The sequence below is a fragment of the Deltaproteobacteria bacterium HGW-Deltaproteobacteria-2 genome (assembly GCA_002840505.1).
GTDB lineage: Bacteria > Desulfobacterota > Syntrophia > Syntrophales > Smithellaceae > Smithella.
Genome location: PHBC01000009.1, coordinates 1 through 115343, shown reverse-complemented (window position 1 = coordinate 115343; position 115343 = coordinate 1). Strand labels below are relative to the sequence as shown.

100 protein-coding genes, 2 tRNA genes and 1 other RNA gene (1 of these 103 running past the window's edge) are annotated in these 115343 nt (G+C 43.2%); 31 read left to right on the top strand and 72 right to left on the bottom strand.

Annotated features, from left to right (window positions below):
• The 5 genes from CVU62_14755 to CVU62_14735 form a co-directional block, all read right to left on the bottom strand.
• Window positions 1–701: the 5' portion of a xanthine permease gene (locus CVU62_14755; protein ID PKN36580.1), read on the bottom strand. 640 nt of this gene lie to the left of the window's left edge; only the first 701 of its 1341 coding nucleotides appear in the window; the start codon lies at window positions 699–701; its stop codon lies off the left edge, out of view.
• A 13-nt stretch (window positions 702–714) separates the two neighbouring features.
• Complete coding sequence (locus tag CVU62_14750) at window positions 715–1647, bottom strand: calcium:proton antiporter (GenBank protein ID PKN36579.1); 933 nt, start codon at window positions 1645–1647, stop codon at window positions 715–717.
• A 309-nt stretch (window positions 1648–1956) separates the two neighbouring features.
• A complete protein-coding gene (locus CVU62_14745; GenBank protein ID PKN36578.1) occupies window positions 1957–3951 on the bottom strand; it encodes an excinuclease ABC subunit B in 1995 nt (664 codons plus the stop codon).
• A 38-nt stretch (window positions 3952–3989) separates the two neighbouring features.
• The gene (locus tag CVU62_14740) at window positions 3990–6107 is read right to left on the bottom strand and encodes a hypothetical protein (protein ID PKN36577.1); all 2118 of its coding nucleotides are present in this window, start codon (window positions 6105–6107) and stop codon (window positions 3990–3992) included.
• Between the two features lie 309 nt (window positions 6108–6416).
• Complete coding sequence (locus CVU62_14735) at window positions 6417–7469, bottom strand: hypothetical protein (GenBank protein ID PKN36576.1); 1053 nt, start codon at window positions 7467–7469, stop codon at window positions 6417–6419.
• Between the two features lie 402 nt (window positions 7470–7871).
• Here CVU62_14735 and CVU62_14730 point away from each other — a divergent pair, with 402 nt between their 5' ends.
• Window positions 7872–8492 (top strand): hypothetical protein, encoded by a 621-nt coding sequence (locus tag CVU62_14730; protein PKN36575.1) that lies wholly within the window; start codon window positions 7872–7874, stop codon window positions 8490–8492.
• 177 nt (window positions 8493–8669) lie between these two features.
• On the opposite strand, the gene CVU62_14725 is transcribed toward CVU62_14730, so the two are convergent.
• The 9 genes from CVU62_14725 to CVU62_14685 form a co-directional block, all read right to left on the bottom strand.
• The gene (locus CVU62_14725; protein ID PKN36574.1) at window positions 8670–10760 is read right to left on the bottom strand and encodes an ATP-dependent DNA helicase; all 2091 of its coding nucleotides are present in this window, start codon (window positions 10758–10760) and stop codon (window positions 8670–8672) included.
• 285 nt (window positions 10761–11045) lie between these two features.
• Window positions 11046–12329 carry a tyrosine--tRNA ligase gene (locus tag CVU62_14720; protein ID PKN36573.1) on the bottom strand — a complete coding sequence of 428 codons (1284 nt, stop codon included), beginning with the start codon at window positions 12327–12329 and terminating at the stop codon, window positions 11046–11048.
• Between the two features lie 13 nt (window positions 12330–12342).
• Window positions 12343–13131, bottom strand: coding sequence for a TIGR00282 family metallophosphoesterase (locus tag CVU62_14715; GenBank protein ID PKN36572.1), 789 nt, complete (start codon window positions 13129–13131; stop codon window positions 12343–12345).
• A 157-nt stretch (window positions 13132–13288) separates the two neighbouring features.
• Window positions 13289–14854, bottom strand: a complete 1566-nt coding sequence (gene rny / locus CVU62_14710; protein ID PKN36571.1) for a ribonuclease Y — start codon at window positions 14852–14854, stop codon at window positions 13289–13291.
• Window positions 14855–15173: 319 nt separating this feature from the next.
• A non-coding RNA gene (gene ssrS / locus CVU62_14705) (6S RNA) lies at window positions 15174–15369 on the bottom strand.
• 11 nt (window positions 15370–15380) lie between these two features.
• Entirely contained in the window at window positions 15381–15659 is a 279-nt protein-coding gene (locus CVU62_14700) for a hypothetical protein (protein PKN36570.1), read from the bottom strand.
• An 18-nt stretch (window positions 15660–15677) separates the two neighbouring features.
• Window positions 15678–15908 (bottom strand): hypothetical protein, encoded by a 231-nt coding sequence (locus CVU62_14695; protein PKN36569.1) that lies wholly within the window; start codon window positions 15906–15908, stop codon window positions 15678–15680.
• Window positions 15909–16006: 98 nt separating this feature from the next.
• Window positions 16007–16987, bottom strand: coding sequence for a tRNA dihydrouridine synthase DusB (locus tag CVU62_14690; protein ID PKN36568.1), 981 nt, complete (start codon window positions 16985–16987; stop codon window positions 16007–16009).
• Entirely contained in the window at window positions 16984–17739 is a 756-nt protein-coding gene (locus CVU62_14685) for a UDP-N-acetylglucosamine pyrophosphorylase (GenBank protein PKN36567.1), read from the bottom strand. The genes CVU62_14690 and CVU62_14685 overlap by 4 nt, the downstream gene beginning before the upstream one ends.
• A gap of 297 nt (window positions 17740–18036) precedes the next feature.
• On the opposite strand from CVU62_14685, the gene CVU62_14680 reads away from it, so the two are divergent.
• On the top strand, window positions 18037–19098 hold the full coding sequence (locus tag CVU62_14680; GenBank protein PKN36566.1) for a hypothetical protein: 1062 nt from the start codon (window positions 18037–18039) through the stop codon (window positions 19096–19098).
• Between the two features lie 33 nt (window positions 19099–19131).
• Here CVU62_14680 and CVU62_14675 read toward each other — a convergent pair whose 3' ends face one another.
• The 3 genes from CVU62_14675 to CVU62_14665 are packed head-to-tail and all read right to left on the bottom strand — an operon-like array spanning window position 19132 to window position 21924.
• On the bottom strand, window positions 19132–20397 hold the full coding sequence (locus CVU62_14675) for a hypothetical protein (protein ID PKN36565.1): 1266 nt from the start codon (window positions 20395–20397) through the stop codon (window positions 19132–19134).
• Window positions 20394–21662 (bottom strand): hypothetical protein, encoded by a 1269-nt coding sequence (locus CVU62_14670; protein PKN36564.1) that lies wholly within the window; start codon window positions 21660–21662, stop codon window positions 20394–20396. Before CVU62_14670 ends, CVU62_14675 begins: the two co-directional genes overlap by 4 nt.
• A 34-nt stretch (window positions 21663–21696) precedes the next feature.
• Window positions 21697–21924, bottom strand: a complete 228-nt coding sequence (locus CVU62_14665; protein ID PKN36563.1) for a hypothetical protein — start codon at window positions 21922–21924, stop codon at window positions 21697–21699.
• Between the two features lie 44 nt (window positions 21925–21968).
• Here CVU62_14665 and CVU62_14660 point away from each other — a divergent pair, with 44 nt between their 5' ends.
• From CVU62_14660 to CVU62_14650, 3 genes are read left to right on the top strand one after another with little or no spacing between them, the layout of a single operon-like run.
• On the top strand, window positions 21969–22694 hold the full coding sequence (locus CVU62_14660; protein ID PKN36562.1) for a DUF4197 domain-containing protein: 726 nt from the start codon (window positions 21969–21971) through the stop codon (window positions 22692–22694).
• A gap of 32 nt (window positions 22695–22726) precedes the next feature.
• On the top strand, window positions 22727–24055 hold the full coding sequence (purD, locus tag CVU62_14655) for a phosphoribosylamine--glycine ligase (GenBank protein ID PKN36561.1): 1329 nt from the start codon (window positions 22727–22729) through the stop codon (window positions 24053–24055).
• Window positions 24056–24079: 24 nt separating this feature from the next.
• On the top strand, window positions 24080–24943 hold the full coding sequence (locus CVU62_14650) for a nitroreductase (protein ID PKN36560.1): 864 nt from the start codon (window positions 24080–24082) through the stop codon (window positions 24941–24943).
• Here the strand turns inward: CVU62_14650 and CVU62_14645 are convergent.
• The 3 genes from CVU62_14645 to kdsB all read right to left on the bottom strand — a co-directional run bounded on the left by CVU62_14645 (window position 24940) and on the right by kdsB (window position 27428).
• A complete protein-coding gene (locus tag CVU62_14645) occupies window positions 24940–26010 on the bottom strand; it encodes a hypothetical protein (protein ID PKN36559.1) in 1071 nt (356 codons plus the stop codon). The genes CVU62_14650 and CVU62_14645 overlap by 4 nt on opposite strands.
• Before the next feature lie 21 nt (window positions 26011–26031).
• Window positions 26032–26574 carry a peptidylprolyl isomerase gene (locus CVU62_14640; protein PKN36558.1) on the bottom strand — a complete coding sequence of 181 codons (543 nt, stop codon included), beginning with the start codon at window positions 26572–26574 and terminating at the stop codon, window positions 26032–26034.
• A gap of 89 nt (window positions 26575–26663) precedes the next feature.
• Window positions 26664–27428 carry a 3-deoxy-manno-octulosonate cytidylyltransferase gene (kdsB, locus tag CVU62_14635; GenBank protein ID PKN36557.1) on the bottom strand — a complete coding sequence of 255 codons (765 nt, stop codon included), beginning with the start codon at window positions 27426–27428 and terminating at the stop codon, window positions 26664–26666.
• A gap of 127 nt (window positions 27429–27555) precedes the next feature.
• Here kdsB and CVU62_14630 point away from each other — a divergent pair, with 127 nt between their 5' ends.
• The 4 genes from CVU62_14630 (at window position 27556) to CVU62_14615 (ending at window position 31901) form a co-directional block, all read left to right on the top strand.
• A complete protein-coding gene (locus CVU62_14630; protein ID PKN36556.1) occupies window positions 27556–28974 on the top strand; it encodes a hypothetical protein in 1419 nt (472 codons plus the stop codon).
• 9 nt (window positions 28975–28983) lie between these two features.
• Window positions 28984–30069, top strand: a complete 1086-nt coding sequence (mutY, locus tag CVU62_14625) for an A/G-specific adenine glycosylase (protein ID PKN36555.1) — start codon at window positions 28984–28986, stop codon at window positions 30067–30069.
• Window positions 30070–30196: 127 nt separating this feature from the next.
• The gene (locus tag CVU62_14620) at window positions 30197–30388 is read left to right on the top strand and encodes a hypothetical protein (protein PKN36554.1); all 192 of its coding nucleotides are present in this window, start codon (window positions 30197–30199) and stop codon (window positions 30386–30388) included.
• A 265-nt stretch (window positions 30389–30653) separates the two neighbouring features.
• A complete protein-coding gene (locus CVU62_14615; GenBank protein PKN36553.1) occupies window positions 30654–31901 on the top strand; it encodes a hypothetical protein in 1248 nt (415 codons plus the stop codon).
• A 90-nt stretch (window positions 31902–31991) separates the two neighbouring features.
• On the opposite strand, the gene cysK is transcribed toward CVU62_14615, so the two are convergent.
• The 3 genes from cysK to CVU62_14600 all read right to left on the bottom strand — a co-directional run bounded on the left by cysK (window position 31992) and on the right by CVU62_14600 (window position 35069).
• Window positions 31992–32879, bottom strand: coding sequence for a cysteine synthase A (gene cysK / locus CVU62_14610; GenBank protein PKN36552.1), 888 nt, complete (start codon window positions 32877–32879; stop codon window positions 31992–31994).
• Window positions 32880–33155: 276 nt separating this feature from the next.
• Window positions 33156–34334 (bottom strand): 5-aminoimidazole-4-carboxamide ribonucleotide transformylase, encoded by a 1179-nt coding sequence (locus CVU62_14605; GenBank protein PKN36551.1) that lies wholly within the window; start codon window positions 34332–34334, stop codon window positions 33156–33158.
• Between the two features lie 3 nt (window positions 34335–34337).
• On the bottom strand, window positions 34338–35069 hold the full coding sequence (locus CVU62_14600) for an inosine monophosphate cyclohydrolase (protein ID PKN36550.1): 732 nt from the start codon (window positions 35067–35069) through the stop codon (window positions 34338–34340).
• Window positions 35070–35253: 184 nt separating this feature from the next.
• Between CVU62_14600 and purE the strand changes: the two genes are divergently transcribed.
• Complete coding sequence (purE, locus tag CVU62_14595; GenBank protein PKN36549.1) at window positions 35254–35775, top strand: 5-(carboxyamino)imidazole ribonucleotide mutase; 522 nt, start codon at window positions 35254–35256, stop codon at window positions 35773–35775.
• Window positions 35760–36395 (top strand): threonylcarbamoyl-AMP synthase, encoded by a 636-nt coding sequence (locus tag CVU62_14590; protein ID PKN36548.1) that lies wholly within the window; start codon window positions 35760–35762, stop codon window positions 36393–36395. Before purE ends, CVU62_14590 begins: the two co-directional genes overlap by 16 nt.
• A gap of 157 nt (window positions 36396–36552) precedes the next feature.
• On the opposite strand, the gene CVU62_14585 is transcribed toward CVU62_14590, so the two are convergent.
• Both CVU62_14585 and CVU62_14580 read right to left on the bottom strand, forming a co-directional pair.
• Window positions 36553–38280 carry a hypothetical protein gene (locus tag CVU62_14585; GenBank protein PKN36547.1) on the bottom strand — a complete coding sequence of 576 codons (1728 nt, stop codon included), beginning with the start codon at window positions 38278–38280 and terminating at the stop codon, window positions 36553–36555.
• Between the two features lie 119 nt (window positions 38281–38399).
• Entirely contained in the window at window positions 38400–38939 is a 540-nt protein-coding gene (locus CVU62_14580) for a hypothetical protein (GenBank protein ID PKN36546.1), read from the bottom strand.
• 195 nt (window positions 38940–39134) lie between these two features.
• On the opposite strand from CVU62_14580, the gene CVU62_14575 reads away from it, so the two are divergent.
• Window positions 39135–41609: a hypothetical protein gene (locus tag CVU62_14575; protein ID PKN36545.1), complete on the top strand. Its 2475-nt coding sequence runs from the start codon at window positions 39135–39137 to the stop codon at window positions 41607–41609.
• Window positions 41548–42540, top strand: coding sequence for a glycyl-radical enzyme activating protein (locus CVU62_14570; protein PKN36544.1), 993 nt, complete (start codon window positions 41548–41550; stop codon window positions 42538–42540). Before CVU62_14575 ends, CVU62_14570 begins: the two co-directional genes overlap by 62 nt.
• A gap of 34 nt (window positions 42541–42574) precedes the next feature.
• Here the strand turns inward: CVU62_14570 and CVU62_14565 are convergent, their stop codons facing one another.
• The 10 genes from CVU62_14565 to purU all read right to left on the bottom strand — a co-directional run bounded on the left by CVU62_14565 (window position 42575) and on the right by purU (window position 54864).
• Complete coding sequence (locus tag CVU62_14565; GenBank protein ID PKN36543.1) at window positions 42575–44746, bottom strand: hypothetical protein; 2172 nt, start codon at window positions 44744–44746, stop codon at window positions 42575–42577.
• A gap of 269 nt (window positions 44747–45015) precedes the next feature.
• Window positions 45016–46461: a pyruvate kinase gene (gene pyk / locus CVU62_14560; GenBank protein ID PKN36542.1), complete on the bottom strand. Its 1446-nt coding sequence runs from the start codon at window positions 46459–46461 to the stop codon at window positions 45016–45018.
• 136 nt (window positions 46462–46597) lie between these two features.
• Window positions 46598–48166, bottom strand: a complete 1569-nt coding sequence (locus CVU62_14555) for a hypothetical protein (GenBank protein PKN36541.1) — start codon at window positions 48164–48166, stop codon at window positions 46598–46600.
• A complete protein-coding gene (locus CVU62_14550; GenBank protein ID PKN36540.1) occupies window positions 48084–49013 on the bottom strand; it encodes a hypothetical protein in 930 nt (309 codons plus the stop codon). The genes CVU62_14555 and CVU62_14550 overlap by 83 nt, the downstream gene beginning before the upstream one ends.
• A 303-nt stretch (window positions 49014–49316) precedes the next feature.
• Window positions 49317–50180 (bottom strand): hypothetical protein, encoded by an 864-nt coding sequence (locus CVU62_14545; GenBank protein ID PKN36539.1) that lies wholly within the window; start codon window positions 50178–50180, stop codon window positions 49317–49319.
• Window positions 50181–50378: 198 nt separating this feature from the next.
• The gene (locus CVU62_14540) at window positions 50379–51257 is read right to left on the bottom strand and encodes a radical SAM protein (protein PKN36538.1); all 879 of its coding nucleotides are present in this window, start codon (window positions 51255–51257) and stop codon (window positions 50379–50381) included.
• Window positions 51258–51594: 337 nt separating this feature from the next.
• Window positions 51595–52533 carry a hypothetical protein gene (locus CVU62_14535; GenBank protein ID PKN36590.1) on the bottom strand — a complete coding sequence of 313 codons (939 nt, stop codon included), beginning with the start codon at window positions 52531–52533 and terminating at the stop codon, window positions 51595–51597.
• Window positions 52534–52548: 15 nt separating this feature from the next.
• On the bottom strand, window positions 52549–53073 hold the full coding sequence (gene hpt / locus CVU62_14530) for a hypoxanthine phosphoribosyltransferase (protein PKN36537.1): 525 nt from the start codon (window positions 53071–53073) through the stop codon (window positions 52549–52551).
• Between the two features lie 80 nt (window positions 53074–53153).
• On the bottom strand, window positions 53154–53969 hold the full coding sequence (locus tag CVU62_14525) for a hypothetical protein (protein PKN36536.1): 816 nt from the start codon (window positions 53967–53969) through the stop codon (window positions 53154–53156).
• Window positions 53970–54006: 37 nt separating this feature from the next.
• Complete coding sequence (gene purU, locus CVU62_14520; GenBank protein ID PKN36535.1) at window positions 54007–54864, bottom strand: formyltetrahydrofolate deformylase; 858 nt, start codon at window positions 54862–54864, stop codon at window positions 54007–54009.
• A gap of 187 nt (window positions 54865–55051) precedes the next feature.
• Between purU and CVU62_14515 the strand changes: the two genes are divergently transcribed.
• The 5 genes from CVU62_14515 (at window position 55052) to CVU62_14495 (ending at window position 62154) form a co-directional block, all read left to right on the top strand.
• Window positions 55052–55507: a hypothetical protein gene (locus CVU62_14515; GenBank protein PKN36534.1), complete on the top strand. Its 456-nt coding sequence runs from the start codon at window positions 55052–55054 to the stop codon at window positions 55505–55507.
• Window positions 55508–55649: 142 nt separating this feature from the next.
• Complete coding sequence (locus CVU62_14510) at window positions 55650–58130, top strand: B12-binding domain-containing radical SAM protein (GenBank protein PKN36533.1); 2481 nt, start codon at window positions 55650–55652, stop codon at window positions 58128–58130.
• 706 nt (window positions 58131–58836) lie between these two features.
• Window positions 58837–59535, top strand: coding sequence for a hypothetical protein (locus CVU62_14505; protein ID PKN36532.1), 699 nt, complete (start codon window positions 58837–58839; stop codon window positions 59533–59535).
• 165 nt (window positions 59536–59700) lie between these two features.
• Window positions 59701–60534: an SAM-dependent methyltransferase gene (locus CVU62_14500; protein ID PKN36531.1), complete on the top strand. Its 834-nt coding sequence runs from the start codon at window positions 59701–59703 to the stop codon at window positions 60532–60534.
• A 96-nt stretch (window positions 60535–60630) separates the two neighbouring features.
• Window positions 60631–62154, top strand: a complete 1524-nt coding sequence (locus CVU62_14495) for a hypothetical protein (protein ID PKN36530.1) — start codon at window positions 60631–60633, stop codon at window positions 62152–62154.
• A 4-nt stretch (window positions 62155–62158) separates the two neighbouring features.
• Here CVU62_14495 and CVU62_14490 read toward each other — a convergent pair whose 3' ends face one another.
• Window positions 62159–63109, bottom strand: a complete 951-nt coding sequence (locus CVU62_14490) for a glycyl-radical enzyme activating protein (GenBank protein PKN36529.1) — start codon at window positions 63107–63109, stop codon at window positions 62159–62161.
• Window positions 63110–63278: 169 nt separating this feature from the next.
• On the opposite strand from CVU62_14490, the gene CVU62_14485 reads away from it, so the two are divergent.
• Window positions 63279–64601 carry a hypothetical protein gene (locus CVU62_14485; protein ID PKN36528.1) on the top strand — a complete coding sequence of 441 codons (1323 nt, stop codon included), beginning with the start codon at window positions 63279–63281 and terminating at the stop codon, window positions 64599–64601.
• A gap of 1 nt (window position 64602) precedes the next feature.
• Here CVU62_14485 and CVU62_14480 read toward each other — a convergent pair whose 3' ends face one another.
• From CVU62_14480 to CVU62_14420, 13 genes are all read right to left on the bottom strand, one after another.
• A complete protein-coding gene (locus CVU62_14480) occupies window positions 64603–65820 on the bottom strand; it encodes an aminotransferase (GenBank protein ID PKN36527.1) in 1218 nt (405 codons plus the stop codon).
• Window positions 65821–65953: 133 nt separating this feature from the next.
• On the bottom strand, window positions 65954–67807 hold the full coding sequence (gene asnB, locus CVU62_14475) for an asparagine synthase (glutamine-hydrolyzing) (protein PKN36526.1): 1854 nt from the start codon (window positions 67805–67807) through the stop codon (window positions 65954–65956).
• A gap of 73 nt (window positions 67808–67880) precedes the next feature.
• The gene (locus tag CVU62_14470; protein ID PKN36525.1) at window positions 67881–68945 is read right to left on the bottom strand and encodes a hypothetical protein; all 1065 of its coding nucleotides are present in this window, start codon (window positions 68943–68945) and stop codon (window positions 67881–67883) included.
• A 42-nt stretch (window positions 68946–68987) separates the two neighbouring features.
• On the bottom strand, window positions 68988–69647 hold the full coding sequence (locus CVU62_14465) for a sugar transferase (GenBank protein ID PKN36524.1): 660 nt from the start codon (window positions 69645–69647) through the stop codon (window positions 68988–68990).
• 52 nt (window positions 69648–69699) lie between these two features.
• Window positions 69700–71058, bottom strand: coding sequence for a hypothetical protein (locus CVU62_14460; protein PKN36523.1), 1359 nt, complete (start codon window positions 71056–71058; stop codon window positions 69700–69702).
• 7 nt (window positions 71059–71065) lie between these two features.
• Window positions 71066–72436: a hypothetical protein gene (locus CVU62_14455; protein ID PKN36522.1), complete on the bottom strand. Its 1371-nt coding sequence runs from the start codon at window positions 72434–72436 to the stop codon at window positions 71066–71068.
• Complete coding sequence (locus tag CVU62_14450; GenBank protein ID PKN36521.1) at window positions 72399–73595, bottom strand: hypothetical protein; 1197 nt, start codon at window positions 73593–73595, stop codon at window positions 72399–72401. Before CVU62_14450 ends, CVU62_14455 begins: the two co-directional genes overlap by 38 nt.
• Before the next feature lie 179 nt (window positions 73596–73774).
• Window positions 73775–74875: a hypothetical protein gene (locus tag CVU62_14445; protein PKN36520.1), complete on the bottom strand. Its 1101-nt coding sequence runs from the start codon at window positions 74873–74875 to the stop codon at window positions 73775–73777.
• A gap of 99 nt (window positions 74876–74974) precedes the next feature.
• Window positions 74975–76030, bottom strand: coding sequence for a hypothetical protein (locus CVU62_14440; protein PKN36519.1), 1056 nt, complete (start codon window positions 76028–76030; stop codon window positions 74975–74977).
• 1 nt (window position 76031) lies between these two features.
• Entirely contained in the window at window positions 76032–77360 is a 1329-nt protein-coding gene (locus CVU62_14435; protein ID PKN36518.1) for a hypothetical protein, read from the bottom strand.
• Window positions 77361–77409: 49 nt separating this feature from the next.
• Window positions 77410–78279 (bottom strand): hypothetical protein, encoded by an 870-nt coding sequence (locus CVU62_14430; protein PKN36517.1) that lies wholly within the window; start codon window positions 78277–78279, stop codon window positions 77410–77412.
• A 125-nt stretch (window positions 78280–78404) separates the two neighbouring features.
• Window positions 78405–79241 (bottom strand): short-chain dehydrogenase, encoded by an 837-nt coding sequence (locus CVU62_14425; GenBank protein ID PKN36516.1) that lies wholly within the window; start codon window positions 79239–79241, stop codon window positions 78405–78407.
• Window positions 79242–79308: 67 nt separating this feature from the next.
• Window positions 79309–80460, bottom strand: a complete 1152-nt coding sequence (locus tag CVU62_14420; protein PKN36515.1) for a hypothetical protein — start codon at window positions 80458–80460, stop codon at window positions 79309–79311.
• A gap of 273 nt (window positions 80461–80733) precedes the next feature.
• On the opposite strand from CVU62_14420, the gene rplU reads away from it, so the two are divergent.
• The 5 genes from rplU to CVU62_14395 all read left to right on the top strand — a co-directional run bounded on the left by rplU (window position 80734) and on the right by CVU62_14395 (window position 85473).
• Window positions 80734–81045, top strand: coding sequence for a 50S ribosomal protein L21 (gene rplU / locus CVU62_14415; protein PKN36514.1), 312 nt, complete (start codon window positions 80734–80736; stop codon window positions 81043–81045).
• A gap of 12 nt (window positions 81046–81057) precedes the next feature.
• The gene (locus CVU62_14410; GenBank protein PKN36513.1) at window positions 81058–81312 is read left to right on the top strand and encodes a 50S ribosomal protein L27; all 255 of its coding nucleotides are present in this window, start codon (window positions 81058–81060) and stop codon (window positions 81310–81312) included.
• Window positions 81313–81508: 196 nt separating this feature from the next.
• Window positions 81509–82504, top strand: coding sequence for a GTPase ObgE (locus tag CVU62_14405; GenBank protein PKN36512.1), 996 nt, complete (start codon window positions 81509–81511; stop codon window positions 82502–82504).
• 19 nt (window positions 82505–82523) lie between these two features.
• Window positions 82524–83669, top strand: coding sequence for a glutamate 5-kinase (gene proB / locus CVU62_14400; protein PKN36511.1), 1146 nt, complete (start codon window positions 82524–82526; stop codon window positions 83667–83669).
• A gap of 64 nt (window positions 83670–83733) precedes the next feature.
• The gene (locus CVU62_14395) at window positions 83734–85473 is read left to right on the top strand and encodes a hypothetical protein (protein PKN36510.1); all 1740 of its coding nucleotides are present in this window, start codon (window positions 83734–83736) and stop codon (window positions 85471–85473) included.
• Window positions 85474–85497: 24 nt separating this feature from the next.
• On the opposite strand, the gene CVU62_14390 is transcribed toward CVU62_14395, so the two are convergent.
• The 12 genes from CVU62_14390 to CVU62_14335 all read right to left on the bottom strand — a co-directional run bounded on the left by CVU62_14390 (window position 85498) and on the right by CVU62_14335 (window position 94921).
• Window positions 85498–85905 (bottom strand): ribonuclease H, encoded by a 408-nt coding sequence (locus CVU62_14390; GenBank protein PKN36509.1) that lies wholly within the window; start codon window positions 85903–85905, stop codon window positions 85498–85500.
• Between the two features lie 5 nt (window positions 85906–85910).
• Window positions 85911–86630, bottom strand: coding sequence for a hypothetical protein (locus tag CVU62_14385; GenBank protein ID PKN36508.1), 720 nt, complete (start codon window positions 86628–86630; stop codon window positions 85911–85913).
• A gap of 217 nt (window positions 86631–86847) precedes the next feature.
• A tRNA-Met gene (locus CVU62_14380) sits at window positions 86848–86923 on the bottom strand.
• 70 nt (window positions 86924–86993) lie between these two features.
• The gene (locus CVU62_14375) at window positions 86994–88718 is read right to left on the bottom strand and encodes an RNA polymerase sigma factor RpoD (GenBank protein ID PKN36507.1); all 1725 of its coding nucleotides are present in this window, start codon (window positions 88716–88718) and stop codon (window positions 86994–86996) included.
• A 20-nt stretch (window positions 88719–88738) separates the two neighbouring features.
• Window positions 88739–90508: a DNA primase gene (locus tag CVU62_14370; GenBank protein ID PKN36506.1), complete on the bottom strand. Its 1770-nt coding sequence runs from the start codon at window positions 90506–90508 to the stop codon at window positions 88739–88741.
• A gap of 48 nt (window positions 90509–90556) precedes the next feature.
• Window positions 90557–91003 (bottom strand): glutamyl-tRNA amidotransferase, encoded by a 447-nt coding sequence (locus CVU62_14365; protein ID PKN36505.1) that lies wholly within the window; start codon window positions 91001–91003, stop codon window positions 90557–90559.
• Window positions 91004–91021: 18 nt separating this feature from the next.
• Window positions 91022–91366, bottom strand: a complete 345-nt coding sequence (locus CVU62_14360) for a histidine triad nucleotide-binding protein (protein ID PKN36504.1) — start codon at window positions 91364–91366, stop codon at window positions 91022–91024.
• 25 nt (window positions 91367–91391) lie between these two features.
• Window positions 91392–92123, bottom strand: coding sequence for a 1-(5-phosphoribosyl)-5-[(5-phosphoribosylamino)methylideneamino]imidazole-4-carboxamide isomerase (gene hisA, locus CVU62_14355; GenBank protein PKN36503.1), 732 nt, complete (start codon window positions 92121–92123; stop codon window positions 91392–91394).
• Between the two features lie 161 nt (window positions 92124–92284).
• Complete coding sequence (locus tag CVU62_14350; GenBank protein PKN36502.1) at window positions 92285–92971, bottom strand: hypothetical protein; 687 nt, start codon at window positions 92969–92971, stop codon at window positions 92285–92287.
• Window positions 92972–93075: 104 nt separating this feature from the next.
• Window positions 93076–93663 carry an imidazoleglycerol-phosphate dehydratase HisB gene (locus CVU62_14345; GenBank protein PKN36501.1) on the bottom strand — a complete coding sequence of 196 codons (588 nt, stop codon included), beginning with the start codon at window positions 93661–93663 and terminating at the stop codon, window positions 93076–93078.
• A 14-nt stretch (window positions 93664–93677) separates the two neighbouring features.
• Entirely contained in the window at window positions 93678–94550 is an 873-nt protein-coding gene (locus CVU62_14340; GenBank protein PKN36500.1) for an ATP phosphoribosyltransferase, read from the bottom strand.
• Entirely contained in the window at window positions 94547–94921 is a 375-nt protein-coding gene (locus CVU62_14335) for a phosphoribosyl-AMP cyclohydrolase (GenBank protein PKN36499.1), read from the bottom strand. The genes CVU62_14340 and CVU62_14335 overlap by 4 nt, the downstream gene beginning before the upstream one ends.
• A gap of 188 nt (window positions 94922–95109) precedes the next feature.
• On the opposite strand from CVU62_14335, the gene CVU62_14330 reads away from it, so the two are divergent.
• The gene (locus CVU62_14330) at window positions 95110–95400 is read left to right on the top strand and encodes a hypothetical protein (protein ID PKN36498.1); all 291 of its coding nucleotides are present in this window, start codon (window positions 95110–95112) and stop codon (window positions 95398–95400) included.
• Window positions 95401–95436: 36 nt separating this feature from the next.
• Here the strand turns inward: CVU62_14330 and lspA are convergent, their stop codons facing one another.
• Window positions 95437–95922 (bottom strand): signal peptidase II, encoded by a 486-nt coding sequence (gene lspA / locus CVU62_14325; protein PKN36497.1) that lies wholly within the window; start codon window positions 95920–95922, stop codon window positions 95437–95439.
• A 24-nt stretch (window positions 95923–95946) separates the two neighbouring features.
• Window positions 95947–98736: an isoleucine--tRNA ligase gene (locus CVU62_14320; GenBank protein ID PKN36496.1), complete on the bottom strand. Its 2790-nt coding sequence runs from the start codon at window positions 98734–98736 to the stop codon at window positions 95947–95949.
• A gap of 474 nt (window positions 98737–99210) precedes the next feature.
• Between CVU62_14320 and CVU62_14315 the strand changes: the two genes are divergently transcribed.
• Entirely contained in the window at window positions 99211–99474 is a 264-nt protein-coding gene (locus CVU62_14315; GenBank protein PKN36495.1) for a DUF493 domain-containing protein, read from the top strand.
• A gap of 202 nt (window positions 99475–99676) precedes the next feature.
• Here CVU62_14315 and groL read toward each other — a convergent pair whose 3' ends face one another.
• The 8 genes from groL to ald form a co-directional block, all read right to left on the bottom strand.
• On the bottom strand, window positions 99677–101320 hold the full coding sequence (gene groL / locus CVU62_14310) for a chaperonin GroEL (protein ID PKN36494.1): 1644 nt from the start codon (window positions 101318–101320) through the stop codon (window positions 99677–99679).
• Between the two features lie 27 nt (window positions 101321–101347).
• Window positions 101348–101647: a co-chaperone GroES gene (locus CVU62_14305; GenBank protein ID PKN36493.1), complete on the bottom strand. Its 300-nt coding sequence runs from the start codon at window positions 101645–101647 to the stop codon at window positions 101348–101350.
• A 107-nt stretch (window positions 101648–101754) separates the two neighbouring features.
• Window positions 101755–103113 (bottom strand): DNA repair protein RadA, encoded by a 1359-nt coding sequence (locus CVU62_14300; GenBank protein ID PKN36492.1) that lies wholly within the window; start codon window positions 103111–103113, stop codon window positions 101755–101757.
• Window positions 103114–103186: 73 nt separating this feature from the next.
• Window positions 103187–103777 carry a hypothetical protein gene (locus tag CVU62_14295; protein PKN36491.1) on the bottom strand — a complete coding sequence of 197 codons (591 nt, stop codon included), beginning with the start codon at window positions 103775–103777 and terminating at the stop codon, window positions 103187–103189.
• 117 nt (window positions 103778–103894) lie between these two features.
• Window positions 103895–105139: a hypothetical protein gene (locus tag CVU62_14290; protein PKN36490.1), complete on the bottom strand. Its 1245-nt coding sequence runs from the start codon at window positions 105137–105139 to the stop codon at window positions 103895–103897.
• Complete coding sequence (locus CVU62_14285) at window positions 105136–106554, bottom strand: hypothetical protein (GenBank protein ID PKN36489.1); 1419 nt, start codon at window positions 106552–106554, stop codon at window positions 105136–105138. The genes CVU62_14290 and CVU62_14285 overlap by 4 nt, the downstream gene beginning before the upstream one ends.
• Window positions 106555–106617: 63 nt before the next feature.
• Window positions 106618–108291: a hypothetical protein gene (locus tag CVU62_14280; GenBank protein ID PKN36488.1), complete on the bottom strand. Its 1674-nt coding sequence runs from the start codon at window positions 108289–108291 to the stop codon at window positions 106618–106620.
• A 20-nt stretch (window positions 108292–108311) separates the two neighbouring features.
• Window positions 108312–109430, bottom strand: a complete 1119-nt coding sequence (gene ald, locus CVU62_14275; GenBank protein PKN36487.1) for an alanine dehydrogenase — start codon at window positions 109428–109430, stop codon at window positions 108312–108314.
• 565 nt (window positions 109431–109995) lie between these two features.
• Between ald and CVU62_14270 the strand changes: the two genes are divergently transcribed.
• From CVU62_14270 to CVU62_14255, 4 genes are all read left to right on the top strand, one after another.
• Window positions 109996–111471 (top strand): ATP-dependent helicase, encoded by a 1476-nt coding sequence (locus CVU62_14270; GenBank protein ID PKN36486.1) that lies wholly within the window; start codon window positions 109996–109998, stop codon window positions 111469–111471.
• A 261-nt stretch (window positions 111472–111732) separates the two neighbouring features.
• Window positions 111733–112869, top strand: a complete 1137-nt coding sequence (locus CVU62_14265; GenBank protein PKN36485.1) for a phosphoserine transaminase — start codon at window positions 111733–111735, stop codon at window positions 112867–112869.
• A 23-nt stretch (window positions 112870–112892) separates the two neighbouring features.
• Window positions 112893–114197: an adenylosuccinate synthase gene (locus tag CVU62_14260; GenBank protein ID PKN36484.1), complete on the top strand. Its 1305-nt coding sequence runs from the start codon at window positions 112893–112895 to the stop codon at window positions 114195–114197.
• Between the two features lie 203 nt (window positions 114198–114400).
• Window positions 114401–114475 (top strand) — tRNA-Lys (locus CVU62_14255).
• Between the two features lie 172 nt (window positions 114476–114647).
• Here CVU62_14255 and CVU62_14250 read toward each other — a convergent pair.
• Window positions 114648–114869: a hypothetical protein gene (locus CVU62_14250; protein PKN36483.1), complete on the bottom strand. Its 222-nt coding sequence runs from the start codon at window positions 114867–114869 to the stop codon at window positions 114648–114650.
• 140 nt (window positions 114870–115009) lie between these two features.
• Here CVU62_14250 and CVU62_14245 point away from each other — a divergent pair.
• The coding region (locus tag CVU62_14245; protein PKN36482.1) for a hypothetical protein at window positions 115010–115343 on the top strand (334 nt) is incomplete at its 3' end.

Here is a 115343-nt window from a genome sequence, read left to right as displayed (position 1 = left end):
TGAAATTGCGGCATCGCGAAAAGCGGACCGTTTGTTACCGAAATCAGATTTTGCCAATTCTCGGGAACGAGTATCAGAGCCAGAATCCAGCCCGAGAAAATTCCGATAATCAAACAATAAACCTTTACAAATCCCCTGCCCCAGATATTGCAGAAAACCATTATTAATAATGAAACGCCTCCGATTAAAATATCTATGTTGCGTATGGCGTCACCTTGAAAAGTAAGACCGAAAAACGATGTAATTGAAATCTGAACAATGCTGATTCCGACCAGTGCGACAACAAGACCGACAACGTATATCGGAAATACGCTTTTCAATTTTTGAATTACCGGCGCGAGAAATATTTCGATCACACCGGCAACGATAGTTATACCGCGCATCAAAGGCAGACCGCCAATCCATGCCGCAGAAAGCGAAAGACTTAAATAAGAAGGACCGCAAAGATTCGGACATAAATAACCGGAGCCCAGATAAGGCAGCCTTAGCGCCTGTATAATAGACCCGATACCCGAGGCAAGCATGGAAAATGTAACCAGTGAAGCAGTAAATGCCGGTGTTTCATTGAGCTGACCGGCGAAAATTATCGGTATGCCGATTGCGACAACCATTATCAGAACATGCTGAAACGCCGACAATAACAAATGCCCTACCGGCGGCACTTCATTTACAGAATACTCATATTTATTATTTTCTGGCATTAAGGTTCCTCAATCATATCGGTGGTTGGGGAAGTTCCGTTATCGCACCCACATAGATCTCCTGACCGGCTATATATGTTTTACGCAGATATAAACTTTTCTTGACAAGTGTCCGCTGATAGCGGTTCTTGGCAAGAAAGATCTCCCAAACTGAATCTTTATTTTTTAGTTCTCTCAATGCTTTCTCGAAAGGTTTATGTCCCATTTCATCGGTACAATCCATTAGTTTGAACTCAGTAAGACTATCGTTCATCACCGGTGAAATAAATAGTTTACCCTCCGGGGTAAAAGCAAATACTTTCACATCCCGGAAATTGTAATGAGAGGCAGGGTCAGCTATCTCGGAAAGAGCTGATTCTCCTTTTTCTTTAATCAACTGAGCGGCATCATCGACGATAATCCTGATGAATTCTTTTTCTTCGTGAGGATAATTCAAACCGCCGCCGACGAATACCTCCCGACCTTCAGGAGTTGTAACTTTGAAATGACAGGACGACTTGGGGACGGGATAGAATTTACCAGGCTCCCACCAGGAATAATGAACCCAGGCATGAGGATTGTTTTTATCAGCTAAGGCGGCAACCACCATTTGAATCGGTTTTTTGCCGTTTTTATCTGTGAGATTCCAAAGGTTCTTACCTTCAAGATTCGGCATACCGGCGTGATAGATATTCACGCCCTTCATATCATAAATGTAAAGGTAGCGATCGGGCGTAAAATTAAGCTGGCGGTTATTGCGAAAATATTCCAGACTTTTTAAACCATCCTTTTTAACTATCAGAGAGGCGTCATAAACAAATTTAACAAGGTCTTTTGTGTCGCGGTATTGATAGACACTAGTATCCAACCCTTCATATCTGCTTTGGCAACCCCAAATAAATATGGATAAAAGAACAAAGAATGCTGAGAAAGCGATAATCCGGCACAATCGAATCAGGTTACTCATATCCCTCAAAGAAAATTTATTTATTAATAATGAATTCTTTGTAATTATTATCACATTTTTAATTATTATTCTGCTTTTTTCAAATATTGCTAGTGTAGTGTCTCAATGAAACATTGTCATATCGACTAGCGGGAGATATCTTGTATATTCTTACGATAATTAAGATTTCTCGCGGAGTATGATCGCGCACATGCGGGACTTCGAAATGACATATTGTATAGACATTTACGAGACGCTATACTAGCCGATGAATGTGTTATCCCTTCACAGATCGCTACGACGCCTGAATAATACCTCACGATGAAAATTTCACCCCATCTCCAGCATAATTTTGTTCAGTTCTTTCAACTCATCGCGTAGTTCGGCGGCGTGCTCAAATTCCATATTTTTTGCAGCCTGTTTCATTTCTTTTGTAAGTTTCGCGATTAAAGCCCGCAAATCTTCGTCTTTTAATGTGGCGATTTCCTCTTTAACCCCTGTAGGCACCGTCACATAATCGGCTTCATAGATAGAACCCAGAACATTGCTGATTGATTTTTTAATTGTTTCCGGCGTGATATTATTTTCTTCATTATATTTTTGCTGAATAATGCGGCGGCGTTTTGTTTCATCAAGACAGGCCTGAATCGATTTTGTGATTTTATCGGCGTACATGATAACCTTTCCGGCAATATTTCGCGCGGCGCGCCCGCTGGTCTGGATAAGAGAACGTTCCGAACGCAGAAATCCTTCCTTGTCCGCGTCCAGAATCGCTACCAGAGAAACCTCGGGAATGTCCAACCCTTCGCGCAAAAGATTCACGCCGACAAGAACATCGAATTCTCCAAGACGCAAATCGCGGATAATTTCCACGCGCTCCAGAGTCTTAATATCGGAATGAAGATAACGCACTCTAATATCCAGACCGGCATAGTAATCGGTCAGATTTTCCGCCATTCGCTTGGTTAGCGTAGTTACCAGCACCCGTTCGTTCTTTTCAATTCTTTCTTTGATTTCCGCGAGCAAATCGTCAACCTGATGTTTGGCCGGTTTTACTTCAATCTCGGGATCCATTAATCCTGTCGGACGGATGATTTGTTCCACGCGGACACCTTCTGCTTTTTGCGTTTCATACAGCGCCGGTGTCGCGGAAATATATATTCTCTGATTAGCCAATGCTTCGTATTCGTCAAAGCGCAACGGCCGGTTATCCAACGCGGAAGGCAGACGAAATCCGTATTTAATTAGTGTTTCTTTACGCGAGCGATCACCCTTGTACATACCGGAAATTTGCGGCAAAGTAGCGTGGCTTTCATCAATAATTATCAGAGCATCATGTGGCAGATATTCCATAAGCGTGGGCGGCGGCTGGCCGGGACGGCGGCCGGTTAGATGTCGGGAATAGTTTTCTATGCCCTGACAATACCCCATCTCCTCCATCATCTCCAGATCAAAGTTGGTGCGCTGCTCCAGTCGCTGTGCTTCCAGCAGTTTGTTTTGTTCTCTATACTCGACAAGTGTAAGCGCCAGCTCCGCACGAATATCGGCGATCGCCCTATGAAGATTTTCGCGTGAAGAAACATAGTGACTGCCGGGATAGACGGCTGTTTTAGTGACCGCGCTGATTTTTTTGCCTCGCAAGGGATCAATGAGTGACATTGATTCAATCGTGTCGCCGAAATATTCTATCCGCAAAGCCTGTTCATCTTCATAAGGAGGAAATATTTCCACAATATCGCCACGGACACGGAATGTGCCTCGATGAAAATCAATATCGTTTCTTTCATACTGAATTTCGACAAGTCTTCTCAAAAGCTCATCCCGCGAAAATTCCTTGCCCGCTTCCAGTTGTACTATCATACCCAGATAGGCGTCAGGCGAGCCCAAACCGTAAATGCAGGAAACACTGGCAACGATGATAACATCACGCCGAGTCAAAAGAGAATGCGTTGCAGCATGGCGTAGTTTATCAATCTCTTCATTAATGGCTGAATCTTTCTCGATGTAAGTATCCGTAACCGGCAAATAAGCTTCCGGCTGATAATAATCGTAATAGCTGACAAAATATTCCACGGCATTTTCGGGAAAGAGGCCTTTGAATTCTTCATATAACTGCGCCGCCAAAGTTTTATTGTGAGCGATGATGAGCGCTGGACGCTGTACGCGTTCTATAACATTGGCAATGGTGAAAGTTTTACCGGAACCGGTCACACCCAGAAGCACCTGATGCTCTTTTCCCTTTTCCAAACCTTTTACTAAATCTGAAATCGCCTGCGGCTGGTCTCCCGCCGGAACAAAATCAGTTATCATCGAAAGTTTTTCCATGTGGCCTACCAATTTGTCATAGCGAGTTCACGCGTATTTCATTTACCGAATAGTTCCCTGAGGCGATCTGCGGGACTTGAACTTTTTTTCTGCTCCGTGGGAGATGTTTTACTTTTGTCTTTAAAAATAATATTTTGGAGTTCATCCCCGACCTTTTTCTGTATGCTTTCCTTAACTTTCCTGCCAACAACTCTAGTATCTATACCATAAGACGGCTTGGAGATAGTGCCTCCAACTCTCAGCGGTATGGCTGTCCATCCTTTTTCGCTGGAGAGGAAGGTGGCGATAGACGACTGACTGACAAGTTTGGGTGCAAGCCTGTCTGAAACCTTTACGAGAATGCCAAGATCCAGTTTTTCATCCATCCCAACGCTTCCAGTCTCATCAATCAACATATCTTTACTATTGATAAGGGTTGTGAGGTTTACGATTCCATTGGATATTGTGAATTTGCTGTTTGCCTTATCAATCGGAATTTCCTTCATATCTGTCAAGCCCAGAATAGCCAGAAGACCGGCGCTCAGCTCAGTATTTTTCAGGGAGCCGTCTTTTATTGCAAATTCGCCATTCCCTTTCAGGTTGCGCTTGAGGTTCGCAGGAACTGTACCCGAACCACTGACAGCGGCCTTGCCGGACAATATTCCGAAGATCTTACCCTTGGCTTTTGGTGCAAAAGCATTGACAATCTCCTCGATTTTTACTTCGTTTAAATCAGCATTCATGTTATACGTTGTTCCCTTCTGAGCAAGATTCATAGATGCCTTCAGTGCAAAAGCGCCACTTAGTGTATTGCCTTTCAGATAGACTATATTAAACACATTATTTTTCAGCTCATATCGAGACCTGAAATCGGTTATGGAAACGCCCTTGTATACTGTTTTGCCGATATCCAGTGATGCATTTACTTTAAGTTTCAAATTCATCGGTTCCGGTTCTTTTCTAACGTCAGCGGGTTTGGCCGTTTCCTGCGCTTTAGCGGAAGTAGTAGTGACAAAAAGTTCGTCAAGCGCAATAAGGGGACTTTTAATATTCACGTTCACATCGGGATATTCCTTATAATTTCTCACTGATCCCGAAATATCAGCCCTATTCTGGCCCGCAACAAGTTTTAATCCTTCGAGTGACATCATTTCCGGAGTCAGTTTTACAGTTCCGTCCAAAACAAGATTCACGTTTTTATAAGCACAAGTGGCTCTGTTCATCTTCACATTGCCGTTGAAATTTGCAGGACTTTCTTTCTCGGGCTTCTTGTCGACATTAAGAAGCATGGAAATATTGCCCCCAAGAACCATTCCTTTTGGAATAAATGCCGAAGTGACATCCTGTTTGATCTCGGAGAGATTGCAGTTAGGCACATTCATGACCAGAGAATACGCTGTCGAGGAATTATAGTTGACGGTGCCCGTGATATTGACGGGAATTTTCGCTATATCCAGACTCATGGAATGGAGGGTGATTTGCTTTGAGGTCATGTCCAAGTCAATTTTGTAGCGGACAGTTGTTTTAATATCCTTAAAGTTTTTATCTCCATCCTTCAGCAACGCTTCTGCTACGGTAGTATCGAAAGATCCCTCCGAGGACAGGATATTTTTTGAAAGTCCGGTAATTTTCAAGTCCGCATTCATGATTACATTGGCTTTTTTTAATTTCCCTATTGTATCAACGTAGCCAAGTTTAGCATTCTTGATCTCTATATCCTTTACATTCAGGTCTATAGGAAGACCCCCAGTCTTCTCCTTTTCGTCTTTCTGATCCTGAGATTTATCCTTCTTTACCATGTCAGAGAAATTATAAGTACCATCAGGATTGGCCGTCACGTAAATTTCAACATCCTTGATGCTCAGTTTATCAATGACCAGTTTTTTGGTTAACAGAGGGAGAATTTGATAGGTAAGAACAAATTCCTTAGTCTTGAGGAAGGCAGACTTAGAGTTCTTTTCCATGATCTCAAAGTCTTTGACAACGATTCCCCGGAAAAGGCTGACATTAATGCCGCCGAGCGCAGCCTTCCTGTTAAGAGATTTCTCCGTTGTCTCTAAAACAAGTGCACGCATTCGATCTTCCGTCAGATACGACTTCACAAATAAAGAAACAACGACGATTAAAACGAGCAGAACGACAAAGACAATAGCTGTAATTTTAAGGATTTTTTTCATGATTTATCCCTCCAGTGATATTCCACTAAATTTAAATATGATCAGAGATGTTTATCTGATTTATATTTATACCACATGTCAGGTTATAGTTCCGCCATTTTTTGACTATTGCAAATTGAAAGGTTGAATGAATTTATAAAATAAGGGAATATTACAGGGAGAAACAAATGACCAGATGCGAAGGATAAAGATCGATTTTGATTCCTTACTAATAAAGTTTCAAGTTTACTAATGAACAATAATGAAAATTTTCGTTGGAAATGTTTAATTTTATTCGAATTGAAAAATCAATTAATATCTAGTGGTAATTCATCTTTTTCGGATAATCATTTTATTTAAATCAGCCTTTAAATAATTCGCTATATAATTACCAAACACTTCAGATCCTGCTATATTGAAGTGCATTGTATCGGTGAATATTTCACGTTGCTCCGGGCTTTTAATTATCTCCCTCAAATCAATGGTTGGGGTATTTGTACTTGTTGCTACTTCCTCCAGCACTTTGTGATATTTATTATAAACAGCCTTATATAAGGCTAATTTATTATTCATCCCCACGCCGTAATACATTCTTTTCAATTCATCATTTGTTGGATTGTATGTAATTAATCCTGGTAAAGTGATTAAATAAACAACAGAGCCTTGATTCTTCAGTTTTTCAATCATGATTTTTAAATTATTTGAATAATGATAAGGATAAAAATGATTTATTGTATTCCTTTCTTCCGCAGATAACGGTGATAAATCAGCAACTTTTTTTCTTTCATATTCCCTCATAAAATAATAAGGTAAACGCACCACATAAAGTTTCTGTAGAAATGATCTTGTCTTAATATTTTGACGAAATAATTCAGTCTTATTGAATGGATGTATACTTAAAATATCATTCCAACCGATATAAATTATCGTGATATCCGGATTTAATTTATAAAGAAACTCTTTATACCAATCCAGCGCTTTATATGAATTATAGCCTGGAACGGCACCAACAATCACCTCGATGTTATGACCTGGGAAAAATTCTTTCAGTTTATCTTCTAAAACCCTCGAATAATTTCTGCTTTGTGGATGAAAAGAAGTCGAGTCACCAATCGTTAATATTCTAATTCCCGATGGGTTTGGCTTCAATTCTATTTCAGGACCTAAAATTCCATAAGAATTGATAGATATACCCTCCGCTTTGTAATTAGCCTTTAATTGAGTCCCCCGAGTTGGATGGAAGTCCATTGCCGCGCCAATGTTAATGTTAAAAACATTAGATCTTGCGGCAACAACTCTTATTATTATCTCAGTAATAGTAACCAAGGATAACGCAATTACCAAATTGATAACAATAATTTTTAGCCATGACTTCTTTTCCATATTATCCTCACTTCATTAATCCAATTTAAATTTCACCAGCAATTTATCCCCGTTTTACAGTCTAATTTTGATATTTTTTAAAAAGAAGCTGTTAAATATTATTTATGCTCGCATGAAGATTTTGAATAGATGTACCACATATTAAATTAGATTTCAGCCATTTACTGATTATCACTAATTGAAATGTTTTGTAAAATGAGAAAATCAGAAAACAACATTATGGCGAGAAACAAATGTCCGGATGCAACGCGTGAAGATCAAGCTGTATATTTTTATTAAAAGTAATTTTTATCAAAAAACATATAAATACTGAACTTTAACTTTATATATAGTATAAAAAGCTTTATTAAGGTCGTTAAAGAATAAATTTTAATATTTCATTTATATAAGGAGGATTTTTAATTGGCAGAAGTAATTACAAAAAACGATTTTTATGCCGGTTACCTATACGCAAAATTCTGGGACCCTATAATGAAGGAAACAAGTTTATCACTTTCAAAACATGTGCCCGACAACTCGAAAATCATTGATGTCGCATCGGGAACAGGACGACAACTATTCGCTTTAGCTTCACGCATTGAACTAGGAACAGGTCTTGACTTATCAGATCGCATGAAGCTATACGCTGAGAATATGAAGTTTCGTTATGGTTTCACCAATCTTTCATTTGAAGTTGGTGACGCTAGTGATCTTTCCCGTTTCGCGAGCGGCAGTTTCGATATTTCGATGGCAACTCTCCTTTTTCATGAAATTCCAACAGAAAAACGACTTCCAATCTTGCTAGAGATGAAGCGTGTTTCAAATATGGTCATTATTGCCGATTACACTGTCCAGAAAAATTTCCCCAACCTTCTAATAAGCTTGCTGGAAAATACTATCGGTATAATGCACTCGCACCATTATAATTCATACCGATCAAACGGTGGCATGCCAACCTTGCTGAAAGAATCAGGGCTAGCATTCAACACATATGAAACTACAATGAGAGGTACGTTGGGTATTTGGTCTTGCAAATCATTTTAATAAATTATTTTCCTCCGGCTAAATTTCTACAAAGATTGAAATGCAACGCAGCAGACCATGTGCTCTTTAAGGTATAGACGTATTGTAAAACCCTTCGGCTTTTACCGGCAAGGAATATTATTATTCATTATTGCACTTCTTTTCCGAAATACACACCAGGTCAATAACCTTTTTGTATCACAGAAAAAGTACCGGTTCCCTTAATATTGCATCTCTTGCTTTATAAGCGCTTTCGGCAATTTCCGGATATGTATCCTTAAGCGAAGCTATTTGGCGTAGATTATCCGCGGTGCGTAAAATCAGTGTTGCCATGTCACCTTCCGCGATACCCGTGGCTTTGATTACAGAATCCCAACTGTGTCCCTGTGCCCAGTAATAAACAGCGGCTCCGGCAGATGCATGAAGTTTTACCACCGGAAAGCCGGCGTCTTCCAGGCGATGGATAAGCGGTCGCACGGCAAGCGCAACCTTTTTAAATGATAGCGTCAGTTTCGGCGGTAGATCCTTGATGGTCAATTTCATATCGTCATCACGATCGTAAGCAAAAAAAGCGACAACGGCAGCCAGAAGTTTTTCGTTTTCTTCAGGAAAAGCGTTTTTGCGTAAACACTGCGCCACAAGGAGCGGATAATCCAGTCGCAGCTTGGAAGCCCAATGTCCGTCTGCGGTCAGCGCTCCGGCTTCATCCACAAAGCCTTCTTTCTGCAAAAATTTAAAGTGGCGCGAAAAATCTTTCCAAAGTGTTTTTGCAGCGGAATAATCAGAGCCATGGTGCCGGATATTTTGTTGATAAGCCGCGAATGATCTTTCGAATATTTTACGAATGTCTTCCGGTGTCTGTGATAAAAGTAGATTCAAAACCATCGCGAAATCATTTTTTAATTGGCTTAAAATATCTTCCGGTTTTTGAAACAGCAAATACCGGATATGATTTATATTCATAAATTTCCCGGTAATTGTCAGCATAAAGCCGATATTATCTTGCCCGCGTCTTCCCGCGCGGCCGGTCATCTGGCTAAATTCCGTAGCCGAAAGCGGATTAAAATCATTCCCGTTGAATAAATCAGAGTTAAAAAGCACGATGGTCCTTGCCGGAAAATTAACCCCCGCGGCAATGGTGGATGTGGCAAATATCACTCGCAGATGCCCACGATTCATCATTTCCTCCACCAGCATCTTCCAAGCGGGGAGCTGCCCGCCATGATGAGCAGCAAGCCCCCAGGAGCGTAACGCTTTTAGTTGCCGATGATTGGCAAGCGACGGGAAACGATCGAGTAGTTCATAGAGAGAATCATTGAATCCCACGGAATTTTCCGGAGACGAAAGCGTTCCCCGCGCTGTGAGGGCAGCATCGCATTCCGCGCGTGATTTTAAAAAAAATATAGCCGGCAGAAGATTAAACCGTTCAAGAATTCGGATAATGCCGATGTAATCCGGCATTGGACCGCCGCGCAATCTTTTATCGTTAGTTCTTCTTAAAAAATCCGCAACCGTCGGTGAAACTTTTTTCCCTTCCAGAAAAGGATGCAAACATCCTGAAGGATGAAGAAAAAGAGGATAGAGTGGCACAGGACGTTTTTCTTCCCTGATGACCACGCATGGTTTTTTACGGATTGTTTCCAGCCATCGCGCTATTTCCTCACCGTTGCCGATTGTCGCCGATAAAAGCAACAGATTAATCCGCGCCGGAAGGTAAATCATTATTTCTTCCCAGACAACACCGCGATCAGCATCGCCTAAGAAATGTGCTTCATCCAGAATTACCAGATCGCATTTCAAGTCCAGCCCCTGATGCATGGCGTCGTAGAGCTGATTGCGCAGTATTTCCGTGGTGCCGACAATAATCGGCGCTTCGGTATTTTCCTTGGTGTCCCCTGTGATGATACCTACGTTTTCGGGATCGAAATGCAGGCCGAACTCCACCCACTTGGAATTGGAAAGCGCTTTGAGCGGCGAGGCATACCAGGCGCGACCACCCTTCTCCAGTACGGATAATATGGCTTCCCGCGCGATCCATGTTTTTCCCGAACCTGTCGGCGCGATCACCAGACAATCGGTTTTTTTGATCGCATCCAATGCTTTAATTTGGAAATCATCGGGGACAAAAGGGGTGGGGTGCGGCTTTCCTATTTTAGCTAGAATATTTTTAAGAGAAGATGCTATTTCCGGTTTGTAATAAGATTCTTTCTGTTTTGATTTTGATTTTTTTTGGGCGAAAGAACGCTTGAACTGGAAGGGCTTCTTTCTTTTTTCAATTTTTTCTTGCATTATTTTTATTATGCTTCAAAGCGGAAAGGGTTGATTACGCTAAAAAAAACAAAACCCGATATTTATTAAGTAATCCTTTTGGGGGGCTGTTTAAAAATGTTCAGATGCAAGGCCCCTGAGTTCTGAGGAGTGAGGCGTATCTTTTATACGCCGCAACGACGAAGGGCGAAGGAAACGCTGCAGCTGGACGTTATGTAAAAGCCTTCGGCTTTTACCGGCAAGGAATGTTGCCATTTATCATTGCACTCCCGTACCGGGACGCGCGCCCGGTCAACGACCCCTTGATCAATCCATTTCGATGATTAAATACTTCTTCTTCCCTTTCCTCACGCGCAATTCGCTACTACCGCCAAAATCGGCAGTAGTTAATTTCTCATCGATGGATTTTACCTGCCGGTCATTGATGTAAATTCCGCCCTGCTCGATCAAGCGTTTGGTTTCAGAAATGGATTGGGTCAATCCCGCTTTGGCACAGGTCGCGCAAATCTGGATGCCCGTCTCCAAATCCTTGCGGGAAATTTTATAGCGGGGAATCGCCGAAGTGTCGCTTGCCGCCGACTCACGGGGAATAGAACTGGAAGGAAACATACCGGCATCCACCGGACGGGAATGAAATGCTTCCATTGAAGCGCGCCAGGCGTCCTCGGCGGCTTTTGCCCCATGTGTAATTTTCGTCGCTTCAAAGGCCAGCACAGCTTTCGCCATGTTCAGTTGAGCGTCGGTCAGTTTCTTAACAATACTGATTTCTTCCAGCGGCAGGAAGGTAAATAGCTTTAAAAATCTTTCCAGATCGGCGTCATCGCAATTGACCCAGTACTGATAATATTCGTACGGACTGGTTAAGTTGCCATCCAGCCAGATTGTTCCTTTCTCGGTTTTCCCCATCTTCTGTCCGAGGGACGTTGTAATCAGCGGAAACGTTACGGCGTGAGCGTCTTTAGCGGCAATTTTACGAATCAGTTCAGTACCGGCCAGCATATTGCCCCACTGGTCGTTGCCGCCCATCTGCAAAGCGCAGCCATAATTCTGAAAGAGATAAAGAAAGTCATACCCCTGAAGAACCATATAATTAAATTCGATAAAATTCAGGCCTTTTTCCATTCTGATTTTATAACTTTCCGCCGCCAGCATTTTGTTCACGCTGAAATGCCTGCCAACGTCTCTTAAAAACTCAATGTAGTTGATTTTTGTCAGCCAGTCGGCATTGTTTAAAAGAAGCGCTTTGCCATCGGAGAAATCAAGGTATTGAGAAAGCTGTTTGCCCAGACACTGTGCGTTGTAATCAATCTGATCAAGGGTTAGAACCTGGCGCATTTCCGTTTTACCGCTGGGGTCGCCGATCAAACCCGTGCCGCCACCGACCAGCGCAATTGGTTTATGTCCGCTCTGCTGCATATGTGCCAAAGACATAATCGGCACAAGAGAACCGATATGCAGACTGGTGGCCGTAGGATCAAAGCCAATATAGCAGGTCACAGGCCCTTGGGCGAAAAGTTTTTTAATCAAAGCTTCATCGGTTACTTGCTCGATGAAGCCTCTTTCTTTTAATATTTCGTAGGCGCTCTTCATAAAATCATGCCTTCTATGAATCTTTCAGCTTAACGCTGATTCTATTAATAGATATCGCTTTGCCGCTCACTGAATCTATATCCACGATTACTCCCTGCATTCTGATGTCATCTTTAGCCACTTCAAATTTATTGGGCATTTGGGTTAAAAACCTTTCGATAATGGCTTCTTTATTAATTCCGATAACGGAATCAAAAGGCCCCGTCATACCCGCATCACTTATATACGCAGTCCCCTGAGAAAGAATTTCCTCGTCAGCAGTCTGCACATGGGTATGAGTGCCGATAACAGCAGACACTTCACCATCAAGATACCAGCCCAGAGCTTTCTTTTCAGAAGTCGCTTCCGCGTGTATGTCTACGATAATGATTTTTGTCTTTTCTCTTAGTTCGGCGACTTTGTTTTTCGCCGTCACAAAAGGACAATCACTCGGGTTCATAAAAACCCGTCCGGCTAAGTTAAGAACAGCTATATACTCCCCTGTTTTAAGAGGTATCAGGACAGATCCGGCACCTGGAGCAGTGGACGGATAATTAGCCGGCCGCAGAAGCCTTTCAAAATCTCCGATAAACTCCAGAACTTCCCTTTTATTCCAGATATGATTGCCGGAAGTAAGCACATCAATATTACATTTAAAAAGTTCTTCAACAACTTTTTTGGTCACGCCGAATCCGGCAGCGACATTTTCACAATTGGCAATGACAAAGTCAATTTTTTTCTTGGAAATCAAGGCAGGCAAAAGTTCCCTTACAGCCATCCGCCCCGGACTTCCGATTATATCGCCAATAAAAAATATTTTCATTTATGTTTTTCCTTTTACCGTCGCGCACAAAATTTATACCCTTTCTTATAATTAAAGTCCAGCCGCTTGTGACGTGGATAGAATTAAAGGGCGTTCAGAATAAAACTACCCCGCGGCTTATCCCATAGGAACTTTCTAAGATTGCCGCGGGGTAGTTTTATTTCGCGAAATCGGAAACCCGTGTTTCCCTGATTACGGTAACTTTTATCTGCCCGGGATAAGTAAGCTCAGTTTCAATTTTCTTGATTATATCCTTGCACAGCATCGTGGCGTCATTCTCGGATATTTTTTCATTTTCTACAAGAATGCGTATTTCACGGCCGGCCTGAATAGCAAAACACTTCTCAACTCCATTAAAGGAGTTGGCGATCTTTTCGAGACCTTCCAGACGTTTGACGTATGTTTCCAGCATCTCGCGGCGCGCACCGGGTCTCGCGGCAGAGAGCGTATCAGCCGCCTGCACCAGAACACCGAGCAGTGTATTGTTGCGTCCGTCATCATGGTGAGTAGCAATCGCCTGAACAATGCGGGGATTCTCCCCGAAACGCTTGGCATAATCCGCACCGATAGCCGCGTGTGTTCCTTCTATTTTGTGGTCGACTGCCTTGCCGATATCATGCAATAATCCGGCACGCTTGGCTTCTTTAACATTCACCTTTAATTCCGACGCCATAATACCGGTAAGATAAGCAACATCCATAGAGTGCTGCAAAACATTTTGCGAATAACTGGTGCGGTATTTAAGAGAGCCCAGCAAAGTGATTATCTCGGGATGGATATCATGAACACCAACATCAAACGACGCTTTTTCTCCGGTTTCCCTGATAATTTGGTCAACCTCTACTCTTACCTTTTTAACAATTTCTTCGATACGGCCGGGATGAATCCTGCCATCCTGAATCAATCTCTCCAGTGAAATCCTGGCAACTTCCCTTCTGATCGGGTCAAAACTGGATAGAACAACAGCTTCCGGAGTATCATCAATAATTAAGTCTATTCCTGTTGCCGCTTCAATGGCCCGGATATTCCTGCCTTCACGACCAATAATGCGTCCTTTCATTTCTTCGCTGGGCAGGTTAACTGCCGAAACAGTTTTTTCCGCCACGACATCTCCGGCGTACCTCTGAATCGCATAAGCAACAATTTCCTGCGACTTTCTATCGGCGGTTAATTTTGCTTCGTCTTCAATTTTACGGACAATGGCCGCGGCCTCTTGTTTGGCATCCGCTTCCATAGACTGAATTAATATTTTTTTTGCTTCTTCCGAAGACATTCCCGCTATTTTTTCGAGTTTCTCGTTCTGCTCATCAAGAGCGGCATCTAACTTGCGGCGTTTTTCTTCGATAACCGATTCTTTGTTGGTTATTGATTTTTCACGTCCTTCAACGGATGATTCTTTTTGAGCCAAAACATCTGCTTTTTTATCCAGATTTTCTTCCTTGGCACGGATGCGTTTCTCTCTTCCGTCAAAATCACTTCTTCTCTCTTTCGCTTCACTATCAAATTCAGCTTTCATCTTCAGAAGGTTTTCCTTTGCTTGAAGGATTGCTTCTTTCTTAATGGTTTCCGCCTCTTTCTTGGCTTCTTCGGCTATACGCACCATTAATTTCTTCGATGACTTGATTTCTCTGGCTGCAAGAACCTGTTTCAAAATAAAGCCGATAATAATACCTGAAACAACTGCAACAACCAAAACGACTACTGATACACCGGCCCAAAACATATAATTTTACCTCCTTCTTGCTCCTTAGGAAAATCCATTTCCCAACCTGAAAACTTATGCCATAATACAGCAGGACATCTCTCCGTTGGAGCTATATTTAAACCTCACGACGGCATCCTTATGTCACGACGCTTAGCCGCAAGAATTTGTACTAACGAGACTCAAACTTTAAAAGCTTAGCGCATTAAAGTTTGTTAGTTGAATCATCCAGTCCCGATACATCGGGATTAGAAATTATCCCGCTCAGCTGGATACGTTCCTCTGATTATTTTTTTATTTTTAAAGGCGGAAAAGATTTATGACTAAGACGGGAGACATAAAAACCCCCGCATATGCCGTGTTAATCGCCATTTTGAACCTTCTTACAAAGTGGGCACCTGTATTGATTGTTTCAGGATTTCTGCTTGCCGACAAACGACAAAAAAGCAGCTATGCACACCGCAATCAAGGAAAGGTCCCAAGGTCAAAAATGTTGGCTCAAAGACAAATATTAATCACGTACATCGCAGGGGCGAACAAAAACTTGCTAATTTGCTTCATCAATCAGTTGAATTAATTTTTCGACTCTGCTTTCTATCTGATCGCAGAGATTCTTGTTAACTCCTTTTAATATTAACAACTCTTCTGAAATGTTTAAGGCCGCCAGGATGGCAACGTTTAAGGTTTTGATACCATTACCGGATCGCAAAACCTCCTCCATTTTTTCATTTACAAATTGGACAACGTTGGCCACTTCTTCATCTTCTGAATCGCTTAAAACAGAAAGTTCCTGCCCCAATACCGTTATTTTGTGACTATTTTTCAAAACACACGCCCTGGAAGCTTATTTTACTGAATCTATATCTGCAATTAATTCAAGCAGTGAATCTACCTTTGCGCGTACGCTGTTCCTTTCTTCGTCTAATGCCTTTAATTTATTTTTTACCCCTTCTAATTCCGCCTCTTTATTTTTTAATGTTTCCTCCAATATATGAATTTGTTTTTTTAAAGAAACCTTCTCATTAACAATAACTTTAATCTTATCCTCTAATTTCTTAAATTTTTCCAATTCCACTGTAATTATTCACCCTTTCTTTAAAAGAAAATAAGTTTTTGAAAATATTTTTTTGTTTTAATTTATGCTAATTTATGACCCAATGTCAAGGTATTATTTTAACTTTTACTAATCTTCAGTAACCGGAAATAATCATTGAGTTCATGAAGAATACTTTCTTTGTCTTTTAATTTTCCCGCAAGCTCCCGGAAGCGGCTGGAGTTATCTAAGCCCTTGGTATACCAAAGAATATGCTTATGAAAGCTCTTTATGGCCACTTTTTCTCCAAAAAATTGGGATTCCATTTTCCAATGATTTTGAATCATTTCCAGCCTTTGCTCCAAATCAGGCAAATAATTTACCGGCTTACCGGAACATTCCTGAGCAATACCTTTAAATATCCAGGGATTACCTAATGATCCCCTTCCAACCATTACGGCATCGCAGGAAGTCTCTTTCAGCATTCTTACAGAGTCCTGCGGCTGACGGATATCGCCGTTGCCAATTACAGGAATTTTAATGGTTTTTTTTACTTCCGCGATTATTTTCCAATCTGCCTGACCACTGTAACCCTGATCGGCTGTACGGGCGTGAACGGTAATTGCATCGGCTCCACAATCCTCCGCAATTTTCGCAATTTGCACAGCATTAATTGATGAATGCGTCCAGCCGGAGCGAATTTTTACCGTAACGGGAATTTTTACAGCTTTTTTTACAGCTTCAACTATGCGGGCAATGAGATCGGGATTTTTCATTAAAATGGCACCGGCACCAGCCTTAATTACCTTTTTTACCGGACAACCCATATTGATATCAATCAAATCAACGTCACTATCTGCAACAATGCGGGCGGCCTCGGCCATAATTTGAGGATCAGCTCCAAATATCTGCGCACCCAGCGGACGGTCATCAGCACAGGATTTAAGATATTCGTAAGTTTTGGCAGTTTTGCGGACAAGGCCGTTGGTGCTGATCATCTCCGTGTAAGCCAATGCGCACCCCTGAGAACGGACAATCAATCTAAACGGCAAATTGGAAATTCCCGCCAGCGGGGCAAGAAAGGCTCCTTTTTGTGCGGCTGTTTTAATTATATTCATCATGCAAGGAGATACTTTTCCGCGCGGGCTAGTTCTTCCAATGTGTTGATTCCCATAACCTCAACGTAATCGGAAGCGATAAATGATTTTACTTTTTGGCCTTCGCGACAGGCTATCTCGACAATGTCGGTAAGATAATATTCGTGCTGCTGATTATTGTCGGTAACTTTTTGTAGCGCGGAAAATAAATATTTTGTATCGACGCAGTAAATTCCTGTATTTATTTCCCCGATTTTTTTCTCAACTTCTGTGGCATCCTTATGCTCAACTATTTTTAAAACATTACCCTTGTCATCCTTAACGATGCGTCCGTAGGCATGAGGCGGAGGCGGAATGCTTGTCAATACTGAAACCACGGCTTTTGAAGCAACATGATTTTCCAGCAGTGATTTTATTGTCGCGGATTTTAAAAGCGGTACATCACCGCAAAGAATTACGGTAAGCCCTTTGTAATTAGCTAATATATCTTTCGCCTGCAAAACAGCGTGCCCCGTTCCCTTTTGCGGCTTTTGTTCGACAAAAATACAACCGCTATTGGCAAACTCTTCTCTAACTCTATTCGCCTGATGGCCGATAACCGCCACTATCTTTTCGGCTCCGGCTTCTTTTGCCGCCACCAGAGAATAATGCAGAAGCGGCTTGCCATTTAGGACATGCAGAACTTTAGCCTTATCCGATTTCATGCGGGTGCCTTTTCCCGCCGCCAGAATCACCGCACAGAATTTATTTTCGTTCACTTTATTAACCTTTCTCAAATCATGATATGCTGTTTTCGCTAATCCAGATAATCTGGACGCAGCAATCTTTATATCATGTTTGATCGCAAAGTAAAACCAGCTTGAAGCAAGACTCTTCCTGAAATTTCGCTCTTGAAAATTGAACCGGTCGAAAGATATATAAGATCCTCAGTATCAATACATCCACAAAACAGTTATTGCCGGTGCGCTCTACATTTTGTGGTTAAGATTTCTTGACATAAAAAATGGCGTCTCTTATACTTCACCCCACGAGAAATAAGTTCTTTATCAATTCTTTCAATCAATGGAGAAACAATGGCGAAAGAAGTGCAAATTGCAGGAGCAGGACTGGCGGGACTTGTGGCGGGTATCACTCTGGCACGTCAAGGGTTCAGAGTAAAGATCAGTGAGGCCCGACCAAACATCGGCGGCAATTTGCGCTACGCGGATTCCACCTTGATGAACCCGGCGCAGATTGAGAAACATTTAGGAGTAAGGGTTGACGAGGCATTGGAACCATGGACGTACACCCGTATCTGGGCGTACGGGAAAAAATACGAACTCCCGAATCCCAAAGGGGTACAGAGCTTCACCGTAGAGCGAGGGGGCAGAGAAACCTCCCTGGAAAACGTGCTTTACCGTCAAGCACTCAAAGAAGGTGTAGAAATCGCCTTGGGACAGAAGCTCTCCAAACAGGATTTGAAAGAACTTCCTCCCGGGAGCATCATCGCTACTGGACTCGATCGTGAAGCTTTTGAAGCTATAGATATCCCTTGCCGTCCCTTCTTTTGCCACATGACTACCGGCACAGGGAATCCTTCCCGTCCCGGAGTCATCGTCTATTTTGATCGCTTTACACGGGAATTCGGCTACTATTTCCAGGCAAACGGCTCAGCGGGTTCGCTCGTCTTCAGCGTACAGCGCCCTCTTGTGGATGGAGAGAAGCAGGAATTTCGTCGCCGGCTTTATGAAAATGATGGGATCGATTTCTCGGGATGGAACGACAATATTGCCGTATGGGCAGCATGGCCACTTGCAGCATGGCGAAACCTTAGACTCATGCAAGATGATAAAATCCTGGCCGGCACATTGGCGGGTGTTGTGAGTCCAATCCTTCTGTTTGGAGTCAACGGTGCGCTTCTATCGGGAAAGATTGCGGCCATGGCAGTGACCGACCGTGATCAGGCGCTCAAGGAATTCAAACGGATAGCGCCTCTCTATTACCCCCAATTCGCCTTTCGGAAGTTGCGGGAATATGCTCCTCACGGCCTTTTGAAACCTCTGATACAGAGCATCCTTTCCAGCTACCACCCGAGCCTGTTTCCCTGGCTCATGATGTTTGCGCTGTGGCCGCCCGGATATCACAGACAAATCTAAGCACAGCAAATAAATCGTTTATTATTAATTCCTTTACTGTGCTGGAGAAATCACCATTACTTCCTTGATGGATTTCTGGTCGGCGTTTTCAATGATGAACGTAATTCCGCCATACTGGTATATTTCTTTCGGCTTCGGAATTCTTCCCATCTGCTGCATCAGAAATCCGCCAACGGTTTCATAGTTTCCTTCAGGAAATACGATTTTAAGTAATTGTCGCAAACTGTCCATTTCCAATCGCCCTGAAACAAGATATCGTCCCTCAGCTATTTTTCTATATAGTTTTTCTCCAGCCACATATTCGTCAATTGTCCCAACGATTTCTTCTCCGATATCCTCTATGGTGACAACACCGGTCGCGCCGCCGTATTCATCAACGGCTACAGCCATCTGCTCGTCTTTTTTCTGCATTGCCACGAGTAGCTCACTGACTTTTTTTGTTTCCGGCACGTAAAATACATCCTTACGCATACAGGAAGCAACTGTCGCCCCGCCCACTCCCTCTGCAGCCTGCTTGTCTTTGAGCATCATTTCTAATAAATCGAAGTAATGAAGGATTCCCACGATATTATAAACCGTATCTTCATACACGGGAATCCGCATATATTTCTTGTCCGCTACAACCGCTACCGCTTCGGAAATTTTCATCGAGGCAGGCAGTGATGTTAAAGCAGAAATGGGCACCATGATTTTAACGGCTGTCAGTTCCGAAAAATCGAACACGCGGCTGACCATTTCTTTCTCTCTGGTCAGGATATCGCCGCCTTTTGTCTTTTCGCCCAGAATATATTTGAGCCCTTCCTTGGTAATGTGAGAAGTTTCTCCCGCTTTGCGATCTGAGGAAATATGTACCGTCCCCCTGGACACGGCCGCTATAACAAAAGCAACCGGATAAAAAATCATTGAGGAAAAACGGATAAACCAGGCAACTCTCATCGCCATTGTTTCCGCATAATAAAGGAAAACACTGCGGGCAATAATCATTAAAAAAAGAGTTGGTATCATAATTAAAAAGGCAAATTGTTCACCCCGCGCCGGTCCGTAAAATGATATCAAAAGACCTGTCGCCAGCGTTGAAGCGATGATAATTGCCAGATTGGTCCCGACAAGCGCAGTTGAAATAAACCATTCCGGCCTTTCTTTTAGTTTAACGGCCTGCTCGGCAGCAGAAGAACCCTGATGCGCGCGGTTTTTCAATTTATTTATATCTGAGGCAAACAGAGCAACTTCGCCGCCGGAATACAACATTTCCAGTACAAGACAAAACAATATGGCCGCTATGATTAAATAAAAGCTCATTGTTCTTCCGGCTCCCGGGGTTGTTCCCTGGTTATTTTAACTTTCAGTATTCTTGTCTTGCTGACATCATTGACACAAAAGACATACCCATCCGAACGTACTTCTTCACTCTTTGCCGGCATTTTACCGAACAGGTGCAGGACAAATCCGCCTACGGTATCGAACTCTTCCTCCGGTAATTCGGCGTCAAGCAGCTTATTGCATTGTTCGACGGTCATGTTACCGGAAACGATAATTGTCTGTTCATCAATTTTTTCATAACCGTCGCCACCCGATTCATCAGCGCCTTCAGTTTCTTCAAAAAGATGTTCCAGAATATGCTCTAGCGTTATCATTCCTGAAACTCCGCCATATTCGTCAACCACAATGGCGATCTGCAAAAAGTTTTTTTGAAAATCATGCAGAAGCCCGTGAACTGTTTTTTGTTCAGGAACAAAATACGGTTTGATCAGAAGATTGTGAATGCCCGCCTGTGTTCTGCCTCGCCAGACATTGTTGAGCAAATCACGCGCAAATAAAATACCAACGATATCGTCTCTATCTTCCCTGTAGATGGGCACGCGTTCCTGCCTTGCCTGGGCTATGGACTGAAGCATCTCCTCAACCGGAATATCCAGCGGAAGACAAAACATATCCACACGGGGTATCATGATGTCCGTTACCGGCCTGTCGCCCAGCTCAAATATTTTATTAATCAATTCCTTTTGCGACTCATCCACCACACCTTCAAGACTCCCGGCATCAATGAGTGTTTTAAATTCATCCTCCATCAGAGCTTCCGATTCCTCGGATTCATCCGCACCGTAACGTCTTAGAAAAAGCCCGGAAATTTTTTCCAGACCGGCCACTATCGGATACTCCAGCCGGGAAATAACGGTAAGTGGAAATGAAACTAAAGAAGAAAGCTGCATCGGATAAGTAACGCCGAAGGTCTTGGGAATGGCTTCACCGACAAAAAGTAAAACAACGGTTGTAAAAATAATGGAAATCCACTGCCCATTGATTCCCAAAAGCCCGATGAAATAGGAAGCCGCCAGAATGGAAATGCTGACGTTAACAACCTCATTGCTGGTCACTATCGTAATCAGCAGCCGCCGCTGGTTGGAAAGCAATTTAACAACATAGTCAAAAAACGGATAGTTATCCTGTTTCATCCTGTGCAGATGCAAATCTCTCAGTGAAAGCAGAGCCGCTTCCGCCGACGAGAAAAATCCGGAAAGCATAAAAAGAATGACCAGAACAACGATATCAGCATTCCAACCCAATTATTTGCTACCTCACCTTTCTTGTTGATATGCTTTAATTTAACAGATTATAGAAAAAAAATAAACTAATTGTACCTTTATTATTAAATTGACAGTGGAAAGCATTCTTTCTATACTTCCATATCAAGTCGCCTTCTTCGGCTAACTTTGTTGGCATCGTCGTCGGCTTCCTCAACGTATCATCATATACGCCTGCGGAGCCTCCTCCTTGCCTCATCGTTATCCTTTGAAGCCAACTTGGCATGAGAACAAAGAAAACCATCTTAATTTTCTCCACTAGAAACCGCATCAAGGGAGGATTGCATTATGAAAAGAAAATATATCTTCTTAAGTATTTTATTCGTATTATTCATTTGTCCATACAGCCAGGCGTCTTTTCTTGATACACTTAAAGACACACTTAATACCGTGACATCTACCACCCCTTCCGGCAGCAGCGGGAAAGTCGATCTGGGACTCAAAGAAGCATTGAATGTAGGCATAAAAAATACTATAAATTATCTGGGGAAAAATGACGGTTACTTCGCCAATGCCGCAGTCAAGATATTAATACCTGAAAAAGTTAGAAAATTAGAACCAGCTCTGCGAGGTATCGGCTATGGACCGCAACTGGATGAATTTACGCTCAGCATGAACAGAGCCGCGGAAAAAGCTGCTCCGCTGGCCGCGGATATTTTCTCAACTGCGATTACAGAAATGAGCTTTGACGACGCCAACAAAATCCTGCGTGGCGGAAATACGGCCGCGACGGATTATCTCAAAACAAAAACATACGACAAGCTGCTGGAGAAATTTCAGCCGGCAGTACGCAAAACGATGAGCGAATATAAAGTAACTCAGAAGTATGACGCGCTTAACGAAAAAGTAAAGAAACTGCCTCTGATCGGTCAAACGACTAATCTGGATGTGAATAGATATGTTTCATCCAAAGCGCTCGATGGTTTATTCTCCGTTCTGGCCAAAGAAGAAACCAACATCCGCACCAATCCTAAAGCGAGAGTAACAGAACTTCTTAAGGAAGTTTTTAAATAATTAATAAAATAACGTAAAAGGAAATTTTTAAAATGCCCAATATACTGCTCATAGGAAACGGCGCCCGTGAACACGCACTTGCCGAAGCGATTACCCGCTCCCAACAAAAGCCACTGCTCTTCTCTTTTATGAAATCAAACAATCCAGGCATAGCCTCTCTTTCGGCAAAAACGGTGCCGGGTAGTTATTCCGATCTCAAAGCTATTACAGGTTTTGCTGTGGAAAATAAAATTGAGTTCGCAGTTATCGGTCCTGAAGATCCTCTCAACAACGGTGTTGCAGATGCACTGGCTAAAATAAACATTCCGGCTGTAGGGCCGACAAAAAGTCTGGCACGGCTGGAAACTTCCAAATCATTTACCAGAAATCTTGTCAGCAAATATAAAATCCCCGGCAATCCGCAGTTCAGAGTATTTACAACAATCAACGGAGTAGAAGCTTTTTTAAATGAACTGGAAGGAATCGTTCTTAAACCGGATGGTTTAACAGGCGGAAAAGGTGTACAGGTTCAAGGGGACCATTTTGAAACAAAAGAAGATGCCTTAACGTTGTGTAAACAAATACTAGCCGGCGGTTCTTCACTGATTGTCGAAGAAAAATTCGATGGTGAAGAATTTTCTCTGCAATGTCTGTGCGACGGAAATACAGTGGTTGCCACACCGCTGGTACAGGATCACAAAAGGAGATTTGATGGAGACAAAGGACCCAACACCGGCGGAATGGGCTCCTATTCCCTGCCCGATCATTCCATGCCTTTCTTAAAACCAAAGGATTTGGAGGATGGATTGGAAATCACCCGTCAGGTCGCTGCGGCTCTCTTAAAGGAAACAGGCAGCCCCTACAAAGGTGTTATGTACGGCGGTTTTATTGCTACAAAAAACGGTACAAAACTTCTGGAATACAACGCACGATTTGGCGATCCCGAAGCTATGAACATTCTGCCACTTTTAAAAACTGATTTTGTGGAGATCTGCCGCCATATCATTGCCGGAACACTGGATAAATTAAAAATTGAATTCGAACACAAAGCGACTGTTTGCAAATATGTTGTACCGAAAGGTTATGGTCTGCCCGCCGATCATCCCGATGCCGCTTCATCCAAAGCCAGGATTGAACTAGGAAACGTCGGTAAAGCGCGTCTTTACTATTCATCTGTGGATCAAAAAGAGGATGGTTTATATCTGAGTTCTTCGCGCGCCATTGGTATTGTCGGAATCGCCGACAATTTAATCGAAGCGCGAAAAATAGCGGAAGAAGGCGTCAAAGCAGTTAAAGGTCCTGTTGCCTATCGCGAGGACATTGGCACAGACGCGCTTATCCAAAAACGTATTGATCATATGAAGAAAATACGCAAAAATTGATCATTGGAACAAAGGAGGATAACAATGTTATTCAGTGAGCCTGTTGTAAACATTATCCGCCGGCGCAAATCGATCAGAACCTATTTAGATACTCCTCTAGAGGAAAACAAAAAAGAAACGTTAAATAAGTTTATTTCCGAAAATGTTGTGGGACCTTTCGGAACAAAATCACGTTTCATCTTTATAACGTCCACCGAACAAGATAAAGAATCTTTAAAAGGTCTAATTACTTATGGAATGATAAAAAACCCTACGGGATTTATCATAGGCGCAGCAGAAAACTCCCCACACAATCTTGAAGACTACGGCTATCTGATGGAGAAAAATATTCTGAAGGTAACGGATCTGAACTTAGGCACGTGCTGGCTGGGAGGCACATTTAATTCCAGCGGCTTCGCACAGAAGATAGCTTTACAAAACAATGAAGTCATACCGGCTGTAACACCTGTAGGTTACGCTGTGCCTAAGATTACTTTAGTAGATTCCGTAATTCGTAACTCCACTGGAGCGGACAAACGCAAGTCGTGGAGTTCTTTATTTTTCAACAAAGATGATAAACCGCTTTCCGTCGAGCAAGCCGGCCGTTACGAAACATCGCTGGAAATGGTGCGCCTTGCGCCTTCGGCCAGTAACCTCCAGCCTTGGCGTATAATAAAAGAAAACGATCTGAATACCTATCATTTTTACATAAAACGTAATCCGGGATTAAAACAAATCTTTTTCATGAAATCAGACTTGCAACGTGTGGATATAGGTATTGGCATGTGTCATTTTGAACTTGCGGCAGAAGAGAAAGGATTGAAAGGTGTCTGGGAAATAAGTGATCCCCACCGCAAAGGTATGGCCGACAAACTGGATTATACTGCGACCTGGGTTGGCAGTAATTAATACCGTGTAATGTGGTGTTCAGTAAGACCGAAGAAATTTGCCATCGTATAGATCCGGTTATCATCATCTCTGAATCTACCGCTGTAAATACCAAATGGCTGGTGGAAATCTGAAACGAGAAATCCGGCATTAATCTTTTCGGCTCTCTGGCCGGAAGATGTAAATAACAACTCTAAACTTCCATCTGTTGTTTTTATTTTCCAAGGACGCATGATATTTTCTTTCTCAAATTCAAAGCGCGCCGCTTTAAGGCAATAAATTTTCCCGCCAATCCACATGCAGTTTTCATTAAAATCTTCATCATCGGCTATCATATTCTGGCAAAGATTGAAGGCTAGAAGTTCTCCATATTCATCATAACCGGCGGCCGTCGCCCATTTCCAAAAACTGGAATAAGGGTAATATGTTTTTTGTTCATCCATCAAAGCAACATCCCGCTTACGATTGATTATAATTTCTTTATCCCCCATTTTAATCGTTCCTTCAGCCGGCGCAGCGACCTTGTGCGTATAAAATGGCCTGAATGGTGTAACAGGAGATACCTGAACAAGAGGTTCAATGGTATTCAGGTCTTCAAAAATCTTAATTTCCCCTTTTACAGCGGGCAGGCTTCTTTTGCCGTCAATATCTATAGTAATTTTGTGATATCCATAGTTAAGCTGGTTTTCAAAACGAAGCAGGTAACCATTTTTTTTGAACTCACAGCTGTCATCATAGACCTGTCCGGCGATGCGCGATGCACCGCCCGGTAATTGCACACTGTGTTCAAAACGTTTGTTTTCTATTCTGTCGTAAGCATAAAAAAAAGAGACACCCATAAATTTAGCATCAAAAATAACCATACCGAAATAATGGGTGGGAGTTATAATGCCAAAATGCTGCCATTCCTTAAGACGGAATTTTTTCCAGAAAGCAGGAACTTTGCGCGAAGAAGAATACAAAGGTGCTTCGAGAATGTTCACATTGCGAAAAGGCGTACGAAACGTACCGAAGTTAATCGTTCCGTCTTTTTCCACCATCTTTTCAGGAGTTGCCGCTACTTTTCTCATAACATCTCCCTCCCGCATAAATTTTGATAATGCTTAGCTCTATGCTTTCGGTGCCTTCGAAAGTTTAGGGAAATTTTCATCCAGGATCGCATTCCATTTTTCTATCACAGGATTGATTTTTTCCATAAGTTCCGCAATATCACCTTCGATTGTTACGGAAATGATTTTATCGCCCTGAGCAATCTGATTGACAACCTTCTGGTCGGCGTCACTGACAACTTCGCCAAAAACCGTGTGCTTGCCGTCCAACCATGGTGTCGGTACATGAGTAATAAAAAACTGGCTGCCGTTTGTTTGAGGGCCGGCGTTGGCCATCGAAAAAATGCCGGGTTTGCTGTGACGCAACTCTTTGACAAATTCATCCTGGAATTTGTATCCGGGCCCACCGCGGCCATCGCCAAAAGGACAGCCTCCCTGAATCATGAAATCGGGAATCACCCGGTGAAATTTTAAGCCATTGTAGTATCCGCGCCGGGACAGATTTATAAAATTGCCCACCGTAAGCGGCGTCTTCTCGGCAAACAGGCATAAATTTATTGTTCCTTTATTTGTTTCAATAACCGCTTTTAAATCGTTTTTCATTATAAACTCCTTTTTCTTTCAACTTAAGATGAGATTAAATATTACGGATTAATAAGTCAAGATAAAAACACTCTTACAAGGGCTACGCACTATGTGGATGATAATAATTTATTCCTGACGTTCTCTAAATCTTCAGGAGTATCTACGCCAATGGTATCATGTTGGGTCTCCAGAACTTTTATCTTATACCCGTTTTGCAATGCGCGCAGTTGTTCTAATCCTTCAAAAGTTTCCAGTGATGAAACCGGAAGCTTTGAAAAAACAGACAGGAAATCTTTCGTGTATCCGTATAAGCCAATATGCTTGTAATATGATGTGGCGGCAGAGGCACTATTATCAAATGGAATCGGTGTTCTTGAAAAATACATTGCAAAATTTTTGATGTCGACGACTACCTTTACAGTGTTAGGATCATGTATCTGATCCTGATCCTTTATTTTCTTTCTAAAAGTTGCCATAAGGATATTTTTATCTTCCGATAAAGCAGTTACAAGAGCATCAATCATTGCAGGTACAAGCATTGGTTCGTCCGACTGTATATTTATTACTATATCAGTTTTTAAGTGTTGAACTGCCTCATTAATTCTATCTGTTCCTGATGGATGTTTTGGAGATGTCAACATTGCCTTTCCTCCAAATGATCTTACAGCCTCAATTATTCTCTCATCATCTGCTGCAACTATCAGATCATCGAGCAATACTGCTTTGTTAGCTTTTTCCCACACATGCTGTATCATTGGCTTTCCCCCGATATCAGCCAAGACTTTACCCCTAAACCTGCTAGATTCATATCGCACCGGAATTATTCCCACAGCCGTTATTCTTTTTTTTAGGAATATTCTGGTTTTATGCATAGATCTTTTATGTCCAGCAGTTTATCTTACTTATCAACTCGCCAACTTTTCATTGACGCACAACGGCGTTTTTCCTATACTTACTTACCGTGAAAGCAAGTTCCATTCAATCTTATTATACAGAAGCATGAATCGGAAAGGAATCTTTGTTTTTATCAAACACTTAATTAAAACTTTTGTAATGAAATATTTTTTGAATCCGGATGTGCTGGACTCTACATCTGCGTTGGCCGTATTTATAAAGAGATTATGCTTCAAACTAATCCTTATTAGAAGTCATATTACAAACTACCGAGACCGGTTTTACACGGTAAGCGACTTGTCTGCAATTATCGGATATATTCCTTTAAAGACGCGCCGGATAATTAACCAATCTCCGGGAACGATTCTGATATCAGCATTGGGATTTGGCGAGATTATTAACAGTATCAGTTTGATCAGGGGAATTCAAACCATCTCTTCATATCCCATAGTTATTATTTCCAGGCAACCTCAACTGACCCGTCAGCTGACTCAATCTATGGGATTATCCGTAATTGCCCTTCCTTACCCTTATCATTTCTGCGTATGGCGTCCATTTATCTCGTACTGGCTTAACACACTCAGGCCGGTATCCATTTTATGCATCGAAAATATGATAGAGTTGAGAGCAGACATGCTCGAACTGGCAAAGACAAAGCATAAGACATCTGTTCTATTAATCAACGCCCACGCTTACAGGAAAAGTACTTTCTTATGGCACATACTCGAAGAAACCAAAGATCAAAATAAGCGCCGATTCAAATGTGTGGACAGGGCCGGAGCGGTTTCGGATGAAGCCAGAAAATATCTTCTTGGATACGGCGTTCCCGACAGCAATATTATCATGGTCAACAATTTAAAATTTGATACTGCAAAGCATATAATAAAAATCGAAGAGTGTGAGAGGATACGACAACAACTTGGTATATCCCGTGATGCGCAGGTCTTAATCTGCGGCAGTGTTCATCCTGGAGAAGAAGTAATTTTGTTAAACGCTTTCAAAGATGTAATCCGCCGTCCGGGGATGGAAAATATCAGACTTATTATTGCCCCGCGAGAATTATATACTCTTAATCCGATAATAACCTCTATCAAAAGCCTCGGATTCTCTATCGTATTAAAGACGGCCTCTCCGAGGATATCTCGGGATAGTTCTGCGATTATAATAGTGGACACTATCGGTGAATTAAAAACTATCTACTCCATCGCTGATGTTGTCATTGTAGCCGGGAGTATGCTGGATCATTTAATCGGCCATAACCCGATTGAACCGGCAAGCCTGGGCAAACCAGTTATAGCAGGCCCTTATATGTCATCTTTCAATGATGTAATGGACAAGTTTCTTCACCGAAAAGCGATGATTCAATTACAGAACACGGAAGAGTTGGCCAATCAGGTAGCTGCGCTGCTCAAACATCCCGAAATCAGGGAACGCATGGGTTCCCTTGCGAAAGCCATTGTAGAAGAGTGTAGCGGTGCTACAGCAAAGTACCTGGATATCCTTGGCAGACTACTGCCTAAATAATTAAGTGTTATGTCCCCTGAACTTTATCACGATAAAATCAAAAGTCCTCTGAACCGCCAACTGCTGGTCTGGTACAAGCGCAATCAGCGCTCCCTTCCCTGGCGCAAAACAAGCAATCCTTATCTTATCTGGATTTCGGAGATCATGCTTCAGCAAACGCAGGTTGACACAGTAATTCCTTACTATCATCGTTTCCTGAAAGCTTTTCCCACTGTTTCCTCGCTCGCTCGCGCCCCCTTACAGGATGTGCTCAAGACCTGGGAAAATCTGGGTTACTATTCACGGGCCAGAAATATCCACGCTGCCGCCCGGATGATTGTAGAGAAGTTCGATGGCCGGATCCCCGCTAATTTGGAAGTGATACAAACACTACCCGGCGTAGGCCTTTACACAGCCGGTGCAATCTTAAGCATTGCCTACGGACAGGCTTTGCCCGCCGTGGATGGCAACGTCCGCCGGATTTTATGCCGCCTTTTTGCCATCCGCAAACCAGTGGACGACGCACAGGAGCAAAAGCAATTGCAAAAACTCGCCGCTTCGCTGATACCTGTCAAACATCCCGGCGATTTCAACCAGGCACTGATGGATTTGGGAGCAACGATCTGTAAAGCCAAAAATCCCGACTGTTCCCGTTGCCCCATAGTCAATCTCTGCCAGGCGCGGCTTCACGATTTACAAAACGTTTTGCCGATAACCAGAAAATCCCCCGCAATTCCTCATCGTCAGGCTGCTGCTGCCGTCATCAGAAATTCAAAGGGCATGCTGCTGGTTGTTCAGCGGCCAACATCAGGTTTGCTGGCTTCTTTGTGGAAACTGCCCGGCGGCTTTATAAAATCAGATGAAGACTCGGAAAACAGTTTGAGGCGTAACGTGAAAGAAGAACTCGGCATTGCCATCAGAACAGGAAAACATTTGGCCTCGGTCAATCATGCTTACACGCATTTCCGCATCACTCTTCACGCATATGAATGCCACTTACTGAAAGGCACACCTAAGCCAATTGGTTGCCAGAATTGGCAATGGACATCCCTCACCGACTTAAAGAAATTGCCTTTGTCGAAGATTGACCGAATGATTATGACAACAATCTTATGAAATCATTCCTTTTTACACTGCTTGGTCGAGTGTTTTTGACTCGACCATTCTGCAATCTATTAAAAAAATGGAGTCTCATAATAAACCGTGATAGTTTATCTAAATAATTTTTTTGAGGACAGACTCCATGTTTGGAAATAACCGCGCTGATATCAGAGTGGGTTCGCGTGTCAAGGTTGTGCAGAAGCAGGACCAGCGCACAGGCACACTCACCGAAGGCGTCGTGCGAGACATTCTCACGAAGTCAGCCACCCATCCACACGGCATCAAGGTGCGCCTGGAAAGCGGGATTGTGGGCAGAGTTAAAGAGATTCTCTGATTTCATATTGATTTGAAGTGGAATAGGATTCGGATATCCTGCGTTGAGGAGAACGTCCTGCATTATAATTAAGTGTTATGTCCCCGGAATTTCCTTAAGCCTCTTGGATGCCAGAATTGGCGATGGGCATCCTCCAGCGATTTAAAAAAATTGCCTTTGTCGAAAATTGACCGAATTATTTTAGTAGAAATATGATATAATATGATTTTAAAAATCAGTCACTATAATTAAATATTATATCTCCTCAATTCAAATGAGGTTAACAATGGGACCAATAACTTTGTTTGATAAATCGTTTCTTCAATCCCTAAACTTGGATGAATCAGTTTGGTTTGACAATTTCTTTTATTCAGTTATCTGTCCCATATTTTACGTCGAGACATTAGCCGATCTTGAGAAAGCTGTACGACAGGGACGTACGCAGGAGCAGGAAGTCGGCTACATTGCCGACAAATCTCCTGAATTCCATAGAAATCACTGTAGCTACCACCGGAGTCTCTGTTTAGGCAATATGATGGGCTATCCTGTTCCGATGAATGGACAGATTCCTGTAAGTGGCGGTCGCGCTGTTGAAAGCGATGAAGGGGAAAAAGGGTTGGTGTTCGAACTGTCAGACGAAGCTCAGGCACTCTCACGTTGGCAGGATGGAAAATTCTTGGAGTTAGAGCGCAAGTTTGCAATTGTTTGGAGAAGATCTCTAGAAAATCTTGATCTTCTCGCCGCCGCTTCCATTATCAGAGCTATGGGTATCGATGAAAAGACCTGCAAAACTCTGGATCAGGCAAAACAAATTGCAGAAGAAGTCATAAGTTCTTGGCTGCCGACAGATATAGTAAAACTGGCATCAATTTTCCTTGGCATTTCACCAGCACAAGAAAGGCTTATTCTTGATGCTTGGGTAAGAGCAGGCAACACACCTTTTCCTGTTTATGCGCCTTACGCTGCTCACGTGTTATCAGTAGAAGTATTTTTTCGGATTGCATTGGGATCGAATCTCATATCAACTCAGCGGCTATCAAATCGGACAGACATAGCATATCTCTTTTACCTTCCGTTTTGCATGATTTTCATATCATCCGATAAACTTCATCGAAACTGCGCACCTCTTTTCCTGAGAAAAGATCAAGAGTTTGTGTGGGGAGAAGATCTCAAATCTGACTTGAGGCGATTGAATGAACATTATTCGACCTTACCTAAGGAAGAAAAAGAAAAAGGCATTATGGATTTCGCATCTGAACCTCCAAAGGAAGGTAAATATTTAGTCAGTAGCTTGTGGGATCGTCACCTACCGCGTTGGCGTAATATAAAGTCAGGTATACCAAAGATGACTCCAGAAGCGGAAAAAAAGCTTGTAGAACAAATTAAGAGGCAATCTGATTCAAGAAGATCATTACCACTTGATGAAATCAATGAAGCTGATGCTGATTTCATGACAATCAAACATAAAGTTAGGAGACGTAAAGGATCATGGTGGCAAGTTCCAAAAGATTTGAAAGTTTCTGATGAGGAGTAGAACGTATTGGCTAATAAACGTCAAATCTTTATTCTTGACATTTTGATCTAGCAGCAGGTCTTTTGGACTCGCCTTCTTTGTCCTGCCCGATTATAACAGTGCTGTGCTGAAATACCGTTCGGCGCGGTCGGGAAGCACCGTTGCAATATTGCCCGGATATTTTTTCTCCAACTGACGCGCGGCCCAGACATTCGCTCCGGATGAAATGCCGACCAGGAGCCCCATGCTTCTCCCCAGTTCACGTGTCGTTTCGATGGCATCTTCGTCGGTGACTTCGATAACTTCGTCCACCAGTTTGACATCCAGCACAGCAGGAATGAAACCATCACCGATCCCCTGTATTTGATGCAAACCCGGTTCGTGGCCGAGCAATGCGGAAACGTTTTTCGGTTCTACGGCCACGATACGGGCATCAGGCCGATGCTCCTTAAGAAACTTTCCAACCCCCTGGAGGGTTCCGCCGCTTCCGACTCCCGCAACGAAATAATCAACCACCCCGTTCATCTGACGCCATAATTCGCGCGCAGTTTCTTCGTAATGCACGCGCGGGTTGTCCGGGTTTTCGAATTGCTGCGGCACATACACTTTCGAATTCGATGCCGCCAGTTCGGTAACTTTTTTCACAGCGCCTCCGATGCTTTCTTCCGCGGGCGTTAAAATCAATTCTGCGCCCAGCGCCTCAATGAGTTTCTTGCGTTCTTCACTCATGTTCTCGGGCATCACGATGATAACACGGTATCCTTTCAGGCGTCCGACAAGCGCCACGCCGATGCCGGTATTCCCGCTGGTCGGTTCAACAATGATTGTGTCCGGTTGTAATTTCCCGTCGCGCTCGGCACCTTCCAGCATTGATAACGCAACACGGTCTTTGATACTTCCCCCAGGATTCAGAAATTCAGCTTTGGCGAAAATGCGTGAATTTTTGAGTTGGATGAGCGGCGTATTGCCAATAAGATTGAGTATATTATCCGTTAACATTGATCGCCTCGTATATTAAAATCATATTATATACTTCTATTTGGGTAAGTCTTTTGGACTTGCCCGTTTTTCATCTAGGACAATTTTTTTTGTTCCTGGATTCCCGCCTGCGCGGGAATGACAAGACACGTTGTAATTCCATTTTCAATTCAACGATGATACCGCGGCGGCTAAGAGGCGTCTCGTAATGACAAAAGCATTCCGACGCAGTTTATGCGCCGGAATGTCTTATTTCTCTTTTTACCTTTAACCTTTCACCTTTCACATTCTTGTCTATTAATGATGGAACAAGCGCAGGCCGCAAAAGGCCATCACAATACCGTATTTGTTGCAGGTATCGATTACCTGCTGGTCGCGGATGGAACCACCGGCCTCGACAATGGCGGTTACACCGCTACGATGCGCACGTTCGATATTATCGCCAAAGGGGAAGAACGCATCACTGCCTAAGCAAACACCTGTGACCTTGCTCAGCCACCTTTGCTTTTGAGCCTTGGTTAATGGTTTGGGCTTACGGTTGAAGGTTTCAGCCCAAACATCATCGCCGATAACATCTTCCGGTGTTTCGCCCAGGTAAACGTCAATAGCATTGTCGCGATTGGGCTTGGCAACATCGTCACGGAAAGGCAGATTCAGCACCTTGGGCATATGGCGCAGCTGCCAGTTGTCGGCCTTCTGCCCGGCCAGACGGGTGCAGTGGATGCGGCTTTGCTGTCCCGCGCCCACGCCGATGACCTGGCCATCCTGCACATAGCACACGCTATTTGACTGAGTGTATTTCAGTGTAATCAGGCTCAACACCAAGTCACGTTTCTGTGCATCGGTCAGAGTCTTGTTCTCGGTAACAATATTTTCCAGCATGCTGTTGTCAATCTTCAGGCTGTTTCGTCCCTGCTCGAAGGTAATGCCGTAAACCTGCTTGTGCTCCAGAGAGACGGGTACATAATTGGGGTCGATGGCGACCACGTTGTAGCCGCCTTTTTTCTTGGTCTTTAAAATTTCCAGAGCTTCCGGTTCATAACCAGGAGCAATGATGCCATCGGTTACTTCATTTTTGATAATCTTCGCCGTGGATACATCGCACACATCGGAAAGCGCAATCCAGTCGCCGAAGCTGCTCATGCGATCGGCGCCGCGGGCACGGGCGTAAGCGCAGGCAAGCTTGGATAGTTTCATTTTGGGATCGATGTGATACATTTTGCGCAGAACTCTGTCCAAAGGATAACCCAAGGCAGCGCCAGCTGGAGAAACATGTTTAAAGGATGCCGCGGCAACCATACCGGTATTTTCTTTTAGCTCTTTCACCAGCTGCCAACTGTTGAGAGCATCCAAAAAGTTTATATAGCCGGGCTTACCGTTCAATACCTCAACCGGCAGATTGCTGTCGTCCACCATAAAGATTCGGGCGGGTTTCTGGTTGGGATTGCAGCCGTATTTAAGCGCTATTTCGTTCATTGATTATTCCTCCACTGCTTTGTATTTGTTGATGATGACGTCTTTATACGTCTGGGTCTTAAGATCGATGGCACGCACAAACAGACTTACCTTGTTGTCTTCATTTAAGGCTTTCCAAAGCTTGGCGCCGTAAAGATCCGGATCTTCCTCGTCTATGGCGACATGTATCGGCTCCCCCGCAAAACTGGGAATCGGCGTACCATTGCATTTGTAGGTACTGATAAAGTGTCCTTCGCCTGCCAGAGGTTGCAAATAATCGAAGGTAAAACGCTGCACGCTGTTTTCGTTGCCGTCGCAGCTTTTCAAAATGTTCAGTTTGTAGCCGCCTGTGCGCATATCCACTATGCCGGAAATGCGCGGCGTCCAGTTGGGTTTATCATCTTCAAAGGTACGGGTCGCGAGAGCCGCTTCAAAATTATAGTCCGGAAACTGATCGCGGGACATAAAATCATAAATAGTATTGGTCTGGTCGCCGTTGGTCACAATCGCTGTTTTGTTCAGAGTCAGCACGGGATTATAAATAATCAGGTGCGGGTCGGTCATTTTGGAAGGGTCGGCTGCCATGGTGCGGATGCCGCCGTCGATGGGGTCAAACACTCGGTTACGACTGTTGACACTGCGTCCCATGATAAAATAGGCAATCACGGCTTTGTTGCCGCCGGGCGTTTTTCCGATGCAGATACCGCGTCCCGGATATTCGTTGCCAGCTAGAAATTCGTATAAGTTCTCTTTCATTTTTGCTTTTCTCCTCAATTATATATAAGGGGTTTTCTTTTCGCTGCGGAGTATATGAAGAGAAGTTTCGTATGTCAACTGGATTTGGGATAAATTTTTAATTTTCAGATTGCAAATACTGACCCAATACGCTAAATACGTACAAATTTAGAGAGCAATACCACCTACATACAAAGGAGTCAGCATGAAAGCAAAAAGTGCCCCAAAAAATGTGATAGTCAGTGTAGTAATGGGCAGTGATTCGGATTTGCCAGTTATGGCGGAAGCAACCAAAGTACTGGAAGATTTTGGCATTGGCTATGAACTGATTCTGACTTCGGCACATCGCACGCCCCTGCGGACAACCAAGTTTGCAGTTTCCGCAGCTGGACGCGGCATTAAAGTAATTATCGTGGGAGCGGGAGCTGCCGCTCATCTGGCTGGTGTGATTGCCGCGCAGACAACCTTGCCTGTAATCGGAGTTCCCATTGACTCCACTTCTCTGCATGGCCTTGACGCTCTGCTCTCCACCGTTCAGATGCCCGGGGGTGTACCTGTCGGGTCCATGGCCATTGGCAAATCAGGAGCTAAAAATGCCGCATTGTTTGCCGCTCGTATTCTTGCCATAGGAAACAAAGAAATAAGCGTAAAACTTTCCGCCCACAAAAATAAAATGTCCAAGGATGTTCAAAAGAAACAGGAAAACCTCAAATGCGGGAAATCCTGAAACCAGACGCAGATAATTCTGAAGAGAAAGTTCTGAGCAGAGCGGCAGAAATTCTGGCTGGCGGCGGCATTATCGCCTACCCGACGGAAACGTTTTACGGCCTGGGCGCAGACGCAACAAACGAAAAAGCAATCAAGAAAATTTTTGCCGTCAAAGGAAGAAATTTTAAAAACCCTATCTCACTGATTATCGGCAAGCCTGAGGATACTTATACCCTTGTCCGGGATATCCCTGAATCAGCGCAAAAACTGATGGCGGCCTTCTGGCCGGGAGCGCTGACGATTGTTTTCCAGGCTTCAGATAAAATACCGCCGCTGCTTACTGCCGGAAGCGGAAAAATCGGCCTGCGTATTTCCAGCCATCCGATTGCCCTGAAAATAATTCAAAAACTAAAAAAACCACTCACAGCAACAAGCGCCAACCTTTCCGGCTTACCCGAATGCTCACTGGCTTCCGAAGTTATTAAACAAATAGGTGACAAGGTTGATGCGATTTTAGACGGGGGGAAAACCCAAGGCGGCAAGGCGTCTACCATTATTGATGTTACCTGCGATCCGCCAGTTATTCTGCGCGAAGGAACAATTAGTAGACAAATAATCGAAGAATGCATTAATCGTTAACATTCTGCGCTCTCCAAAATATCCATTAGAAAAGCTATGGGATATTATAGCACCTTCACTTTCTTTATATTTCAAAATTTAATATTCTTCGTAAAAGAAAGCAACCCCAAAACCTCATCCGGTTCTGTGGCTGTAATTCTCATTCATAATTTTCTTGTCACGTTACGAATGATTTCCTTAATTTGAATATAAAGAAAAGGATAAAACCTGTAAGAAACAGGTAAGGCAGAATGCCGTTGATCAGTAACAAGGAAAAACCGATCAAAGGATATAGTGCTACTCTTACTGCTGCTTTTGCCAGTGGTTTACCTTCAATGTAACTTGCGGCACCGGGGCCAATACGGTAATACCAGGCGACAAACTTCCGTCCGAAAGCATTAGTCAGCAGATATCTGTCTCTCAACTGCCGCAGGATTTCCACCTGTCCCGCCAGTGCCGAGCCGAATGCTGCCGTGGCAATGAAACACCCGCCGCCGCCACCACCACTGCCGCCACTGGCAGGTACAGCCTGTGTGGTCACGCTGAAAGTGTCGGATACCCCGCCAATGGTCAGCGTCGCTTCTGTTTTCGTGGAATAATTTCCAGATGAAGCTAGCTGAATCGTTACAGCATCACCATTATTCACTGTGCCGACGTCATTTGTGTATAATCCGCCATTAATCGAATACATGCCGTCTATAATAGATATTGATGCCGCCGCATTGATCCCTGATACAGTTATGGCATTTGATATTACAGTTGTGTTCAATGCCACACCTGTTTTATCGGTAAAAGTAAACTGAGCAGGAACCGTATCCGGAAGGGCCGCCTGTGTTGTTACACTGAATGTATCGGATACTCCGCCAATAGTAAGAATTGCACTCTTTGTTGTGGAATAGTTACCCGATGATGTAATCCTCACTGTTACAATATCACCATTATTCACTGTATCACTTGTGCTTTTGTATGAACCGCTATTGATGGAATATGTGCCACCGCTGATATAAATAATTGTCGCTGCATTGAGGCCTGATACAGTTATTTCATTTGATGTAACAACCGTATTTAATGCCACATCTGTTTGGTCAATAAAGTTGAACTGGTCAGGATCAGAAATAGTTGATGGTAAATACGCCGCAACAATATCCATAGTTTCACGGATATTTCGTGAATTGTCTCCGTCTGCCGTATCACCGGCTACTTTTCCCTCATAAGACTCAAGAGGGGTAGAAAAGAGCGGCGCTTCTACATAAATATTACCGTAGCCGTCACTGCTGTAAGCCATAATAGTGTTATATGGTATGCCGTTTGTTCCCGTAAAATACCATCCGGCGGAATAAGTGTTGAGGTAAGTATTTGGACCCGGATCTGATTTCTGAAATTTGCTGTGATCGCAGCCAAGATTATGACCAATTTCATGTGTCATAGTGTGACTGATATCAACAGATCGAATAGCAGACACTGAAAAGGCATAGTCCGGCTCTCCGGAATACGTTGTCAACATATAACCCATACCTACCGTTCCGGAAGCCGACCCGGTGTCCACCAGCATAACAACAAGGTCAGCGCCGAATGTATTACGCCAGCTATGAACAGCGGACAGATTACCGCTGCCGGCTTGAAGCCTCGACAAATCCAGTGACATATTAATGTGCGTGTAAGAAACCTCAGCCGCGTATACCAGTCTGAATGTCAGATTCACATTGCTGTTGGCTGTTGCCTGATTCATTCTGGCTACAGTATCGACGGCAAATATATTCATTCCTCCATTGCTGTCTACCCATGATTTGGCCGTTGAATCGAAAACTACCATTACATCAATGGTTGCGCTAAACACTGAAGGTACAAAACAGAGCAGAAAAAAAATTGCTGCCATAAATCTAGAAAAACAATTTATTCTTTGCATCAGAATACCCCCAACCGATCTTTAACAATTTATTCAAACAAACAGAGGTTATTTGTAGCATCCTGAAAAACTAATTTATTTTATTGCAATGAAAATTAGGCGAAAACACCTATGACCAATCAGCGAATTACCGGAGGCATTTTTTTCATATCTATTTCCGTCACTGAACCTGAACCATCTGCGGAATTACCCCTCACACGATAAAGCATAGCCCGATTCATATCCTGAATGGTCATAAGAAATCCTTCATTACCCATGGTCATAACAACTGTTGAGTTTTTATGATCCTTGAGTTTTCCGCTGATTATCATCGTTCCATCTTTATAACGTTTAACAGAATTAACTTTTACTTCATGAGTAACATCAGGGAATAAATTGAGCGATACGCTATCCCCTTTTGAAGGAGGATGGCCGGTCTGATGTTCCTCTGCTGAAACACGTTTTGGCAGAATATCTCTGGTAAGAACAATCTGGCCTTTCCGGACTTCATATGATTTGAGGGATGCACTGGAGGTTGTTTGCGTTATCCCCTCTTTTTTGGGCCAAACCAGCAATCGACCGGCGCCATATGAAATTGACACTTGTGCAAACAAAGCAAGAGCAATATATATCAATATCCAACATCTATAATTAAGAGTAACTACTTTATAATTACTCATGGTACACCCCCATACGATTATTCATTATCGGAAGTAGTATAGAAAGAACTGTCTTTTATGTCAATGCTATATAAAAATAAGCTTCACGGATTACATATATTTAATTTTAATAATATCAATTGACAAGCAAAAACAGCCCTTCTATACTTCGATTCATCGAGAACGATACCCTATCAAAAGAGGAGGTATGGTCTCATGTCTACATTACAGCAAGTCATGCCGTCCACGACTTCGGAGGCTTTAATCCAGGGAGAAGGTTTTATCGCCCCTACTTCCCGCATAACCGCTATCAAGACTGAACTTCTGTCCACACCATATTCAATCTGTCTGGAAAGGCCGAAGCTTTTGGAGGAATTTTGGAATTCCAAGGAAGGTCGCCTAAGCGCCAAGACAGAGCATCCCCTTGTCCATCGCTCCCTCGCTCTGCAATATATTTTTTCTAAACGTAAACCCCGCATTTACGATGGCGAACTAATTATCGGCAATATGACTTCCAAACGCATTGCCGCCAATTACTACATTGAGGGTGGATCAATCAATATCCTGGAGGATATCACCCATCTGAAAAAGAGAACTATTCCTTTAACGCTGACCGGTATGGAAAAGGCGGAACTTCTGCGCATCGGACTTCAAAACGCCTTCAAAAGCGTAGGAGGGAAGACTCTCCTTAAACCTGCCCGCTTATCTCACTTTCTGGATTTCTTCCGGGCTAAGCGTTATTTCATAACAGAGGAGGCAGGCATCGGTCATCAGGTAGGTAACTACCGGATGGTTGTCCATGAAGGATTGCGCCATCCCTTTGAAGAAGCCAAAAAGAGACTGGAGGAGGGAAAACTTGCCAACGGGTCTCCTTTGGACGCAGACCAAAGGGCATTTTTCCGTTCTGTGATTATTACTATCGATGGCATCAAAAAGATGGCCGAAAATCTGGCAGACGAGGCGGAAAAAATGGCCTCGCAGCCGGAGGTAACTGAAAGCAGAAAGGCCGAGCTTCTGGACTCGGCTATGTCCTGCCGCCGGGTTCCCTTTGAACCGGCCCGGACCTACTCGGAGGGATTGCAGGCCGTTTGGCTTGTTCACGTGGCTTTGAATCTGGAGGACTTCGAACAAGGTCTCTCCTTCGGGCGGCTTGATCAAATACTTTTACCTCTATATCGCAACGATATCGCGCAAGGCAGGTTGACTCTCGAAAAGGCAATAGAGATAACAGCCAGCTTCTGTCTGAAAACCTGTGAGACAATACCGCTCTATTCCGAACGAGTCGACAAGTTCTTTAGCGGAAACGGAGTTGCCCAGGCTTTTACTCTGGGAGGCACTGATGCCGAGGGTAATGACGTAACCAATGAACTATCCGGCCTCATTCTGAACGCCTACGCACAGGTACTGACCCGTGAGCCCGCTGTTCATGTTCGTATCCACCCCGGAACCCCGGATTGGTTTTTCCACAAAAGTGTCGAACTGCTCCAAAAGGGCACCAGCCGACCTTCTTTCTTCGGAGACACGGCCGTCGTAAGAGCGCTGGAGGGAGCAGGCATGACCAAAGCCCACGCCCGGGATTATGCTGTCATTGGTTGTGTGGAAATGGCCAGTCAGGGCCGCACGTACAACTCGTCAGATGCAGCACTCTTCAACCTGCCATTGTGTCTGGAACTGGCTTTGAATGAAGGTGGAAGGTTTCACGGTAGGGCGAGGTTAGAAGGCCCGCGCCGCTTTGGTGCCCCCACGCCGCAGGTTTCCGCACTAAAAACATTTGAAGACGTCCTGACGGCCTTCCGGACTCAGGTTCGCAATGGAATTGACGACATGGTAAAGGTAATCAGCTGGTTAGAGGAAGTTTATCGGAATTTCCGGACAACACCGGTTAATTCAATCCTTACCCAGGGCTGCATGGACAAGGGAATGGACGTGACCTGGGGAGGCGGCCTTTATGATTACACCTCTGTGCAGGCGGCAGGTCTGGCCGATGTGGGCGATTCCCTCTATATCCTGAATAAGGTTGTCTTTGAGGAGAAGCGCTTTAGCCTGGAAGAGTTTGTCCAAATTCTTCGAGACAATTTCCGCGGCCGGGAAGACTTAAGAGTCGAACTTGCCAATAAATACCCCCGTTACGGAAACGGAAATCCAGATGCAGACCACATGACCCAGCTTGCTGCCGATGCTTTTTCCTATGCTCTGTGGGCACATAAGAACACGCGTGGCGGACAGTATGTACCGGGATTTTATTCCATGACCTGCCACGTCGGTTTCGGTAAGGTAACCGGTGCCCTGCCCAACGGACGGAAAAGCGGCACGCGTCTCTCGAATGGCCTTGCTCCGATAGACGGTTCAGACCGTCTTGGTCCCACTGCTGTTCTGCGTTCGGCTGCCTCTCTGGACAGCAGAAAATGGATGAACTGTTATGCTCTGAATCTGAAGTTCGACAAACAAGTAGTGCAGGGAGAGAAGGGACGTAAAGCCCTGGTGAACCTTTTCAAAAATTATTTCGCCCAGGAAGGTATGCAGGTACAAGTTAATATACTCGATCCCGAAACGCTGAAAGCAGCAAAGAAGGATCCTTCTTCATATCCGGGAATTGTCGTGAGAGTGGCTGGTTATTGCGCTTACTTCAATGATCTGCAGCCAGATGTACAGGACGAAATCATCGAGCGGACGACACATGGGATCGGTTGAGCCATTCATCTTTTCCGTCCAGCATTTCTGTCTTCATGATGGTCCCGGCATTAGAAGCCTGGTTTTTTTCAAGGGTTGCCCCTTGCGCTGTCCCTGGTGCCAGAACATCGAATCCTGGAAGCTGGAACCTGAAATTGCCTTCAAAGCTCATCTTTGTATAAACTGCGGCAGGTGTGTAGAAAAATGTCCCGAGCATGCTTTTTCGAAAATTGGAAAAAGAAATGCTCGATTTTGCCGTTACTGCTTTACCTGCACCGACAATTGCCCCTCCGGCGCCATGACGCGCTTAGGTGTCTTGCGGTCTGTGGAAAACATCATGGAAGAATTGCGTCCAGAGTTTTCACTATTTAAGACATCCGGAGGCGGCGTAACTTTCACCGGCGGCGAGCCGACACTCTATCCGGAATTTACCGGCAGATTGGCCAAGGCTCTGCACTCCGAAGGAATTGATGTTGCTCTGGAGACTTGTGGATTATTCAATCTGGAGAAACTAAGACCACTTTTGCAGGATCTGCAGCTGGTGCTTTTTGATATAAAAGTTTTTGATGACGCAAAGCACCGGCGGTTATGCGGTGCGGGAAACATAGAGATTAAGAATAACCTGAAACATCTTGTGGATGATTGGAACAAAAAAATTGGCCCTTTTGTATGGCCGCGCCTTCCTATTGTTCCGGGAATGACTGACGGAAACGATAACATAAAAGGTTGGGCCGGTTTTCTTCGCGAGCTGGGACTATCTTTTCTGACTATAGTGCCCTATCATCCTATGGGAGTTAGCAAACGCAAATGGCTGGGGCTCCCGTCAATGTCTGACATACGCGTTCCTGGCGACGCGGAGCTTAAGTTAATCGAACAGTCGTTCATGGATGAGGGAATCAGTGTGTATAAACCAGGTGAGGAAAATATAAAAGACCATTACAACGGCAATTAAAAAATATTTCCTCTACGGAATTTGTTGCTCTATCTCATGGAAGCTTATAGCCTTTTTCTGTAAATAATTTCAGGCAAGTATCTGCGACAACTTCATCATAAAGAATTCCCTTATTTTTGTTGATCTCTTCAAGGGCAACACCAATACCCAAAGAAGCTCGATAGGGACGATGAGAAGCCATGGCTTCCACGACATCGGCAACGGCCATAATCCGCGCCTCCAGTATAATTTCATCCCCTTTTAGATTATGGGGATAGCCGGAACCATTAATTCGTTCATGATGTTGATAAACAATTTGCGCCAGCGGCCAGGGAGATTCCACATCCTTCAGCATTTCGTATCCAGTCTGAGAGTGTTGTTTGATCAGTAAAAATTCTATGTCTGTTAATTTACTAGGTTTTGTCAGTATCTCCGCCGGGATGGACAATTTCCCGATGTCATGGACGACACCGGCCATGCGGATTCCATCAATTTTATCCTGATCTAATCCCATCTCCGTGCCGATGGCACAGGCCAGATGAGCAACCCGGGACTGATGACCCGCCGTATAGGGATCTCTGGATTCCAAAGCTGAAACTAAAACCTGGATAGTCGTACCAACCGCTTTCTTGAGACTTTCAAGAGTTTGTTTAAGTTTTGCCTCCGCCTGTTTTCGTTCAGTAACATCATGGAGATTAATGATTACACCCTCAATAACTGTATCGTTTACCAGATTGCTTCCGGCAACTTCAAACGTACGCCAACTGCCATCCTTATGATGAAGACGTACTTCATATTGTTGAGCAGAGGCGTTTTTATCATTGGCTAGTTTTTCGTATGCATCAACTAATAAATTCAAATCATCCGTGTGGATAAGATCAAATAAGTTGCTTCCAATTCTTTCCTCAGCCTTAAATCCCAAAGCCCTTTCAATCGCCTGATTCTCATAGGTGATAATCCCTTCCCTATTCACGATAACAATGATATCCGAAGACTGTTCGGCTAAAGTTCGGAACCGATGTTCCTCATAGCGTAATTTTTCCTCCGCCTGTCTACGCTCGGTTATGTCCTCGCCTTCGCCTAGTATAGATAAAGGCTTCCCGTTTTCATCCCGGATGAAACTAAATGAGCATTCCCCCCATAAAGTTTGACCGTTTTTACAGATAAATTCCAGTTCCACTAAACGCCTTGAGGATGATGGTGGAGAAATCGGAAGCGCTTTGGACAGTTGGATTGAAAAATGTTCCATAGCTTTCTTTAAAGATGCTGCGGTGAGAAGTTTATCTAACGGGAGCTGTATAAGCTCATCCAGGTTATATCCCAGTAACTTCTCCATAGATGGGCTTATATATGTCCATTTTAAGTCAAGATCCATAAGCCACACCTGGTCCTTCATGTGGTCTGCCAGAAGACGGTATTTTTCTTCGCTTTGTTTTAACAATTCTTCCGATCGCTTAAGCTCGGTAATGTCTACGATTGCTCCTCGGACACCCACAGGTTTGTCATGAGCGTAAATTAAACTTGAGATTACAATGGCAGGAAATTCAGATCCATCTAACTTCTTTAAAGAATACTCTGTACTGATTACTTTCTCCCCATTTAACAGCCTTTGAATATTATTGCTCGATTTATTAATGGCGCCATTTCTAAGTAGCTGCCATCCTTTAAAACCTTTCTCTAGATCCTTTTCTGTACCTCCAAACATTTCATAAATAGCACGATTGGCAGAAGTAATATTGGATTTAAAATCCATCTCAAAGACCGGAATTGGCAGAAAATCATACAGATCACGATATTTTTTCTCGCTTTCTCTTTTAGCATCCTCCGCCCGCTTTTGATTATTTCTAACTTTTGATTCTTCTCGTTCCCTGGCTATGGCCGGACAGAGACGGGACAATTTACCCTTCATGATGTAATCCTGGGCACCTAAACGCATACACTCTACGGCCACGTCTTCGCCAATAGTTCCGGATACAATAATGAGAGGGATGTCGATATTTGCTTCTTTTAACAAGACTATGGCTGAGGGAGCATCGAATTGCGGCATCTTATAATCGCAAAGAATTATATCCCATTGCTTATCTTGGAGGGCTTTTTTCATGGCCGAAGCGGTTTCAATTCTTTCATACACCGGATCGTAGCCACCTTTTTTAAGTTCACGGATTATAAGAAATTCATCATCCTTCGAATCTTCAACCATTAATACCCGAAGCGATTTATCCTTCATATAGTGGATTCCTGTATGTTGAAGTGATCTGACAGGTTGAATGTTAACCAATAACTGCTACAACCACAGAATGGTCTTTAATCATGGAGAAAGGGAAAATGAGTCACATCTTCTGTATGATAAAATATACAAATAAGTTCTTTTAATGTCAAAGAAAATAATGGCCGTAAAATGTGTGGTTTGATGTCGATGTTTGTTGTCGGGTGTGAATAGTGTTTATTACCGATTGAAATGTTGTTTAAATTGGGTAAATAAGAAAAATGCACAGGTTAGTACGTTTCCACTCTCATCATGTTCGTTGTTCCCTTAGTCCACAGCGGGTGGCCGAGCGTCATGACGACACGATCACCGGACTCAAGCCCCTTCATGGTTTTCAGGAGCGGCTGGATGGATGCCAGCATTTCCGAGAGATGTTTCGCCCTGGGGATAAGCAGGCTCTCCACGCCCCGCAGAAGACCCATGCGCCGGGCGTTTACGATGTCCGTGGTGGCGCCGATAACGGGAATATCCGCTGCCAGCCGGGAGACCAGGCGGGCACTGCCGCCGCCTTCGGTGAAGACTACGATAAGCTTGGCGCCAATCTCCTCCGCAGTGCGGCAGGCTGCGAAGGCAACGGATACATCCGTGCGACCGGAGAGATCCTCCTCCAGGGTATCAGCCAATAAGCCGATGCGGGGTTTGTAGTGCGCATCAGCGTCAGCGGCAATGCTATCCAGGTAGTGCACGGCTTCAAGGGGATGCTTACCCACGGCACTTTCGGCGGAAAGCATCACGGCGTCGGTACCGTCCCAGATAGCATTGGCAACGTCGCTCGCCTCGGCTCGGGTGGGTTGTGGATTCTCGATCATGCTCTCCAGCATCTGGGTAGCGGTGATTACAGGTTTCAAGGCCTGGCGCGCCTTCCGGATAATTTGCTTCTGGAGCGCTGGCACTTTCTCCACGCCGAATTCCACTCCCAGATCTCCCCGCGCCACCATGACACCCCAGCTCACGTGCAAAATCCCTTCCAGATTGTCCAAGGCCTGGGGATGCTCGATCTTGGCGATAATGGTCTGGGGTCCGCCAAGTTCCCTGATATGCAGACTAAGCGCCTCCACGTCGGAAGCACGGCGCACAAAACTTTGAGCGAAGAGATCCACGCCCTTATCCACACCCCAGCGGACGTCTTCAAGGTCCTTGGGAGTCAGGGGATCGAAGGCTACATCCAGTCCAATAGGATGGACGCCCTTGCGTGCTTTCAGCAGACCGCCAACCAAAACTTTCAACAGGATCTGTTGATTGCTTGTTTCCACGACTTCAAGTTTTAATGCGCCATCGTCCAGCACCCATATCTGGCCGATCTTAGCTCCCGTGAACAATTCCGGGTGTGGCAGAGGCGCCGCCCACTGATAACCATTGGGCGCGGGCGTACCGGCTGCGTAGAGGACGCCGATACTGTCCTTCTCCATGATTACCGGCACTTCCAATAAACCTATCCGCCACTTGGGCCCCTGGAGATCCAGAAAAACGGGGATTATTCGTCCCAGCTCATCCGAAATTTTCCTTATAAGTTTAAGGACCGGCGTTCGTTCCTCAGGCTTGCTGTGGCTGGCGTTAAGACGAACCGCGTCAGCGAGTTTCAGGGCTTCCCGAAGGGATCCCTCGTCTTGCAAGGCCGGCCCCATGGTTATTACCAGCTTGGTCTTACGTTTTTTGATAAGAAATTCTTTTTTCATGATCTAAATATATAAAGAAGCATCTTTTATGTCAATGCAATACCGGCCGCAAAATAATGTGGTGTGGTATCGATGTTTGTTATCGGGTATGAATAGTGTCTATTACAGATTGAACTTTCCCTCAGCAATTCCTTACTCAACCATGCCATATTATATCCTTAGTATCCTCATTATCCTTAGTATCCTTAGTATCCTTACTATCCTTACTATCCTTATTATCTTTCGGTGGAACTCTTTTACCTTCTCTGTACATAATATCCAGGTTAACCGTGGCCTTCTCATGTCCTTGTTCCGCCGCCTTGATATACCAACTTAGAGCCTGAGAATAGTCCTGTGGCATAACTATACCTTCCTGATATATACCGCCCAGATTAAATTGGGCATCTGCGTTTCCTTGTTCGGCCGCCTTAAGATACCACTTCACCGCTTCAGCAAAGTCCTGTGCAACACCTTCACCAAAGAAGTATTTCAAACCCAGATTATACTGGGATTCTGCATGTCCCTGCCGGGCTGCCTTACTATACCACTTTACGGCCTCAGCATCGTCCTGCGGGACGCCTTCACCGTTATGGTACATCAAACCCAGATTAAACTGAGCATCGGCAATTCCCTGTTGGGCCGCTTCTAAAAACCATCTTGCAGCCTCGGTATCGTCTCGTGGAATGCCTTGGCCCTTTCGGTACATCACTCCCAGATTATACTGTGCATCGGCAATTCCCTGTTGGGCCGCTTTAATATACCACTTCGTAGCATCGGCATCTTCCTGCGGAATTCCTTTACCTTCTCTGTACATAATATCCAGGTCAACTTTGGCCTTTTCATGTCCTTGTTGGGCCGCCTCAATATACCAATTTAGAGCCTGAGAATAGTCCTGTGGCACAACTATACCTTCCTGATATATACCGCCCAGATTATACTGGGCTTCTGCGTGTCCTTGCTCGGCCGCTTTAAGATACCACTTCACAGCTTCAGCAAAGTCCTGTGCAACACCTTCACCAAAGAAGTATTTCAAACCCAGATTATACTGGGCTTCTGCGTGTCCCTGCCGGGCGGCTTTACCATACCACTTTATGGCCTCAGCATCGTCCTGCGGTACACCTTCACCTTTATGGTACATCAAACCCAGATTGAACTGGGCATCGGCATCTTCCTGTTGGGCCACTGTGAAACACGGCTTTACATCCTCGGCATCTTGCGGCGCAACACTTAAATCGTTAACATGCACTCTGTTAATTTCAACCTGAGTGTCAGTATCCACCTGCTGGGCCGCCGTAAGATTCGACTTATCAACCACCGCATCTTCCTGTGGGACGACCGACCAGTCTGGGTCAACACCACCCAGCGCCACTTGAGCTTTGACATCATCTTGAGGAACGTCTTTATGTTCCTTGTATACCTTAAGCAAATTGGACGGTGCCTCTACCATTCCTTTTAAAGCAGCCTTAAGAAATCCTTTTGCGACCTTTGCATAGCTCTGTTGAGCACCTTTATCGTCTATACTCACGTCGCCCATCTCAACTTGAGCCTCAGTATCCGTCTGCCCTGCCTCTGGAAGATTCGACTTTACAACATCCGCATCCTCCTGTGGAACACATAAACTGTCAACATGCACTTCGCTAATCTCAAGGCACTTCGCTAATCTCAAGTTGGGTTTCAATCTCCGTCTGCGCAGCCACCGGAAGATTCGACTCTGCAACATCCGCATCTTTCCGCGGAACGACTTTGTCTTCTTTTTGTATCTTATCCAGGTTTAACTGTGCCTTTTCATGTCCTTGTTCAGCTGCCTTACGATACCACTTTATCGCCTCAGCATGATACAACAATCCCAGATTGAACTGAGCCTCAGCATCTCCCTGCCGGGCTGCTATAAGATTGACGTTTACCGAATCGGCATTCTCCTGCGAAATACCTAAACCGTTTATGTGCACTTCGCTAATCTTAACTTGATTCTCTGTATCTGCCTGATGATCCGCTTTAAAATATGGTTTTACAGGTTCGGCATCTTCCTGCGGAACGCCTTTGTCTTCTTTGTGCATCTTGTCCAGTATGGTCTGGGCATCGGCATATCCCTGCCGGGCCGCCTTACGATACCACTTTACAGCTTCGGCATCGTCCCGTGGAACACCTATACCATCTTGATACATTTCACCCAGATTGAACTGGGCATTTGCAAGTCCTTGTTCAGCAGCTTCCAAGAACCACCTTGCGGCCTCGGTATCGTCCTGTGGGACACCTTCACCATTATGGCACATCAAGCCCAGATTGAATTGTGCATCTGCGTATCCCTGCCGGGCTGCCTTAAGAAACCATCTTGCGGCCTCGGCATCGTCCTGTGGAACGCCCCTGCCTTCCTGATACATCCAGCCCATATTGAACAGGGCCTTTGCGTATCCTTGTTCTGCGGCATTAAGAAACCATCTTGCAGCCTCATCATCGTCCTGAGGAACACCTTTTCCGTTCAGGTACATCACACCCAGATTGTTCTGGGCAATTGCGTTTCCCTGTTGGGCCGCTTTTAGTATATCTTTCAAAGATGATATGTTTTTTTTCATGTGAATTATTCTCTTGAAAATGTTTGACCTACTTTGGATGATTGTACCATAAGTTAAGTTAGAGTTCAGCAGTTTTTAGTTATTTACGATTGAAATATTATATGAATTTGAAAAATAAAAAAAACAACTGGTCGGAAAGGAAGCGGATTTTTGTCTGAACAAAAAATATGTTTTCAAAACATTGCACATTTCATACCGTATTCAGTAAAATGCCCCGAATACGCCTTGTCGGAAGTGGGGAAAAATAATATACGAAGAAGTCGATTATTTGCTTCTCTTTGTATTCTTATGTATTAATATACATTATAAATTCCAATTGGACGCCTTGTTCCGTATGGCAATTTTTAAATGAAATAATTTCCTCTGGACCTTTGATAAGCCGCGTCTAAAAACAGAAAAAAATCCCTCTTCCAGAGCCCTCCAGGAATCGCCTGCCGGTCTCGCGGCAATGCGTTTCCGGATCTCTTCCTTACCCGCCATACCCCACCAGTGGTACACCGCCGCCACCGGCGATGGTCCTTTTTGCCGAACCCAATTCCACTCATCACGTAGCAAGGTGAAAGCACCGGGATTCCGGCGCCACAGGTAAGCAAGAATAGACTGGTCGTAGTGTGAGATAGGTATATTGCGGCGATCCAGCCAACTCCAGTTCCTGCACAGTTCCGCCCACTCCAACACCGTCGCAGAACCGTGACGTACCACCAGCACGCCAGACTGTATGGGATCGAAAGCGCCCGGTACGTCTCGCGCCACACCAATCTCTGCCGATGTTTCATCGAACGCTGCTTCCAGCGATTTGAGTACTTCACAGTCCGGATCAAGCCACATACTTTCGGCATAGGAACTGCGGATCAATCCTATGGGCTTGAACAGTTCGGCGAAATTTAATCGAATCCCGGGATATACGATCTCGCCCCGCTCGCCGCACCAGGCACGCCCCTTCCGGCTCATACCCATGTCGACAAACACCACCGGCAATTGACTGTGGCGCCGGAGAATGGAATACCACCATGGAAGCATCCATTCTTGCAGGACATCGCATCCGGTAACTACGCAACGACCTTCATGGCGGAGTTCTTCCCACTGCAACAAATTTTTTCCCGTATTTTCGCCGCCCATCACTGCAATCTTTTTTTCAGACATTTTTTTAATAAATATTCTTTGCACTCATTTTAGAAGAAAAAAGGTGCCTCTCAATTATAAGCTATTTTAATACCAAATTGCGTTCAAAGGATAACGAGGCGGCTAGGAGGAGGCGACGAGGCATATTATGCATACGTTGAGGACCCGGCATACGCCGGGCAAGATGCCGACAATCCCGATAAATCGGGACCAACAAAGTTAGCCGAAGAACGAGGTTTGGTATTACAGCCCCCTTAGATGATCAGGGCGGAGCATATTCTCATCCCTGTTTTCCAAAACAGCGTCAACCAAAGCTATCATTTTTTGTTTGTCTTTCTGAAGCGTACCGGTAACAGGAAGGTAGTTGGAGGCATGAGTGCCGATAAACTTCATATTATCGGCGGTAATGTTCTCAAATATCTGTTTCATCTCTTCCAGAGTTTCAAAGGGATCCAGTAATTTAAACTTACCCCGTTCTAACTGACTATATAATACAGTTCCGGGAACAGGTGTCACCGTAAGCGCCGCCAGATACTGCGGTTTCATTTCATTGCATATTTTTGCCGTAGCCAGGGCGTGCCGTCGTGAAACCTCGCCCTTCCCTGCCAGCCCCAGGAGTACCATGGCGGAGAGATTAATTCCGGCCGCGACCAGATTTTGTCCGGCCTTAAGCATCTGGTCAGAATCAACTCCTTTTTTCACTTTCATCAGAAGTTCGTCATCACCAGTTTCCACGCCAAGATAAGCCTTGGTCAGACCGGCATTTCGAAGTGCATTTAATTCTTCTATGGATTTGGACAAGGTGCTTTGTGGTCCGACGTAGCTTCCCACATGGCGCAGGGATGGGAATGTTTGATAAAGTTTTTTAAGTATTGCCAGAAGAGTATCCGTTTCCAGAGCAATCGCATCGCCATCACAAAGAAAAACTTTTTCCAAATTGCCATAGGAATCTTTGGCCATGGCGATGTCTTCCGTAATTTCGGGAAGACTTCGCTTTCTGTATTTTTTGTCTTTGTACATGCCACAGAAAGTGCATTGATTATGGGAACAGCCGATAGTACATTGCAGAAGATAACTGTTGGCTTCGCTAAACGGCCGGAATATATTTCCTTCGTATCTCAATTATTTACCCCTCATGTTAAAATAATTTAATTTATATACCATTCGATTTGAAATTGCCGCCTACTGGCGTCAATTCCCGCTAAGGTATAGGTCAATTTTCATTGTGCTCCCTTCGGTTGCACACACGGTCAAAGGATAACGAGGCAGCTAGGAGGAGGCAACGAGACATACATACGTTGAGGAAGCCAACGCCCCCGGCCTGCGCCGGGGCAGGCTGTGCCAATAAAGTTAACCGAAGACCGGAAGCACGCATCCCGTAGGGAGCGCATAAACAGCAAGAAATTCCTTCCTTGCCGGCACTTGCCACTTGTAAAGTGGGAAGTACAATCGCATTGGTCTACTCTGAGAGGAGGCGTTCCGCACCCACCGTCACAACCGTTGACTTAATTACTCCTGCCGGCTCGTGAGTAAAAACAACCATGAAAGGTATCTGTCCGTTGGGCATAATTTTATCGTTAGAATTATTAAGACCCTCCTGGCGGGAAAGTTTTAATAAAATTTCCTCTTCTGATAAATTTGTAAGCTCCTCATCAGTCATTATATTGCCCGCATAACTGGTATGTTCGCCTAAAACCACAGAATAAGCGTCAAGGATATCGCCCTTTATCAATATCCGCGAAATAGGATATTCCGCCCTATTTACAGCAGTTCCTTCTACAACACCGATCGGTCCTAAAATATAATTGTTTACCACTCTATGCCGTACGTCCTGAAGTCTTACCATCTGTGGAACAGCAATTTCCGGACGAGTCGGCTCTGAAAGGCCGATATATACTAAAACATTGTTAATAATCTGTTCACCGGATTGCGGAAAGACAAAGAATATTGCGGCGGAAATTATCAGGATAACAAAAATAGACCCAACGGCTAATTTCCAGTTTTTTCCGGAACTTGTTGAAGATAATACTTCTCTTGGTTTAACTTCTTCATTTTTTATGCTGATGCTTTCTTCCGGTCTTTTTTCTATATCCAAATTTATTTCTTCATCTAATTCTTTTTTTGTTCTCATGGCTTTATCAAGAGAATGCACGCCGTTTGCATCCCGATAGACAAAGTGTTGGGATTCCATTGATAAATCATCGCCCTTTTTGGCCGATTTGGACTCTTCCGCAGATTTAACCGGTTCTGACGGTAAATCTTTCTCCGGCTTCATTAGAGCATTTTCCTGAAAATAAACATGTCCACAGCGGCTGCACCGGAGCCACACACCGGTGCCATGCATCAAATTATCATCAAATCTAAATTTTGTCCGGCATTGCCTACACTGAATTATCATTCCCTCTCCTCTTGTTCACTGCTCAATTATATAAACGTCAGGGAAAAAACGGAACTGTTCATCGAAATCCAATCCATAACCTACCACAAATCCGTCATCAATGGTGAAACCGACATAGTCAGCTTCAAAGGATACTTTTCTTCTCTTTCGCTTATCTAAGAAAACGCAAATTTTCAGCGAATGAGGACTTCTTTCTTTAAGCCAATTAACAAGATATTGCAGCGTTAGACCACTGTCAACAATGTCTTCGACAATCAAAATATCCCGGCCTTTAATTGAAGTTTCAATATCTTTTGTCATCACTACTTTACCTGAACTTTCAGAACCTGCGCCATAACTCGCTACTCTGACAAAATCGACCTTACAAGGAACGCTGATCTCCCGAACTAAATCAGCCATAAAAACGAACGCGCCCTTAAGAATACCGATCACGACTAATTCACGTCCGGCGTAATCTTGTGATATTTGAGAAGCTATTTCTCTTACCCGTTTTTGAATTTCATCACGGGAGAAAAGAATTTGTTTTGATATTTGATTCATTGAATCCCCTTAAATAAACATCAATTGATAAAGGATTGGGCTTACACTAGCTAAAGTTATCGCGGTATGTCAATATAAAATTACCCTTCTCTCTTATACGTGGAAATGAAATTTTCAATATTCGACCAGATCATCATTTCCGCCTCATCAATTTCCTCATTATTTTTAAATGAGGAAGACAGACTCAAAAAAATAGCATTAAGCGGCGATACTTCCCGGCCAAACTTTGCGTAGTCAATATAGCTGATCATGTATTGCGATCCGTCAAAATAATATTTACCTAACCGGTTTGTTTCCAGCGACCGAAACGGCCAGGTAAGTTTCCAGTTAAAATATTCCAGCGCAATATCTTTTAAAGATACATTATCGAATTCTTCCGGTTTAAGTTCCCCGCCGATTCTATCGGCAATTAAACGAAAATACTGGGTAACCAGATCAATATCGGTCACAACGAGACCGTAAAGGTACCAATCATCAATTATTTTTATCAGGATTTTAGATTGAGACTGCGGAATAAAATGATGGCTGGGACAAAAATGACCGGCGCAAAGTTCCTGTCCGTAAAACGAACAGGCTCGTAAATCGATGCCGGAATTTTGCTCCGGATGTAAAAGACAGCCCACTTTTTTTTCTTCGTTGTCGAGAAAACCAAGGTATTCGCAGCAATAAATTACTTCATATCTCTTTTTAAAATCTTCGGCAGCAAATGTTTCTTGGGCGTATAGCGCAACATCGCCCGGATTTTTTACAAGTTTTTGGAAACGCTTGGTCCGCAAACGCAACCGCTGCTCAAGAGACGAGCGGGAACTGTCCACATAATTATACAGGCCGCAGCAGGCGCCACAGGATTTGCATTCATCCGGTTGGCAAAGGATGATAAATTTTGAATCAGACATTTTTTATTTACCTGGTATCTTGCAAGGTGAACCGGAATCACTCAAACACAATAGTTTTTGATCCATAAACCAGTATTCTATTTTCCAGATGCAAACGCAAAGCACGCGCCAGCACAATTCTTTCCAAATCCTTACTCTTTCTCTGAATAGCATCAACAGCGTCACGGTGACTGATCTTGATCACGTCCTGAGCGATAATGGGTCCTTCGTCCAGTTGCGCCGTCACATAATGGCCGGTTGCTCCGATAATTTTCACACCTCGGTTATAGGCCTGCTGATAAGGATTGCCTCCGGCAAACGCAGGCAAAAATGAATGATGAATATTGATTATCTTATTAGGATAATATTTAAGGAAATTTCCGCTGAGAACCTGCATGTAACGCGCTAAAACAACCAGATCAATATTCATCTCCCTCATCAGCTTCAATTCTTTAGCTTCCTGTTTTTTCTTGTTCTTATCCGTGATGGGGAAATGGAAAAATTTCAGTCCGAATTGTTCCACCAGATCGCGGGCATCTGTATGATTACTGATTACCGCTTCAACGTCAGACGCCAACTCTCCCATATGCCGGCGCAAAATAAGATCATGCAGGCAATGGAGATGTTTAGAGACAAAAATCGCCGTCCGCGGCATATAATCCGTAAAATGCAAATCCCATTTCATTTTAAATTGTCTAGCCAAAGGCGCAAAAGCAGCAGAAATTTCATCACGGCCAAGAGCGAATCCGTTGAGTTCCCATTCGATCCGCATAAAGAAAAGTTTGTCTGTTTTGGATGTATATTGATCGGCATGGACAATATTGCCATTGCGACGAAAAATAAAATCGGAAATTTTGGCGACAATCCCCTTGCTGTCGGCGCAAGACAAAAGTAAAATGGCATTGACATCGCTCATAAAACAGTTTCACCTTCGTTGATTTTTACAACGTGTTATGTATAAAAGGATTAGAGTTGCAGGTCAAGCTTAAAAATGTTAATACCAAGCCGCATTATCATTTGATCGGAAGCGCAACTGAAAGGAGCGCAATAAAAAACAGGCTTTACCTTTAACGGGAATTGACGCCTGTCAGGCGGCAGATTACATGCGACTTGATATAAGGACAACCTTCTTAAATAAAACAACTAGAAACTGGACACAAATGAAATTAATTGAAGAAATAAAATTAGCCAATGGATTGAATTTAAAGATTTTTGATTTATCACGCACCATAGCCGCCGACACGGTTAAGGTGGAAATTTCTTTTCAAACGAAAATTTATCTGAAAGAATCTTATTTCACGGACGCTCAGGATTACGTCCAGGTAAAAAATACCATGGGCGATGAACTTGCCTACGAACATAAACTGGAGCGGTCTTTTGTGCCTAAGGAAAACGAAGATTCTGTTCGCGATGATTTAATCAACACATTCAAAAGTAATTCTCTGGAGTATCTTGCCGCCGTCAATTTTCCCAAAAAGATGGCGATGTCCATACTTAAAGATATCAAAAAGAATCCTTACAAATATCACCCTCATATTTACTCCGATTCAGAAGAATAGTTTGACGGCTTGATTATAAACTGGGAAATAAACCCCGTTAGAGCAACGGGTACTTTAAAATTTTAGATGGATGCATTTAAATTAATATATGTTAAAAGAATTCTGCTTCTGCCGAAGTCTTGGGTCTCTAACGGGGTAAATTATGAATAATAATTTCGATGAACTTTTACTTGGCGCTGAAAAACCCAGCCGTTACATCGGTACAGAAGTAAACGCTGTCCGTAAAGATAAACCGGAAGTCCGCTTTTTGCTGGCTTTCCCTGATACATACGAAGTCGGCATGTCTCATCTCGGTTTGCAGATTCTATATTCTATTCTCAACGAAATTTTCTACGTGACAGCAGAACGTTGTTTTGCCCCCTGGCCGGATAGGGAAAAACAACTGCGCGAAGGCAATATTCCGTTAACCTCTCTGGAAAGTCAGAAGTCGCTGACAGATTTTGATATTGTCGGTTTTTCCTTACAGTATGAACTTTCTTACACCAACATGCTGAACATGCTGGATTTGGGAGGATTACCGCTTGCCCGCAAAGAGCGCGAAGATGGACATCCCCTGATAATCGCGGGAGGCCCATGCTGTTTTAATCCGGCACCGCTTGCTGATTTTATTGATGCCTTTGTCATCGGCGAGGGAGAAGAAGTCGTAGGGGAAATCATGTCTGCGATTCGCGCAGGTAAGAAAAACTCCCTTTCCCGAAATAACCTGATAAAAGAGCTGGCGACGGTTCCCGGCATTTACGTTCCAGCTGTTCACGGGAAAGATCAAATCATTAAAAAAAGAAACGTCGTTGATCTCAATTTATGGAAACATCCGGTAAGACCCATTGTTCCGCTGATGCAGACAATTCACGACCGCATCACACTGGAAATAGCACGCGGCTGCACCCGCGGCTGCCGGTTCTGTCAGGCGGGAATGCTCTGGCGTCCTTACCGCGAAAGAAACACTTCCCTGCTGATGGAAATGGCCGAAAGGATGCTTCAAGAAACAGGCCATGAAGAAATATCCCTTTTATCTTTGAGCTCCGGCGATTACAGTTGCATTGAGCCTCTGGTACAAAATCTGATGAACCGCTATCACTCCCGACGCGTAGCGCTGGCGCTTCCTTCATTGCGCGTGGAATCTCTCAACACAACATTAATGGAAGAAATCAAACGAACACGGAAAACCAGTTTTACGCTGGCGCCGGAAGCGGGAACGGATAAAATGCGCCTGATTATCAACAAGGGCAACACCTCCGAAGATTTACTCTCCACCGTGGATAAAATATTCGCTGCCGGCTGGAAATCAATTAAACTCTACTTTATGCTCGGTTTGCCCAATGAAACCAGGGAAGATTGGGAAGGTATTGTCAATCTGGGATATGAAGCTCTGCGAGCCGCAAATAATCGCGGGCAGGTCACCATCAGCCTTTCCACCTTCGTTCCCAAACCGCATACGCCCTTTCAATGGCAAAGACAGATTTCCCTGGAAGAAACTTATGAACGGCAGGACTTTATCCGTAAACGAATCAAGAACCGCAACCTGAGTGTCAAATGGCATGACGCAAAGATGAGTTTACTGGAGGGAATATTTTCACGTGGAAATGAAAGTGCGGGCGTCCTTCTGGAGGCTGCTTTTCGCAAAGGCTGCCGCTTTGACGGCTGGACTGAAATTCTGCGTTTCGACCTCTGGCAGGAAGCGATGACGGAGGCGGGAATTAAACCGGAAGATTTCACCCGTGAACGAAAGATTGACGAACGACTGCCGTGGGATAATATTGACTGCGGCGTGACCCGTGAGTTTCTGCTGGAAGAAAAACAAAAATCGGAAAATCATACAGCGACAGATGATTGCCGGTTTTCCGATTGTCAAAACTGCGGAGTATGCGATTTCTCCACAACAAAAAACATTTTTGCGGCAAAAGATGAAATCAAAACAGTTCAGCCATCGTCACCGGTTCCTGATATTGCAATCGGTGCAGAAAAAAAATATCGTTTAACTTTCAGCAAAATTGGACACTCCCGGTTTTTATCGCATTTGGAACTATCCCAAGCTTTAGTGCGAGCTTTGCGCCGCAGCAGCCTCACGCTTGCTTATTCTTTCGGCTACCATCCGCATCCTAAGATATCCTTTGCCACAGCCACTGCCGTGGGCATGGGAAGCAGGCAGGAATACGCGGATATTACCGCGCAGGAATATCTATCAGATTTGAATTTGCTAAAGAGTGAAATAAATTCCGCCCTGCCTGAAGGCATTGAAATTTTAGAAATCAGCAAACTTTCTGCCGAAGAAAAGGCTATCGCTCAAATGTTAAAGGGCTTTGAATACGAACTGTACCTTCCCGACACTATCGATTCTTCACGCCTGAAGGCCATGGAAGAAAACATCAAGAATTTTCTGGAGGCTTCTGAATTCAAAATACAAAAAATATCCAAAGGCAAAACCGTCATCAAAGATATTCGTCCTTTCGTGCAAAGTCTGATTCTTGATATCGCCGGCAAAAAAATAATTTTTGCCGTGCCGCACATTCAGGAAGGTTCGGCCCGGCCCGCCGATATTATCGCTCATGTCCTGAAATCTGATGCTGACGAATCACAAAAGATTAAAGTAGTCAGAACAAAAAGTCTCCTACACCAGTCCTAAATTAAAGAAATCCCCGGCGCATGCCAGGCGCTCTACCTAGCCCCGCTGAAGCGGGACAGTTCAACTAACGAATTCCAGTTTACTGCGTAACTGTAACTCGAGTTTCACTGCCGTCTCAATATCATCTTTAATTTAGAACTGGTGTTAGTTAATGTTCACAATAAATATTTGATTTTAATAAAACATTGGTTTAAATAATTAAACCCTGAATCAACGGATTTGTTTTAAAGTATTTCATAAATTAATTACACTACGTCATAAGAGCGATGGACATGAATAAAATTAAATCAGATCTGATTCCAAGTTTAACAAAAAAAGAGTTAAAGCCTAAGTATATCGGAGATTGTGTTTGTCCATGCCATATTGATCCAATACATGTTATTCATCCCCTGCCATGCTGTGAGCCATGCCCATTCTGTGGAAAGAAGATTGCCCGAGGTCTTCAAAGAAAGCATGAACCACATTGCAAGAAAATAAACTATAATGTATAAACCTTCTATAAGTAATACCATTCCTAAATCAAAGATGATGTCGAGGCTTTGTTACAATAGCAAAAACTGTCATTCCGAATCTCGATGTTTCGGTATGCAGAATCTTATAGATGATAATAAATTAAGACTTCTCCCTTTGGTCGAAGTGACATAGATTTTTTCGCCAAGTATGATCACGCGCATGCGGGACTTCGAAATGACATAAGGAAACTAACGTGAGAGTATGGGACGTCAATCCGGGCTATTTAAACCGGCAAAGCCTTCTCGGTGAACACCGTGAACTGCACGCGATTGTTTCTATCATCAAGCACAACAAAAAAGGTTACTCCCGGCATCCCGAAACGCTGCGCTGGCAGGGCTTCGGATGGGCGCTTAGCCAGCGCCATAAATTGTTAGCGGCGGAAATGACATTAAGGGGTTACGTTGATAGAACTCCCGTATTGCTGAAAACTCAACCTCAGAAATGGCCGGAAGTGTTTGTTGATATACCAGCCGCACAATTCAAACTCCTTTCCGAAAAATATAAAAATATTGAACAGGGACGGATTCCTTTACCTAAAGACGTACAGCAGTTATGGGCGCAGCATCAATATTCCGTGATGGCCAGAGACGATGCCGAATATAAATACCTGGGCGGTTGGGTTGCATCGAGAAAAACCGGCAAGGGTATAGATGATATTTATCCGGAACTGGTATCGCTACTGCGCTGTCCGCCCGCTGAAGGAAATCTCAGGAATACCATTCAGCACATGTGGGGGTATGTTTCCTCATACGCATCGATTTCAGGAAAGGCAATTGAAAAAAAGACCATGCGAAATCTGTTAACACGAATACAACATTTGACATTCTTGCATGATATAGTCTATCTGAAAGAATCAACCGCATTGGGTGAACTGCAGGCATGGATGCATTAAGGGAGATCTTTGCAAAACTCCACTGTTCGTCTGGCGAAGGCCGGAATCTAGAAAATGCTTAAAAATACTGGATATACCCTAAGGGGCACACTGCCGGCCTTCGCCGGTATGACATAATTGCTGGTTTTATTAAGTTCTGTAAAAAGATCTAACAGGAATTTAAGAATGTCTGATAATAAAGCAAGCTTTACAGCATTAGCAACTGCGTATATGCGGGCGGCACACCAGTTGCTGGAAGCGAAGCCTCTGCTTTTCGACGACCCGGTCGCACTGCCGCTTCTTGGCCCTGAAGCATTAAAGAATATTCAAGATACGAAAGATCATTATCAAACTCCCGAAGTTCTGGCATTGCGTACTAGGATAATTCTGCGTTCACGTTTTACGGAAGACAGACTTGCCGCCGCGTTTTCGCGCGGAATCAGGCAATATATAATCCTTGGCGCCGGTTTCGATACATTCGCGCTGAGGCAGCCTTCATGGGCAGAAGAATTGAAGATTGTCGAAGTTGATCATTCGGGCACGCAATCACTGAAGCGTTCCTACATTGACGCGGCGAAACTTACAATTCCGGGAAATGTTTCGTTTGCCGATATTAATTTTGAACATGAATCGCTGCATGAAGGCCTGCGCAGATATAACGTTTCGATGGACAAACCGGTTTTTTTCTCCTGGCTGGGTGTAATGATGTATCTGAAAGAAGACGCCATTGATGCCGTGCTCCACTCTGTCGCCATGTTTCCGGCAGGCAGTGAGGTAGTGTTGACATTCGTGCGGCCGCCGGGCGACGTTCCTTCAATAATTGCCCAGAGCGTCACGAATCTTGGTGAACCATGGCTGAGTCATTTCGAACCCGATGAAATCGAAGAAAAACTATATCGCGCAGGATTTTCTAAAGTGGAGTTTCTAACACCTGTGGAGGCTGAAACACGGTATTTCCGGTCACGCCCCAGAGACCTGCCCGTGCCGGAGCAAACCAACATTCTCAGTGCGATACGATAAAGTTTTCCCAATATTCCCGAATAATAATTTGATTTTAATAAAGCATTGATTTAAACAATTAAGCGTCGAATCAAATAAGATAAAGGCTTGCCGAAAATGAACAGAAAGGTTCTACTGATTTCTCTACAGGAAGACTTGGACGTTATAGGCCTAAAAAGCCTCCACTATCAACTTCTCGATCATGGCTTTGCTTCACATATACTTTTTATACCGAAGTTCCAAAATGACGTAACGTCCAACACCATTTGTAATCTAGTAGATAAACTTTCTCCTTTGTTCATAGGCATAAGCCTGATGTCTGTTGAGTATGATCGCGCCAGACAATTGACAAATATTTTGAAGTCACATTACCCATCAATGCCCATTATCTGGGGAGGTATTCATCCCACGATAGCACCGGAGACTTGTATAGAATATGCAGACTTTATATGCATTGGCGAAGGAGAAAATTTCATTGTGGATTTCGCCAACGCAATTGCCAACGAATCCAGTCCGGAGTCTCTCAACAGCCTCGCTTTCCGAAAAAACGGCCAGGTCGTTCACCCCCCCCTTTATCCTCTCATAATTGATCTATCGGTACTTCCCGTATGTGAACATATACCAAAAAACAGTTACGTGCTTCACAAAGGAAGAATAACCGCTCTGGACACAAAAACTTTCAGAAAATATGCCCGATACTCAGGCACAACCTATTCGATCATGAGTTCAAGAGGATGCCCATTCTCCTGCACATATTGCTGCAACAATGCATTGGCAAAGATGTACGATTCAAAAAAAATAAGATTCAGGAAACTTGCAAGCGTTATCGATGAATTGAAAATGGCGATCACCCAATACCCGTTCATTGAATACATTAATTTTCAGGACGATTGCTTTTTGTCGATGTCCGACGAAGAGATGGAACGGTTTTGTTATTTGTATAAGCAGGAAATCAAACGCCCATTCATCGCCAGGAGCATTCCTACATTCATTACCGAGAACAAACTCGCCTCGATGAAATCAGCGGGACTTTCCTGGATTAGTCTCGGCCTGCAGAGCGGAAGCGATCATGTATGCCAGGATATCTATCAACGGCAATCCGGCAAAGAGGACTTCATTAAGGCGGCGCAAGTTATCAAAAATCAGGAACTGGCCGCCTTCTATGATGTTATTCTGGACAATCCTTTCGAAACTGACAAAGACAGGATTAATACCGTACAAACCCTCATGGAAACACCCAAACCATTCTACGCTCAGTTTTTCTCCTTAAGTCTATATCCTGGTACTGAACTGCGAAGACAAGCACTGGAGAAAGGTTTGATAAAGGGCAATGAGTATCTGAGCAAAGACTACTTGCTATATAATAAGACTAACATAAACAATTTGATTCGGCTCGCCACCTTCATTCCATCAAATTGGTTGAAGTTTCTGTTGGAACTTTTCCGTAGAAAACCTAATTCACTTTGGTTCAAAATGAACATCTCTGTGACCAGATTATTCGCTATCGTTTTTGTTGAACCAATTACCTACCTGCAAGTTATCAGACTATCGCAAAGAAAGAGGTTGAGGGCAACAATCCGCGTACTCCCCTACTATCTGAAGGAAGGACTTTCAAGATTCCGGAAGCAATTTGATCTATAAAGCATCAAACGGAAATTCCCGCTGAAATGAATATTTCCTTGCAGTGAGCCACGTGTTTTTTGTCCATCCATTCGCGTGATTTACCAGTTCCCTGCTCATCTTTTCCTAATTTATTTAATTTGGCATGCCAAAGCGGATTATACTCGAGAAGAGCAGCTTTTCCTATCCCGAGTGAAGAGAGAAATTCGGCAATCGCTCTGAGATTCTCATCTGTGTCCGTAATGCCCGGAATCAGTGGTGTTCTCGGCAAAAGAAAATCAGGATGTTTTTTTAGTGAAATTTCATGAAGCGACCGGAAGTTTGCCAGAATGAGATCATTTTTCACGCCGGTATAACGCTCGGAGAGCATGGCATCCATGAGCTTGATGTCGAAATAAATCATATCCACATGCGGCAGAACAAGTTGAATGAAGCGTTCGAGTTTGAAAATGCCGCAGGTTTCAACGATAGTATGTACACCTTTTTTCTTAAGACCAGTAAGAAGTTCTGACGCAAAATCCATGAACATGAGCGGCTCGCCACCCGAAAGAGTCACGCCTCCGCCTGATGTGTCATAAAACGGTTTGTCCTTCATGACCGCGTCGATTACATTATCAACAGTCATGGATTTACCGGCGCGTTCCAGCGCTCCGGAAGGACACAAATCGGTGCACGAGAAGCAGAGGTTGCATTTAGACCGGTCAACGATGAGCTTTTTGTTCTTCATGCGAAGCGCGCCGCTCTCGCACAATTCCGCACAGGTTCCGCACGACACACATATTGAGGCATCGAACAACAACTCGGGACCCGGTTTCTTGCTCTCAGGATTGTGACACCACACGCAAGAAAGAGGGCAACCCTTCATGAACACGACGCTTCTTATGCCCGGACCGTCATCCAGTGAATTGCCGCGTATTTCCAGCACCAAGGGACCACCTGTTTTTTGTGCCTCTATATCTTGGATATGTTTTTCCATATAACCTGCCTCAGGTATTTGTATCATATGTTAAACCATAGTTCAGCCATTTTTATTTATTTCATTCACGTCTCGTATTCTGTACTTTTTATTTCATTGACACATGGATTGTTTTTTTTATATTCTTTTCGCAAAAGAAGAACGGGTTCAATATCAAAGGAGCAGCCTGGTGATCAGCGGATGGACAAGATTTTTACCGCGCAAAAACAAGAAAGATGTGGACAGATCAGTCCGGTATATTGTCTCTCATGCTTATAAAAATGTGCCCTTCTACAGGCGGACTTTTGACAAAACCGGGGTAAATCCGGCAGTCATTCGAAAAGCTGAAGATCTGACACATCTACCCATTATTAAACGTTTGGATATTATGGTGGCAGGACCTGCCGAATACTTGAGTCGTGATGTTTCCCCTGAAAAACTTGTAATTAGACATACTACAGGAACAACAGGCACACCGGTAACAGTCTATAAGAACCGATTGGAAGAAGCTTTTCGCAAGATAACAATTATTGATGCATATAAACGAAATACGTCACTGACATGTCCGATGACACTTGTAAATGTAGGGCCGGAAAGAAAAGATGGTTCTACTAAAATTGTCCAGAAAATCGGGCCTATTACTATAATCAAACTTTTTCGCGATATTCCCATGGAAGAGCAGATATCGATTCTTATGAGTATAAAACCAACCATTATGGGTGGTCGTCCGTCAGCATATTGGAATCTGGCCAACGCTTTACGCGAAAAAGAAATTATACCTCCTTCGCCCCGGTTGATAACCGGCGGAGCGGAACTTCTATTCCCTCATGTACGCAAATTGCTGGAAAATGTCTTCCGTTGCCGCGTCGCTGACTATTACAATAATGAGGAAGGTGGAAATCTTGCCTGGGAATGTCCCGCCAATCCGGAACTTATGCATCCCAACACCGCAACTGTGTGGATTGAGACCGTTGATCAGCGAGGGATTCCCGTTCCGCCGGGCAGTGAAGGACATCTGATTATTACAAATTTATATAATTATTCTATGCCCTTTATTCGTTATGAAACGGGAGATCGGGGAATTCTGTTAGAGACGGGAAAATGTCAATGCGGATTTAACGGACCGGTTATGCGTCTTACGGAAGGTCGTAATGAAAACTTTATCGTCCTGCCTGATGGGAGGGAAATTTCACCAAGAATCATGTATAATGTCGTTAATTCCGTTTTACCTCATGATAAAAAAGACTGGAGCATGATTGAAGCAATCCGTGTTTTCCAGATTATTCAGGAAGGTAATGACTTAATTGAAATCAGAGTTGTCCCGGGACCGGCATATTCAAATTCTCTCTGGCGAGCGGTCGAAGAAAACTTAAAAATTCTTCATCCGGCAATGCGTTTGAAAGTTTCAATTGTTGATGATCTTCGACCCGAACCGGGCAAGAAATTCCATCAGGTGTTGGGCAAGTTGAGCAGCCGATGGAAGCGTGAACGAGACAACCGGGAAAACAAATAATTCATTTAGCGGCAACGGCCATAACTTTTTCCACCGCTTTAACAGTATCGCGCATATCATTTTCGGATAAAGTCGGATGAACAAGAAACATCATGACGGTTTCGCCTAACTCTCTGGCAACCGGTAGTCGTTTCTTCGGCCGCATACCGGTGCCGGCAAAAGCTTTTTCCAGATATATTTCACTGCAACTGCCGGTGAAACAGGGAATGCCTTCCGCGTTAATTGCAATAGCTACACGTTCTCTATTCCAACCGGATTTCAGTCTCTCATGATTTATAAAAACATAATATTTATAGTAGGCATGACCAATATAATCAGGCGGCATAGTTACACGTAATGCCGGAATATTTATAAAAGCTTTGTTTAAAATATCGGCATTTCGCCTGCGTCTTTCTATCCATTGGGGCAATTTATGAAGTTGAATCCTGCCGATTGCGGCTTGCATTTCCGTCATACGCAAGTTTGTTCCGAATGATTCATGCAGCCATTTAAATGATGGGCCCGGATGAAAATCATTATTTTCGTAAACTGCTTTATAACTTTTGCCGTGGTCTTTATAAGACCATATTTCCGACCAGATATCTTCATTATTTGTTAAAATCATACCACCTTCACCGCCGGTGGTCATAATTTTATCCTGACAAAAAGAAAAAGCGGCGGCATCACCAAATGACCCCACAGGACGACCTTTATAAAAAGCTCCGCAGGCCTGGGCGCAATCTTCAATTACCGCAAGTCCACGTTCTTTTGCGAGGGCCATTATCGAATCCATTTCACAGGGCCAACCGGCCAGATGAACAGCAATGATTGCGCGTGAACGAATTGTTATGACTTTCTTTATTGTCTCCGCCGTTATGTTCTGGCTGTTACGATCAACATCGGCAAAGACACATTTTGCTCCGCGTATAACCGCAGAACTTGCCGATGCAATATAACTACGCGACGTTACGATGACCTCGTCATCTTTTCCAATATTCAACGCCATCAATGCCGCCTCTAGCGCCACCGTACCATTCATTAAGGCAACAGCGTAATTTACGCCTGTGTTTGCGGCAAATTCTCTTTCAAATAAACAACCTTCTTCTCCCGTCCAGTAATTAACATTTCCCGATTGAAGTACGCGATAAACAGCTTCTATTTCATCATGATCATAAAAAGGCCAGGGAAGAAACTTTTTCTTGCGTATGGGCAAACCACCATTAATTGCCAAATCTCCCATGCCATTTTTCCCTTAAACATAAATGTACGTTAATTAATATATACATTACATATTTTTTCTGAATATGGAACAGACAATGATTGTGTCTTTTTTGATATAAATATTAGATAATTATTTTTAGAAACAAGACCACTTAGTTTACTGACAAAGGTTTAGTATCTATATATTGCTGTCGCCAAATAACATAATAAATCAAGTGGCCGAGAATATTTTGATGGTTTTGTGTTCCGCTTTTATGTTCACAAATCACTTTTTCTAGTTTGGATTTATTGATTCCTTCAATTTTATCCGATGAATCGATCAGCATATCCAGAAAACTGCCAACTCCATTTTTGTCTCTCAACCATTTATCGACCGGAATAGTAAATCCTATTTTCTTCTTGTACACTATCTTCCGCGGTATATGTCTGACTGCGGCCTTCTTAAATAAATATTTTGTCTGCAATCTTCTCAATTTTACGTCCCCCGGAATCTCGTGCGCCATGGAAATCATTTCATTATCAAGAGTCGGAACTCTCAGTTCCATTGATTCAGCCATACTCATTTTATCTTTCATATTTAAAATCGAACGCAAATATGTCTGCTGATCAAACAAAAGAAGATTGTCAATCGTATCAAGGTTTTTATTCCAGACTTTGTTCAATTGCTCTAATCTGATGGAGATATCCGGCTCATCTTTATCGAATAACCAGGCAATCCTTTCCTTCTCTGTAAATGCCGCATTCCAGAGAACGAGTTCATAAGGTGATAAAGCGAGAAATCTCCTTAATGTTTTTATCTTCCTAAATGGTAAAAATTTTAAAGCCATGAGGATAACCCTTTGGTTTACACCCCCCAGCAGCAGGAATTGGTTCTGTAATTTGCTCAGGTATTGACGCGGATAACCGCCGAATAATTCATCCGCTCCCTCACCGGTCAACACAACCTTCACAAACTCGCGAGCGTATCTACAAACCAGACGATTTTGTACGGAACTCGGAAAAGTAAGCGGTTCATCATGATGCCATATTGTCTGTTCCAGCGAATCGGCATACTCCTTATTATCACTTACAAAATCATGATGATCAAATCCGTAAGATCCGGCTGTGAAACGCGCATAGGGAATTTCATTATGTGCCGGGTCCGGGAAACCGATTGTAAATGTTTTAATACCCGGAGCTAATTTATTGGCAACAACACTAACCCAGCTGGAATCCACTCCTCCGCTGAGGAGACTGCCAAGAGGCACATCGCTCATCATTTGCCGCTGCACTGAATTATTCACGGAAGACTCTATTTTCTCAATGTACTGAGCTTCGCTAAGAGTACTTTCAACAATTTCCGGGATCCAGTATCTTTGGGAATGAATTCCTCTGTTCGTGACTTCCACTAGACAGCCTGGTTCCAGACTGACAATCTTGGAGAAAAATGTTCTTCCATTGCACAAAGATCCGAAACAAAGATATTCATCCAGAACATTTGCTTCAGGCTTTACTGACATTCTACGCGAAGCGAGAATACCTTTGATTTCGGACGAAAAAATCAAAACATCGTCATTTTGATAGAAATACAGAGGCTTGATTCCCATGCGATCCCGTGCCATCAACAATATTTTCTTCACGGAATCATAAAGGCAAAAAGCAAACATGCCGTTTAATTTTTTTACAGAACTATTCCCGTATTCTTCATAAAGATGAATGATCACTTCACAATCCGTCTTTGTTCTGAAGACATGGCCCATAGATTGAAGTGTCGCCCGGAGCTCTTTGAAATTATAGATTTCTCCATTGGCAACAAGAACTATTTTCCCTGTCTCATTATAGAGGGGTTGATCACCGGTATTTACATCTATGATGCTGAGGCGTTGAAAACCAATCGCCATGACGTCATCTGTAAAAGTGCCTGAAGAATCAGGCCCTCTGTGGGATATAACCTTCATCATCCTGGACAAATCAGAAGAATCATATTGATTAATATTGAAATAATATTTTCCTACAATGCCGCACATAATATTTTACAATCCAAATTCATGACAGGTTTTTAAAACATAAGAGTATTTTGAAATTATGACCATCAATTATTTATGGAACAAGAGATTTTATTTCTGAATCCTTTACAATTTTTATCTGTGCATCAACTCCCCTAATGAATGTATAGTCATCATCAAACTCATAGATTTTAAATGCACGATCAAAGGAAGAATCATTTAAGTAAAGTCTCAGTGAATCCTCTGCAAAATTTGCTCCGCATAAAGCAAATGCCAATGTGAACGATACATGTCTAATATTTATTTCGGTTATTTTTGGATTTCCGTACTCATCCTCACGATAATCAACTGTAAACATTCCATGCGGTTCCTGTCCGCAACCGTCAAAAATGATTTTCAAGGCTCTGATGGAGGTGTCGACAATTTCCCGTTTATTGATAAGTTTTCCTCTTGAACACATTCCGGAAATTCCCGACGGTGCAACATGAGCCATTAAGTAATCAATTCTCTGAGCACATGATGCTCTGATTGCTTTTCCATCGTAAAAAAGTATCTTGCAGGCATAATTTCTACCGGGCAAATATTCGCTGATAATATAGTCTTTAATATGAGGATTTAATTTTATCCATGCTCTAAGATCATCCATTTTATTGATTTTGAATGATCCTGTCGCTCCCGCACCGAATCCCGCCCGGACCCAGAAAGTATTGGGGGGGGGATTACCGATATTTTTTTCAATCTGAGTTAATTCAACTTTTATTGTTCCGGGAACCAAATTAGAACCAATTAATCTTTGATGAAGTTCATATTTATCATATAGAACCTTTGCTACTTCATAATCGGGAAGAAGAGAGTCACACGGTATCCGGCCTGTCTTCATTTTTAAAGACCATTTTAATACTTCTAATTCAGGAACGACGAAAGAATAGTCGATGTGTTCTTTAGAAATAATTGACTCCAAAACGCGCCAGTAATTGTCACTTGAAGAATGAGGAATCAGATAAGTTTTATCAAAAAGTTCTTTGTTATATAAACCCGGAGCATACTTATTCGAGTCAACTCCTATAAGTCTTGCACTTTTAGACTTACCATTCAGGAGTATGCTTTTGGCAATTCCAATCGGCGTCGGACCGCCTATTCCTGTTATTAATATATTCATATATACCTATAATAATTAAAGTTATTTCAAATTCACACTTAATCAATCAGATTTCTTTTCTTTATGTTTCTCTCTATATTCCGACAAAGGAATACTTACTGTCCTGGGTAAAACAGCAACATCTTTTGCTTTCAAAACCTGGAAGAAAGTTTCAAATATAATTTTTATATCCTGAGGAAAAGAAATGATCTCAATATATTTTACGTCCATTTCCAGACGTTCATTCCAAGGCAGATAATTTCTGCCTCTTATCTGCGATAATCCCGTAATTCCCGGACGAACAGTATGACGCAAGTGCTCCCGTTTTGTATAATATGGCAGATATTCCATAAACAGGGGGCGCGGCCCGACAATACTCATTTCGCCTTTGATAACATTTATCAATTCTGGCAATTCATCACTACTCGTCTTGCGCAGGAAAGCACCAAGACGCGTTAGACGTTTATCATCAGGAAGCATTTTGCCGTCTTGGTCACGCGCATCGGTCATAGTTCGGAATTTGAAAATTGTAAAAGGATTTTCCCACAGTCCCGGACGCATCTGTTTGAATAAAATCGGCCTTCCTAATCTCCAGCGTACAAGAAAAGCAATTATTATAAACACGGGTATTAAAACAATGGCAGCAGGAATAGCCAGAACCAAATCAAATGCGCGTTTGCCGAAGGATAGATAGAATTTATTTTTACTTCGATTAGTTGCCATCCAATAGACCTTTTATTTTCGTTTTTGATGGACTTATACAAAAACATTCAAACTAATTATTATCATTATGGCACATATTATTTACAATATATTTTCTTTTTCCGGAAGCCAATACAGGTATTTCTTCAACCTCTTCTATCTTTATAACAGCTTTATCACCTAGCAATTTTTCTAATAATGCTTCCATTTCCTTTTGTCTGACAAATCTGTCCTGAGTATTAATCTTCAATGTATAATTTATTTTACTTTCCTGAATAAACTGATATTGCTGAATTTCAGGAAACTGCCAGAAATTAACCGTAATGATATGTGGTGACAGGCGATTGCCATAACAATCAAATACCATATCTACCCTGCGCCCTCCAAAATTTGTTATGGCTTTTTTAGTCACGCCATTTCTCTGAATATAGACAATCGAACCTATATCTCCTGTGTCATAGCGAATCATCGGCATGGCGTAATTGTATAGATCAGTTATTACAAGACGGCCGACTTCTCCTTCCTCTGCCAATATGTCCGAATTCATTTTAAACACTTCGACTATGTAATGAACCTCATTGATGATAAAAGCATTATCTTCAATATCATCCTGCCCGATGATGCCGTTTTCCTGATTAGAGTATCGTGAAAAGCAGCGGCAGTGAAACGCGTTGGATATAATGTTTCTGGTATCATCAAAAAGCATTTCGGAACTGCTAATTATACCGTATACTTTATTTTTGCCGACTTTTGACATTCCTTTTCTCTGAAAGTAATCTTTAAACGCCTCAAAAGTCGACGCATAAGCCAATATCATTGAACCCCAACGGGATGCCTTGTCAATGTCGGATAATATATCTTCAATACGCTTGTCATCCAAATTACATATATCCAGCAACGTCTCATTTTGAATCCATTGGCGCAGTTTAGACTTATAGCTTTCTTCCGAAATCGCCCGTAGATAAATTAATTTTTCTCCCACTAAGTACCCTGCTTTTCCGCTATAATATATTACTTCTGCATGAACCCTCTTCTTCTTTTCATCATTTTGATAGCAGGTAAGCTTTACTCCCGTTGAACCGCTTGTAGTCATAGTGAACAATTTAGTTCTGTCGTATTTGTTCGACATAAAATCATCTTGCTGATTTTTGATTATATTTTTATCAATTATCGGAAAGTCAGACAGGCAATTGCTTTGAATTTTTTTATAGAATTTCGTCGTATTAATTGCGTGTTGCAAAAGTTTTTGCAATATTGATTTTTGATGCTCCGTAAATCTCGCAGAACGACTATCCGTAGCATCAAATGTTTTCAACTCAGTGTATGCTTTTTTTACAGTTCTGCCTTTTAAAGCATCCAAAGACCAAAAAGCCAGGCCTCTCAATTTATGCATTGCGTTTGCTATCATCTCATCAACCACTTTAAAGTCCAAAGAATTCCTAATTGACTTTATAATTGCATATTATTTTTCTAAATTTTCCTGATGAAAGATGCGGTATTTTATCTACGTACTCGATTTCGACAATGGCATCCGGGCCAACCAGTTCCCTGATCGTTTCCTTAAAATCATTATCATCATATAGGCCGCGGGTGCCTTCTAATTTCAAAGTAAATTGTTTGAGACTGTTCTGAATAAGCTGAAATTGAGGCAACTTATCATAACGCCGAAAAGTCAAAGCAACAAAGTGAGGACTTATTTTATTACCCCGCGTGTCGTAGATTATATCCGCCTTTCTTCCGGACAATTCAGTTAAAATATATTTTCGATAACTATTCTCTGCCGAAATTTCCATTATGACTATATCTTCTGTATCATAACGAATTAACGGCATGGCGTAATTATAAAGATCTGTCAGCACTAATCTGGCTGGTTCTCCCAAAGAAGCGGGCTCATCGGAATCAAGCTTTAGCGTTTCAAAAAAGTAATGAGCAGTATTTAAAATGAATTTATCTCCATCATTGGTTTGCTGCGCCAGAAAACCATTTTCGCTGTTGCCGTATCTCGAAACAACTGTACAGCCGAATACTTTCTTAAGCAAGATTTTAGCGCCTGGTTCCAGACGTTCGGCTCCACTGATGACAATTTCAATACTGAACATATCCGGCGTATATCCCTTTTTATCAAAATAAGAGGCAATTGTAGCAAGAAAAGTGGCATAACCGGTCAGGCATTTTATGGAATTGTCCTTATGCAGCATTTGATAGAGCATGTCCATTGATTCGTCGGATAAAAAAGAACAATCAAACATAATCGTGTTATGTGCAATCAGTTCCAGTTTTGCTTTTTTATTACCCGCAAACCACACTCTGGCATAAACATGCCTGTATCCCAACTTAAAACCGCACTGCTCAAGAAAGTATATAAGTTCGGCAATAACTCTTTTTCTCTTTTTTTTATTCAGCAGCATTACAAAACGCTCTCCGGTGGAGCCACTGGTCTGCACTTTGTATAATTTTTCGGTTTTATACTCTGATGAAATAAACTGATCATATTTTTCTTTGACCAGACTCTTTTTTATTACTGGGAAATCCATGATGTTTGAGTAACCCTTGTATTCGCTGTAAAACTCTGTTGTATTGACAGCATGATTAAGAATCTTTATCAAATCATCTGATGAAGCATCAGCTTCACCTCCTAGTTTCTCTTTTAAATCATGAAGATATTTTCTAACATGTCCACCCGTCAAAGCATCAACAAACCAGAACCCATAACGTCTCACATTTTCACTATAAACTTTCACTATTTTCATACTTTCAGGCGACCTTTTGTTTTTATATATCCAGACCCATGGAGGCCAGTTCGCGTTCATTTTCTAAAACATCTTGACGTGTCTCGCCGAGAATCATCCCCGTCAGAAGAGGATGTTTTTCAACATAATTTCCCTTTTCAGGATCACAACTGCCCAGGGGCAGCAGAATGCCTTTAGTCATCGCTCGATAAACTGAGTTGAGCATATCCCGGTAGTTTCCACTGCCTTTCAGACGGCGCAAACGGATTACCGGCTTTTGATGATGTCGATAAACGCTCTGAGAGTAAAGAATTGCAGGTGTAGAACCATTGGCGCGAAAATTTAAATCAAATACCTTGCAAGGCTGCTCTTCCCATACAGCCACATCAATTCCCACAATGCCGTAGTATCCATGTTCATAAGCTGTATGAACGATTGATGCGCCTACTTCGACAGCATCGACCGGGCATACAGTTCCATCTTCAAGCCAATTACCGCAGTAGGCACCCTGATCATCGCTTACCTGTTCCGTAAAACCGAGATAAGTGATGTTTCCGTCATTAGTTATACTGTAATGAAGACATAGATTTCGCCGAATATCCAGCCATTCCTCACAAACCACAAAGCAACAGTCCGCGAAATATGAAGCTGCCTTTTTAACATCATCACCGCTCAGGCAGATACGGACATCAATTCCCCCACCCGTTGATTCATCAGTAACTGCTTTGATGACGACCGGCGCAATCCATTTCCGTTTACTGTTGACAATTCGATCCACCGATACAATTTCACGAAAAGGGACATTTTCTTTCGGAACAAGATTTCCCAGATTCGCTTTATTATTCACAAAAGACAGAACCGGCGGAGCAATCCAGGAGTACTCCGGTGGCATTTCAGATAGAGGATGAACATGTTGCGTTACCATAATCAAACCATCATTGAAAAATTCATGGAGAATCTTCATATAGTCTTTTACATCTGCATAACGATAAATTTTCTTCGGGATCTGAAAACCGGCGTCGCGTAAAAGACTCAGGGCATCAGGCGTGGATACCGAAGCAGCGCAAACAATTGGCATATCTCCGAGGACTGTCAGCATGGACGCAGTCGCCATATCGCGCTCCATAGCACTTTGCGGCAGCCAACGAGAAGCATTTGGTGATGATCGAGCTACAAAAACAGAAGTCGTGCCATAAACGGAGTTAATCAGTTTTAAAGGTTGTAGAGTGGGATTCACCATAGATTCTCTTTCATTTCACTAGCAAAGATTCTTAAGGATCATTTAAAACCTTTTTAAAAAGCTGCCGCATTGGTAATGAAATTTCATTCATCATCGCAGTTGCTTCGATTATACAAAACAAATCGTCTCCGTATACATCAACGCCAAGTTGAAATGGTGCTTATACTAGCAATTCAATCTTACTTAAAATATGTATAAAATTTATCTAAAAAATTATCTTCTAAGACTAAATGAATATATGGATCCCAGCCTTGATTTGCTTCAATAAAAACCGGCCCTTCTTTAGTTATAGCTATATCCCATCCTATAGAATGGGTATTATAAAAATATTTATGCAGATTTGTTGCCAAGTCGATAGCTTTATGACAATATGGAATTTCATAACTATCAAATTTAACTCCTGTTTCAGGATGTCTTTCATATTTTTTCCCACTGTGTTCAGGATGCGTAAAACCATATTTATCCAAAAGACCCGATTCAATATTTAATCGAACTAAAATGCCTCCGGTATGCCAGTTATCAGTTATATTTCCTTCCATACCAATCCTGACTCCCGCGGAAAAAGGCTGAACAGTTTGATTATCAAAACAAGTGACTAATCGTATTGTATTTATAGAATTTGGATTTAATTTTGACATTTTTTCGTGTTGAATTATCTTCTCTTGAATTATATATTTTGAATTTGAAAATAAATCTTTAAATTTATTTTTTGTAACATTTCTATTGTTTATGATTATGTTGCCGTCATTTGCTTGCATGCGGAATATACCTCTACCGGCCCAATCGGCAATGGGTTTACAAATGCAATCTTCGAACAATGATTTCTTTTCAGTTATAATGAAATTCAATGGAAACTCTTCATCTGATTTTGGAAGTATGATCTTATTATTATAAACAACAGCTATTGTTGATGGCACCGGGAAACCTAACGATTCCATGTACTGAGCCGCTATAAATTTATCATGAATAACAATATCATATATTTTTGAATTATTACTAACTTGCATTTTTTTGCGTTCAATTATTTTTCGGCATTGTCTTCCGTTAATATATTTTTGTCTATATTGTGTGTAGTTCTTTCTATCAAATCCCAAAATGTAATAAAATTCATTGGCATGATGAAAGTGAAGAATCCAAATAAAATTATCAATGAAGATGCTTATCCTATTTTTTCTTTCCTCTTCAGGATAATATGTTAATTTGTCGGAATAAATTATATTCTTGATAAATATAGATATATGTTTCTTTATTAAATAAAATATCTGAACACTTTTAACCATTCTACAAGACAATACTCGTTTCCGCACTGTAATCCATCACTCCATAAATAAATATTTCTTTAAGATCTTTTATGTCCGATAAAATAACTATCTATACTTTTAGACAATCACCGCAGTGACTTCGATTTCGCACAACAAATTATCTCTGCATATATCAACGCCAAGCTGGAATAGCGCTCTGTCTCGCGGAAATCCCATCTTATCAAGCATAGCAATACAGGAGCGTATATCTTCACTTCTTTTTAGATAAATGATTGCTTGAGCTATATTAGAATAATCACAACCTTCCTGTTGCAAGATAGCGGATATGATCTCGAGTGTAAATTTCATCTGACTATTAAAGTCTCCTATATAGACCGAATCCCCCTCTTTGTTTATCGAAGCTGTGCCGCTGATCAACAGCAATTTAGATCGGGAAAATTTAACAACAACAGCACGGCTGAACAATTTGCCGTATGCGGTTGGTTCATTTTGCAACGGTGATGAAATTTGTTTTATAGCGACATTATCGCCGGAAAAAGCGCAGAATTGAAATGCCAGGATTTCATTGCCGATAATACGGTTTTGAATACCGGTGCTTGCCGGCAGAAAATGATTAGCGGCCCAATTCCATTTCGCGAAGAATTCTTTTCTGGCTTTATTCAGATCTTCATAATCATCGAGAATGTTTCTCATAAAAAGCCATGTGCGCGCAATCGTCGATTCCTTCATCTGGAAACCACGAAGAACCTCAATTATCTGATGGAAGGCGTCAGCAAAAAGATGTTTATCTTTTCCTTTTCTGCTTAATATGGGCGCGCTGTATAAAAGGTTTAATTTATCCGCAGTGATTTTTATTCCTTGGTTGTTTTTATCAACAACCGATTTCTCTCTATCTATTCTTGCTGCAATTGACGCGTATTGAACGGGAAGTTCAGAACTGCCAATAAACACTAACGGCTTGTTACATCGCGATGGAGCAATGGTTTGAGCAGAATAATCATTTACCTCACCAATCAAATCGGGCGGAACGATTATTGTTTCCTGTAAAATATATATATTATCTTTAGAAAACAGTTCTTCCCGCCATGCAGAGTTTTTTTGAACAATATTTCCGTCTCCTTTAAAGAATTCGAGACAAAAACTGTCTTCCTGTAATATTAAATTTTGTTCCATTTTATGCCTTCAGAGCATTGAAAGAACCAAGGTGTCCGGTAAAACATGAACGGGAATCATAACCTTCAATTTCTTTTTTAATAGAAAATCGTCCCTCTTCAATTGAAGCTACACTGATAAAGCCCGTGCCCGCAGCAAGAACAAACTCGCCGTCTTCTGAAGCGGCTATTCCATAACTATCCTGCTGACAAAGATGAGGTGAATTTAAAACATCGACCTTTTCACCCTTTTCCAGCTCTATAATTTTAAAAAGTTTCATTGAGGCAGCGTCAATTAGAAATACTTTATCCGGATAACCGCTGACACCAATAAGAGTTTTCCCCCTATGGCGAAAGACTATGTGCGTTGTAATCCGATGAAAATCGGGATGCGTAAATTCTCCCGCCGCCTCAGGACCGTTTTTTCCCAAGCGAAGTTTCTTTACAACACCGGCTCCGAAGACACCAACTTTGACTCCGATAAGCCCGATATTGTGACAGGAAACGTAACAGACATCCTGATGGTCAGGATCAAACTCCACATGTCCCGCAGTTGTAATGGGCAATCGCCATTCCTCTCCCGTTTTCAGATTTAAAATAAGTATTCTTGATGAAATCAATTCTCTTCTGCGCTTATGTTTTTCAACTGATCTTTTTTGATTTTCTGATTCGGCAGAAACATTTTCTTCAGAATACAAACCCAGTTCAGTCAAAACAAGAAATTTTCGGTCCGAGCTTAACAACAGCTGGTGCAATGAATCGCTGAAATCTCCTTGCCATACCTGATCGATGCTTTTTTTCTGAAGGGAAGATTTCCATATCGTTACGCGGATATTTTCCCGCGGCTTCAAAATACGCCGAGCGGTTCCTTCAACCGGCCATGATGCAAACCATAATTCGCCCGTCGTTTTATCAAACCAGTTGGTTGTCGAAAGCATCTCATTTCCGATTTCGGGATCAATTAATTTAGCACACTGAGAACTAAAATCTATGTGTAAAAAGCGGTTGAATAGATTCAATCCCACCTGAATCAAGCTATTTTCAAGAGGAAGATAGCTATGCGGAGCAAGACAATATTCCCACCACTGACTCTCTGTTTGTCCATAAGGAAATTTATCCTTATCTACCGACCATTTACATTTTTCTTTTACCAGGTCCGGTTCACAATTCTTTCCCTCGCCTTTGAGATCAACACGCAGAGAAATAACCGAACGTTTTGATGATTGAAATAAATAATGAGTTTGAGCCGTTTCTCCTTTGTGTATGGAAGGACTTATGAAATCGGGAAAGTTAAAACCATTCAAAGCAAACGGCCGGTTACTCTCCGATACAGTCAGACTGAATTGTTTCATAAAGAATACCTTTTGCTGTTAATTACCAGTTGTTGTTATTATCAATTTGCTAGAAGATCAATTTCAATTCTTTGGGTAAAACTTTGAAAGAAAAATTAGTTCGTTTTTCCTTTTCCGGATCGCCGTTGCGCTGTAGTAACTGCTCCGTCGAAGAAGTGATATTAATTTCTTTGGACTTATAATACTCACCTATTCTGTTTCCTCCCAGAAGAGACGTTGCAAGAGCATATAGCGTGCTAACCGGTCCCGCGTTAAGTATCAGGAGATGCAGGTATCCGTCATCAAATTGAGCTTGTGGCACGACTTTAAAGCCGTATCCATAAAAGGGAAGTTTTGTGATAACAGCAGTCAGAGAGTGGGAAGCGGTCACTTCTTTATTATTCATTGAAATCCGCAAATCCGCGTTAACATAACCGCCAAACAAAACTTTAAGCGTCGCCAATGCATAGGCCGTAAGACCGCGCCAGTTATTTTTTAAATACTCATCCCGTTCCAGCAGAATACTTCCCTCAATGCCAATACTTGCGAACAAAGCTTTCGTCTTCCCGTCACAACAGATGACGTCTACGAAATGTTCCTTTGCGGTCTGAATAAAACGGGCATTTTCCCTGGGGCAACGCGGCAAATTAAACGTGTGCCGTAATACATCACCAGAACCAAAAGGCAAATATCCCAAGGGCACATCCTTGGAAACACTGTTCATTACCAGATAAAATGCTCCATCACCTCCGGCCACAAGCAGTATCTTCACTTTCCGGGAAAGTTCACAAGCACATTGACTGAATTCTTCCGGAGATTTTGTATCCAAACCTGCGATGGTCACATCTTTCAGAATACCGGCTACTTCATTCAAAATTTTGCGTTTATCATCCAGAGAACATTTGCCGGAAACAGGATTAGCGATAATTCCGTATTTCATTTTGTCTCACTTCCACATTGTATTTTGATGATAAATTGATTTTTGACATTAAATTTATAAGTAGCATAATTTATTGTTTCAAGAGAATTATGGATTATATGCTGATTGTTGTCAAACTTTTAGCTTCAACCTGCTGAAAGTTTATTAAGTCCGAATTTTTTACTGAGCAACGCGTCAGTGAGCGCGCGCGGAAACCTGGCAATAAGGGGAAGCAGTGTCGAATCCTTCCCGACGCGGATGAACTTCGGCGTTTTTTTCCGTTCAAGTTTATCGACAAGCTCTTTCGCGAATACTTCCGCGGGAGTTGCGTTTTCCTGCGAAGCGTTTGCCCGCGCAACAATAAATTCTTGTATCGGACCATAAGGGGTTTTTCTGAAACGGCCGAGCCCTTTATCGGCGTTGCCGGACAGATTCGATTTGATGCCTCCAGGCTGCACGGTAACAACGTTAATACCGAAGGGTGCTAGTTCCATGCGCAGAGAGTCGGATAAAGCGGTCACAGCCGCTTTTGTGGAACAATAAGCGCCGGCAAATGGCGTGGGTAATACTCCCGAAACACTGCTGATGTTCACTATTTTGCCCGATTTTCTCTTAATCATGTGAGGGACGGCTGCACGGGTTAGCGCGTTGAGTCCTATCACGTTAGTTTCAAACTGATGCCGCAATTCGCTGGTTTCCAGTTCAACCAGAGGTCCAATAAGAAGAAGCCCCGCGTTGTTGACCAGCATGTCAATCCGGCCGGTTTTAGTGATGACAGAATCTACACAAGCCTTTATAGATGTTTCATCAGTTACATCCAGGACGGTTACATCCACGTTTGGGGCTTTCAGATCATTGATAACTTCCGGTTTTCGGGCGGTAGCAAATACCCGCCAGTTACGCGCGGCAAATTCTACCGCCAGCGCGCGACCTATTCCCGTTGAACATCCACTGATAAGCACTACTGGAGCATTAGTGTTCATGGCAAACCTCCAAAATCTTTAAAGCATGAATTTGTTTTATAATGACGATCCCCCCGTTTCTGTCGGTTCATGTTCGCATCAACCACTGTAAAACACCCTTTTTCAAGTTAATGGCAGCCTCCGGACAAGTTTCCATGCAGCAAAAACAACGGATACATTTTCGGTAATTATACCGGGGTACTTTGGCGTCATCAGCTTTAGCAATAGCGTCAGCCGGACACACCGTCATACAGTTGTAGCAAAGCGTACAGGCATCAACTCTCGGCACAGGTTTTTCTACAAAAAGATTTTTGATCGTCGGGGATGTTAAAGGCCATATTACGCCTCCTCTCACAACGCTCTTCGGCGGCAAAAAATCATTTATTCGCATTTCTTCCAGAGATTCGCCCCTCATCTGTATGTCATCAGGCGATTTAACTCCATATCCGCGCCGGAATCCCTCCGTAAGAGTAAAGACTTTTTTCATTTTGAGGCCCACCAGGTTGACTGCAACATAATCCAAGGCCACGGCATCGCCCCCTACTATAACGGCTCCTATATTTTTCGGCTTTCCTGAAGGGCCAGGCCCCTCACCTTCCATACCTACAACAGCATCCATGACATGAATAAATTTTTTCGGCTTTTCAAAGCCGTTCAGCAATCCACCGTACAAATCAAGCAAAAACTCGGCAAATTCCATTTGAGACGGCGCCCTCATGTGCATCCTCGCTTTACTTAATCCGGGCATCACTCCGAATAAATTCTTAACCGCTCCTGTATAATGCGTAAAACCATGCGTTTTGAGCTTTGGCATGTTGATTATATAGTCAACATCAAAGAACGCTTTGGAAATATCGATATTTTTATAGCTATGTGCCAAAGGAAATCGCAGTGTCTGAGTAACATTTATGTCGGCAATTTTAATTTCCAGATCGTTTACAATTTCGGCAAGGCCGGTTTTTTTAATGGTCGGTTTCAAGGCGAAAAGATTAGGCGATTCGATTAAAACGATATCGTTCGTGTAATCACGTACGATTTGAGCAACGGCTCTAAAAAGCTCCGGATGCGTAGTCACGGCGCGTTCAGGATTAACCGGCATGAGCAGATTGGGCTTCAGACACACTCGTTTATTTTTTAACTCTGCCGGATCAAAGCCTATCTGTCTCAATCCCGCCAGAATTTTTTCTTTAAGGATTTTGTTATCGTACCGAGCACATTTTTGCAGAGAAATTACAGCCATATCATCCTCTCAGCGTAATATCATTCTGAAGGAGCCGGAAAACTGAAAGTCGTGAAATCATACATTGTCCTCTTTTTAATTCTAACTTAGTAACTTTAATTAAATATTAAAGTTTATCAACCTTTATTTTGTGGTATCAATTCAGCTACTTAGCTATAAATCGAACCCAAAATAAAATATTTCCCATCAAAACTTAAATTCTATTGACAAAAAGATCCATTTTATCTATAAGCTACAGGTTCAATTTCAATTTTAAGTAAGAAGGGTATGCTTATGTATGCAGTAATAAAAACAGGTGGGAAACAGCACAAGGTAACAGAAGGTGATGTTTTATCCGTGGAAAAACTTATGGGTGAAAAGGGAGATGAAGTTGTTTTTAACGAAGTCCTGATGGTCTCCGACGATAAAGAAGTAAAAATCGGCAAACCTTTTGTAGATGGCGCCAAAGTGGTCGGCAAAATTATCTCTCAAAAGAAAGGTCCGAAACTTATAGTTTACCATATGATACGACGCAAAGGTTTTCATAAGAAAACCGGACATCGCCAGAATTTAACCAATATGAAAATAACAAAGATTTCAATATAAGCGGAGGAAGTCATGGCACATAAAAAAGGTCAAGGAAGCTCCCGCAATGGTAGAGACAGTAATTCTCAAAGACGGGGCATAAAAGTGTTTGCCGGCCAGAAAATCAACGCGGGCTCTATCATTGTGCGACAGGTAGGAACAAAAATTCACCCGGGCAATAACGTGGGATTGGGTAAGGATTTTACTATTTTCTCGCTGATTGACGGCGTGGTAAAATATGAAAGGCTTGATAAAACGAGAAAAAAAGTGAGCGTTTACGCATCATAAAAATGATAGCTGGATATTTTAATAAAAAAGGCGCTTACACCAAGCGCCTTTTTATTTTAGTGAGACCCGCTGAGAGCGAACGAAGTGAAACTCAAAGCGTTGGTCGAACTATCCCAGGAGCGAAGCGACGCGGGATGGTGATGTCGAAATATAAAGATATTTATTTTAACTAAAAAAATCTATCCGGGCACTATTTATGAAATTTGTTGATGAAGCAAAAATTTATGTCAAGGCCGGTCACGGCGGAAAAGGTTGTGTGAGTTTCCGGCGTGAAAAATTCGTGCCGAAAGGCGGCCCCGACGGCGGTGACGGTGGCAAAGGCGGCGATGTTATTTTCCGCGCGACGGAAAGCCATCACACCCTGCTGGATTTAAAATATCAACAGCATCAATTTGCTAAAAATGGCGGTCACGGCTCAGGCAATCATCGCACCGGCAAAAGCGCTGAAGATCTTGTCGTTGCCGTGCCGGTGGGAACAATCGTAAAAAATTTTGAAACAGGGGAAGTGTTCGCCGACTTATCTCAACCGGAACAAACTTTTATCGTCGCTCACGGCGGCATTGGCGGTAAAGGAAACGCTCATTTTACAACATCCACACATCAGACACCCCGCTTCGCTCAAGATGGAATGGAGGGTGAGGAATTTACTCTCAAACTGGAATTGAAATTGCTGGCTGATGTAGGCATTATCGGTTTTCCCAACGCCGGGAAGTCAACTTTTATTTCTCGCGTGTCGGCAGCAAAACCCAAAATAGCTGATTACCCTTTCACCACTATTACACCGCATCTGGGAGTTGTAAAATATTCAGACAGTAAAAGTTTTGTCATTGCCGATATACCGGGCCTCATCTCCGGCGCGCATGATGGCCTGGGCATGGGCATCAAATTTTTAAAACATATAGAAAGAACATCCCTGCTGCTGCACATTATTGATATTTCCACGGAGCCCAATACCAACGCCTGGTCTAATTTTACCGCTATCAATAAGGAGTTAGAGCATTATAATCCCGAATTGTTGGAAAAACAGCAAATTGTGGCTCTTAATAAAATAGACCTGCCCTATGTGAAAGAAAACGCCAAAAAAGAAGTTGCTCTATTCAAAAAAAAGGGCATAATATTGCATCCTTTTTCCGCTGTTACCGGAGAAGGAATGAAAGAAATTCTAAACAAGATAATTAAAATATTAAATTAAGCCGGACGCAAATAAAGTCATGAAAAATATTCGCCGGGATGTCCTAGTCAATGCCAAAATAATTCTTATCAAGGTCGGTTCTGCAGTCCTGACCGGTAGTGACGGCCTGGATCTAAAAATCATTGATTCGCTGGTGTCGGATATGTCCAGTTTGGTACAAAAAGGATATTCTGTAGTATTGGTAACTTCCGGTGCGATTGTTTCAGGCAAACATCGCATGAATATTACTGAAAACCTTAAAAGCATTCCCGAAAAACAAGCCGCAGCCGCTATCGGTCAGGGAAGATTAATGCGCGTCTATTCCAAATCTTTCGAAAAAAACGGACTTTATGTCGCTCAAATACTTTTGACGTTTTCCGATGTTACCGATCGCCAGAGATATTTGAATATCCGCAACACTCTTTCGACGCTGATGGAATGGGGAGCCATTCCTATTATCAATGAAAACGATACCGTCGCTGTTGATGAAATAAAATTCGGAGATAACGACAATCTTGCCGCAATGATCGCCAACATAATTGAAGCCGATCTTTTTATTAACCTGACAAGCATTGACGGCCTTTATGATTGCAATCCGATGGTATCTAAAAAAGCTAAACTTATACGAGTTGTCAGTGAATGTTCTGAAGAAATTGAAGCCGCCGCTACGGATGAAACGTCATCCGCGGGCACAGGAGGAATGAAAAGCAAATTTCAGGCTGCCAAGAAAGTTACCGCTATCGGCATTCCCTGCATTATAGCTCCGGGGAAAAAGAAAAAAGTTTTAATTGATATCATGGAGGGCAAAGAAATAGGCACGCTGTTTTTGCCTATGTCACATCGCCTGAACAGTAAGAAATACTGGATCGCTTTCACCCTGCGTCCCCGAGGCAAACTTATAATTGACGATGGAGCAAAAAAAGCATTATTGGAGAAAGGAAAAAGCCTGCTTCCTTCGGGCATCGTCGACGTGGAAGGAGATTTTAATCTGGGTGATCCGGTGGTCTGTATTGACCGCAAAGGCTCAATTCTAGCCAAAGGATTAGTTAATTTCAGCTCCACTGAAATAAACAGAATCAAGGGACTGAAAACATCTCAGATCAACCAGGTTCTGGGTCATAAAGATTATGACGAAGTAATCCACCGCGATAATCTGGCTATAACTAAACAAAACATGAAAAAATAAGATTTAATACTAAAATATTACCTTCTTTATTTTTCCTCAGCAAACGAATGTTCATAGTTAACTCATGCAGAAGCAATGTCGCAGCAAAAAAATAATGCACAACCAGAGAGTTATAATAGCAATTATACTTATTATTGTGCAAACTATCTTCTGCGGCTGCAATTCTGCAATACGCAACAAGACCGAGCACTTTACAGGTACTGCTGAGTATACTGTCTATCCTCAAACCATCTATGTTGGAATTCACAAGAAGGTCTGTATTGACCTTTCCATTACACCGGAAAAGGCAGAAAATCCCGTGTTTTCGGTTGACACAACCGGTATTGGTCAAAATATCCAGATTTTTCCCTATATCACGACACAAGGTCAAAAACGCTACTGCATTTATTTAACACTATCTCCCGAGATTAAACCCGGCCATTACAAAATCCCGATACAAGTCACCTTCGCCAAAGTTGCCCCAATATACACCATAGCAGACATCCACATTGCACTCCCTCCAATCTCTGGAGAATCTCCTGTCCTGTCACAAACACAACAAATACTGTCGGATACTGAGGTGAAAACGCGTTTTATTGAAGGCAATGGTGTGGAATTTCTGGACAATGGCAAATATGCCTTTGAGCAATGGTTGAATTTGCTCGCCGGCGCTCAACATACCATATACCTGCAAACTTACTACCTGGAAGACACTGGACAAACCGCACGTCTGATCGAGATGCTCAAAAACAAGGCGGCAAAAGGTATTGATGTTAAGCTAATTATTAACCGCTATACACAGTTGGGCACATCATCGCTGGCTTATCTCAATTTAAAACGGCATGGCATAGAAGTAATCCTTGGCGGTGATCTCAGTCTGCCCCACAGTGTTAGTACCATATCCTCGCCTTGGTATAAAAAAATGCAGGACAATTATCTGCTCTATAAATCCCTGCCTCAGGACAACCCTTTCCGGCGCTGGGAGGAAGAACGCGGTAAGGGTCAGATCATGATCGACTATGCCATTCATGAAAAAATGCTCATTGTCGATGGTCAAAAGGCGATTATGGGTGGCCGCAACTTAACAGAGAGTTATTTTTTCTGGTATAAGGATCTCGATATCCTCTTGAGTGGACCTATTGTGACTGAACTGGACAAGGCCTTTCGGCAAAACTGGCTGACATTCGGTGGAGGAACACTGAACAATCATGCCCCTTCTATAGAGCCTCTGCCCCAAGGAATACCAGCCCGACTGGTACACTCCCGACCATGGGACGGCTCATACACCAACTTGGACGAACTGGTCCACGCTTGCCTTATGGCCCAATCCAAGATCTATCTTACATCACAATATTTAGCCTTACCGCTAAAATTGCAGAACGCACTGATAGACGCCGCACGCAAGGGGATTGATGTGCGTATCCTGACCAACTCTTATGAAACCGGTCAGGAATTAGCCATGTCGCTTTGTCACTACATTTCACTGAACTATTACCGCGACCTGCTGGTCGCAGGGGTACGCATATACGAATATGGTTGCGACCCAAACCTTAAACAGAAACCATATTATCACGTTAAACAATTCATTATCGATGGAAAATGCGTGGCCGTTGGTTCTTATAATCTCTCGCTCCGGAGCGCTTATCTCGAATCAGAAATAATGGTTTACATAGCTGATAAATCCGTGGCCACCGCACGCGAAAAGCTTTTCCTGAAAGAGCTTGATTTGAACACACAGGAAATCTTTTTCGCAGATCTGGCGCACAAAGAAGAAAAATTCGGCACGGCTATAAATCTGGCAAGAATTTTTGAAATCCTGTATTGAAATTAGGGACAACATCCAATTGGATTAATTTTCATCAATCGCCAGATTGGCCAACCTATCGGCATGACTGTTGTGAAGCCGGGGAACGTGTCTAACCGCAACTGAATCAAAAGAAGCCATTAAGCCTCGGATATCTTTCATTAGAATCTTCAGGTTTTCATTTTTAACACGGTAGGAACCGTTGATTTGCTTAGTCAGAAGTTCTGAATCGAGATAGACTTCCAGATTCTTATAACCATTATCAAGAGCGCCATTTAGTCCCATAATTAGCGCTCTGTATTCAGCGATGTTATTGGTACAATGTCCCAAATATTCCTTGCCTTCCCAAACAACATTTTCCCGATCATCCGTTATGACAGCACCAGCGCCACCAACACCAGGATTGCCACGGCAAGCGCCATCACTGAATAATTTATAATTTTTCTCCATCATAGGACTTAAGCCGGTTTCTCCATATCCTGAAAATACATTATCCGGTCACAATTGGGACAACTAAGCAACTCTTCCGATCTTTGCAATTCATTGTAAAGCTGCGGCGGAATATTCATATGGCATCCGTTGCAAACCGATTTCCAAACGGAAATTACACCGATGCCCTGATTTCTTTTTTTTATTTTTTCATATTTAGCCAGGAGATCTTCAGCAACATTCTTTCTCAAATCAATACGCTTCTTTTCCCAATCCAAAATATCGGCATCTATTGTATTCAGATCGTTCTCGATTATTCTCTTTTCCTGTTCGTATTTGTTTTTGCTCTGTTTTAAAATTTCCTCATCTTTTTTTACTAAAATAGAAAGTTTATCCAACTCTTCCAATATCGAGATTATTTCCGTTTCAATGTTACCGCGCGATGATTCCGCAATGTCTATTTCCTTGAGCATAGCCTGGTATTCTTTATTGTTCTTAACCTCCAGCAACCTTTCTTTTGTTTTTACAATGCCCTCATTGAGTCTTTTAATCTTGTTTTCACTTTCCGTATGGCGGGATTTCAGTTCATCATACTTTGTTTTGTTTTTCTCGATTCCTTCTTTAAAAGAGTTGAATTCTTTATCCAGCTTATCTGTATCTTCCGGTAGTTTTTTTTTCTTGGCGGATAAATTGACTAACTGCGAATCACATTCCTGAAGTTTTATTAATAATAATAAATTCTCTTTCAATAACTTTCTCCTTCTTCTATTGTAATTTTGGATAAAAAAAATGCACCTTCCAGGGGTGCATTTTTTAAGGATAAATCTTTATAGTTTTATCATCTGTACCGTGTAATGATGACACTGTTCGTCCCATCACGGCAGTTACAAATGTTGTTAAACCTCCTTTGCCTTTACGAAAAATGATTTTCCCTATGGTCGTCATTGCTTTCCTTCTCGTTTTATCTGGTGGGCCCACCTGGAGTCGAACCAGGGACCTACCGGTTATGAGCCGGTGGCTCTACCAGTTGAGCTATAGGCCCCCCATTTTCTTTGTTATATGTCAAATGAAACTTGATATATTCAAATAGAAAGATTGTCAATACTATTTTACTATTTTGCTGAACGTTTCTTCGATTTATCCTTCACTTTTTTTAATACAGGGGCTTCAATAACTTCGGTAACTTCCGTAAATGTCTCTGTTAAATCCGTTGACGTTCTTTCTTCTCCCATCAAAGAATTTAAACGGTCGCTAATACCAAAACGCATTCGTAAAACTTTCTCTTCACGCGAAGTCAGTGTTTTTAATATTTTTCGCGTTTGTTCCGCCAAATCTATATTAATTGTTGCTTCCGAAGGAGATATGATTTTCTTATCTTCGATAAAATCGCCTAAATGGCTGTCTTCTTCTTCGCCTATAGGAGTTTCCAAAGAAATCGGTTCTTTTGCAATTTTTAATACTTTCCTGACTTTTTCCAGCGGATATTCCATTTTATTGGCTATTTCTTCAGGAGTAGGCTCTCGGCCTAACTCCTGCACCAGATAACGGGAAGTGCGAATAAGCTTGTTGATTGTCTCAATCATGTGAACAGGAATTCTTATAGTACGCGCTTGATCAGCAATAGCCCGTGTGATCGCCTGTCTGATCCACCATGTAGCATAAGTAGAAAATTTATAACCACGCTGATACTCAAATTTATCTACGGCCTTCATCAAACCGATATTGCCTTCCTGAATCAAATCTAGAAACTGCAATCCACGATTAGTGTATTTTTTAGCAATACTCACAACCAACCGTAAATTTGCTTCTACAAGCGTTCGTTGAGCTATTTCCGCTTTTCTTTCACCCTCTTCTATCGTCTTAATAATCGTTTTAAGAGCTGTTGCTGATATGCCTACTTCCTTCTCAATTTGCCTTATCTTTTTATGCGCTTCCCTGACTACCGCATCATTTTTTTTAGACGGTTTCACCTGAATAACTTCTTTTTTGGCAACGCCTCTTTTATCTTTTTTCGACTTAGCTGCGGTTGTTTTTGTTTCTTTTTTGTAAGGTGCAGTAACTTTTTCCGCTACTTCAATTTCATCCGCCGAATTCCGCAGGCGTTCAATAAATCGATGAATTTGTTTTTTACTGAAACGAACCTTCCGGCAAAGGGTGATAATGTTTTTTGTGTTTTTCTCCAAGTCGGCTTTTAATAATTCTCGCTTCTTAATACTTAAAGTACTGGACTTGAGCTTCGCGCGCAAAATATTATTTTCATCATTAAATTTCCTAATTCTGCCTATCAGTTTCAGAATTCTTTCCTTATGTTCATCCTCTTCCATGAAGCCTTCTTCATCTTCAATATTGTCGACAACGTGTTTGCTCTTAATTTCACCGCTTATCAGTTTATCGCCGATATTGAACACTTCATTAATCGAAACGGACAGACGAAAAATTGCCGACATTGTTTCGCGCGCGCCTTCTTCAATTTTTTTGGCTATTTCCACTTCCCCTTCGCGACTCAACAGAGAAACCGATCCCATCTCGCGCAGATACATTTTTACCGGATCGCCGGTTTTGTCTGCGGTGGAAACCAGAGCCAGCATTTCCTTAAAATTAGTGGTGCCAATGCTTATATCTTTAACCGGTTTTTTCACAGTCAACTTTTCGCCCTGCTCGGTATCAATGATATCAATATTCTTTTCTCCAAAAAGCATAATAATATCATCAATTTGTTCCGAAGATGTAACATCTGGCAGCAATGTATCGTTGACATCGTCGTAAGTTAGAAAACCTTTTTCTTCGCCCAGTAAAATTAATTTATTAACTTCATCAGACTGTACTTCTTTTGCCATTGGGCATCTCCTAAGTTTTATTATTTGTTAATTAAACTTCTTTCTTCTCTCATCAAATTCTGTTTCTGGCAAGTCAGATTATTAATCATTTCTTCATTGCCGCTTTCTTCCGCTTGCTTCAACTTGAGCTGAATTTGACGTTGTTGCTCCTTATACCATTTCCCTTTTATTTTTCTTACAGTATCAGTAAAATCTTTTCCCATCGTTTTATCATCCATCGGTGATTCATTAATACTCAATTGATATATTTTTTCACGCAAAGACCGATCACCATCGTTTGATAAGATAACGTTGATATCTACGAAACCCAAAAGTTTATATGCTTCAATAATTTTTTCTCCCAGAGTCTTCAATTCCGTGTGCAGAAAATAATCCAACACCTTTTCACTTTCCACCTGACCTGTTTTCTGTGGATACTCCAGCAATAGAAGGATTAAATGAACTTCTACCGGATCAATGTGAACCTTAATATTTTGTTTTTCGCCGGTTGTTTTTTGTTTTATCTGTACTCCTTTTTTATAAAGTTCTTTTTTTAACAGTTCCTGATTGATACCCAATTTTTCTGCAATGCGCTTAATAAAAAGATTTTTTTCTATTTCATCGTCAATCTTATTGATAAATTCCATGGCGGTTTTTATCATATCCCTTTTATCTTCAAAAGTTTTACCGCCGCCCAAAACATTATCAATATAGTAATCACTTATCGCCGGAGCATTGGCAATCAGTTCATCGAGCTTATCTTTACCATATTTTTTTATATAATCATCGGGATCGTATTTTTCCGGTAAAATTAACGCCCTGGCCCGCATTCTCATGCCTAAGAATAATTCCAGACTACGGTCAAGCGCTTTTATGCCCGCTTCATCCGGATCAAAAAGTGCAACAACTTCAACCGTATAACGGCGCAGGAGTTCAAGATGCTCCCGGGTTAGCGCGGTACCTAATGTAGCAACAACATTGCAGATACCTGCATTCCACAAAGAAATCAAATCAAAATATCCCTCAACAATAAGAGCAAAACCTTTTTTGCGAATTGCTTCTTTTGCTTTGTTCAGACCGTATAAATTCTTTCCCTTAATATAAACCGGCGATTCCGGTGAATTGAGATATTTCGGCTCGCCCTTCTCCATAATTCGGCCGCCAAAAGCCACTATTTCACCAAAAACATTCTCAATGGGAAAAATAAGACGGCTACGAAACCGGTCATAATAACTCCCCTCTTTCCCGGTGATTACCAAACCCGCCTGTTCGGCCAACTTCAGGGATAAACCGCTGCTTTCAATGTAATCTGTCAAAGAACGCCATGTATCGGGAACATATCCCAACCGGAATTGCTTGATGGTTTCCTCGGAAATACTTCTGTTTTGCAAATATTCACGGGCAACTTTACCTGCCCCGGAAGAAAGATTGCGACTGAAATGCTGTGCCGCTCTTAAATTCAAATTAATTATGCTTTCCTTCAGTGAATCCTTCTGCTGAGCTCCTTTGCCGGAGAGCATCGGCGGCAAAACAACTCCCGTTTTTTCCGCCAAAATTTTAATTGCTTCCGGAAAAGTTTTATCGGCAATTTTCATCAAAAACGTAACGACATTGCCGCCCTCACCGCAGCCAAAACAGTAAAATATCTGCTTATCGCGATTTACTGTAAATGATGGAGTTTTTTCCTGATGAAACGGACATAGCCCTGTAAAATTCCGTCCTGCTTTTTTCAAAGTAAGATATTCGGAAGCCAGTTCTACAATATCTACTCTGCTTTTGATTTCTTCAATCTTATTATCATCAAAACGCATTGAGTATTTTACCTGTTTGAAATTTAAACCTGTCTACACTCCAACGTTTTATTGGGATAATAGTGCTTTAACTTTTTCGCCAACCATTTTACCATCAGCCTTACCGGTCAGTTGCGTCATTAATAGTTTCATTACTTTTCCCATATCTTTGACCGAAACAGCTCCTACTTCCGCAATAGTTTTCCTGATTACATTATCAACATCATCATCCGACATTTGCTCAGGCATGAATTCCTGCACAACTTTCAGTTCCGCCTCTTCTTTTTCCACCAAGTCAGTTCTTCCACCTTGGGCAAACTGTTCTATAGAATCTTTCCGTTGCTTGACTATCGCGGAAAGAATCTGCAGTGTTTCGTTCTCGTTTAACGGCCGCATTAATTCAATTTCCTTGTTATGCAAAGCTGTTTTTAACATGCGAATAGCCGAAAGCCGAATCTTATCCTTGGCTTTAGCAGCTGTAACCATTTCAGCATTTACCTTGGTATTAATATCCATAATATTCACCTTTTTTGTTTACCCCAAAGGATCCTGCAATTTCCTGCCACCCAGAAGATGCATGTGCAAATGAAACACCACCTGGCCACCTTCAGCATTGCAATTGATCGCCGTACGAAAACCACTGGCGTCAATTTTTTTTATTTTCGCCACCTTTTGCGCCGCAGCAGTCAGCTTATTCACAATGTCATTTTTTTCTGTGTCGACATCCATCAAAGTGGAAATATGATTTTTCGGAATGATGACAACATGTACCGGAGCCATCGGATGTATATCATCAAATGCTAAAATGTTAACATCTTCATAAACTTTACTACAAGGGATATCCCCTTTAATTATTCTACAAAAGATACAATCTGACATAATTACCGCCTCCTGACTCTTTCATCTAAGAAACCTTTTTACTTTCTTTAATCGCTTCCTCCAGAGAAATTGCACCTGTATAAAGAGCACGGCCAATAATCACTCCATAAATTTCGCAATCGTCTATTGCCAGAAGTTTTTTGATATCATCTACAGTAGCAACACCACCGGAAGCAATCACCGGAATGCTTACAGCCTTAGCTAATGCTATTGTTGCTTCAAGGTTGAGTCCCGTACCCATACCATCACGCAAAATATCAGTATAAACAATGGCCTTTACATTATGGTTTTCGTAACGCCTTGCAAGATCAACCGCGTTTTGTTCAGTTTTTTGTGTCCAGCCCCGGATGGCTACTTTCCCCTTCAAAGCATCAATACCTAAAATTATTTTTTCCGGAAACGTTTCACAGGCATCCTGGATGATTTTTTCATCTTGCAACGCCGCTGTGCCCAGGATAACGCTCCCGACACCATTGCTTAAATAAAACTCAATGGTCTCCATGTCCCTAATGCCGCCGCCAACCTGAATTGGAATATCAACTTTTTTTGCGATCTCCAGAACAATGTTTGCATTGCGAGGCAAACCGGCAACGGAACCGTCCAGATCAACAATATGGATTAATTCGGCACCTTGTTCCATCCATGTTATTGCCGTATCCACAGGATTATTCCCATATATTGTTAAACGGTCAAAATCACCCTGGGCTAGCCTTACGCATTTTCCATCTTTAATATCTATAGCTGGAATAATGATCAATCGAACACCTCTTGTGAAAAAGTCCTATTTACTTTAATAAAAATAATTATCTCTTAAAACAAGACACAGTCAATTTAAATATAGACGGCATTTAAATCATTTACTTAAAAAACCAATAATCAGATGGGATCACTTGAATTATAGTATTTTGAAAAGCATGCTTAATGTTCAACACCAGGAAACGTTTCAAAAATTTTATTCATACCTTGTTCCGTCAATTGGCGTGCAGTCATCCAAGTACCACCACCTTTGAAGAACGAAGATATTTGGAAAACATCTTCCATTAATGACTTTTGCGTTCTGTCAAAAAATCCTTTCCAAATTATCCTACCGTCGATAGTGTTAATCAAATGAATTTCAAAAAATACAGAGGCAGGATGCTCCACTGAATATTTGTAACCTTCCCTCTCTATATAACGGTAAACATAACCCACGGCTACAATATCCGCTCCCAATTCCTTGCCAACTTTTTTAAAAACGTTCACCAAAGGTTCCTTCATCGATTCGGAAGCAATTATTTTATAGACATCCTGTACTTTATCCGAGGGAATTAATTCCATTCCTTTCAATTCATGAAGCTTATCAACAAATATTTCTTCAACTATATTCTCTGATCCTTTCAATATTTTCCCACTGGAATAGCCTATGCCGCAAATCGGGCAAATCACTGTGTTGCCCTGCCCATCTCCAGCGGTCAATGGTTGAAAAGATATTACGGCTGTCCGCATTAGAGGTTTAGTGTTTCCCGCATTCTTTTCCTGGGCCTGAACTGTGGTCGAAAAAGCCAGAAAAACGACCAAAAGAAAACCCGCAACACAGTTAATTTTCTCCGAAAAATTATTAAGCAATGTTTAACCTCCCTCTTTTACCCCAATAAACGGGATAAGTCCCGCTCCTGCGGAATGAATGCGTTAATGAATTTACTTTCTAACAGAAAGCAAATTCTAACTTACTAAAGCCTTCCTTTTGTGGAAAGAACACCTTTAATATTTTCATTTAAAGCTACAGCGTTTCTAAAGGCACGGGCAAAAGATTTGAATATCGCCTCAACAATGTGGTGACCATTATCGCCATACAAAAAATTTATATGCAATGTAATTCCGCTATTATCCGTAAACGCTTTAAAAAATTCTTTAACCAGAGCCGGATCGAATCCAACGATTTTGCAGCGTCCGTATTTAACATTGTAAATTAAATAGGGACGACCGGAAATATCCATATCCACCTGACACAGGCATTCATCCATAGGCACACAAGCGGAACCGTAGCGATTAATGCCTATCTTGTTACCTAGAGCCTGCGCAGTAGCTTTTCCCAGGCAAATTCCCAGGTCTTCGATCAAGTGATGGTCATCAATGTGCGTGTCACCCGTACTTTTAACAACGAGTTTAACAAAGCCGTGGCGCGCGAAGAGTTCCAGCATATGGTTAAAAAAAGGAATTGTTGTATCAATCCTGCTTCCCGTGGTTTTATCCAGATCAATCTCAAGATTAATATCGGTTTCTTTTGTTTTGCGGCTAATTTTCGCTTTTCTGTCCATGATTGTTTTCTCCGCTAAATAACTTTGTTTAAAGGATATTCAATTAGACCCTGCGCTCCTGCTTCCAGAAGTTTGGGGATTAAATCTCGCATGATTTTCGCGTCGACAATAGATTCTATGGCAAACCACTTGTCCGAAGATAAACTGGAAATCGTGGGAGATTTGAGCGAAGGTAGCAAAGACATAACTTTTTTCAAATTTTCTTTGGAAACATTTAGTTTCAGTCCCACCTTGCCCATTGCCTGTAAAGAACCATTGAGCATCGTAGCTATTTGCTCGATTTTTTTTCGTTTCCATGGATTCTTCCAAGCGGCGCGATTAGCAATTAACTGCGTGTTGGTTTTCATCAGCTCGTGAATAATTCGCAATTTATTTGCTTTAATTGTTGAACCGGTTTCAGTTACTTCCACAACGGCATCCACCAAACCTTCAACAACCTTGGCTTCCGTCGCACCCCAGGAAAATTCCACATGAATATTGATGTTTTTTTCGGCGAAATACTTTTTCGTAAAATTCACCAGTTCGGTTGATATTCTCTTGCCTTCCATATCCTTCATTGATTTGTAAGGTGAATCTTCACGGACAACCAGCACCCAGCGTGCCTGCTGTGTCGATACCTTGGAATAAATCAAATCCTGCACGACAACAACGTCCGATGAATTCTCCATGATCCAGTCAATTCCAGTGAGGCCGAGATCAAGCGTGCCATCCTCCACATAACGCGACATTTCCTGAGCTCGAACCAGTTTACACGAAATTTCCGGATCATCTATATCCGGGAAATAACTGCGAGCATCACTGGTTATACGCCAGCCGGCTTTTTTAAACAAATCTATAGTATTTGCTTCCAGACTACCCTTGGGAATACCTAATTTCAAAACTTTCATTTATATACTTCCTCTGGATTGAAAACCTTCTCTCCAACAGCAACAAAATTTTCACCACTTAGTTTTCTATAAAAACACGATCTGTATCCTGTATGACAGGCAGCTTCTCCAATTTGTTTGACCTGCAACAAAATTGTATCGTTATCGCAATCAATAAAAACCGCCTTGATCAATTGAAAATTTCCTGAAGTTTCACCTTTTAACCAGAGCTTCTGGCGTGACCGGCTCCAATAAGTAGCTTTACCTGTTTTTAAGGTGGCTTGCCATGATTCACTATTCATGTAAGCCATCATAAGAACTTCTTTAGTTTCAGCATCTTGAACAATAGCAGGGACTAAACCATCCCCTTTGGCAAAATCTGGCTCAATCATATTATCCTCATATCTTTTCTAAATTCTTATATTTAAATGATGAATTGCTTTAAATCAAGAAATATTTTCACCATTTTCACCTTAATAGTCATCTATTTCCGGCTTGTTGAAACATTTTTTTTATGATAAAAAATAACCATAATTTATTAAGATTCAATTAATTTGTCATATTTACCGGAGGTATGCTTATGTCTCTGCTCATCGGCGGAATCATTTCCGCCATCCTCGGGTTGATCAGTTTAATATTCTGCTGGTCAGATTTTATAACTCTTGTTAAGGGAGCGTTCCCCATTTTTTTACTACTAGGCGGAGCTTTGGCCATTTATGTAGGATTAGATGAACTTCAAGAAAAAATCAGAGAAGAAAGACAAAGACAAGAAGAAAAATTGGAAAAAGCCCAGGAAGAAATTGAATCGGTAAAAGCTCAAGCTGAACGCTATAAAGAAGAATTGGATAGATTAAAAGGAACAAAGCAATAAAGATAATTTCCAGTAAATTCAGGAATAGTACCAAAACTAGGTTGCTTTCTTTCGGTTTATAATCATACCCCAAATCATTAATACAGCTCCCACGGAAATTGACGAATCCGCGACATTAAACGCCGGCCAGTGGGCTGTCCCGATATAGACATCCAGAAAATCAACCACCGCACCGAAACGTATCCGGTCAATGAGATTTCCGACAGCGCCTGAAAAAATAAGCGTCAGAGATATCACATAAAGCGTATTCTGCAAGCTGCTTTTCACTATGTAATAAATGATCAGCAGAATAACTGTCGCGGTAATTCCAATAAAGAAAATACGGCGGAAAGTTTCGGAAGCATCGGCCAGAAATCCAAAGGCGGCACCGGGATTCATCACATACACAATATTAAACAAACCATCAATAACAGTGTGTGATTCATGTATCGAAAAATTTCCCACAATAGCAGCTTTCGTTATTTGATCCAAAGCAACGACTACAGCAGCACCAAGAATAAAAATTATGATATTTTTTTTCAAGGAGATCTCCTTAAAGAATATTTTCTATAAATTCGGCAAACAGCGAGAACAAACTGTCGGATGTTTCGCGTCCGAACCGACGGATTCTTCATAGATCCAACAGCGTTCGCATTTGCCGCCGCGGGCTTTTTCCACACCAATTACCAGACCTTCGATTTCTTCACTCTTGAAAGGCGTGGCAATATCCTTCGCATCGGCCAATTGCAACTGTGACACAATCAACAACGCGCGCATATCTTCCAGATGTGAAGCGAATAAAGCGCTCATTTTTTCCGGCGACGCGACGGTGATACGGGCATCCAGTGAATGACCGATAATTTTTTCTTTCCTTGCCTGCTCGACAGCTTTGGCAATTTCTGCTTTGGCGTCAATCATCGCCTTCCAACGCTCACCAAGTTCGGTATTCAAATATTTTTCATTAACCGGCGGGAACTGAGCCAGATGAATGCTTTCCTCTTTTTTACTCCAGGGAGGCATCGCCGACCAGACTTCTTCGGAGGTGAAGGTAAGAATCGGCGCGAGCAATCTGGTCATCGAATCCAGAATTATAAACATTGCGGTCTGACCGGAGCGGCGTACAGTGGAGGCAGCCTTGTTGGTATAGAGACGGTCTTTCAAGACATCAAGGTAAAGAGCGCTCAAATCAACGGTACAATAATTGTATAGCGTATAGAAAACCACATGGAACTGATGACGCTCATAAGCTTCCGTCACTCTCTTGATAACTTCCTGCAGGCGATGCAGTGCCCACTGATCCATCTCCCTCATCTGATCATAGTCGACTGCATCTTTATCCACGTTAAAATCGTAAAGGTTGCCCAGAATGAACCGGCTGGTGTTGCGAATCCGGCGATAAGCTTCCATCAGGCGTTTAAGAATTTCATCCGAAATACGAATGTCATCGGTGTAATCTTCAGCCGCTACCCACAGACGCAAAATTTCCGCGCCGTATTTGTCGATAGCTTCTTCGGCTCCGATGACATTGCCGACGGACTTAGACATTTTTTTGCCTTCGCCGTCCACGACAAAACCATGGGTAAGTACGCTTTTGTAAGGCGCGCGGCCACGCGTACCCACGGATTCCAGAAGCGAGGAATGAAACCAGCCTCGGTGCTGATCGGAACCCTCCAAATACATATCGCAAGGTGAACTTAAATCAGGACGTTTTTCCAGCACTGCCGCGTGAGACACACCGGAATCAAACCAGACGTCCAGAATATTCAATTCCTTGGTAAACTCGGTTCCGTGACAATGAGGGCAAGTTGTATGTTTGGGCATCAGATCTTTCGGTTCTTTTTCAAACCAGACATCCGCGCCACCCTTGTTCACCAGCTCAACAAGATGATTCATGATTTCTTTGGTCATCACTTCGTTTTTACACTTCGCGCAGTAGAAAACGGTAATCGGCACTCCCCACAGTCTCTGACGCGAGATACACCAATCTGGACGGTTTTCTACCATACCGTAAATACGGTCGCGTCCCCACGAGGGAATCCATTTAACTTCATTGATGCAGGCCAGCGCTTTTTTGCGCAGATCGTTTTTCTCCATCGAGATGAACCACTGTTCCGTGGAACGGAAAATGATTGGTTTCTTGCAGCGCCAGCAATGCGGATAGGAATGCTGCATCGGCACATGCCCCATTAGCGCACCTACTTCATCCAGCTTTTTAATGACGTTGTCATTGGCGTCGAAAACAAACTGGCCGGCGAAATGTTCAACATCTTCCGTGAATTTTCCCGCATCGTCTACCGGCGCGTAATTATCCAAGCCGTATTCCAGACCGATTTCATAGTCTTCCTGTCCATGACCGGGAGCAATATGCACAGCGCCGGTTCCGGCCTCCAGCGTGACAAATGGCGCCAGAATTAAAAGACTGTGTCTTTTGATCAGCGGATGAACGCATTTCTGTCCTTCCAGAACTTCGCCCTTGAATTCATCGATAATTTCGTAGGGCTTACCGCGATAACCGAAAGCGTCCAGACAATAATCCAGCATGTCCCTGGCGATAATCAGCACTTCATCATCAATTTTCACCGCGGCGTAGATAAAATCATCCTTAACGGCAATCGCCAGATTAGCCGGAATCGTCCAGGGCGTGGTTGTCCAGATAACCATTGAAACTTTCTGACCGGCAAGTTTCGGCAAAATCTGACTGACATCAGAGATAAAATTAAATTTGACATAAATAGATGGCGTGGAATGATCGGCGTATTCCACTTCCGCTTCCGCCAGCGCGGTTTTACAGGTAGCGCACCAGTAAACGGGTTTCTTTCCTTTGTAAACACTGCCGTTGAGGTAAAGCTTGCCGAATTCGGCAACAGTCGCCGCCTCATAGGGATAGGCCATTGTCAAATAGGGATTATCCCATTCGCCAAAAACACCCAGACGTTTGAATTGTCCGCGCTGAATGTTGACATATTTTTCCGCGTAAACACGGCAGGCGCGGCGTTTTTCTACCTGCGACATCGTCGCCTTCTTGGCGCCCAGTTCTTTATCCACCTGATGCTCTATAGGCAGGCCGTGGCAATCCCAGCCCGGCACATACACGCCGTCAAAGCCAGCCATGTTTTTTGACTTAACAACTATATCTTTAATTATTTTATTGAGCGCAGTGCCTAAATGAATATTGCCGTTGGCGTAAGGAGGACCATCATGCAGAATATAAGGCTTTTTGCCTGTGGCCATCTGTCTGATTTTCTTATAAATATCCATATCTTCCCATTTTTTGAGCATCTGAGGCTCACGCTGAGCCAGATTCGCCTTCATCGGAAAATCAGTCTGGGGAAGATTCAAGGTCTCTTTGTAATCCATTTTATGTTACTCCTTACATCTTAAAAAAAATAGCGGCTAAACCGCGAAAATTTTGCCATTGCTCAAGGACGTACCCTATAGCAATTATATAATTAAAAATGATGCAGATGGAAACCTGATCATTCTTAACATCAAAACGTCAAATCAATCCTGCTCGGTTCCGTTGCAGTGCACTATCATATAACTTAGCGACTTTCAAGTACAACTCTGATATTTATTTCTATAAATTTCTTGACAAATCCATTACTTCTATTAACTTCAAAACTACAACAATACTGCGAAACATTTATACCATTCGCTCGGAAGCCGCCGCATGTTCGACATCACTTCCCGGTAGGGTGAAAAATCTTATTTCTATTGCGCGCCCTTTAGTTGCGCATCCGGTCATAAGGATAACGAAGCGGCAAGAAAATCTTGATTTAAATTAAAGCTTATTTTATTGAATCAGTAAAGTAATAGGGAGAATGTAATAAGGTGCCGGATAGCGAAAAGCGAAGGGTTCAGTTGAAGTACCCCTGCCTTTGGGTTTACAAGATCATCGGTCCCGATGCGGATGAAATGCGGCAGGCAGTATCGGAAATCATCCTTGACCGCGCCTATAAAATTTTTCATTCACGCAGCAGCACGGCGGCAAAATATCACTGCCTGAACGTTGAGTTATTAGTAGAAAGCGAATCTCACCGAACAGCCATTTATGAAGCCCTGAAAGCCCACCGGGCCGTAAAGATTATCTTATAGATTGTGGTGTTTTTCTTGAAAATAAAAAGCCTCTTATCCAACCGGACAAGAGGCTTTTTCATAATTTTACAATCGGCTTCAAACCATGCCAATTTCATCAGGATACCGAGGCGGCAAGGAGGAGGTTCCGCAGGCGTATCATTAATACGTTGAGGAAGCCGACGACGATGCCAACAAAGGTAGCCGTAGGAAGCGGCTTGGTTTACATGCCCATTCCTGGATATCCACCACCTGGAGGCATACCGGGCATTCCACCACCTGCGCCCTTCTCTTCGGGCTTATCAGCAATCATGCACTGAGTGGTAAGTAGTAAAGCCGCAACCGAGGCCGCATTCTGCAGAGCAAAACGGGTAACCTTGGTAGGATCAATAACACCGGCCGCGATCATGTCTTCATACACATCGGTACGGGCATTGAAACCAAAGGCGCCTTTCTTCTCTTTTACTTTTTCAACCACAATGCTGCCTTCAAGGCCGGCATTGCAGGCGATCATCTTGATAGGTTCTTCAATCGCTTTCTTGATAATGTTGACGCCGATCTGTTCATCGCCTTCCAGAACCATTTTAGCTAAAACGGGCAGAGTGCGCAGATAAGCAACACCGCCGCCGGGAACAATACCTTCTTCTACTGCCGCGCGGGTGGCATGCAGAGCATCTTCAACGCGCGCTTTCTTTTCCTTCATTTCTGTTTCCGTTGCAGCGCCGACTTTGATTACGGCCACACCGCCGACCAGTTTGGCCAGTCTTTCCTGAAGTTTTTCTCTGTCGTAATCAGAGGTGGTCTCTTCGATCTGAGCGCGGATTTGTTTGACGCGGCCTTCCAGGTCAGCTTTTTTCCCGGCGCCATCGATAATGGTTGTATTGTCTTTATCAACGGTAATTTTCTTGGCGCGTCCCAAATCTTCTATTTTTACGTTTTCGAGTTTGTAACCCATGTCTTCGGAAATCATCTTGCCGCCGGTGAGGATGGCGATGTCTTCGAGCATGGCCTTGCGACGGTCGCCGAAGCCGGGAGCCTTAACCGCGGCCACATGAATGGTGCCACGAATCTTGTTGACGACCAGTGTTGCCAGCGCTTCGCCTTCGATATCTTCAGCAATAATCAGCAAAGGACGTCCCATTTTGGCGATTTGTTCGAGAATAGGCAGTAAATCTTTCATGCCGCTGATTTTCTTTTCGTAAATCAGAATTAAAACGTCTTCCAGAGCAACAAGCATCTTGTCGGCGTTGGTGACAAAGTAAGGAGAAAGATAACCGCGGTCAAACTGCATGCCTTCGACGATTTCCAGTTCTGTTTCCAGACCTTTGGCTTCTTCAACGGTAATGACGCCTTCTTTGCCGACTTTATCCATGGCACCGGCGATGATATTGCCGATGGTTTCATCGTTGTTGGCGGAAATGGTGCCGACCTGGGCGATTTCTTTCTGATCCTTGGTGGGTTTGCTCATCTTGCTGAGTTCTTTGACAACAGCATCGACAGCCTTATCAATACCACGTTTGATATCCATCGGGTTACTGCCTGCCGCGACGGCTTTAACGCCTTCGCGATAAATGGCCTGTGCCAGGAGGGTCGCCGTGGTGGTGCCGTCACCGGCGACGTCGCTTGTTTTGCTGGCGACTTCCTTGACCATCTGCGCGCCCATATTTTCAAATTTATCTTCCAGTTCGATTTCTTTGGCCACGGTAACGCCGTCTTTGGTGACGGTGGGTGAACCATAACTTTTATCAATAATAACATTGCGGCCTTTGGGGCCGAGGGTTACTTTTACAGCGTCGGCCAGAGTGTTGACGCCCTTCAGCATAGATTTTCTTGCTTCTTCATCATAAAGAAGTATTTTCGCTCCCATTGTATATATTCCTCCTTGAATAGTTTCTTATTTTTCAATAATGCCGAGAATGTCTTCTTCTCTCATGATCAGGTATTCTTCGCCGTCGATCTTGACTTCCGTTCCACCGTATTTGCTGAAAAGGACTTTATCTCCCACGCTGACTTCGGGTTTGATAAGTTTGCCATCATCGGCAGCTTTGCCCTTGCCCACGGCAACGACTTTTCCTTCGATTGGTTTTTCTTTGGCTGTGTCAGGGATGATTATTCCCCCTTTTGTTTTGTGTTCTTCTTCCAAACGTTTTACAATGATTCTATCCTGTAAAGGTCTGATTTTCATACTCTTTATGCTCCTTTCTTTCTTTTTGTAATTATATTTAACAGAGTGCTGATTTTAACAGGGGTATCTTATGCACCATTTTTCATATGTCAAGATGCTTGTGGCATTTATACTAATTAAAATAAATTTTCCAGCAATTCTTTTAGAGAACCGATTTTGCAAATATCCATTTTGGCTGTTTTTCCCAGTTGTGCCGCGTTTGATTTCGGAACTAAACAGCGGGTAAAACCCAAACGTGCCGCTTCATTTACGCGCACATCCATCTGCGAAACAGCCCTAACTTCTCCGGCCAACCCCACCTCTCCCAGAACAATTGTCCGCGCGTCAATAGGCTTATCCAGAAAACTCGACGTCATGGCGGCAACTATTCCCAGATCAACTGCCGGTTCTTCCACCCGGACGCCACCAGCGACATTGATAAAAATGTCCGACCCGCTCAAATGCAGACCGCAAATCTTATCCAGTACCGCTACCAGAAGCGAAACGCGGTTATAATCGACACCGATAGCTGTCCGGCGCGGAGTTCCGAAATTTGTGGAACTAACGAGAGCCTGAATTTCCACCAGGATCGGCCTTGTGCCTTCCAGAGAGGGTACAACCACAGAACCGGCAACATTTTGCGGCCGCTCCGCCAGAAAAAAAGTGGAAGGGTTGGGTACTTCCTTCAGCCCTTTATCCCGCATTTCAAAAACTCCGATTTCGTTTGTCGGTCCAAAACGGTTTTTTATACCTCTGACAATGCGATAAGTATGAGAGCTGTCACCTTCGAAGTAAAGAACAGTATCCACCATGTGTTCCAGCACTTTTGGTCCGGCAATGGAACCATCTTTTGTTACATGGCCGACCAGAAAAACAGGAATGCCAAATTTTTTAGAAAAAAGAATCAGTCTTGACGAAGCTTCGCGTACCTGTCCGACACTGCCGGGAGCGGACATGAGTTCGCCCGAATAAAGAGTTTGAATAGAGTCAATAACCACAACGGCCGGAGAAACTGCTTTAATTTGCTCCAGAATCTTTTCCAGAGAAATCTCTACCAGAACCAGTAAATCTTTGGATGCGGCTCCGACCCTTTCGCTACGCATCTTAATTTGACTAGCCGATTCCTCACCGGAAACGTATAAAACTTTCAATCCCTGCCCCGCTAAATTATGCATCATTTGAAGCATGAGCGTTGATTTACCAATGCCCGGTTCTCCGCCAATTAAGATTGCCGAACCTCCGACAATACCGCCTCCCAGGACACGGTCAATCTCGGCGATACCTGTAATGATTCGATTGCTTTCTTCAACGGAAAGATCATCTATGGGAAGAGGCTTGCCGTCAAATTTCATTTCCGAGCGGCTGCCGGAATCGGATTCGCTGATTAATTCCTCGGCAAAACAATTCCATCCGTTGCAGGAGGGACATTTTCCCAACCATTTTGGCGACATGTAACCGCAATGCTGACAAAAGAAACCTGTCTTGCTCTTTTTCAAATTTTATTTCTCCTTCTTCAGGCAACGGCTTGAAACCTTTCCGTACAGCCTTAAAAGAAATCCCATGTGGTTTCTAAAAGATCTCCAGCAACTTCTCCTGAAATCTCTTGATGACTACTTCAATGTTTAGAGTTTCGCGGGGGAAGACGGAGGAAAACAGGGCCATGCCTTCCCAGAAGGCCACCATGGCAATGCTAATATTGCGGGCATATGATTTGTCGTCTATATAATGTGATATCACGAATGTTACTTCCTCAATCCAGCGGATGTAGGTTTCCTGGAGTTTGGCTTTTACCTTTTTATTATAAAGAGAAATTTCCCATATCTCAATAAATATACGTGAGAGATTCTTGTCGAGTGTAATGCGGTTGTTTACGAATCCGAGGGCTTCTTCAATGTACTGTTCCTTTGTGAACTTATCTGGACTCACGGTCGCGAACAGTTCACCGGCCAGCGCCTGATATTTATCCATTATGTAGTCGATATAATTCAGGAGAATGTCTTCTTTGCTGGTGAAGTAATAATGCAGGACTCCATGATTGACACCGGCGACACTCGCGATGTCTTTGATGGAGGTTTTTTCGAAGGATTTTTTCAGGAGACACGAATCCAGAGCTTTGAGAATCTGAAGCTTGCGTTCTTCCTGTACATTCTTACGCGCCATTATTTTATCCTCACCATCCCGTATAGAAGTGCAAATTTTATGTCATAATTTGCGGTTGAGGTCAAGAACCGGGCGGGTGCGCCGCCCAGTCCATGCTTTGGAAATTGTATTACAGATTCAGATCGCCTGCAATGTTCTGGCGACGATATACAAGATTTTGTCCGCGTCATCCCTGTCGATAAGCAGGCTTGGCCTGATGAGAACAGTGCCTGTGTCCACACTGCCTGTATCAACCAGCATCCCGGCGATACGCGCGGCGGCGCAAAATTTAAGGGCCATATTATTATCGGCAAGCTTAATCGATATGAGCAAGCCCCTGCCTGCCACCGAAATAATCTTGCCGCTGCTTGTTTTCGCCAAAGAAGAAAGTTCTTTGATCAATAGATCTCCCAAATACGCCGCGTTTTCCCATGGCTTCAACCGGTTGTATTCATCCAGCGCCGTCATGGCCACCAGACATCCGAGATCATGTCCGCCGAAGGTGCATAAATGGATGAGAGGATGAATATCGAAGAAATCCTTGAGTTCTGCGGTAAAGACCATTGCGGTCATGGGAAAGATACCGGATGTGAGGGCTTCTCCGATAATCAATATATCCGGTTTTACTTCGAACTGCTCGAAAAAGAATCTTGTGCCTGTGCGGCCGAATCCGCTTTGGGTTTCGTCAAAGATGAGTTTGGCGCCTGTCTCGTCGCACAATGTCCGGATTTGAGTATAATAGCTTTTATCAGCCGTGCGGCAATGGTTCTCCGTCTGAATGGGTTCCATGACAACGGCGGCGGTTTCCTGCCCGATTACCCGCCTGGCAGCTTCGATATCGCCCCAGGGAATGACCTTAACGGATTGGATGAGTTGGCCGAACTGTTCCTTGCCCTTTCTTTCGGAAAGCGAAAGGGCGAAGCCCGATTCGCCGTAACAGGCTCCGTCAATGGTAACCAGTTCGGGACGAGAAGTAAATCCTCTGGCAAGTTTGCACGCGGCCTCCATGGATTCGCCGCGGGTCACGCCGTAAAGCACGCAATCCAGATTGCCGGGCACAAATTCGGAAATCTTTCTGGCCAGCAGCGTCTTCTCCTGGGAGGGCATGATGAAGTTTCCCTGATCCGTCTCATAAATGGCTTCCTTGAAGCGTTTAATAATGGCGGCATTTCTTCGGCCAAGATTGAATGCGGCGCTTGAGGTGCAGCAATCGAGATAACGATTGCCGTCCGAATCGTTCAGGGTAGTATCGGCATATCCATGCTCCAGAAAGTCATGACCTTTTTCGCGCAGCAGATTTACTAAACTTATGGAAAAAACTTTTTCAGCATTGCGAAATATTTCTTCTTTTGATACTTGGCCTTGCGTGGCGGTTTTTTTCATAATTTCACCTCCTGTTTTTTCGGAAAGAGTCTGCGGACAAATTCCTCAATATCACGCAGTAGATTAAATACAATGATCTGGACATGCACATTATCTAAAATTCTCCTCATGAAAGGTATCACGGCCAAGGGTATCAGGAAGATAAGATACCCGCGCATTGCCCTGACCGCGGCCTTAATGCGGCGCAAAATGTCTTCAACTTCCGCCATGCTTGCGGTGATGGGAATCTGGAAGCGCATGACCTGCGGGGCGTTGGCCGAAAACACCGCCCAGACGCCTTTCCGGCTAAGGCAGTCAGCCATCAGCGATCCGATAAATTCGTACTTATACTCGATGCCGATCATCAAGCCCAAGCCGCGCACCTCTTTGACGAAGTCGGAATTGGCCCTTCCTATTTCGTTAAGCCCGTCCTTGAAGCGTTTGCCCACTTTGGCCGCGTTTTCCCACACCTTATTTTCCACAATATAATCCAGCACCGCAGACGAGACGATGCAGCCCAGGTCTGTGCCTCCTCCGTGGGAAGAGTGGAAAAGCGGATTGGCTTCCACATACTCGGTCAGCGGTTTAATTTCGCGGTAAACAACAGCTCCGTTAGGATAGACACCGCCACTAATGGCCTTGGCCGTAAACATAATGTCGGGAATTACGCCGTATTGTTCCATAGCCCATAGCGTTCCCGTACGGCCAAAGCCGGTCTGAACTTCGTCGAAGATGAGCATGATGCCGTTTTCATCGCAAATTTTCCGCAGGCCTTTCATGTACTCCATGGTTGCCACGTGGATGCCGCCCTCGCCCTGCACGGGCTCCAGCACTATCGCTGCAATGTTTTTTCCGGCAAGGCGTTTAACTTCTTCCAGATCGTTGAAGTCCACCAAGTGGAACCCCGGCATGAGTGGAAGGAAGAGATTTTTATAGTAGTCTTTGCCGTTGGCCGAGAGGCTGAAGCCTTCATGGCCGTGATAGGCTTTTTTCATGGTGATTACATCGTTCCGGCCTGTGGCTCCCTTGGCAAGCTTAATTGCCCCGGCACAGGCATCCGCACCTGAAGCGCAGAGGACTACTTTATTTAAATCCCCCGGACAGAGAGACGCAAGTTTCATGGCAAAGGAAACCTTGGCTTTGGACAGGAGTCCGTGCGATCCCATATCGTGGTCATTTAGAGCATCACGCAGTGTATCCATTATTTCGGTATTTCCTCTGCCGACATTAAAACATCCTGCCGAGCTGAAGCAATCATAGAACCGCACGCCGCTGACGGCGTCGGTGAAGGTGCTTCCTTTTCGCGTTCGCTCGTATACATCCATATTAGCACAACGCAGATACCGTACCTGTCCCCAAGAGATATGCTTGCCGAATAATTGCTGGATATAATCTCGTTCCTCATGATCCATCGTCACACTTATTTTATCTGACATCTTAGCCTCCCTTCTTGTATAAATAGTGTTTAAAAACCTTTCAGACAATTTTCCGTTACGATATTAAAAAGCCCGTTTTCCGTCGATCCATGTCTGGACCACGCGGCTGTTATCCGAGAAGGGGTCTCCGTCGACGACACAGAAGGTCGCCGCCGCTCCCTCGACCAGACCGTCGTTTTTTAGCCCCAGCGAACGGCTTCCCCCGATCGTGCCCGCGGTCAAAGCCTCGATTTCGCTGATCGCCTCGCCGGGATCAAACATTGTGCCGTCCATCCTCTTCCGATCGACGGCCCGCCGGATGTTGTGCAGCGGATCATCCGAGGCGCATGGTCCGTCGGAACTGATGCAGACGGAAACGCCCCGATCCATGAGACTCCTCAACGGGATCACCTTCAGATAGGGGGGAATAGCGCCCATCCGCTCGATGGTTTCGGCATAGAATGGGATGAACCCAGGCTGGAGTGATGCTACAGCGCCGCAGCCGGCAAAGGTATCCAAACCACCGGGGTGCATGAGCGTCACGTGTTCGATTGATGAGCCGCCCCCCATGCCCAAGTTCTGGACCGCTTGAGCTGCCTGGCATGCCGCCACATTGCCCAAGGCATGCATGACCAGCCGATAGCCTTTGTCCGCGAACATCCCGGCCCAGTTGATGAGCTCGTCCGTGTCCGGGTAGCGCTGGTAGGGCAGCGTCAGCTCCCCGTTTTTCAGGATGATCTTCTGTTCGAACAGCTGGCGCAACGGCGCTGCATTGCCCTGCAACACGCTGTTCTTCGCAGCCTTCAAGGCGGTCTTTAATCCCGCTATGACCGGCATGGAAGACGCCGTGCGGGCGGCGCCGTCCAGAAAGAACTTCGCGCTCTTGGGTGCATGCGGGGAATTGAGGGCCTCCAGATCGTCCTTGAGCGCAAGCGGCGAGAACAGACCCTCATAACCCGTCACGGACCAGCTGAGTTTAAGCGGGGTGTACGGCTGGGCGTCCTTGAGCAGCCGCTGGACATCGGATGGAACGCCCGGATCGTGCACATGCGTCAGCCCTTTGCGCAGGCAGCGCTCGGCCGCATCCAGGATAAGCTTACGTCGCTCTTCGGTGCTGTAATTATGAATGACCTCGCGGTACATGGCAAAGATCATCCGGCCCATGGCATCCTCCCAGATGGCGCCTTTGAGCCGGCCGGCAAACGTGAGATCGACATCGGTGGGAAACTTGAGCGACTGCCGGTTGATTCCGGCGCGAATCAGTGCCGCGCTCGAGAAAAGCCCGTGGTGAAGGGAGGTATCGATAACCAGCACCGGCGTTGAGGCAGCAATCGCATCGATCTCGGCTAGGCCGGGAAGGGCAGGATTCTTCCATATGGCGTTGTTTAAACCTGAGAACATGACCCAGCGTTTGTCCGTCCCACCCGGCCGGCATGCGGCCTCGATGGCAGCCAGGGCGTCTGCCTTGGACCGCCAGGCCCCGGCGTCACCGTAGAGCGGCAACAGGGCAGAAACGAAGAAATGCTGGTGGGCATCGATAAGCCCCGGTATGATATGCATGCCCCCGAGGTCCGCCATTGGTAGCTGCGGCATGGAGGCGCGGTTGTAAATCTGCATTATCTTGCCGTCTACAATGCGCATGCCACCCGGAAATCTCTTCATGGGGCACAACGCCCAGAGCACTGCATTACTAAGCACTAGCTCTGCCTGATGGTTCATATTTTTCTCCTTTAAAGAAAATATTTTAAATCCATCCATCTATATATATGTGACTGCCTTTAGGCGCTTCCAATTTCCGGATAGGGGGTAAACTTCTTGCCAAAGGCCTCGGCCACCTTGCGATTGGTCAGTGCACCCTTGAGGACATTAAGTCCCTTCGACAAAGGCTGGTTCTCATGCAAAGCGCGTTCCCATCCTTTGTCCGCCAGTTCCACCACATAGGGCATGGTGGCGTTGGTCAGTGCGTATGTTGATGTCTGGGGCACCGCGCCCGGCATGTTGGCGACGCAGTATTGTACGATACCCTCTTCAATGTAAATGGGGTTATCATGGGTCGTAGGTTTGCTTGTTTCGGTACATCCACCCTGATCAATGGCGATATCCACAATGACAGAGCCCGGTTCCATTTTTCTGAGTAATTCGCGGCTAATGAGATGCGGGGCCTTTGCTCCGGCGATCAGCACCGATGCGATGACTAGATCGGAATTGATAATACTCTTTTCTACATTTTCAATATTGGCCATAAGAAGTACGGCACGGGAATGAAAGATGTCCGCAAGATAGTTGAGCCTCTTCTGATTGATGTCGAGAATGGTTACCTGAGCGCCCATACCTACCGCCAGATGAGCGGCATTGATTCCTGCTATGCCGGCGCCGAGGATAGTCACTCGCGCAGGGCGCACACCGGGAACGCCGGAAAGCAGCATGCCCTTGCCGCCGTGATGAGATTCCAGACAGGCGCAGCCTACCTGGATCGCCAGTCTTCCAGCCACCTGACTCATTGGTATTAACAAGGGAAGACTCCCGTCATCGAGTTGAATTGTCTCGTAAGCGATACCGATGATTTTGCTGTCAAGCAGTTCGTTAGTGAGTCTCTCATCGGCTGCAAGGTGCAGATATGTAAAAAGGATCAGATCCTTCCGTAGAAATGCGTATTCGGGATGGATAGGCTCTTTAACCTTCATAACCATTTCGGCATCCGCCCAGACCGTTTCAGCCCTTTCAATTATTGAGGCACCGGCCTGTTTGAAAGCGTTATCCGGTATGCAAGAGCCTAAACCCGCTCCCTTTTCCACCAGGACATTATGTCCGTGTTGCACGAGAGTCCTTATCCCCGCAGGGGTCATGGCTACACGGCCTTCACGGGTCTTGATCTCTCTGGGAATACCTATATTCATAAAAATCCTCCTGTTTAGTCTTATAACTAATAATAAATGAAGCACAATCCAGATGTCAAGTTAAATTTAGGCGTTCGACTAAACTATTTTAAAACTGCAATAATATTAATGTTGTTCAGGTTAGCAGGGAAAGTTTAAAACTTTTCCCTGCATATCTGTCAATATAGAGTTGAATTTTAAAAATAGCAGACTGTTGAAATTTTAAAGAATAATTAAGAAATCTGGGAAATTTCCAGTTTCCTCTTGACATTTCTTATCATGAATATTCCTAGAATTCAGTTATTAGCAAATGCAGCTTAACTAGGTGTCCTTAATTTTACTTGACCAGATCAAAAGAAATCCAACTTTCTTCTTGATTATTGAATGATACTAAAATAAATAGCTCAAAAGATTATTATTAAAAGGTATTAATCCCCTTCGCTAATGTTCAGGGATAGTTTCCGATTCCAAAAAATCGGATTTGGATAGTTCCACTTACGCTTCTCCCGATGTAATCGGGATTAGCGAGTGTCACTACGACTTACAAATTTTACCACGCTTTGCTTGTGAAAATCGAGGACTCATTATGGAAGAAAATAAAGAAACGGATCAAAAGACTATTCAGCCGGATGATGTTCTGCCGGAAATTTCCATGGAAGAACTAACAACCGAGATGCGCGACGCCTGCGATCGCGCCGGATGGAAAACTCTGGTACCCGTGCAGGCCAAATCCATTCCTTATTTTTTAGCGGGCCAGGATATGATGGTGCAGTCCCGAACCGGTAGCGGCAAAACCGGAGCCTATATCCTGCCTATTATAGAAAAAATTAACGCGCAGCAAAATGTTGCACAGGCTCTCGTGCTTGTTCCCACCCGCGAACTGGCCCTTCAGGTATCCCGAGAAGCCCAAATGCTGACCCAGGGAACAAATATTAGAATAGCAGTGGTTTATGGAGGCGTGGGATACAACGCGCAACTGGAAGCATTTCGCGGCGGCGCTCAAATTGTGATCGGCACGCCGGGACGTATTCTGGATCATCTTTTAAAAAACACCCTTTCGCTGGATCATCTTAAAATTTTGATTTTCGATGAAGCCGACCGGATGTTATCCATGGGTTTTTATCCCGATATGGTAAAAATTCGCAAATACATACCCTCGAATAAAATACTCAGCAGTATGTTTTCCGCGACGTTCCCTCCGCAGGTAATTCGTTTATCCGATCAATTCCTGCATAAGTCAAAATTATTGAGTTTAAGCGGCAATCAGGTGCATATTGCTGAAATCGAGCACATTTATTATGTCGTTCCGGGCATGCGCAAAGAGCGGTCGCTTGTGCGTATAATTGAAATCGAGAATCCATCTTCGGCCATTATTTTCTGCAACACAAAGGACACCGTACATTATCTTTCCGTCGTGCTTAAACGTTTTGGTTATGACGCCGATGAACTCAGTTCCGATCTGGCACAGAGCATGCGAGAAAAGGTCATGGCCCGTGTGCGGCGCGGGGCTCTGCGATTCCTCGTGGCAACCGATGTTGCCGCTCGCGGTATTGACATCCCCGATTTGTCTCATGTTATCCAGTATGAACCGCCGGAGGATCCGGAAGCTTACATTCATCGGGCCGGACGAACAGGACGCATGGGATCAAGCGGAGTAGCTATTTCTTTAGTCGCGGAAATGGAAAAATTCAAACTGCAGAGTATTGCCCGTTTTTATGACATCAACATGGAAGAACGTCCCTTACCCGGTGATGACGAACTGGAAAGGGTTGTCGCCGAACGAATAACGGCGCTTCTAGAAGCACGTCTGCGCTCCCGCGATAATCTTCAAATCGAACGCATGAAGCGTTTTTTGCCGTTGGCGCGTAATCTTGCCCAATCGGAGGATGAACTGGAATTGATTACAATGCTGCTGGACGATTACTATCAGCTATCTCTGCACGCGCCGCCAGCACCGATTGCCATCGCAGATCAGGCGATTAATTCTACACAAAAGAATAAAGACAGGAAACCACGGCCAAGAAATAAAAAAAGAAGAAGCAATAACGAAAACCCATCATAATTATTGCGCGATGTAAATATTTTTCAAAAAATCCCCCTAAAAAGAAAGTTATCTTTATTAAAGATAAAAAATAACTATCCTTAAAATAAGTGATCTCTGTTCGTTAATTAGTTTTTGACGTTTTATCTTTTTATTACAAGCAATTACATATAATAACAATTGACAAAAATTGTTTCTGATCCCCGCAAAGCAAACTAAAATTCCTTGAGTAAAGATTTCAATACTGATATGAATGGCAAGTTTAAAAATTTTACTTGAAGGATGTTTAGTATGCAAAACCCTAATTTCAGTTCCGGTCCCTGCAGCAAGAGGCCAGCGTGGAATATCGACGCGCTGAAGAGCGCGCCGGTCGGTCGCTCACACCGTTCCGCTCTGGGCAAAGAAAGAATCGTTAAAGCCATCAACGATACGCGAAAAATCTTAAACATTCCGGCGGATTACCTTGTGGGCATTCTTCCGGCTTCTGATACCGGCGCTTTTGAATGCGCCATGTGGTCACTCTTAGGCCCCAAACCGGTCACCGTATTAGTTTGGGAAAGTTTTTCCAACGGCTGGGCAACGGATGTCGCCAAACAACTAAAGCTCAATCCTACCGTTCTCAAAGCCGATTACGGCAAAATTCCGGATCTTTCCAAAGTTGACTGGACAAATGACGTGGTTTTTGTCGCCAATGGAACAACCAGCGGTGTGAAAGTTCCCGATTACAATTGGATCCCAGCCAACCGTGAAGGCCTGTCGCTTTGCGACGCAACCAGCGCTGCTTTTGCGATGGAAATTGATTGGAGTAAGATAGACGTTTTAACCTTTTCCTGGCAGAAATGTCTGGGCGGCGAAGCCGCACACGGCATGATGATTTTAAGCCCGAGAGCTGTCGCCCGTTTGGAATCTTATGATCCGCCCTGGCCTATGCCCAAAATTTTCCGTCTTAAAAAAGGTGACAAAATCAGCAAAGCCATCTTTGACGGTGATGTCATCAACACGCCCTCTATGCTTTGCGTGGAGGACTATTTGGATGCTCTGGAATGGGCAGGCAAGTTCGGCTTGGATGGTCTGATCAAAAAAAGTCAGGCCAATCTTAAAGTCGTATCCGACTGGGTCGCTAAAACAGACTGGATAGAATTTCTGGCCGATGATCCCAAAGTTCGCTCTAACACTTCCGTGTGCCTGAGCGTAACTCATCCCAAGGTCAAAGCACTGGGCAACGATGAAAAGAGCAAGTTCCTAAAAAGCATCGCTTCAGATCTGAGCAAAAAAAATGTCGCTCACGATATCAACTCCTATAAAGAAGCACCAGCCGGTTACCGTTTCTGGTGCGGTCCGACTATCGAGGAGGCTGATCTCAAAACGGCGCTTGTAGAATTGGAAAAAGTTTTCAACGAAAAAATTAAAAACCTTTAATTATTATTGAAGAGAAATAAATCATGGCTAATGTTGCAGTAATAGGCACTCAGTGGGGCGATGAGGGCAAAGGGAAAATTGTTGACCTTTATACCGAAAAAGCCGACGTGGTTGCTCGTTTTCAAGGCGGAAATAATGCTGGACATACACTAGTTGTCAACGGCAAAAAAACTATTCTACATTTAATACCCTCGGGAATTTTACATGACCGTAAAATCTGCATTATCGGTAATGGTGTTGTTTTCGATCCTCTTGTTTTTCTTCAGGAAATAGAAGAATTACAGCAGGGGAATCTCCTGCCGCCTCATACTAAACTTTTCGTCAGCGAAAAAGCTCATTTAATCATGCCCTACCACCGTAGCATTGATCAGGCCCGCGAAGCCCAATCCTCGGGTAAAAAAATTGGTACGACGGGCAGAGGCATTGGTCCGGCATACGAAGATAAAGTTGCCCGCACGGGAATCCGTATTGGCGACCTTTATGAAGAAGATTTGTTCCGGGAAAAATTGAAGCAAATCCTGAAAGAAAAAAATTTCCTGCTGACAAATTATTATAAAGATAAGCCGCTTGACGAAGAAGAAATCGCCACTCAATATTTAACCTGTGCTCAAAAGATCAAACCTTACGTGGCGGATACTTCTTTGATTTTAGATCATGAAATAAAACAGGGGAAAAAAATTCTTTTTGAAGGAGCACAAGGCTCTCAACTTGATGTTGATCATGGAACATACCCCTATGTGACTTCTTCTAATACAGTTTCCGGCAATGCTTCCTGCGGCAATGGAATCGGACCTAATAAGATCAACACAATCGTTGGAATTTGCAAAGCTTATACGACCAGAGTGGGAGAAGGTCCCTTCCCTACAGAGTTAAAAGATGATGTTGGAAATCATATGCAGCAGGTCGGCCAGGAATTCGGTGCAACAACCGGTAGAAAACGTCGCTGTGGATGGCTGGACATAGTACTGGTACGGCAGGCGGTCAGGGTCTCCGGTATAAACGCACTCGCCATCACCAAACTTGATGTTTTATCCGGTTTGGACAAATTGAAAATCTGCGTGGGATATAAATCTGCCGAAGGTACGTTCACTCACGCCGTACCTGCAAGTATTCGCGTACTTTCAGATTGTCAGCCGGTTTATGAAGAATTCGACGGTTGGAAGGAAGATATTCTTTACGCACGGGAAATGAGCGAACTACCGGCCAATGCCAGAAAATATTTGAAGAGACTGGAAGAACTGGCGGAAGCTAAAATTATGCTCGTATCCGTAGGAGCGGGAAGAGAAGAAACAATTGTTTTAGAGGATCCTTTTCTTAACAAATTATAGTTTAATATTTTAAAATAAAATTATATGCGTTAAGCATACTTGGACGGCTTAATAAAAAAGCTCCAGATACAAGGCGCGCAAATTATGAGAAATGAGGCGTATTTTTTCATACGCCGCAATGACGAATGATGCAGCGCAACGCAGTAGATGGACTTTTTAATAAGCCGGTAGCAGTTTCTGCTTGACACATTCAGAACTAAAGTGGGCTGTTAGCTCAGCGGTAGAGCAGTGGACTTTTAATCCATTGGCCGGGGGTTCAAATCCCCCACGGCCCACCATTTTTAAAAGGGTTTTCAAATATTTGAAAACCCTTTTTTCTTTTCCTTATATTTTTTAAGTGAAAAACTCCATTTTACCAGTACCTGTGCAGATTAGAACTCTAAGACAGGATTCTTGTTTCTCACTGACTTGTTTATCCCCGGATTAGATATTATTAACTTGAGCCGCCTTTCATATTTTTAATTTCTTTCCCATTGCGGCAAACTTTTCAATTTTTAATTTTTTAATTCCGGCCTCCTTATCTTTCAATGACTTAGCATAGAATTTTATTGTTTCCTTGTCCTGTTTGATAAATTCCTCAATGACATTAATATTGAATTCTGAAAGTTTGTTGTCTTTAACGTAATTTAATATATTTTTTTCTTCTATTATCAACAATTTCCATATTTTCATTTTTATGGTAAATCTAAACCGTAATCTTTTAAATATTCAAATTGATTTTTTGGACTCATCTCTTAGCTTTTGCATAATTTGCCCTAAACTTTTTGAAGAAATACATTCGTTATCTTTTTATCGATTATGAGGACATCTCAATGACAGATAAAATATCTGATATATCCTCTAAAAAACATAGTAATGTAAGTAAATACTACATCATGTACAATCCCTCAACGATCAATCTGATGGGGAAAATAGGCGCGAACAATTTTACTGTAACTGATGTTATCGAATACTTGACAGGGAAAAAACTGGAAACATGCAATGAAAGAAATTACACCGATTTTCTAACATTAAACAAAAAACTGCTTAGAAAAGGTGGACTTGAACATATGGCAATAGAGCCGTATAGTTCTTATTACATAGCTAATCAGATTTGCAGAGCAGATCAAACCGCAAGAGTGATGCTTGCCGATGACACCCGTAGAA

What these genes read in the sequence shown, in the direction of transcription:
- CVU62_14320 (PKN36496.1), bottom strand. Translation starts at nt 98,736, where the DNA reads ATGGATTACAAAGAGACCTTGAATCTTCCCCAGACTGATTTTCCGATG.
- CVU62_14480 (PKN36527.1), bottom strand. Translation starts at nt 65,820, where the DNA reads ATGGGAGATTTGGCAATTAATGGTGGTTTGCCCATACGCAAGAAAAAG.
- CVU62_14665 (PKN36563.1), bottom strand. Translation starts at nt 21,924, where the DNA reads ATGGTTTTCTTTGTTCTCATGCCAAGTTGGCTTCAAAGGATAACGATG.
- rplU (PKN36514.1), top strand. Translation starts at nt 80,734, where the DNA reads ATGTATGCAGTAATAAAAACAGGTGGGAAACAGCACAAGGTAACAGAA.
- CVU62_14420 (PKN36515.1), bottom strand. Translation starts at nt 80,460, where the DNA reads ATGGCTGTAATTTCTCTGCAAAAATGTGCTCGGTACGATAACAAAATC.
- CVU62_14455 (PKN36522.1), bottom strand. Translation starts at nt 72,436, where the DNA reads ATGAACGCGAACTGGCCTCCATGGGTCTGGATATATAAAAACAAAAGG.
- CVU62_14405 (PKN36512.1), top strand. Translation starts at nt 81,509, where the DNA reads ATGAAATTTGTTGATGAAGCAAAAATTTATGTCAAGGCCGGTCACGGC.
- hpt (PKN36537.1), bottom strand. Translation starts at nt 53,073, where the DNA reads ATGAATCAAATATCAAAACAAATTCTTTTCTCCCGTGATGAAATTCAA.
- groL (PKN36494.1), bottom strand. Translation starts at nt 101,320, where the DNA reads ATGGGAGCGAAAATACTTCTTTATGATGAAGAAGCAAGAAAATCTATG.
- CVU62_14675 (PKN36565.1), bottom strand. Translation starts at nt 20,397, where the DNA reads ATGAGCTTTTATTTAATCATAGCGGCCATATTGTTTTGTCTTGTACTG.
- CVU62_14340 (PKN36500.1), bottom strand. Translation starts at nt 94,550, where the DNA reads ATGAAAGTTTTGAAATTAGGTATTCCCAAGGGTAGTCTGGAAGCAAAT.
- CVU62_14280 (PKN36488.1), bottom strand. Translation starts at nt 108,291, where the DNA reads ATGGATGGATTTAAAATATTTTCTTTAAAGGAGAAAAATATGAACCAT.
- CVU62_14290 (PKN36490.1), bottom strand. Translation starts at nt 105,139, where the DNA reads ATGAAAAAAACCGCCACGCAAGGCCAAGTATCAAAAGAAGAAATATTT.
- CVU62_14620 (PKN36554.1), top strand. Translation starts at nt 30,197, where the DNA reads ATGTTTGGAAATAACCGCGCTGATATCAGAGTGGGTTCGCGTGTCAAG.
- CVU62_14585 (PKN36547.1), bottom strand. Translation starts at nt 38,280, where the DNA reads ATGCAAAGAATAAATTGTTTTTCTAGATTTATGGCAGCAATTTTTTTT.
- CVU62_14390 (PKN36509.1), bottom strand. Translation starts at nt 85,905, where the DNA reads ATGATGGAGAAAAATTATAAATTATTCAGTGATGGCGCTTGCCGTGGC.
- CVU62_14365 (PKN36505.1), bottom strand. Translation starts at nt 91,003, where the DNA reads ATGGATATTAATACCAAGGTAAATGCTGAAATGGTTACAGCTGCTAAA.
- CVU62_14570 (PKN36544.1), top strand. Translation starts at nt 41,548, where the DNA reads ATGATCTGCAGCCAGATGTACAGGACGAAATCATCGAGCGGACGACAC.
- CVU62_14615 (PKN36553.1), top strand. Translation starts at nt 30,654, where the DNA reads ATGGGACCAATAACTTTGTTTGATAAATCGTTTCTTCAATCCCTAAAC.
- CVU62_14590 (PKN36548.1), top strand. Translation starts at nt 35,760, where the DNA reads ATGCGGGAAATCCTGAAACCAGACGCAGATAATTCTGAAGAGAAAGTT.
- CVU62_14605 (PKN36551.1), bottom strand. Translation starts at nt 34,334, where the DNA reads ATGAACGAAATAGCGCTTAAATACGGCTGCAATCCCAACCAGAAACCC.
- rny (PKN36571.1), bottom strand. Translation starts at nt 14,854, where the DNA reads ATGTTTTGGGCCGGTGTATCAGTAGTCGTTTTGGTTGTTGCAGTTGTT.
- CVU62_14430 (PKN36517.1), bottom strand. Translation starts at nt 78,279, where the DNA reads ATGAAATACGGAATTATCGCTAATCCTGTTTCCGGCAAATGTTCTCTG.
- purD (PKN36561.1), top strand. Translation starts at nt 22,727, where the DNA reads ATGCCCAATATACTGCTCATAGGAAACGGCGCCCGTGAACACGCACTT.
- CVU62_14650 (PKN36560.1), top strand. Translation starts at nt 24,080, where the DNA reads ATGTTATTCAGTGAGCCTGTTGTAAACATTATCCGCCGGCGCAAATCG.
- CVU62_14580 (PKN36546.1), bottom strand. Translation starts at nt 38,939, where the DNA reads ATGAGTAATTATAAAGTAGTTACTCTTAATTATAGATGTTGGATATTG.
- CVU62_14600 (PKN36550.1), bottom strand. Translation starts at nt 35,069, where the DNA reads ATGAAAGAGAACTTATACGAATTTCTAGCTGGCAACGAATATCCGGGA.
- CVU62_14515 (PKN36534.1), top strand. Translation starts at nt 55,052, where the DNA reads ATGCGACTTGATATAAGGACAACCTTCTTAAATAAAACAACTAGAAAC.
- CVU62_14370 (PKN36506.1), bottom strand. Translation starts at nt 90,508, where the DNA reads ATGCGTTTTGATGATAATAAGATTGAAGAAATCAAAAGCAGAGTAGAT.
- kdsB (PKN36557.1), bottom strand. Translation starts at nt 27,428, where the DNA reads ATGCATAAAACCAGAATATTCCTAAAAAAAAGAATAACGGCTGTGGGA.
- CVU62_14500 (PKN36531.1), top strand. Translation starts at nt 59,701, where the DNA reads ATGTCTGATAATAAAGCAAGCTTTACAGCATTAGCAACTGCGTATATG.
- CVU62_14465 (PKN36524.1), bottom strand. Translation starts at nt 69,647, where the DNA reads ATGGCAACTAATCGAAGTAAAAATAAATTCTATCTATCCTTCGGCAAA.
- CVU62_14720 (PKN36573.1), bottom strand. Translation starts at nt 12,329, where the DNA reads ATGAAGAGCGCCTACGAAATATTAAAAGAAAGAGGCTTCATCGAGCAA.
- CVU62_14550 (PKN36540.1), bottom strand. Translation starts at nt 49,013, where the DNA reads ATGAAAAAAAACATATCATCTTTGAAAGATATACTAAAAGCGGCCCAA.
- CVU62_14395 (PKN36510.1), top strand. Translation starts at nt 83,734, where the DNA reads ATGCAGAAGCAATGTCGCAGCAAAAAAATAATGCACAACCAGAGAGTT.
- CVU62_14575 (PKN36545.1), top strand. Translation starts at nt 39,135, where the DNA reads ATGTCTACATTACAGCAAGTCATGCCGTCCACGACTTCGGAGGCTTTA.
- CVU62_14660 (PKN36562.1), top strand. Translation starts at nt 21,969, where the DNA reads ATGAAAAGAAAATATATCTTCTTAAGTATTTTATTCGTATTATTCATT.
- CVU62_14265 (PKN36485.1), top strand. Translation starts at nt 111,733, where the DNA reads ATGTTTAGTATGCAAAACCCTAATTTCAGTTCCGGTCCCTGCAGCAAG.
- ald (PKN36487.1), bottom strand. Translation starts at nt 109,430, where the DNA reads ATGAATATAGGTATTCCCAGAGAGATCAAGACCCGTGAAGGCCGTGTA.
- CVU62_14435 (PKN36518.1), bottom strand. Translation starts at nt 77,360, where the DNA reads ATGAAACAATTCAGTCTGACTGTATCGGAGAGTAACCGGCCGTTTGCT.
- CVU62_14360 (PKN36504.1), bottom strand. Translation starts at nt 91,366, where the DNA reads ATGTCAGATTGTATCTTTTGTAGAATAATTAAAGGGGATATCCCTTGT.
- CVU62_14525 (PKN36536.1), bottom strand. Translation starts at nt 53,969, where the DNA reads ATGTCTGATTCAAAATTTATCATCCTTTGCCAACCGGATGAATGCAAA.
- CVU62_14640 (PKN36558.1), bottom strand. Translation starts at nt 26,574, where the DNA reads ATGAAAAACGATTTAAAAGCGGTTATTGAAACAAATAAAGGAACAATA.
- CVU62_14470 (PKN36525.1), bottom strand. Translation starts at nt 68,945, where the DNA reads ATGAATATATTAATAACAGGAATAGGCGGTCCGACGCCGATTGGAATT.
- CVU62_14535 (PKN36590.1), bottom strand. Translation starts at nt 52,533, where the DNA reads ATGATAATTCAGTGTAGGCAATGCCGGACAAAATTTAGATTTGATGAT.
- asnB (PKN36526.1), bottom strand. Translation starts at nt 67,807, where the DNA reads ATGTGCGGCATTGTAGGAAAATATTATTTCAATATTAATCAATATGAT.
- CVU62_14750 (PKN36579.1), bottom strand. Translation starts at nt 1,647, where the DNA reads ATGAGTAACCTGATTCGATTGTGCCGGATTATCGCTTTCTCAGCATTC.
- CVU62_14440 (PKN36519.1), bottom strand. Translation starts at nt 76,030, where the DNA reads ATGGAACAAAATTTAATATTACAGGAAGACAGTTTTTGTCTCGAATTC.
- CVU62_14375 (PKN36507.1), bottom strand. Translation starts at nt 88,718, where the DNA reads ATGGCAAAAGAAGTACAGTCTGATGAAGTTAATAAATTAATTTTACTG.
- CVU62_14740 (PKN36577.1), bottom strand. Translation starts at nt 6,107, where the DNA reads ATGAAAAAAATCCTTAAAATTACAGCTATTGTCTTTGTCGTTCTGCTC.
- CVU62_14745 (PKN36578.1), bottom strand. Translation starts at nt 3,951, where the DNA reads ATGGAAAAACTTTCGATGATAACTGATTTTGTTCCGGCGGGAGACCAG.
- proB (PKN36511.1), top strand. Translation starts at nt 82,524, where the DNA reads ATGAAAAATATTCGCCGGGATGTCCTAGTCAATGCCAAAATAATTCTT.
- CVU62_14250 (PKN36483.1), bottom strand. Translation starts at nt 114,869, where the DNA reads ATGAAAATATGGAAATTGTTGATAATAGAAGAAAAAAATATATTAAAT.
- CVU62_14490 (PKN36529.1), bottom strand. Translation starts at nt 63,109, where the DNA reads ATGGAAAAACATATCCAAGATATAGAGGCACAAAAAACAGGTGGTCCC.
- CVU62_14510 (PKN36533.1), top strand. Translation starts at nt 55,650, where the DNA reads ATGAATAATAATTTCGATGAACTTTTACTTGGCGCTGAAAAACCCAGC.
- CVU62_14495 (PKN36530.1), top strand. Translation starts at nt 60,631, where the DNA reads ATGAACAGAAAGGTTCTACTGATTTCTCTACAGGAAGACTTGGACGTT.
- CVU62_14270 (PKN36486.1), top strand. Translation starts at nt 109,996, where the DNA reads ATGGAAGAAAATAAAGAAACGGATCAAAAGACTATTCAGCCGGATGAT.
- CVU62_14260 (PKN36484.1), top strand. Translation starts at nt 112,893, where the DNA reads ATGGCTAATGTTGCAGTAATAGGCACTCAGTGGGGCGATGAGGGCAAA.
- purE (PKN36549.1), top strand. Translation starts at nt 35,254, where the DNA reads ATGAAAGCAAAAAGTGCCCCAAAAAATGTGATAGTCAGTGTAGTAATG.
- CVU62_14335 (PKN36499.1), bottom strand. Translation starts at nt 94,921, where the DNA reads ATGATTGAGCCAGATTTTGCCAAAGGGGATGGTTTAGTCCCTGCTATT.
- CVU62_14445 (PKN36520.1), bottom strand. Translation starts at nt 74,875, where the DNA reads ATGGTTAAAAGTGTTCAGATATTTTATTTAATAAAGAAACATATATCT.
- mutY (PKN36555.1), top strand. Translation starts at nt 28,984, where the DNA reads ATGTCCCCTGAACTTTATCACGATAAAATCAAAAGTCCTCTGAACCGC.
- pyk (PKN36542.1), bottom strand. Translation starts at nt 46,461, where the DNA reads ATGAAAAAAGAATTTCTTATCAAAAAACGTAAGACCAAGCTGGTAATA.
- purU (PKN36535.1), bottom strand. Translation starts at nt 54,864, where the DNA reads ATGAGCGATGTCAATGCCATTTTACTTTTGTCTTGCGCCGACAGCAAG.
- CVU62_14715 (PKN36572.1), bottom strand. Translation starts at nt 13,131, where the DNA reads ATGAAAATATTTTTTATTGGCGATATAATCGGAAGTCCGGGGCGGATG.
- CVU62_14645 (PKN36559.1), bottom strand. Translation starts at nt 26,010, where the DNA reads ATGCGGGAGGGAGATGTTATGAGAAAAGTAGCGGCAACTCCTGAAAAG.
- CVU62_14450 (PKN36521.1), bottom strand. Translation starts at nt 73,595, where the DNA reads ATGGTGAATCCCACTCTACAACCTTTAAAACTGATTAACTCCGTTTAT.
- CVU62_14565 (PKN36543.1), bottom strand. Translation starts at nt 44,746, where the DNA reads ATGAAGGATAAATCGCTTCGGGTATTAATGGTTGAAGATTCGAAGGAT.
- CVU62_14690 (PKN36568.1), bottom strand. Translation starts at nt 16,987, where the DNA reads ATGATGAATATAATTAAAACAGCCGCACAAAAAGGAGCCTTTCTTGCC.
- CVU62_14345 (PKN36501.1), bottom strand. Translation starts at nt 93,663, where the DNA reads ATGGACAGAAAAGCGAAAATTAGCCGCAAAACAAAAGAAACCGATATT.
- CVU62_14425 (PKN36516.1), bottom strand. Translation starts at nt 79,241, where the DNA reads ATGAACACTAATGCTCCAGTAGTGCTTATCAGTGGATGTTCAACGGGA.
- CVU62_14680 (PKN36566.1), top strand. Translation starts at nt 18,037, where the DNA reads ATGGCGAAAGAAGTGCAAATTGCAGGAGCAGGACTGGCGGGACTTGTG.
- CVU62_14735 (PKN36576.1), bottom strand. Translation starts at nt 7,469, where the DNA reads ATGGAAAAGAAGTCATGGCTAAAAATTATTGTTATCAATTTGGTAATT.
- CVU62_14295 (PKN36491.1), bottom strand. Translation starts at nt 103,777, where the DNA reads ATGGCGCGTAAGAATGTACAGGAAGAACGCAAGCTTCAGATTCTCAAA.
- CVU62_14410 (PKN36513.1), top strand. Translation starts at nt 81,058, where the DNA reads ATGGCACATAAAAAAGGTCAAGGAAGCTCCCGCAATGGTAGAGACAGT.
- CVU62_14285 (PKN36489.1), bottom strand. Translation starts at nt 106,554, where the DNA reads ATGTCAGATAAAATAAGTGTGACGATGGATCATGAGGAACGAGATTAT.
- CVU62_14630 (PKN36556.1), top strand. Translation starts at nt 27,556, where the DNA reads ATGAATCGGAAAGGAATCTTTGTTTTTATCAAACACTTAATTAAAACT.
- CVU62_14555 (PKN36541.1), bottom strand. Translation starts at nt 48,166, where the DNA reads ATGCGGATGTTGCAGAGTCGAATCTTCCGGTGGCTGCGCAGACGGAGA.
- cysK (PKN36552.1), bottom strand. Translation starts at nt 32,879, where the DNA reads ATGTTAACGGATAATATACTCAATCTTATTGGCAATACGCCGCTCATC.
- CVU62_14330 (PKN36498.1), top strand. Translation starts at nt 95,110, where the DNA reads ATGTCTCTGCTCATCGGCGGAATCATTTCCGCCATCCTCGGGTTGATC.
- CVU62_14725 (PKN36574.1), bottom strand. Translation starts at nt 10,760, where the DNA reads ATGCAAGAAAAAATTGAAAAAAGAAAGAAGCCCTTCCAGTTCAAGCGT.